Raw genomic sequence first — 115,343 nt, forward strand, 5'->3', positions numbered from 1 at the left:
ATCTCGCGTACAGGGTGTACGCGTCGATCCCGCCATTTTTTTATGCCTTGCCCTGCACACCTTCCCGCCCGAACGGGATGTTTGCTCGTGAATGACTTCGGCTTCCCCCCCCTCCCCAATCCGTTTTGCATTCGGAGAATGCAAAACAGAACAGGGTCAAGGGACGTGTCCCTTGCGGGTGCAGGGCAGCGCCCTGCGTCTTTTCCTGAAAAAAGCGAAAAAAAAGAGTCCTTCCGCCAAAGGACTCTTTTCACTCGACGGCCGCCATGGGAGAGAGGAGAGGGAGCAGCCGTCGACTCGTTGGAAACGAGTATATTGTCTTGATCCGTTGTCGCCTTATTGAAGCTGGCTGATGCCCACGGAAAGGATGAAGGACATCCCGGTCCAGAGCATGACCTTGGCCGTGGCAAAGGTGCGATTCGCCAGACAGGGCTTGAGGCTCGTGCTGGCCATGGCCGCGCCGACCGGAGTGCTGTCTTCCGGCATGATCAACTCAACCAGGGAAATGTTTTTTTTGCGTCCGAAGCTCATTTCAAGGCTCCTTTGGCCGATTCCGGCCTTGTTTTCCGTTGTTGAGGGCACTCTAATTTGCTCACGAGCCAAAAATCCAATCATATTCTCGGATAGGGCATTCGGAAATCCTGATTGCCTTCGGAACGGTTTGCGCATACTCTGCCGCCCATGGAATTGTATCATCTGCGATCGTTTGTGGCCGTGGCCGAAGAGGGCCACCTGACCAACGCCGCAAAACGTCTGCATACCAGCCAGCCCACGGTCAGTGCGCACATCAAGGCCCTTGAGGAGAATCTTGAGGTCAAGCTGTTCAGCCGCACGCCCAAGGGTATGATCCTGACCGAGGCCGGAGACATCCTCAAGGCGCAGGCCCGCAAGGTGCTTGCCGCGGTGGACGAGTTCCAGACCCGGGCCGTGCGGTTGCGCGCGGATCTGGCCGGTGCCGTGCGCATCGGATTGAATACGGATTCCGAATATCTCCGGCTCACGGACCTGATTTCCGCTGTTTCCGAAAAGCATCCCGGGTTGGAACTGCACCTGACGCAGAATTCGTCGGACAGGATTCTGGAGGCCATCCGCGCCGAGGAGCTGGATGCCGGATTTGTCTTTTACGAGAATCCCTATTCCGACATCAAGGCGCATGCGTTGCGGCGTTCGCGCGTGCTCATCGTGGCGCCTGCGGAGTGGGAAGAGCGGGTGCAGGATGCCAGTTTCGAGGAACTGGCTAAGATGCCGTGGGTCTGGCCTGCGCGGTATTGCCCGCTGGGCGCGCTGGTGCTGGACCATTTCGAATCCCGGGGCTTTTGCCCGGCCCGGACCATCCGTGCGGACAGCGAAGACGTGATCCGCCGGTTGGTGGTGGGCGGCAAGGGCCTTTCCATCATGCGCGAGGACGAGGCCGAGGCCCTGCGCGCCGAGGGCAAGCTCGTCTGTTGGCAGACCGACCAGAACCAGGACATCGGCATGGACATTTTCTTTGTCTACCATCGCGACAGGAAGGACGACCCCGTGATTCTGGCCATGCTGGAAGCCGTGGAGCGGGTCTGGAAAACCGAAGCCTAGCGTCCGGTCCCTTTTCGAATTCTTCAATACGGCCTCTTCAATTCCGTTCCCTTTTGCCGTATCTTTTCCCGACCCAAACAAGCCAAAGGAGAGCATATCATGCAGCTTATTTCCCGGCAGATTGCCGATTACATGGAGAGCGGATCATGGATTCGCAAGATGTTCGAGGCCGGAATCGCCATGAAAAAGGAATTTGGCGAGGACGCGGTCTGTGACTTCAGCCTCGGCAACCCGGACCTGCCGCCGCCCCCGGCTTTGAAACAGGCCATGAAGGACCTGGCCGAAGAAGCCGACACACCGTTTTTTCTCGGCTACATGCCCAATTTCGGCTACCCGGACGCGCGCACGGCCCTTGCCGGACAGGTCAGCAAGGAGCAGGGCGTTGCCGTTGCCGGTGAAGATCTTGTCATCACCTGCGGCGCGGCCGGTGCGCTCAATGCCTTTTTCCGCGCCGTGCTCGAACCGGGCGACGAAGTGATCACGCCCGCTCCCTTTTTCGTGGAATACGGTTTTTACTGCGAGAACCACGGCGGCGTGCTCAAGCCCGTGCCCAGCAAACCGCTGACCTTTGAGCTGGACATCGAAGCCATTGACGCAGCCATCAACGAAAAAACCCGCATCCTGCTGCTCAATTCGCCCAACAACCCGTCCGGGGCCGTGTATTCGCGTGAGGAACTGGACCGGCTGGCCGCCATTCTGGAGAGACACAACCAGGGGCGTGAGCGGCCCATCTTCATTCTTTCGGATGAGCCGTATCGTTTTCTGGCCTTTGACGGCGTGGAAGTGCCCAGCCTGCTGGACGTCTATCAATACTCGGTAGTGTGTTCCTCGTTTTCCAAGAACCTGAGCATGGCTGGTGAGCGCATCGGCTATGCCTGCGTGAATCCGGCCATGCCCGGCAAGCAGGAACTGCTCGGCGCGCTGATCATGACCAACCGCATCCTCGGTTTCGTGAACGCGCCGGCGCTGGCGCAAAAGCTCATGATGCGCTGCCTCGGCAGTCAGGTGGATGCCTCCATTTACGAAACCCGGCGCGCGGCCATGGCCGAGGTGCTGGACAACGGCGGGTACAACTACACCATGCCCAAGGGCACGTTTTATTTCTTCCCGGAAGCGCCCAACGGCGACGACGTGAAGTTCTGCAGCATTTTGCAGGAAGAGAAGATTCTGGCCGTGCCCGGCCGCGGATTCGGGTATCCCGGCTATTTCCGCCTGACTTTCTGCATCGGCGAAGACGTGATTCGCCGCTCAAAGGACGGCTTCAAGCGGGCCATGGAAAAGGCAAAAGCATAGGATTGTTTCCGGCTGCCCCGGGCCGTTTGTCCCGGTTGCAACGGTGGGACTGTTTCGAGGTCGGCACACGCGCGTGTCGGCCTCGTTTTTTCGTTTTTCGTCGGATTGCCGGAACAGAGGGGTAATGCAACAAGGCCGTCCCGTATTGGTTTGCCGGGAATTTTCGGGGAAAGAGGGAAGGCGCGCCCTGCAGCATCAGTGATTTGCAGCCGAAGCCGGGAACAGGCAAGCCCGAGCCCCGGAATCGTGCAACAGCAAACAGAACCCGCACCTGCGGGCAAAAAGAAAAAATCGACCGCGCGTCAGCGCAACCCGCCTAATCCTCGTCTTCCAGCCCGGTCAGGTCCCCGATTTCATGCCCAAGCTCCTCGGCCTTGAGCACGCGGCGCATGATCTTGCCGGAACGGGTTTTGGGCAGGTTGTCCCGGAATTCAATGGACTTGATGACCGCCACGGGCCCCAGTTCGTTGCGGATGTGGCGCTTGAGGTCCTTGATGAGTTCGTCGTCCGGTTCCACCTCGGGGCGCACCACGATGAAGGCCTTGGCCGCCTCGCCCTTGATGGTGTCGGGCACGCCGATGACCCCGCATTCGTGCACGGCGCGGTGTGCGCCGAAGGCCGCTTCCATTTCCGCGGTGCCGATGCGGTGGCCCGCGATATTGAGCACGTCGTCCGCACGGCCCTGAATCCAGAAGTAGCCGTCCTCGTCCTTGCGGGCCACGTCCCCGGCAAAGTACATGCCCGGAATCTTTTCCCAGTATTCGCGGTAGCGGTCCGGATCGTTCCACATGCCGGTCATCATGGCGGGCCACGGCCGCTTGAGCACCAGCAGGCCGCCCTTGCCCGCGGGCACGGGATTGCCGTCGCGGTCCACGATGTCCGCTTCCACGCCGGGCAGGGTCTTGGTCACCGAGCCGGGCTTGAGCAGGGATATGGGCAGCGGGCTGATCATGAACATGCCGGTTTCGGTCTGCCACCACGTGTCGAGCACCGGGCACTCGTTGCGGCCGATGTTCTTGTAGAGCCAGATCCACGCCTCCGGGCTGATGGGTTCGCCCACGGACCCGAGCAGGCGCAGGCTGGAGAGGTCGTGCTGGCGCGTGTACTGGATGCCGAAGCGCATGAGCATGCGGATCATGGTGGGCGCGGTGTAGAAGATGGTCACCCCGTACTTGGCCACGATGTTCCAGAGCCGGTCCGCCTGCGGATAGTTGGGATGGCCTTCGTACATGAGGGTCGTGGTTCCGGCCATGAGCGGTCCGTAGACCACGGCGCTGTGCCCCGTGACCCAGCCCGGATCGGCCGTGCACCAGAAGATGTCCGTGGGCTTGATGTCGAAGACATGGTTCAGGGTGCGGTGCACGCCCACCATGTAGCCCGCGTGGGAATGCACGATGCCCTTGGGCTGGCCCGTGGTGCCCGAGGTGTACATGAGAAAGAGCGGATCATCCGCGTCCATGACTTCGGTGGGCGAAATGTTGCGTTCGTTGCGGATCAGGTCTTCGTACCAGAAGTCCCGGCCATCGGTCATGTCCACGCCCACCTTGCAGCGGCGCACCACGATCATGGAATCCACGCAGTCCGCGCACGCGCCCACCAGCGCCTCGTCCACGGTTTCCTTGAGGGGCATGATCTGGCCGTTGCGGTAGAAGCCGTCCGCCGTGACCACGAGCTTGGCCTGCGCGTCGTTGATGCGCTGGCGCAGGGCCTTGGCCGAGAATCCGGCAAAGACCACGGAATGGATGGCCCCGATCTTGGCTGCGGCCAGCATGGAGATCACGGTTTCGGGCAGGGGCGGCATGTAGATGACGATGCGGTCGCCCTTGCCGATGCCCAGCGAGCGCAGGGCGTTGGCCACGCGGTTCACCTCGCGGTAGAGCTCGAAATAGGTGTACTTGCGCGAATCGCCGGGCTCGCCTTCCCATATGAGGGCCAGCTTATTCTTGTTGTAGGTTTCGATGTGCCGGTCCAGACAGTTGTAGACGATGTTGCATCGCGAGCCCGGAAACCATTTGTAAAAGGGGGCGTCCGAATCGTCCAGAACCTGGTCCCATTTCTTGAACCAGTCCAGCTCGTCCGCAGCCTCTTCCCAGTAGCCCAGCGGATCGTGCCCGGCCATGCGCCGGTGCGCTTCAAGCTCCTGCGGGTTGACGTTGGCCTCGATCACCAGTTGTGGCAGGGGCCTGAATACCCGTTCTTCCTGCAAAAGATTGTCCAGCGTTCCGAACTGGTCCATGTATTCCTCCTCGCGCAAGATTCATGGCTGCGAGTCTGTTTCGAACATGTTTGCGCGCCAATGTCCCGGCGTATTCGGCCAGCGGCAGGTTAGCGCGGTTCAACGGTCACAATCCGAGTATCTGCTTCAGTTCCGCGATCCTTCTGCGGCTGATGGGCAGCTCGATGCGGGTCTTGCCCGCGGTGCGGAGCATGAAGTTGCTGCCCGGCATGCTGGCGATTTCCGTGACCATGTCCAGATTGACGAGGTATTTCCTGTGTACCCGGAAAAAACGGTGCGGCTTGAGCCGGTCTTCGAGATTCTTGAGCCGGTAGGAGGTCAGGAATTTCTGCCCGGCGGTATGCACGTATGAGTAATCCTCGTAGGCCTCCACGAAGATGATCTGGTGGTAGGGGACGAGGTACATGCGGCCGTCCTGATTCACGGCCAGCTTGTCGATCTCCGGGGTACGGGTGCGGGTCTGGTCCCATGCCTGGCGCAACGCGGCCAGAAAACTCTCCTGCTCGTGTTCTTCCAGCGGCAGTTGCACGGTGTGCTCGTCCTGCTCGTCCGGGGATTCCTCCTGATTGGCCGTTTCCAGCGGCTCGGACGGTTCGGGAACCTCCTTGAACCGGGTCTTGAACTCGCCCAGCCGTTCCAGCGTGCGCTCAAACCGCCCCGGCGCGGGCGGCCAGAGCAGGTAGTCCGTGGCCCCCTGTTCAAAGGCGGCATAGGCCCGGGATTCGGAATCGGAAACAAAGACCAGCGCGGGCTTGTGCTTGCGGCCCGCAAGCATCTGGGCCAGCTCGATGCCGGACGGCCCGCCCGGCAGGTCCGTGCCCAGAAAAAGCGCCCCGTAGGCGATGGATTCCAGCAGCTCCATGGCCTCGTAAGCGGTCACGGCCTCGCCCAGCACCTGCATGAACGGCACGCCGTCCAGCAGAGAGCGCAGTTCGGCCCGTGTCTTCGGGTCTTCGTGTATGAGCAGCGTCTTGAGTCTGGGCATGGTCCTGTGCGCCGTTTTCGTAAGGTTTTCAGAGAATAATGAATATATTATCCGTACAATGTATCCGAGTGCTTCGCAAGAACGTCTTGAGGGTACATGGCTTGTTGACAACCGCACTCGAGATAGTTAAACGGTTAACCGACTTTTCGGGAACAACGTACCGTGGAGACGACATGGGCAGTGTGGAGGATTTTTTTGAAGGCGAACCGGTAGGGTTTCTGCTGGCGCGGGCCTCGCAATACATGCGCCTGCAGCTGGGCCGGAGCTTCGCGGATGCCGGACTGGGAATATCCGTGGAGCAGTGGCGCTTGCTGATTGAATTGTGGCAGCGGGACGGATTGAACCAGCGCGAGTTGGGAGAGCGGTGTTTCAAGAGCAAGGTTTCCGTGACCAAGATGCTGGCCAAGCTCGAGGACCAGGGCTATGTGCTCCGACGTCGTTCGACACGGGACAGGCGTGGCAACCGGGTTTTCCTGACCGCTGCGGGCAAGCGCCTCAGGGATGTGACTCTGGAACTTGCCGCGAAAAACAATATGCACGCTGTGGACGGCGTGGACGATGATGATCTGGCCGCGTTCAAGCGGGTCGCCAGGACGATTTTCCTGAACATGGAATAATTTTTTTGCCCCAATGGTTATACGGTTAACTTTTTACATGGGATAGTAAATAGTGATTACTGGAAAAAACGAGGTGGGAATGACGTTCTTTCTCGCCTTTCTTGCTGCGTTGGGCCCGTTGTCCAACGACATGTACCTTCCGGCCCTGCCGAATCTGGTGAAGTTTTGGGGCGTGAGCGAGGCCTCGGGCGGGCTGACATTGAGCCTGTGGTTCGTGAGTTTCGGCATATTCCTGCTGGTATACGGGCCGTTTTCCGATCGTTTCGGACGCAAGCCCAGCCTGTTGCTGGGGCTGGGCCTGTTTACGGTTTCCTCGTTGGGTTGCGCTCTGTCCGACGGCCTGACTGAAATGCTCATCTGCCGGATTCTGCAGGCTGCGGGCGGTGCGGCCTGTGCATCCATGGTCATGGCCATCAGCCGCGACGTGTTCGACGGCCACATACGCCAGCGCGTGCTGGCCTACCTCGGCGTGATCATGGCCGTGGCCCCCATGGCCGCCCCGTTTCTGGGCAGCCTGACCCTCAAATATTTTTCGTGGCGCTGGATATTCGGCCTGCAGGCCATCTACGGAATCACCGCGCTCGGGGCAGTGCTTTTTCTGGAGGAAACCCTGCACCATGAAAAACGGCTCACGTCCATGGCTTTTATAAAACCGTACCTTCAGACGCTGGTCAACGGCCGGTTTATGTACACCTCCACGCTCATGGCCGTTGTCATGGGGCCGGTGTACGGGTTCATCGCGGCTTCGCCATATATCTACATGGAACAATTCGGATTGGACCGGGCCGCCTTCAGCCGCTTTTTCGCGCTCAACGCCGTGGGGTTGATGCTGGGTTCGCTGGTCTGCGCCAAGCTTTCCAAACGCTTTTCCGGGGCCGTGCTCAACGGCTGGGGATTCGCGGGCATCACCGTGGGCGGAGCCTGCATTGCCGCATTCGGCGCGTCAGGTCCCGTGGCCTTTGCCCTGCCCATGATGCTCATAGCGTTCTGCTGCGGCGCGAGCCGCCCGGTGAGCAACAACATCGTGCTGGATCAGGTGGAGGTCAACGTGGGGGCCGCTGCATCCATCATGACCTTTTCCCTGTTCATGCTGGGCGCCGTGTTCATGTGGGCGGCCTCGGCCGATTTCATGAACCGGGCCACGCTCATCGGGTTCATGGGATTTGGCGTGGGGGGATTCGTGCTGGTCCTGTGGCCCCTGCTCCTGCGTTATCTTGGCCGTTTCGGCTACAAGGCATCCTGACCCGGACTTTTTTATATACAACCGTCACGGCCCGGCCACACGCATGTGTGGCCGGGATTTTTTTTGCGCAACGCCTTGACCTCGGGCTCGGATGACTATATCAATCTATCTCAATATAAAGATATCATGATGTAGTCATATAAGGAGACGGAGAGAAATCATGCCTATCCCACGTCTGATCGAAGAAGACAGGCCATTTATTTCATTGGAATTTTTTCCGCCACGCAATGAAGACGCCTTGCCCGTTTTTCTGGACACGGTGCACCGTCTGGCCCGGCTCAAGCCGTTGTTTGCGGCCGTGACCTGCGGCGCTGGCGGTGGCGGAGCCACCGGAACACTGAGGACCGCCCGTGATCTGTGCGAGGAAAAGGGGTTCACGGTCATGCCGCACATGACCTGCGTGCGCAACGACCCGGAGTCCATTGCCGAGCAGGTGCGTGAAATACGATCCTGCGGCATTCGCAACGTGCTGGCCGTGCGCGGGGATTTTCCTGACGGCGTGGATTCGGCCCCCAAGGGCCTCCGCCATGCCACGGACCTTGTCCGCACCGTGCGCCAACAGGATCCGGACCTGTGCGTGGGCGTGGCCGCATACCCGGACGCGCACCCGGAATCCGAGAGCATTGAGCAGGACATCGAACATCTGCGCCAAAAATTCGAGGCGGGCGCGGACTTTGCCGTAACCCAGCTCTTCTTCGACAACCGAAAATATTTCGACATGGTGGAACGCCTTGCGGACAAAGGCTGCACCAAGCTGGTCATTCCCAGCGTGTTGCCCATCCGCAGTTTCGGGCAGGTGCGCCGCCTCATGGGCCTGTGCAGCACGCCCATTCCCGGCAAGCTGCTGGCCGCGCTGGAAGCGGCCCATGCCTCGGGCGGAGATGGGGCCGTTCGCGATGTGGGCGCGGACTACGCTGCGGCACAGGTGCGGGGGCTGGTGGATGCCGGAGCGCCGGGCGTTCACCTGTATCCCTTCAACCGCGCCGGGCTGTGTCTGGACGTGGTTGAACGCGCCGGGCTCATGCCCGCCTGATCGGGGCTTGTTTCAAGACGGGCCGCCATGATTTTTTGCCATATTGGAAGCGACTGCCGAGACATTCATTTGCGGGATTGCCCGCAGCAAAACAGGAGGCTGGCATGCTGACGCACTCTCTGGGTTTCCCGCGCATGGGTATTGACAGGGAACTCAAAAAGGTCACTGAAGCGTATTGGAAGGGCGAGAAAGGCGAACAGGATCTTCTGGAACAGGGGGCGCAGTTGCGCGTCCGACATTGGGAGATTCAGGCCGGGCAGGGTGTGGACCTGCTGCCCGTGGGCGATTTTTCCCACTACGACCACATGCTGGATACGGTGGCCCTGCTGGGCGCCGTGCCTGCCCGCTACGGCTGGGAAGGGGGCAGCGTGGACACGGACACCTATTTCCGCATGGCGCGCGGCGATGCCGGGCACGGTGGCGCCACGGCCATGGAAATGACCAAGTGGTTCGACACCAACTACCATTACATCGTGCCCGAGTTTACCGAGGGCCAGACTTTTTCCCTGTCCTCGACGAAGATTTTCGACGAGCTGGACGAAGCAGTTGCCGCAGGGTACGCGGCCAAGCCCGTGCTGCCCGGCCCGTTCACCTTCATCGGTCTGGGCAAGTCCGTGCCCCCGGGTTTCGATCGCTGGGAGCATCTGGACGCGATCGTGGCCGTATATGAAGAGGTTTTGGGTCGCCTGTCCGCCAAGTGCGCCTGGGTTCAGCTGGACGAGCCGCTACTGGCCCTTGATCTGGATGCGGCCGTGACCGACCGCTTTGCCGCGGTATATGAACGGCTTGCCACGGCTGCCGGGTCCGCAAAAATATTGGTGGCCACCTATTTCGGCGGCGTGGACCACCACGCGGAAACCTTGCTCTCCCTGCCCGTGGGCGGCGTGCATGTCGATCTGGTACGCGCCCCGGAACAGCTGGACGCGTTTGCCGCAAGACTCCCCGAAGCCATGCATCTTTCCCTTGGCCTTGTGGATGGCCGCAACGTCTGGAAAGTGGACATGGACAAGGCGCTGGAACTGGTGGACCGTGCCGTGCTGGCCGTGGGCGCGGACCGCGTCATGCTGGCGCCGTCCTGCTCGCTGCTGCATACGCCCGTGGACCTGAGCGCCGAAACCGGGCTTGACGCGCAGGTGCGCGAATGGATGGCCTTTGCCGTGCAGAAATGCGCGGAGCTGGACGTGTTGCGCCGGGCGGCCGTGGGGCAGGACGCACAGGAGGAACTGGCCGCCAACCGCGCGGCATGGGACGCGCGCCGTTCCAGCCCGCTGACCGCCAACGCGGCCGTGCGCGAGCGCATGGAATCCGTGAACGAGACCATGGCCCGCCGCGTGCGTCCGTATGCAGAGCGTATTGTCTCCCAGCGCGAACGGCTCAAGCTGCCGCTTCTGCCCACCACCACCATCGGCTCGTTTCCCCAGACCCCGGAAATCCGGCGCACCCGGCTGGCCTTCAAGAAAGGCGAGCTGGCCAAGGCCGGTTATACGCAGGCCATGCAGGGCTTCATTGCCGAAAGCATTGAAAAGCAGGAACAGCTCGGGCTGGACGTGCTGGTGCACGGCGAAGCCGAACGCAACGACATGGTGGAATACTTCGGCGAGCAACTGGACGGATTCTGCTTTACCGCCAACGGCTGGGTGCAGAGCTACGGTTCCCGCTGCGTGAAGCCGCCCGTGATCTTCGGCGACGTTTTCCGGCCCGGCCCCATGACCGTGGAATGGATACGCTATGCCCAGAGCCTCACGGACAAGCCGGTCAAGGGCATGCTCACCGGCCCGGTGACCATTCTGCAATGGAGTTTTGTGCGCGACGACCAGCCCCGGTCCGAAACCTGCCGTCAGATCGCGCTGGCCGTGCGTGACGAAGTGGTGGATCTCGAGGCGGACGGCGTGGCCGTGATCCAGATCGACGAACCCGCCCTGCGCGAGGGCCTGCCCCTGCGCCGTGACCTCTGGAAGGAATATCTGGACTGGGGCGTGGAGTGCTTCCGGCTTTCGGCCTCGGGCGTGCAGGACCATACCCAGATTCACACCCACATGTGCTACGCGGAGTTCAACGACATCATCGAATGGATAGCGGCCATGGATGCGGACGTGATCAGCATCGAGGCCAGCCGCAGCAACATGGAGCTGCTGGAGGCGTTCGGCCGTTTCGACTATCCCGCGGAAGTGGGGCCGGGCGTGTACGACATCCACAGCCCGCGCGTGCCCCCGGTTCAGGAAATGGTGGACCTGCTCAGGCGCGCATCAAAGGTGCTGCCCGTGGACCATTTGTGGGTCAACCCGGATTGCGGCCTCAAGACCCGCGGCTGGCCCGAAACCATGGAGGCGCTGGCCAACATGGTGGAAGCTGCGGCCAAGGCCCGCGAAATCCTGAAATAAAAATATGTGAAGCCGTAGCCCTGTCCGCCCATGGGGCCGACCCGTGTGGCCGGTCAATGGCGCGGCAGGGTCACGGTGACCATGGTCCGGCCCGGTTCCGAGGTGTTGAGCACCACGTCGCCGCCCTGCACGCGGGCCAGCAGCCGGGCCGAATAGGTGCCCAGCCCCATGCCCTTGCGCTTGCCGTGGGTGGAATACTTGTGAAAAAAGCGGTCGCGCATGGGTTCGGGCACTTCGCCCATGTTGCAGATGGTCACCGTGCAGGTGGACAAGGGGCCGGCAATGTTGATGCTGACCACGTGATTTTCCGGGCTGGCTTCCACCGCATTCTTGATCAGGTTGCCCAGCAGTGAACGGCAGAGCAGCTCTTCGCCCATGAAAATGGTGTCGTCCGGTTCCGGGTCCACCACGACCTCGGCGCGTACGGACTTTGTGCGCATGGTCGGGGCCAGATCGTCCAGCACGGCGCGGATGATCTTGATGGCGTCCTGCGGTCCCGCATCCGGTTCGTAACGGTTTTCCTCGATTTTCAGCAGGGTCAGGGACATGTCCACCATGTTCAGGGTGTTGCGCGCTTCGGATTCCATCTTTTGCAGCAGCATGCGTTGCTGTTCGGGAATGGTGGCCGCATCCTGCAACACGCCCACCGCGCTGATGATGCCGCTCAGGGGCGACTTGAGGTCATGGCGTGCAATGCGTTCCACGTCCTTGCGCAGGGCTTCGGCCTTGCAGAGTTCGGTGATGTCGCGGTTGCTGCCGCGTCTGCCGCGCCATTTGCCCGAAGAATCGTAGACCGGCTGGCAGACGTGGCCGATCCAGCACAAGGTGCCGTCCTTGCGGATGATGCGAAAGGTGCGGGTGCAGGGCGGTTCCTCGCCGTTGGTGTCCTGCGCGCAGACCAGCGGCGTATCCCTGTCGTCCGGGTGCATGATCTTGGTGAACAGGTCAGGGTCCTTGTAGAAGTCGTGGGCATCGTAGCCCGTGACCCGTTTGGCGGACGGTGAAACCCAGACGCATTGCCCGTTTTCGTCCAGCCAGTATTCCCAGTCAAAGGTGAAATCCGCCACGGTCTTGAAGCGTTCGCGGCTTTTGCGCAGGGCTTCCTCGCTCTGCTTGAGCCGCCAGTACAACACTTCCTGCGGCCGCGCGATACCCGTGACGATCATGGCCTCATACAGGCAGTAGACTGCAAGAATCTTGAGCAAATGCCCGGCCAGCATGAACGGGCCGCCCGCAACGCCGCCCTGGGCAAAGCACACTTCCTGCACGGCCGTGAACAGGATGTAGGCCATGAGCATGCGCAGCACCGTGGTGCTGAACTGGTCCCGTTCGGTGTAGAGCTTGAAGGCCGCGGCCAGCATGCCGGCGGCAATGGCGTATTCGCTGAACGTCCTGAAATGCGTGGGGCCGTATCCCTCCACCCAGCAGACCGGGAAAACACCCGTGAATATGGCTCCGGCCAGTGCTGCCGTGACCAGCGCGAAACAGGCGAACGCCCCATAGGCGTTCAGGGAACGCCGCACGAACACCGGTGCTATGAGCAGTGCGCCGGTCTGGATGAAACGCGCGCCCAGCCACAGGCTGCTGTGCAGGTTCGGGCCATGGTTGGGAAACACGCCCATGCCTGTAAACGCCAGCGTATGCAGGAAGTCCAGGCTGCTGCAAAAGAGGAATCCGATGCCCAGAAAGAGCATGTAGTTGTTCTGCACCACCCGGCGCGAGTTCCATGAAACCACGAACACGGCCCAGGCCACGGCAATGCTGATGGTTTGGGCCAGGCAATGGAAAAAGAGATAGTTGCTGCGGCTCATCACGAGGAGAACGCCGAGGATGACAAGACCGCACAAGACGGTGAGCAGGGATTTTCTGGTCATGGAACGCCCTTTGTGTTCGACGCTGTGGAAATACCAGACTTGTCCGCGCCCGGCAATGGCGGCTTGCCCGTGGCGGCCCGGCAGTATAGTAAGGGAATAATGAACAAACCGTTGACCATGGCGATTCTTTCGGACATCCACGGCAATCTGGCTGCGCTGGAAGCCGTTCTGGAACACATTGACGCATCGGGTGCGGAGCATGCGCTCTGCCTCGGGGATGTGATCGGCTACGGCCCGGACCCGGAGGCCTGCGCCCGGCTGCTCATGGAGCGGAACATGGACACGGTCATGGGCAACCACGATCAGGTTCTGCTCGGCTACCAGTTTCTTTCGTGGTTCAATCCGCAGGCGCGCGACATGCTGCTCAAGACCCGTTCCATGCTCACGGACGAGGCCATCGACTGGCTCACCTCCCGGCCGCACAGCATGGTGCGCCATGGCGCGCGCTTTGTGCACGGCTGCCCGCCGGACAGCGTGCGTACCTATATCTACAAGCGTGATGTCGATCTGGACGCTGTTTTCTCCTCGTATGAGGAGCAATGGTGTTTTGTGGGCCACACCCATGAACTGGGTCTATATGTGCAACGCGATGGCGCGGTTTTTCGGGAGCCGCTCAAGGACGGGTTCACGCTCGGCCCGGGCCAGCGCGTTATCGTCAATGCCGGGGCCGTGGGCCAGCCGCGCGACGGCGACCCGCGCGCCAAATATCTGCTCTGGGAGCCGGAAACCGGCCATGTGCGCGTGCAACGCGTGGAGTACGACATTGCGCGCACCGTGGCGAGGCTGCGCGAGCGCGGGTTCCCCGCTGTGTACGGCAAGCGGCTGGGGTGATTGCGGGGCCGGATCGTCCGGGGCGATGCGTCGTGTTTGCCCACTGTGGAGCAGCGCAGGAGAAAGCGAAAAGTTGCGCCTGTCCCCGCGTTCCCTCTTGGCTCTGGGTCTTGTGGGTTTGAGCGGGGTTCGGTGGGGCGTGGCCAATCAACCGACGAACAGACGGCGACTTGGCAAGACGGGCGGACGCCCTATGCCGCGGCACGCCCTCTCCCCCCTTTCTCAGATTCCCGCCGCGCGCAAGCGCAACCGATTCGCGAAAACGGTGTGACGGACATTCCTCTGGCGCGCGTCAGCGCACCAACGGAATAACGGCGCTCCCTCGCTGCCGGAAAAAAGGAAACTATTGGCCGGATTTGGCCCAGAAATCGGGCCATATTTCCAACATGCGGCGGATGGCCTTGCCCCGGTGCGAGCGGGAGTGCTTTTCCTCGGCGCTGATCTCGGCAACGTGCTTGCCCAGTTCCGGGTCGATGAAGATGACGTCGTAGCCGAAGCCGCCCTTGCCCTTGTAGTCGTGGGCAATGCGGCCCTCGTAGGAGCCCTGCGTGTGGATTTCTTGCCCGTTGGGCGCCACGGCCGCCATGACGCAACGGTAGCGGGCCGTGCGCTTCTCGTCGGGAACCCCCGTGAGTTCGCGCAGCAGCTTTTCGTTGTTGGCGTGGTCGTCATGGCCGTCGCCCGCGAACCGGGCCGAATACACGCCGGGCGCGCCGTTCAGGTGATCCACCTCAAGGCCGGAATCGTCGGCCACGGCCACCAGCCCGGTCTTGGCGCTCACGGTGCGCGCCTTGATCAGCGCATTGTCCAGAAAGGTTTCGCCATCCTCGACGATGTCGCCGATCTCCGGAAAGTCGGAAAGGGGTTTGACCTCAAGCCCGAGCGGTTCGAGCAGTTGCGCGAATTCCCTGATCTTGCCCTTGTTGTTGCTGGCCAGAACGATTGACTTCATGTGCGGTTCTCCATTCTCGTGCGGACCGCGCATGCAGCCTTGGGGCGGGCGCGGCCGTTCGGTTCCGTTGTGGTGGACCGGAAGTTTCTACTCTGGCTTGCCGGAATCCGCAACCGCGAGGGTGGGTGGCAGTTGCAGGATGATGGACGTGCCTTCTCCTTCCTTGCTGGTCAGGTCCACCTCGCCGCCGATCTCGTCGAGAATCTTGCGCGTCATGGCCAGCCCCAGCCCGGAGCCCTTGCCCTTGGTGCTGAAGAACGGGCTGAAGATCTTGTCGCGTATCTCCATGGGGATGCCTTCGCCCGTATCCCGCACTTCCAGCAGCGCATGGTCGCGTGCCATGCCCGTGGCAATGGTCAGCACGCCGCCATCAGGCATGGCCTCCACCGCGTTTTTGACGAGGTTGATCAGGCATTGCTTGATGACTTCCGGGTTGGCCTTGACCCGCGCCATGCCCGCTTCCAGTTCCATGACCAGTCGTATGCCCTGATTGGAAAGCCCGATGCCCATGACCTCCATGGTGGCGGTGGCCAGTTTGTTGATGTCCACGCTGGAGACTTCGGCCTCGGTGGGGCGGGTGAAATTGATGATGCTTTTCAGGATTTCGTCCAGCCGTCGCGATTCCGTGAGGATGATGGACAATTTTTCACGAATGCCGTCGTTGGCTTCCTTGCTGCGCATCAGGGAGTTGGCGAATCCGCTGATGGTGAAGAGCGGATTGCGTATTTCATGGGCGATGTAGGTGGAAAGCTCGCCAATGGAGGCCAGTTTTTCGGATTGCTGGAGCCGCTGTTCCATTTCCATGCGCCGGGTGATGTCGCGCCGCATGGCAACCAGATTGCTCAGGGACTCGTTTTCGTCGTAGATGGGGTAGGCGTAGATGCGGTAATAGCGAACCCGGCCGTCCTCGCCCACCTCCGAGGCAAGGGTTTCGCATGGTTCCCCCCGGCCGACCGTGGTTTCCAACGGCAGGCCGCACCCTGTGTCCTCCAGCCCGCAAAAAACTTCGTTGAGCATGGCGCCCACGGCCTGTTTTTTGGTCAGACCCGTTCGTTCAAGGCATTTTTTGTTCACGTCCAGCACGCGGCCGTCCAGGTCGAGAAACAGGATTTCCTCGTCCATCTGGTCGATGATGGTCTTGAGCATGTTCTGGGTATGCAGAAGGTCCAGCTTGCAGGCGATCCACATCTTGTCCTGCGTGAGCAGGTTGATGAAGAAATTGGCCGCGCCCCGTTCCACGAGCGTGATGTCTGCGGGCAGGGTGGCGCGCAGTTCGGCCAGCAACGATTGACGGCCCGTGGCCTCGATGACCATGTTGATTTCCGGGTGCTTTTCCAGCATTTCCCGGTAGCCGGTATAGGTGGGAACCACGCTGGGCGGCTCGTAGATGCCGGGCAGCCCCTGTTGGCCGGGGAATGCGGCCGCGACAATTCCTATTTCGCGCAGGACCGTGTGGTTGGCCTGTTCGCGGAACATTTCCCAGAAAGCCATCAGGGCCGGAATGTCCCCGATAACCCCAATATCATATCTTCTGTCATTGACTTCTTGACCGGACACAGCGAAGACCCCCATTGGACATGTTGTCGCAATACCATTCGTGCATTGTACATGGCGAAGGGAAAAGCGCAATGCCGGAGTGTGGTGTTTGCCGCCACTTTATCATGGATTTTTTGCAAGGACGAATACTCGATGAAAGTAAGCGCTGATAATATCAGGGTTATGACCGTGAGCCTCGGTTGCCCCAAAAACCGTGTGGATACTGAACGGCTGCTGGGTGCCCTCGGCCCCGGGGTTGAGCCCGTGGACGAGGTTGCCGCCGCCCGCCTGGTGCTGATCAACACCTGCGGCTTCATCGAGCCGGCCATCGAGGAATCGGTTTCCACCATTCTGGACGCCGTGGCCGACATGGAAGAACTGGATGGGCAACGTCCGGTGCTGGCCGTGGCCGGTTGTCTGGTCAGCCGCTTCGGCAGGGATCTGGTTGCGGAAATGCCCGAGGTGGACCTGTGGCTTTCCACGGACGAGCTGGACCAATGGCCCGCCATGGTGCGCGAGGCCTTGGGCCGCGAAGCCGACCCGGACCTGCCGCGCAGCCTGAGCACTGGCCCGGGCTACGCCTACCTCAAGATCAGCGAAGGCTGCTCCCACGACTGCCGGTTCTGCACCATTCCATCCATCCGCGGCCCCCTGAAGAGCTGGCCCGTGGACTATCTGGCTGCCGAGGCAAAGGCGCTGGTGGGGCAGGGCGTGCCGGAACTCATCGTGGTGGGGCAGGATTCCACGCACTACGGCGCGGACCTCGGGCCGGAAAACGATCTGCAGCAGCTTCTTGCACGCATTTTGCCCGTGCCCGGGCTGGAGTGGCTGCGGCTCATGTACCTGTATCCGGCCGGGCTTACGCGTACCCTGCTTTCGTTCCTGCGCGACGCGGGCAAGCCGTTTCTGCCCTATTTCGATATCCCCTTGCAGCACGCCCATCCCGAGGTGCTGTCCTCCATGGGCCGCCCCTTTGCCCGCAACCCGGAAAAGGTGGTGGAGCGGGTGCGCGAGTTTTTCCCGGAGGCGGCTCTGCGCACCACGTTCATCGTGGGCTATCCGGGTGAGACCGACGAGCATTTCCAGTGCCTCATGGACTTTGTGCGTGCCACCCGTTTTCATCATCTGGGCGTGTTTCCCTACTGGCCCGAGGACGGAACCCCGGCCGCGGCCATGGACAATCAGGTGCCGGATGCGGTCAAGCTGGAACGGCGCGACGCGCTCATGGAATTGCAGGCGGAAATTTCCGGCGAAATCATGGCCGGCTACGTGGGCGAAACCCTGCCCGTGCTCGTGGAAGAGCCGTCCCCGGAATGGCCCGGCCTGTTCGTTGGCCGCACATGGTTCCAGGCCCCGGAGGTGGACGGCGTGACCTATGTCAGCGCCCAGCCCGGAACCGAGCTTGCGCCCGGCATGATCGTGGAGGCCGAGGTGGAGGACGCCAAAACATACGATCTTGTTGCCTTGGCGTAATGCCCTGAAAAATAATTATTTATTTTACGACCTGTTGCGAGGAAAATTGTCTTGTCAAGGTCTAAATTTTTTATAGATGGGGTTGACGTGAACCTCTGTTTATAGTCTAAAAAAGCCTGCTGAAAACGACGAGACACTTCAGGCGGCCATGTGCCGCAACAGGGCAATCCGGTGCGATTCCGGAGCGGTCCCGCCACTGTCAATTCGTCCGGTATCGACCCCGGGCGGATGAGCCAGAAAACCTGCTGAAGCATTTCTGACCGCGTCCGGCACGAGGATGCCGGAAACGGACACGAAATTCGTATCACCCGATAATCGCCGGGGCACAGGACGGTTCAGCCTCCCTGCGCAAACAAGCCCGGCCATGACGAAAGACGGCACCTTGGCGAGTCTTCCGGCTCTTTTTTTGCTGTCTTTTTCTGGAGTTCACTGCATGCCCAAACAAATTCTCAAACGCGACGGTTGCCTGGAAACGTGGTCCGTGGACCGCATCGGCAACGCAATCTTCAAGGCTCTCAAGGGCAGCGGCATCAAGGATCCGCTTTTGTCCAAACGGTTGGCCAAGAAAGTGGAACAACGGCTGGAAGACGTGGATATTCCCGAACAGGAAATGGTTCAGGACACGGTCCAGCAGGTGCTCATGGAAGCCCGTCTCTACAAGGTGGCCGAGCGCTATATCATCTACCGCGAAAAGCGCCGTGAGCTCAGGAAGCAGAACCAGGCGTACATGGACGTTGCCGGCATGGTGGAGACCTATCTGGACAACTCGGACTGGCGCGTGAACGAAAACTCCAACATGGTGCATTCGTTCCAGGGCCTGATCCTGCATATGGCCGGGTCCGTGCAGGCCCGCTACGTGCTGGAAAAGTATCCCGAGGAAATCCGCGACGCCCACACCCACGGCTACATGCATATTCACGACCTTTCCTTCGGCCTTGCCGGGTACTGCTCGGGCTGGAGCCTGCGCGACCTGCTGCTGGAAGGGTTCAACCTCAAGGACCGCTGCTGTTCGTCCCCGGCCCAGCATTTCGACGCGGCCTGCGGCCAGATCGTCAACTTTCTCGGCACGCTCCAGAACGAGTGGGCCGGTGCGCAGGCCTTCAACAACGTGGACACCTATCTGGCTCCGTTCATACGCCACGACGGCCTGAACTACCATCAGGTCAAGCAGCAGATGCAGAAGCTGGTGTACAACCTGAACACCACCTCGCGCTGGGGCGGCCAGAGCCCGTTCACCAACTTCACGCTGGACTTCACCCCGCCCTCGCACATCGCCAACGAGCCGGTGATCATCGGCGGTGAGTTCCAGGATTCCACCTACGGCGAATACGCCGAGGAAATGGCCATGATCAATCAGGCCTTCCTCGAAGTCATGCTGGAGGGCGACGCGGACGGACGCATTTTCTCCTTCCCCATCCCCACCTACAACGTGACTCCGGATTTTGCCTGGGATTCCGAGGCCGGCAGCCTGCTGCTGAAGATGACCGCACGCTATGGCGCACCTTACTTCCAGAACTTCATCAACTCGGACCTCAACCCCGAAGACGTGCGCTCCATGTGCTGCCGTCTGCAGATGGACCTGCGTGAAATCCGCAAGAAGACCGGCGGCCTGTTCGGCGCCGGCGACCTGACCGGTTCCATCGGCGTTGTGACCCTGAACCTGCCCAAGCTGGCGTATCTGGCGCACAACGAAGAGGACTTCATGGAGCTGATCACCGAATACGCGGAAATGGCCCGCGATTCGCTGGAGTTCAAGCGCAAGATGATCCAGAAGAGCCTTGATGCGGGCATGTTCCCCTATTCACGCCGCTACCTGAAGAACGGCTACAAGGGGCACTTCTCCACCATCGGCGTGATCGGCGGACACGAAGCCTGCCAGAACCTGCTGGGCAAGGGCATTGAAACCGAAGCGGGCGTGCGGCTCATGCGCCGCGTGCTGCGCCTGCTGCGTCGTCTGGTCGTGGACTTTCAGGAAGAGACCGGCAACCTCTACAACCTCGAGGCCACGCCCGGCGAAGGCACCTGCTACCGTCTGGCCAAGATCGACCGCAACCTGTATGCGGACATCATCACTGCGGGCAGCGACGAGGTTCCCTATTACACCAACTCCACGCTGCTGCCCGTGGGCGTGACCACGGACGTGCTCTTTGCGTTGGAACATCAGGACCAGCTGCAGACCCAGTACAACGGGGGCACCGTGTTCCATTCGTTCATCGGCGAGGCCGCGCCGGACGAGGAGAGCGTCAAGAGCTTCCTGATCAAGGCCATGACCAATACCAAGATTCCGTATATCTCGCTCACGCCAACCTTCTCCATCTGCGAGGAACACGGCTACATCGCGGGCGAGCACTTCGACTGCCCCACCTGCGGCAAGGAAGCGGAAGTGTATACCCGCGTGGTGGGCTACTATCGCCCGGTGAGCCGCTGGAACAAGGGCAAGCAGCAGGAGTACAAGGATCGCGCCGAGTATAGTATGGACAGCGTTTGCTGCGGCTAGTACAGCATAGGACATGATCCTCAATGCAAGCCAACTGAACGCACTGCGCCAGCGCAACGACGAAGAGTTGCGCAAGGGCCGCTATGCCCGGCACGGGTATCCGGCCCACACAATTCGGGACCTTTTGCACACCGTGGAAGCGGTCAAGAAGGAAAAGAAGAAGTGGAAAAAGCTGGCACAGGAGCGCGGCAAGGCCCTTGAAACGGTCCGCGAGGCAGCGGACAGCGTGCTGGACAACGGGAATTGAAGATACCGGTCCGGCCGGACAGATAAGCAAAACGGGACCGTCCCTCGGGGCGGTCCTTTTTTTGCGGGGTAAATCTGTTGGGGATCAGGCTGTGGTGCTGGACGGAACGCGCACTGTCAGGCGAAAGCCCGTGGCCGCGTTGGTGGCCTGTACGGTGCCGCCAACGTTTTCGGCAATGCGCGCCACCAGTGCCAGGCCGAGGCCGGAGCCTTGCCCGGTCTGGTTGGAGCCGCGCTGGAACGGCTCGAAAATGGATTGCAGTTCGGTTTCCGGAAGCGGGGCCGCGGTGTTGGTCACCTCGATGACGCCCTGCTTGTCTTCGCTGCGCATGGTGATCACGATCCGGCCGTTTTTCGGCGTGTGCTTCACGGCGTTGCCGATGACGTTTTCCAGCAGCCAGAGCATGGATTCCTCGCCAACATGGCAGACGACCTTGGCCGGGGCGAACACGTCCAGGCGGATGTCCTTTTCCAGCTGGCGGGGCGCATATGTCTCCAGCACGCTGCCCATCATTTCCACCAGATTCACGTCCCGGTATTCCTCCGGCCGCAGATGCATCTTGGAAAACTGCAGGATGCGGCCGATGAGGTTGTCCATGGCCTCGATTTCCTGATCCATGTCCCGGAGCAGGGCCACGGCGCGCGTGTCGTCGGTTTTGGACAATCGTTCGGCCAACGTCTGCTGCAGGATGGTCAGCCGGGCCAGCGGACTGCGCATTTCGTGGGAGACGTTGGTGGTCAGTTCCCGATTGCTTTCGATCATGCGCACGATGCTGTCGGCCATGGCGTTGTAATCCCGGCCCAGCATGGCTATTTCGCCCTTGCCGCACCGGCACATGGTGGCCCGGGCTTCAAGGTCCCCGTCCGCAAACCGGGCCATGACCTGGCGCAGGTGGTTGAGCGGCCGGGCCACATGGTTGGCCACGGGCCAACTCAAAAGTGCGATGGTCAGCACCGAAGCCGCCAGCCCGAGAAAGAACAGGGTATTGGTTTCCTTGTGCCAATCGTCGTTGAATACGAAGTGCAGCTGCCCGGGCGTGCCGTCGTGCAGGCTGATCGGCACGGCGCCCTCCTTGCCCTTGCCCGAAAACAGGTGCGCCGGTTCGGGGGGCGCGCCCTCGAAGGTTTTGAAAATGACGGAACCCGAAGAGTCCGTGACCCAGATCAGTCCGTTGATGCCTTTGGCCACACGGTTGAAATAGTCGCGGGTTTCCTCCAGGGCGAAGTCCGGTTGGTGCCCTTGTTCGTCGGCCATGATGGACGAGGTTACGTCGGCTATGGGCCTGTTGCGGATGGTGGCCAGCTGGTTTGAGGCCAGATAGAAGGTGGTGCCCACCACGACCAGCAGCACGGCCAGCATGATGCTGACCGCCATGAAGAATTTTATGTAGATGCGGTTGGATCGCATCAGCCCGCCAGGAATTTGTAGCCCGAGCCCCAGACCGTGCGGATGCGCTGGGCATGGGCCGGGTAGGTCTTGAGCAGGTTGCGCAGTTTGCTCACGTGCACGTCGATGGTGCGGTCATAGGCCTCGTAATCCCTGCCCCAGGCCATGTTCATGAGCTTGTCGCGGGAGAGCACGATATCCGGATTGTTCATGAATACGGACATGAGGTTGAACTCCGCCGAGGACAGGTCGTGGGCCTTGTCGTCCACGATCAGGGATTGGCGTGCCGTGTCCAGTATCAGTCCGCCGGCTTCGAGTATGTCCGGGTTTGCCTCCTGTTCGGCGGGGCGGTCGCTGGCGCGGCGCAATACCGCGCGGATGCGGGCCAGCAGCTCCCGCGGGTTGAAGGGCTTGGGGATGTAGTCGTCCGCACCCAGTTCAAGGCCGACGATGCGGTCCGAATCTTCACCCTTGGCCGTGAGCATGATCACCGGGATTCCGGAAACGGAGCGGATGGAACGCAACACGTCGAAGCCGTCCACCTTGGGCATCATCACGTCCAGCAGCACGATGTCCGGGGCCTGCCTGCGCACTGTTTCGGCAGCGCTGGTTCCGTCCGGCAACTCCAGCACGGAATGTCCGTATTCCTCAAGGTATTCCCTGAGTACCCGTCTGAGTTTTTCGTCGTCGTCTATTATGAGGATGGATTCGTTCATGGGGGACCTCCACCAGAAAGTCATTAAGGATTTTTTTGCAAAAAAGCACGGACTCAAACAAGAATTTACACTTGTTTACATATGCAGAGTGCCGGGCGCCTGTCTTTTTGCGCCATTTGGCCGCGGAATATGGGTCGTTGCTTCCTTTTGGGAGGTTACTGGGCGGGGGGATTTTCAATTTCGTCAACGGAAATGATCCATTCGAAGAGTTTGCGCATGCGCTGCTCGTCGAGGGAGAGCTGTGCGGCCACGCACAGGTTCTTGACGTTCTGGGCAAAGGCCTTGGACAATTCCAGGGACGTGTCCGAGCCGTCCTTTTTGTACAGGTACCCGGAACGGCCGATGCCGATGAGCACGAAATTCACATGCTGGCGCGAGACCGGAACGTCCTGTTCCACCAGCTGGTCGCGCACGTTCTTGGAGGTGGTGGTCAGCTGGAAACCGTTGCGGGCCACCTCGTCGGCAATGGCCCGGAACAGTTCCCGGTAGTGGGCCGGGGTCAGCAGGGGCACGTCCGTGACCTGATGCACCAGCTTGGCAAATTGGAACAGGTTCGGATGGCTCTGCTCGAAATCCGTGTTGGGCGATGTCTCCCGAGGCTGTTCGTGCCGTTCCGGGTCATAGACGTAGCCGGGAATGACCGAGGAAATCTGCAGCCCGCCGAGGTCCAGCGAATACAAAAAGTCCCGGAATTTCTCGGCCCCGAACCATGAATCGCAGGGCAGGCAGCGGGTGAAGCGCTGGCGGATTTTCGCGGCCAGCGTAGCCATGACGATGGGCGATCCGGACCCGGCCACGGTATCCAGTATGAACTGGCGCACCTGTTCCTTGAGGTTCTGGGTGGAGGCGTGGTCCTGAATGCTCTCCGGAATGTCCCGGTAGTCCAGTGCTTCCTCGATGAACTGGTCCTCGCTGATGAGCATGGAACTGGCCGCCTTGTAGGCCGGGGAGGTCGGTCCCACGTGCAGCACCGTGGTCATGCGGTCGTTCTCGCGCAGTTTGATGAGCACGGGCGTGAAGTCGGCATCGCCGGAAAAGATGATGAATTCGTCGAAGTTCGTGTCCCGGTTCATGGCGTCCAGAATGTCGAGCACCATGTGGATGTCCGCGCTGGTCTTGCCCTGCTTGGTCAGGGGCGGACAGTCCGTGACTCCGAAGGCGGAGGTGATGAAATGGGGACGGAAATCGTGGAATGTCTGCGGGTTCAGGTAGCACTTGCGGATGAGGATGGCCCGGCGCTGTTCTTCGCATCCACGGGGCAGGGCGAATTTTTCCAGCCATGACAGCCAGCGCTGGGGCTGGGTGGCGAATTTTTCGGCCAGTTCCGGGTCCTGATCGTTCAGGCGGATGAAAATATTGTCGAAATCGATGAACAGGGCGCTCTTGAGGTAGTCGGTCATGGCGTTGTCCTTTGTGGGGTGGTTGCGGTCCGTCTGGTGCCGGACGGTGTCATTTGCCGGTGTCGACGTTTCTGGGCCGGATTTGTCCGGCGGCCTGCGCCAGCAACGCGGAAAGGGTTTGTCGCAACGCCTTGGGCGTGCGGCCGATCAGGTCAAGGGTCGGTGCGGCCAATGCCGGGTCGAGCCCTTGTTGCCGCAGACGGTTTCCCAGCGCTTCCCGCAATCGTTTTTCGTTGTTGTCGTTCATGATTGCTCCTGCCGTGCCGGAGAGTCGGCGAACGTTCGGCGGCCAACCGGCCTCTGGGCAGCGGGCCTTGCCTTTTCGGCGCTCCCGGCGCTTTCATCAGTGATTGCGGGAGCATGACAGAAATTGTCCTGTGTGCGGCGCATGCGCATACCCGGCAGGGCCATGCGGTTGCGGCACGCTGTTGCGCGGGCTTGTTTCTGTTCGGGCATGACGTCTTGTCCGGGTTGGTTTGCGGTGGACGCCGCAGGGTTTTACAGACCGATTGTACAGCCGTTAATGACATATGAGTATTAGAAGTTTCGGTCAAGAAGCTCGGAACGGTTTGTCCGGGGCGGCGACCCGGTGGAGCCTCGACTTCCCGGGCGGGGCATGGTAAAGACCGCCGAAAAAAGAAGAGGGGCTTTCCGGTTTCTTTTCTTTTCCCGCCCGGGCCCTTTACCGTCGTTGGTCGAGGCCATTTCCCACCGGGCGGGTTTTGCGCATTTATCCCGGGAGGATCCCAGTGGAAAAGATTGAAAAGCAGGCATTGCAGGTGGCCAAGGAAGTGGTCATCAAATTTATCGAGGTAGGACGCATCTCCCCGAGCAATTTCGGGGAGCATTTCCGCACCATTTATACGGACGTCCTGCAAGCCACGGCCAGCGGCGGCAAGAACAACGCCTCCACGGCTCCGGCCACGGCCGGAGACAAGGAATAACCGCCCATGCAGGAACCGGATGTGGCGGAAAAACCCGTGCAGGGCGAACATGAGGAACATGGCCGCAAGGTCAAGGACATGTTTGGCCGCATTGCCCGCTGGTATGATTTTCTCAACCACTTTCTGAGTCTGGGCCAGGATATCTACTGGCGATATCGCCTGGCGCGCGCGGCCCGGCCCGCCGAGGGCGGCATGGTGCTCGACCTTGCGGCCGGGACCATGGACGTTTCCGTGGAGCTTTTGCGCCAATACCCCACGGTGCGCGTGGCCGCGCTCGACTTTACCCATGAAATGCTGGCCGAGGGCAAACGCTCCAAGCTGAAAAAGGGCCGCGAGAACGCGATACTCCCGGTGCAGGCGGATGGCCGCAAACTGCCCATGCCCGACCAGTGCGTGGACGCGGTCACCATAGCCTTCGGCATCCGCAACATATTGCCGCGAGAGGCGGCCTATGCCGAGGTCCTGCGCGTGCTCAAGCCGGGCGGACGCTTCTGCATCCTCGAATTCGGCACGGGCAGCCGCCGGGTCTGGAAGGGCCTGTATAATTTTTATCTGGACAAACTGCTGCCGGGCATAGGCCGGGTTGTGTCCGGCGATGCATCGGCGTATCGCTACCTTGCGGATACCATCCGGGCCTTTCCGGACGAGCGCAGCCTTGCCGCCGAGATGGTGGACGCAGGGTTTGAAAGGGTTTACCACGTGCCCATGATGTCGGGGATCGTGTACATGCACGTGGGCAGCAAGGCCGGAGACGACCGGTCCTGAGCTAGTGCAGCGAACGGGCCAGCCAGATCACGAGCAGGCCGAGGATGGCGGCCGTAAGCCCGAGGATGCGCAGGTTTCGGGGCGGCTGTTCGGCAAGCGTGCGCAGCACCCGGGGCATGCGGTCGGCAAAGATGAAATAGGGAATGCCTTCAATGACCAAGGCAAGGCCCAGGGCCGAGAGTATGAGGGTCCAGTCGATATTCATGCGAATTTCCTAAACCGGGCGGACGTCCTTGTCCACCCGGCGTTGATCGAAAAACACCATTTGGAGTGTATATATGTCAGTTGTCACCTTTGATGACCTGAAGAAAAAGCGGGATGCCATTGCGGTTTTGGGACTGGGCTATGTGGGCCTGCCCCTGGCCGTGGCCCTTGCCCGGCATTTTCGCGTGCTGGGCGTGGATATTTCCGAAACCCGCGTGGACGAGCTGGAAAAGGGTTTTGACCGCACCGGCGAAATCGATTTCGAGGACGTGGGCGACTGCGACCTGACCTTCACCTCGGACGTTGCCCGGCTGAACGAGGCCCGTCTCATACTGGTGGCCGTGCCCACGCCCATCGACGAGCACCGCTCCCCGGACCTGCGTCCGGTGGTCGGCGCCAGCACCACGGTGGGTGCAAACATGGCTTCCGGCACGGTGGTGGTCTACGAGTCCACGGTCTATCCCGGGCTGACAGAGGAAATCTGCGTGCCCATTCTTGAGCGTGAATCCTCCATGAAGTGCGGCGAGGACTTCAAGGTGGGCTATTCGCCCGAGCGCATCAATCCCGGCGACCGCGAGCACCGGCTGGAGACCATCGTCAAGGTGGTGGCCGGCATGGACGAGGAAAGCTCGGACCTCTTGGCCCACGTCTACGGAACCGTGGTGGAGGCGGGCATTCACCGCGCCGCGGACATCCGCACGGCCGAGGCCGCCAAGGTCATCGAGAATACCCAGCGCGACCTGAACATCGCGCTCATGAACGAGCTGGCCATGATTTTCGACCGTATGGGCATCGACACGCTGGACGTGCTCGAGGCGGCCGGCACCAAATGGAATTTCCTGCCGTTCAGGCCGGGGCTGGTGGGCGGCCACTGCATCGGCGTGGACCCGTACTACCTGACCTTCAAGGCCGAGGCCATGGGCCTGCATCCGCAGGTGATACTGGCCGGCCGGCAGATCAACGACGGCCTGGGCAAGTTTATCGCCGAATCCACGGTCAAGCGCATGATCAACGACGGCGCGGTCATCAAGGGCGCGCGCGTGGGCGTCATGGGGTTCACCTTCAAGGAGAACGTGCCGGACCTGCGCAACACCCGGGTGGTGGACGTGGTGGCCGAGCTGGAATCCTTTGGCGTGAACGTTGTGGTCACGGATCCGCTGGCCGATGCGGACGAGGCCCGCGAGGAATACGGCATGCATCTGCGGCCCATGGAGGACCTGCGCGATCTGGACGCGCTGATCCTGACCGTGGCCCACGATGCCTACGCCTCCATTCCGCTGGCCGAGATCAGGGGCTGGTTCCGCAATCCGGACAAGGCCCTGCTCGTGGACGTAAAGGGATTTTTCGACCGCAAGGCCGTACAGGATGAGGGCATGACTCTCTGGAGGCTGTAGGCCGCATGCTGGCACTGGTGGCCGCCACACATCGCGAGCTGCGCGCCTGTCTTGCCGGGGCGGGTATCGACCTGCCCGACGGCGATGCCCTGGAACAGGGCGGCACGGCGCGGATCAGCGTGCATGGCCGGGAACTGCTGGCCTGCACATGCGGCGTGGGGCTGGTCAATGCCGGGATCATGCTGGGTCGTCTGCTGGAACGCGGCGTGGCCGGGGTGGTCAACGTGGGCATCGCCGGTTCGTTCGACGTGCAGGCCGCGCCCCTGGGGTCGGTCTGGCTGGCCAAAAGCGAGACATGGCCCGAATACGGTGTACTGGACGAGAACGGTATGACCGATGCCCGCGCCCTGAAGTTTCCGCTGGCCCGGGTGGGCGGCGAGGCGGTCTGGGACCGGGTCGCCCTGAACCCGTATCGGGATGCCGAGGCCATGGGCCTGCATGCGGACAGGCAGTGGGGCGAAGCGGATTTCCTTTCCGTGAGCGGTGTGAGCGCCGCAACGGAGCGCGCCCACGGCCTGCGGAAAAGGTTTGACGTGCTGCTGGAGAACATGGAAGGGTTTGCCCTTGCCTTTGGGTGTGCCGTCGCCGGTGTGCCGTTTGTGGAATTGAGGACCGTGTCCAATCGTGTTGGATCCCGAGAGAGGACGGATTGGGACATCGAGGGGGCGCTTGCGGCGTTGGGGAACGCCTGCACTGGCCTGTTGTCAGGACGCCGAGAGGACAGTCCGCTATTTTGAGCGAGCATACATGAAAGAACTTCTTGCATATTTCGATGGGGAACTTCCCGGGATCAATGCCTTTCTTGAGGAGGAAGCCCGCAAGCTGAACGGGCTGGTCAGCGACGTGGCCCTGCATATTCTGGGTTCCGGGGGAAAGCGCATACGTCCCATGCTGACCATTCTCACGGCCCGTGCATTGGGCTATGACCGGGACGACTACCTGCCCATGGCCTGTGCGCTTGAGCTGTTGCATTCCGCCACCCTGTTGCACGACGACTACCTCGACGACGCGGACATGCGCCGGGGCAGCAGGGCCGCGCATCTGGTGTTCGGGCGCAGCGAGACCATTCTGGCCGGGGACGCGCTTCTGGCGCTGGCCAATGAAATGGGCGCGCGCTACGGCAAGGCCCGGCTTTCCGCGGTGCTGGCCAAGGGCATCATGGACACGGCCGCGGGCGAGATCGAGGAGATCGGCTTTTCCCGCAATCCCGCGCTGGACCGCGAAACCTACATGGACATCATTATCGGCAAGACCGCGCGTCTTATCGAAACGGCCTGTCGCTGCGGCGCGGTGCTGGCCACGGATGATGCCGCCATGGAGGAAGCCGCCGCGGAATACGGCCTGAACCTGGGCATCGCCTTCCAGCTGGTGGACGACGCCCTTGATTATGTTTCCCCTTCCTCCGAGACCGGCAAGCCCGAGGGCGGCGATCTCAAGGAAGGCAAGGTGACCCTGCCGCTGATCCTGCTCATGGAGCAGGCGGACGAGGTTGCCGCCGAAGAGTTGCTGGACGCCCTGCGCGAGCGCAGGCTTTCGGCAGAGCAGTGTACGGACATCGTGACGCAGGTGCGTGACGGCGGTTATGCGGACAGGACGCGGGACGAGGCCGCGGCCTACGTGCAAAAGGCCAAGGACGCGCTGGGGCCGTTTCCGGATTGCCCGGAACTGACGGTGCTCCGGCAGGCTGCCGAGTACGTGCTCACGAGAACCAAGTAGACAGGGCCGACCGGAATCCGGTCGGCCTTTTACGTTAATACGGATACTAAGGAGTCGGACGGATGTTGTGCCGTGTGGAAGTGGGGCTGAAGTCCCATGTGCGTGACGTTGTGGGCGAGAGCTTTGCCCGGAAGATTCGGAGCGAACTGGGTGTGGCCGTGGATTCGGTGCGCATCGTGCGCGTGTACACCCTCGAGGGGCTGGACGCGGCGCAGGTGGACATGGCTCTGGAGCGGGCCGCCCTGCACGATCCCGTGCTGCATGAGGTTTCGCTGGAGCCGCTGGCCCGCGATTTCGACTGGGCGCTGGAAGTGGGTTTTCGCCCGGGCGTGACCGACAATGAAGGCCGTACCGCCCGCGAAACGCTGGGCGTGGTGCTCGGCCTGGAATCCACCGAGAGCGTGCGCGTGTACACCTCGGCCCAGTATCTGCTGAACGGCGATCTGGACCGGGAGACCGTGGACCACATCGGCCGCGACCTTTTGGCCAACGAGCTGATCCAGCGCTATGAACTGCGCAGCGCGGACGAATGGGCCGAGGCCCCGGGATTCCCGGCCAGGGCGGCACAGGTCACGGGCAAGGCCAGCGACGAGGTGGCCGTGATTCCCCTGTCCACCATGAGCGACGAGGAAATGATGGCCTTTTCCCGTGCCAACACCCTTGCGCTTTCCCTGACCGAGCTGCACCGCATCCGCGATTATTATGCGGACCCGGCCGTGAAAAGCGAGCGCGCCGGACTGGGCCTGCCCGCCGACCCCACGGACGCGGAACTTGAAGTGTTGGCCCAGACATGGTCCGAGCACTGCAAACACAAGATTTTCAGCTCGAAGATTTCCTATGAAAACAAGGAACTCGGTACGTCGTCCACCGTGGACAGCCTGTACAAGACCTATATTCAGGGCAGCACCAAGACCATCCGTGAACGCAATGAAAAGAGCGGTGAATACGGCGACTACTGCCTTTCCGTGTTCAAGGACAACGCGGGTGTGATTCGTTTTTCCGACACGGTCAACGTGTGCGTGAAAATGGAAACCCACAACAGCCCCTCGGCGCTGGACCCCTACGGCGGGGCATTGACCGGCATCGTGGGCGTGAACCGCGACCCCATGGGCACGGGCATGGGCGCGAACCTGCTCTGCAACACGGATGTGTTCTGTTTTGCCTCCCCGTTTTACGAAGGCGAGCTGCCGCCCCGGCTGCTGCATCCGCGCCGCGTGTTCGAGGGTGTGCGCGAAGGCGTGGAACACGGCGGCAACAAATCCGGCATTCCCACGGTGAACGGCTCCATTGTTTTCGACAAGCGCTATCTGGGCAAGCCGCTGGTCTATTGCGGCACGGTGGGCACCATGCCCGTGACCGTGGCCGGAAAACCCAGCCATGAAAAGAAGGCCCTGCCCGGCGATGTCATCGTCATGAGCGGCGGCCGCATCGGCAAGGACGGCATTCACGGTGCCACGTTCTCGTCCGAGGAGCTGCACGAAGGCTCCCCGGCCACGGCCGTGCAGATCGGCGACCCCATCACCCAGCGCAAGATGTACGATTTCCTGATGCGTGCCCGCGACCGGGGCCTGTATCACGCCATCACCGACAACGGCGCGGGCGGCCTGTCCTCGTCCGTGGGCGAGATGGCCGAGGATTCCGGCGGGTTTGACATGGACCTTGCCAAGGCTCCGCTCAAGTACGACGGCCTGCGTCCGTGGGAGATTCTCATTTCCGAGGCGCAGGAGCGCATGACCATGGCCGTGCCGCCCGAAAAGCTGGACGAGTTCATGGCCCTTTCCCGCGAGATGGACGTGGAATCCACGGCCCTGGGAACCTTTGACGATTCCGGCCGCTATCTGGTGCGCTACAACGATACAATGGTCACCTGTCTGGACATGGAGTTCCTGCACGGCGGCGTGCCGCAGATGGAGCTGGAAGCTGTATGGGAACGCCCGGAAGTGAAGGAAACGCCGGTCCCGGCCGTGGACGACCACGGCTCCCTGCTGCGCGACATGCTCGGCCGGCTGAACATCTGCTCCAAGGAATACGTGGTGCGCCAGTACGACCATGAGGTGCAGGGCCGCAGCGTGGTCAAGCCCATGACCGGCGCACAAAACGACGGTCCGTCCGATGCGGGCGTGCTGCGTCCGGACCTCGCTTCCGAGCGCGGGCTGGTTGTCTCCCACGGCATCTGCCCCCGGTATTCCGATCTGGACACCTACTGGATGATGGCCAACGCCATTGACGAGGGCGTGCGCAACGCCGTGGCCGTGGGCGCGGACCTCCGTTTCATGGCCGGTGTGGACAACTTCTGCTGGTGCGACCCGGTACAGTCCGAATCCACGCCGGATGGCCGTTACAAGCTGGCCCAGCTGGTGCGCGCCAACCAGGCGCTGGCCCATTACTGCCTCGGGTTCGGCGTGCCCTGCGTTTCGGGCAAGGATTCCATGAAGAACGACTACAAGGGCGGCGGCGAAAAGATTTCCATTCCGCCCACCGTGCTCTTTTCCGTCATCGGCGTGGTGCCGGACGTGAACAAATGCACCACCTCGGATTTCAAGCGCGCGGGCGATCGCGTGTACGTGCTGGGGATGACCCATGACGAACTGGGGTGCTCCGAACTTGCGGACCAGCTCGGATTCACGAGCGCGGACGTGCCGCAGGTGGACCTGCTCTCGGCCCGCGATCGCTACGAGGCCGTGTTCGAGGCCTTGCAGCGCGGCCTGATCACCGCCTGCCACGACATTTCCGACGGCGGATTTGCCTGTGCAGTGGCCGAAATGTGCATCGGCGGACGGCTGGGCGCACAGGTGGACATTGAAAACATGCCCTGCTGCGGTGAGCTTGACGACACGGCCATGCTCTACAGTGAATCGGCCAGCCGGTTCGTGGTCACGGTGCCCGAGGCTGAGGTGCCCGCATTCGAGGCGCTTTTTGCCGGACAGGCGCTGGGCTGCGTCGGCACGGTCACCGAGGAGCCCGTGCTTGCAATCGGACGCGGCAACGTGTCTCTGATTCGTGAGGACGTGGACGGATTGACCCGGGCCTTCAAGGCTACGTTGGACTGGTAGGCATCGGATGCAGTATTTCCTACCGGAGTCTGCACGGTAAGCGAAATTCCGCCAGCCCCTTTACTCAGCTTGGAAAATCCTATATGGAATTATAGGGTTAGTAATATCAGGCTGTTGTAAACGTACTGCGCTTTGTGTGCGAGGGGGCTGAAATGGGAGTGTTTCGATTGTTGCAAGGGAGCTGTTGCGCGCTATGCGTTGCAGCTCTTTTTGTTTGCTGGACGCAGGTCGCCGAGGCCGGTTCCGGAAGATTTGTGGGCAATGCCGCGTGTGCGGATTGCCATGAAGAGGAATATGCCAATTATACGGAATTTTCCAAAAAGGCCCATTCCGGGAAGTCCGTGCAGCTCATGGCCGCGGACCTGACCGCGGACGAGCTCAAGGAATGTTATGCCTGCCATGCCACGGGATACGGGCAGCCCGGCGGCTTTGTTTCCTTTGAAGAGACGCCCGAACTGGGCAACGCCGGGTGCGAGGTCTGCCACGGGCCGGGCTACGACCATGTGGAGTCGGGCGGGGATCCCGAATTGATCAAGGGCGATATCAAGGTTTCCGACTGCGAGATCTGTCACAACTCGGAACGCGTGGCCGCGTTCGACTACAAGCCGCTGCTGTTCGGCGGCGCGCATTAGGAGGTGGCCATGAACGTACTCAGAAAATCACTCGGAGCCAAGGTTGTGCTGCTCACGTCGCTGCTGACAGTAGTGGCGTTCACCGGACTGTTTCTCTGGAATTCCTATGTGACCTACAACAGCATGCACGTGAGCGTGCATGAATCTGCCGACCGCATCGGCGACATGCTCTACATGGCCATCGAGGAGCCCATGAGCATCGGCGACAACGCGGGCACCGTGGGCAAGTTCGCCCAGATGGCCGAGCGGTACACGGACGTGCGCGCCTACCTCGTGGACTACAAGGGCGAGATCACCTATTCCACCAATGCCGACACCGTGCGCAAGAGCGTTTTTGACGTGCGCAGCGAGGGCTTTTTGCCCGGCCTTGTCAAAGAGGGACTGAAAAAGGGTATTCAGGAAGGTGATTTGCTGGATATCGACGGCAGGCTGCATTTCGGCGAGGTCAAGACCATCCGCAACGAGCCGTCCTGCTATCACTGCCACGGCAAGTCCCGCGAAATCCTGGGCGCGCTGGTGACCACCATCGACGTGAGCCCGCAGTACGCGGCCATGAAGGCAGACCAGATCAAGTCCGCGGGCATTTCCCTGTTCAGCGTGCTGGCCCTGCTGGCCGCGCTCATCGTGTTCATCCGCACCAACGTGGTCAATCGCATCAAGATCATCGCCTCGGCCACCGAAGAAGTGAGCAAGGGCAATCTGGACGCGCAGTTCAGCGTCAAGGGCGGCGACGAACTGGCCAGCCTCGGCGTGTACCTTTCCAACATGGTGGACCAGATCAAGGACCAGTTGCAATACAACCGCTCTGTGCTTTCGGGCATCATCGTGCCCTTGTTCGTCACCGACGACAGGGAGCGGTTCCAGTTCGTGAACAAGCCGCTGGAAGAGATTTTCGGCTGCCCGGCCGAAGAGGTGCAGGGCAGGACAGTGACCGATGTCTTCGATTGCGTGGAAGGCGAGGAAACGTGCGACGCCGCCCATGTCATTGAAAGCGGTGAGACCATCAGCGGCGCATTCCGCTATACCAATCGGGAAGGGCGGGCCGTTCCGCTGCACTTCGAGTGTTCGCCGCTCAAGGATTCCGAAGGCAAGACCGTGGGCGCCATCGGGGTGCTCATCGACCTGACGCGCGAAGAGGCGGACAAGGCCAATATCGAGCAGCAGCGCCAGAATCTGCTGGTGGTTGCCAACGAGGTCACCGAGGTGGCCATGACCCTGAACCGGGCGTCCGAAGAGCTTTCTGCCCAGATGGACCAGCTTGCCGGCGGCGTGGACACCACCGCGGACCAGACTTCGCAGGTGGCCACGGCCATGGAGCAGATGAACTCCACGGTGCTGGAGGTGGCCCGCAATGCCGCGGAAACCGCCGATGCTTCCGGAAATGCCAACAAGGTGGCCGAGGAAGGCGGGCAGGTGGTGCGCAACGCGGTGGGCGAAATCAACGAGGTGGCCAACACCACGGAAAGCCTGGCCACGTCGCTGGGCGAGCTTTCCCAGCATGCCGAGGGCATCGGCCAGGTCATCAATGTCATCAACGACATTGCGGATCAGACCAACCTCTTGGCGCTCAACGCGGCCATTGAGGCGGCCCGGGCCGGAGAGGCCGGACGCGGGTTCGCGGTTGTGGCTGATGAGGTGCGCAAGCTGGCCGAGAAGACCATGGACGCCACCAAGGAAGTGGAAGGCGCCATCAACCGCATCCAGCAGAGTACCACCGAGGTGGTCTCGGAAATGGACGGCACTCGCGAGCGCGTGCTCAACGCCTCGGAAATGGCGCAGGGGTCCGGCGAGGTGCTGGAGAAGATCGTGGAAGAAGCAGGACGCATAGCCACCATGGTTTCGGGCATTGCCGCGGCCGCCGAGGAACAGTCCGCCACCAGCGACGAGATCAATTCCGGGGTCACCCAGATCAACGATCTCTCGCAGGAAGTGCTGGCCGGTATCCGTGAATCCAACAACGGGATTCAGGAAGTGGCTGAAATGTCGCAGAAGCTGGCCACATTGGTGGAGAAATTCAAGAACTGACGGTGGAGCCTGATGGTTCTGGCATACAAAGCATTCGGACCGTGGCCGTTTCGGCCGCGGTCCGTTTTTTGGCTTGGTGCATAATTTGGCCCTTGACGTGACGGGAAAAAGTTTTTAGGAATAATTATCGTTAAGATTAACCCGAGGAAGAATTATGTCCAAAGAAGTAGGTTTCCGGCTGTCCAAGCAGCGCAAGGTCATACTTGATGAGTTGAGGAAAGTGACCACGCACCCCACGGCCGACGAGGTCTATGACATGGTGCGCAAGATCATTCCCCGAATCAGTCTGGGGACCGTGTATCGGAACCTGGAGTTTCTGAGCAACCAGGGTCTGGTGCTCAAGCTGGGCGGGCCGGGGACGCAAAAGCGTTTTGACGGCAATCCGAGTCCCCATCCCCATATCCGTTGTTCGGTGTGTTCGTGCATTGCGGACGTCATGTGCGATGTTGATGTGCCTGATCTGCCCGCAGAGTATGCGCGCGGTTTCGACATTAAGCACTGCAACGTGGAGTTTGTGGGCATTTGTCCCGAGTGCCGGTCCAAGCTGCATTAGGATTTTCTTTTTCGGGTGACTTTTTTCCGCGTCACATGCTATGGCTCTACAGTACCTCGGTCACAACACCGAAGCTGAACCTGATATCACGCTCAAGGAGGAATGATATGTCAATCAAGGGAACCCGTACCGAACAGAATCTGCTCAAGGCCTTTGCCGGCGAATCCCAAGCCCGCAACAGGTACAATTACTTTGCCAGCATCGCCAAGAAAGAAGGCTATGTGCAGATTCAGCATATCTTTGAAGAAACCGCCAACCATGAAAAAGAGCACGCGAAACGGCTGTTCAAGTTTCTGGAAGGCGGCGAGGTGGAGATCACCGATTCGTTTCCCGCCGGGAAGCTGGCCAACACCCTCGAGAACCTCAAGGCGGCCGCAGAGGGCGAGCATTATGAATTCTCGACCATGTATCCCGAGTTCGCCAAGATTGCTCGCGAAGAAGGCTTCAACGACATCGCGGCCGTGTTCGAGAACATCGCCGTGGCCGAGACCTACCACGAAGAGCGCTACAACGCGTTGATCAAGAACATCGAGGAAGGCAAGGTCTTCGTCAAGGACAATGAGATTGTCTGGCGTTGCCGCAACTGTGGCTACAACCACAAGGGCACGACCGCGCCGGAACTCTGTCCTGCATGCGCGCATCCCCAGGCCCATTTTGAAGTCAAGGCTACCAACTGGTAACCCGCCAAACATACAGGAGACGCATCATGGCTATCAAACTCGGTGAAGTTTACAAATGTGAAGCTTGCGGTAATATCGTCATGGCCATTCACGAAGGCGCAGGCGATCTGGTCTGCTGCGGTGAACCCATGAAGCTGTTCACGGAAAACACCGTGGACGCGGCCAAGGAAAAGCACGTTCCGGTCATCGAAAAGAACGGCGACGAGGTCGTGGTCAAGGTGGGCGGCGTGCCGCACCCCATGGAAGAAAAGCACTACATCGAATGGATCGAGCTGTGTGTGGGCGATCAGTGCCTGTACAGGATGCTCAAGCCGGGCGATGAACCCGTGGCCACGTTTTGTGTCAAGGGCCTGTCCGGCCCCATGAAGGCCCGCGAGTTCTGCAACCTGCACGGCCTCTGGGCTGCCGAAGCCTAAAAAGAAATGAACCGGGCGGGAAGCCCCGCCCGGAAATCACAGGGGGTGCGCCATGGCCAATCCGGAAGACATGTGGCAATGCCAGACCGTGAATTGCGGTTATATCTACAACCCGGACAAGGGTGACAGAAAGGGCAAGATTCCCAAGGGCACGCGTTTTGAAGACCTGCCCGACGACTGGCGCTGCCCGGTATGCGGCGGAACAAAGAAATGTTTCAGGCCGTTGGCCGGTCCCGGTTCCACAGCCGCGGACTGCGAACTGCCCACGGAAGATGCCGGCGGTGCGTTGACAGGTGCCGCGGCAACTGCCAATGAATCAAAACAGGAGATCAGTGATATGGAAAAGTACGTTTGCACCGTTTGCGGTTATGTGTACGACCCCGAAGTTGGCGACCCGGACAACGATGTTGCCCCCGGTACCAAATTTGCCGATATCCCGGACGATTGGACCTGTCCCATCTGCGGGGCCGGCAAGGAAGAATTCGAGGCGGAGTCCTAGATTTTTTCGGGCCGTTCAGGCCCTTTGAATGACATTGGAACAGCGCGGTCCGCCCCTTGAGAGGGGCGGGTCGCGTACTTTTCATGATTGCAATGCCTTTTGGCGGAGAAAAGTATGAAACCCGTTGAAATAAAAGAAGACATTTGGTGGATTGGCGCTGTCGACTGGAATCGCCGCAGTTTTCACGGCTATTCGGTTTCGCCTTTGGGAACCACCTACAACAACTACCTGATCGTGGACGACAAGGTCGCCCTGGTGGACACGGTGGACAAGCATTTCTGGGGCAGGCTCAAATGCAACGTGGCCCAGGTGCTCGGCGACCGCAAGGTCGACTATTTCGTGATCAACCATCTGGAGCCGGACCACGCGGGCTGCCTTGCCGATGCCGTGGAACACTACAAGCCTGAAAAGATTTACGTTTCCCCCATGGGCGAAAAGGCCATGAAGGCACACTTCCATTACAAGGACTGGCCCGTGGAAGTGGTGCCCACAGGGTCTACTGTTTCGTTGGGCAAATACAGCCTCAACTTTGTGGAAACCCGCATGCTGCACTGGCCGGACAGCATGCTGACCTACGTGCCCGAAGCCAAGCTGGCGTTCACCAACGACGCCTTCGGCCAGAACATCGCCTCCAGCGAACGCTTTGCGGACGAATATGACCCTTGGGTGCTGGAACAGTCCATGCGGCATTACTATGCCAACATCGTGCTGCCGTATTCGCCCATGGTCATCAAGACTCTGGACGCCATCGAGGATATGGGCATTGAGATCGACATGATCTGCCCGGACCACGGTCTCATCTTCCGCGGCGACGACGTTGCCTGGGTCATTGAAAAGTATCGCGAATACGCGGCCCAGAAACCCAAGAACAAGGCTGTCATCGTTTACGACAGCATGTGGAAGTCCACGGAGCACATGGCCGAGGCCGTAGCCACCGGGCTGGCCGACAAGGGTGTGAGCGTGAAGATCTACTCCATGAAGGCAGACCACCACAGCATCATCATGACCGAAATATTCGATGCCGCGGCCGTGGTGGTGGGTTCGCCCACGCACAACAACGGCATTCTGCCGCTCATGGCCGACATGCTGACCTACATGAAGGGTCTGCGTCCGCAGAACAAGATCGGCGCGGCCATCGGTTCCTTTGGCTGGTCCGGCGAGTGCGTGAAGATCCTCACGGAATGGCTGGAGAAGATGAGCATGGATGTGGTCGACCCGGTCAAGCAGAAGTTCGTTCCCGACCATGAAGGGCTGGGCCAATGTTATGAGCTGGGGCTTTTGCTGGGCGACAAGATTCAGGAAAAACTTGCGGAATAAAACGGAAAAGACGAAAACCCCGCTTCGGCGGGGTTTTTTTGTGCTTGGACCGTAGGCGGAAGTAAAGGTTTGTAAACCGGCTTGCCCCGGAGCCGGGCAGCGGCTATGAGAGGGCACTGCGGCTCAATGGACAGAATGAGGTGAATGGATGGATTCAAAAGCGCCCGAGCGCGACAAAAATACGCGGCTTGTAGATTTTCTTTTTGAATGCGGCATGTTGCGCAAAACGCCACGCACCGGATACCAGTTTCTTGGTTCCGGCTCGGAAAACGTGGCCGAGCATTCGTTCCGCACAGCGGTCATCGGCTATGTTCTGGCGACCATGGCCGGGGCGGACGTGGCACGCACCACGCACATGTGTCTGTTTCATGACCTGCACGAGGCCCGTACCGGCGATTTCAACTACGTGAACCGCATTTATAATTCCTCGCAGCGAACCGCTGCTCTGGAAGATGCCACCGCAGGAACCGGTCTGGAAGAAGCCATTCTGGGCATGTGGGAAGAGTTGGAGGACGTGGACACGCTGGAAGCCAGGCTGGCGCAGGATGCGGACCAGTTGGATTTCATCATGAATCTCAAGGAAGAAGCCGACCTCGGCAACACCTATGCCACCAAATGGCTGGACCTGGCCCTTGAGCGTGTGCGCACGCAGTGGGGCCGTGAATTGGCCCAGACCATAGCCGAGACGGATCATTCGGAATGGTGGTTTCTGGTGCGCAACAAGGATTGGTGGACACGCAAGAACGGTAAGCCGAAATGAATATCGGATGGCCGGGACAGTGTATAATAATTATATAGACCTTGCTGATCGCGAACAGTTTCTGTAAGAGAACGGGTGGTTCCCAATGGGCGTTTCGCCCCGGGGCTTGAAGGGGAGTTTCAAGCGCACTGCATCGGGCACACTGGTGCCCGTGTCTGCGACAAGTCAGCGTTGGAGAAGGGTTACATGTCACAGGTGACCGGGGGAATCACGCCCCCGTTTCATGCCATCGGCAGTGCCGTGCTGCGTTTTCTCGGAGAGTTGGGCGCCATGTCCATCTTTTTCCTGGATTCCGTGCGGTTCATTTTTGCCGGATGGGGTCAGCTCCCCAAGACCGTTCGTCAGGTCTATTTCATAGGCGTGCAGTCCGTGAGCGTCATCGCGCTCATCGGCCTGTTCACGGGCATGGTCATGGGCATGCAGCTGTACTTCGCGCTTTCCACCTTTGGTGCGGACGGTTTTCTGGGAACGGGCGTGGCCCTTTCCATGGTGCGCGAACTCGCCCCGGTGCTGACCGCCATCATGCTCACCGGCCGCGCCGGTTCCGCCATGACCGCAGAGATCGGCGTCATGCGCATCTCCGAGCAGATCGACGCGCTGACCATCATGGACATCAATCCCCTGCGTTATCTGGTGGCCCCCAAAATGGCGGCCTGCATCATCGCATTTCCGATTCTCACGGGATTTTTCAACCTCATCGCAATCGCCGGCGGCTGGCTGACCGGGGTCCGCCTGCTGGGAGCCAACGCGGGGGTGTATTGGTACCGGGTGCAGTCGGCCCTTCGTTGGGACGACATCGAAGGCGGCTTCATCAAGGCCTTCGTCTTCGCCGTGCTGGTCTGCACCATCTGCTGCTACGAGGGATATTTCACGCATTTGCGCGGACGTGTCGGCCCTGAAGGGGTCAGCCAGTCCACGACAACGGCGGTGGTCAAGTCCTGCGTGGTCATTCTGGCCGCGGATTACATTTTGACCTCGCTGCTTTGGTAGGGTTTGGAGAACGTATGGCAACGGCACCAGGAATACGACTTGAATCACTGACCGTGGGATACGGAGGCAACCCCGTGGTCAGCGACATGGATATCCACATCCCCGGCGGCAAGGTCACCATGATCGTGGGCGGTTCGGGATGCGGCAAGTCCACGGTGCTCAAGCACATCCTGCGCCTGCATACCCCGATAGCCGGCACCATCTTCATCGGCGGCCATGATATTTTTTCCCTGTCCGGCAAGGCGTTCCGCTGCCTGCGCCAGCGCATGGGGGCCCTGTTTCAGGACGGGGCGCTGCTCGGGTCGTTGCGACTCAAGGACAACATAGCCCTGCCCCTGCGCGAACACACGCGGCTCAAGGAATCGCAGATCATGGACATCGTGCGCCACAAGCTCGATCTGGTGGGCCTTGGTCATGCCATGGAACTGTTTCCACACGAGCTTTCCGGCGGCATGCGCAAACGTGCCGGGCTTGCGCGGGCGTTGGTCATGGACCCGCAGGTGCTGTTCTGCGACGAGCCCACTTCCGGGCTTGATCCGGTCATGTCTGCGGAACTGGACCAGCTGCTGCTGGAGATGATGGGGCATTTCGACATGACCACCGTGGTGGTCACCCATGATCTGGCAAGCATGCGCACCATTGCCGACCACGTTGTGGTGCTGGGCGACGGGCGTTGTCTTTTTCAGGGCAGCGTTGCGGAACTGGAGGCCAGCGAGGATGCGTACCTGCGCAGCTTCCTGGACCGCGAGGCCCCGCACCGGGATACCCCGCGACTGACCATGCCGCCCATTGACCCGGGCATGATGAAACTCAACTGTACCCAGTTGCTGGGCGAAGAGTAGGGCTTGGCCCGCAAGGATTTGTCATGAAGAAGTACAGCAAGGAAACCGCAGTCGGTATTTTTGTGTTGATCGGTTTGGTGGTCGTGGCCTATATGAGCATCAAGCTTGGCAACGTGACCATGTTCTCCGACGACTATTATGTGTTGCAGGCGAATTTCACGGATGTTTCCGGGCTCAAGGCCAATGCCCCGGTGCAGATTTACGGCGTGGAAGTCGGTTTTGTCCGCAGCATCAGCCTCGACCAGAAGGACGGCATGGCGCATCTCGAACTGATGATCCGCAAGAATGTCAAGTTGACCGACGACGCCATTGCGTCCATCAAGACAAGCGGGCTGATCGGCGACAAGTTCGTGAAGATCGCACCCGGCGGCGTGGGCGACCCTGTGGGTGACGGAGATACGTTGTTTGAAACCGAACCGGCCATCGACATCGAGGGCCTTATCAGCAAGTTCGCTTTCGGGAAGGTGTAGAATGAACAGGAAGAACCGAGTCCAGTGTAGCCTCGCAGCCATTGCGCTGTGCGCGGTGCTGCTGCTCCCGGCTCTGGCCGTGGCAGAAATGACCCCGACCGAAACTCTCAAGGAAGGCGTGGACAAGATCATCGCCATCCTCAAGGATCCGTCCGTCAACACCGACGACGGCAAGGACAAGATCATTCAGAAACTCAGCAGCATGGCCGATGATTATTTTGCCTTCGAGCAGTTGACCATGCGGGCTGTCGGGCGTCCGTGGCTGAAAATGCCCGCTGAATTGCAAGAAAAGCTGGTGGCCTCGTTCCGCAAGCTGCTGGAGCTGACCTACCTGAAACAGATTCGTCAGTACGACGATGAAAAGGTCGTGTACAAAAGGGAGATGGTCAAGGGTTCCAAGGCCATGGTCTTGACGGATGTAGTTGCTAAGGATAAGGTATTCTCAGTAAATTATAAGCTCGTGAAGCTTGACGGGCGTTGGTATGTCTATGACATCATCGGTGAGGGGATCAGCCTGGTGAAGAATTATCGTAGTCAATTCAATGAGATATTGCACGATAGTGATACTGCTGGGTTGATTGACCGTATCAACGAACGCGTGGCAGCTCTTGAGGCTGCGCAGAACAAGAGTGAATAGTAATCCTCCCGGGGGGAGACGGATTATGCGTTTGTATATTGCGATAATTGCGTTTTTCATGGTGGTGCTTTCCGCGCCGGTTTCGGTCATGGCCGATGCCGGGCAGCAGGATGCGGCCATTCAGTTGGCGCAGTTTGAGGATGATGAAATATGGACCGACTCCGGCGAGTTGATTACCGACGATCTGAATCGACAGCAGGTCAAGGTCAGCGATCCCCTCGAAGGCTGGAACCGTTTCTGGTTTCAGGTCAACGATGCCCTGTATTTCGGCGTATTCAAGCCCTTGGCGCAGGGCTATGCGTTCGTCATTCCCGAACGTCCCCGCGGCTGGGTCAAGAATTTCTTTGAAAACCTGATGTATCCTGTCCGTCTGGTGGGTTGCCTGTTGCAGGGCAAGTTCGAATCCGCGGGCATGGAAACCTCCAAGTTCATCATCAATTCCACCATTGGATTGGCCGGCTTCGCCGACCTGACCGAAGGACGAAAGACCGTACGCCCCATCCCCACGGGAGATGAGGACATCGGGCAGGCGTTCGGCGCATGGGGCATGGGTCCCGGCCCGTATCTGGTCTGGCCCGTGCTCGGCCCCAGCTCCACGCGGGATACCGTGGGTTACGTGGGTGAGTATTTCATCACTCCCACCACCTACATCCACCCGTGGTACTGGTCCGTGGCCACCAAGTCCTATGCCCGGATCAACAAGCTGACCTTTGAGATCGGCCGCTACGAATCCATCGTGGATAGTTCCGTTGACCCCTATGCAGCGGTGCGCGATGCCTACCTGAAGCTGCGCGCCAAGAAGGTTGCGGAATAATCGGCAGACCCATGCGGCTGGCCGTCATTTCCGACACCCATTGTTCGAAAGCTCCCGCCTGGCTCGACCATGTGTACCGCACGTGGCTCGAGCCGGCGGATTTTTTGTTCCATTGCGGGGACATTACCTCCTTCGACACATGGAGTTTTCTGCTCCAGCATCCCAATTTCCATGCCGTGCGCGGCAATTGCGACTGGGACCCGGGCCTTGTGGACGCGCTCGAACCCATGATCTCCATTGACGCGGGCGGCCTTGCCGTGGGCCTGACCCACGGATGGGGACCTCGTCCGCAGGTGGCAGACAGGGTGGCGCAGGCCTTTGGTGCCGAATACGACCTCGTATGCTACGGCCATACCCACGCCCGCGACTGGTCTGTGAACAGCGGGGTGCGCCTGTGCAACCCGGGCAGCCTCGGCGAAACCGGGTCGCTGGCCATCATCACGGTGCATCCGGATCGTTCCATGGACTGCGAGTTCGTGGACGCGGACATTTGATTTTTTTTCGCATTCAGTAATTTAATCCCTCCAGATTACAAATTTGCACAACTCGTTGCTTCGAGTTGTGCTTTTTGTGTTGTTTTTGTCAAAAAAGGATTCCTTTTTGGCGGACGCGTCGTCAACTACGTGGTTTTGAACAAAATGGCCGTGCAATATTTTGTTTTGATAGCCTTTTTCTGAAAAAACGGTTGACGAAAAACCATATTGACGCAAAGACGGAAGGCAAACGTGTTTGGTGCTGCCGAAAATCGGCATGGTTGTGTATACGAAAAGAGCGCTAGCAGGAGACCGATTCCATGGAAATCCTGGATCTGATCAGACAACGGGACCCCAACGAACGTGAATTTCATCAGGCAGTGGGCGAGGTGGTGGAATCCATCAAGCCCGTGCTGGACCGCAATCCCCAGTACCGGAGCGCGGGCATAATGGACAGGATCATCGAACCGGAGCGGGTCATCCTGTTTCGCGTGCCCTGGGTGGACGACCAGGGTGAGGTGCATGTGAACCGGGGGTTCCGCGTGGAAATGAACAGCGCCATCGGTCCGTACAAGGGCGGGTTGCGTTTTCACCCCTCGGTAAATCTGGGCATACTCAAGTTCCTTGCTTTTGAGCAGGTATTCAAGAACGCGCTGACCACCCTGCCCATGGGCGGGGGCAAGGGCGGCTCGGATTTTGACCCCAAGGGCAAGTCGGACATGGAAGTGGAGCGTTTCTGCCAGAGCTTCATGATCGAGCTTTCGCGCCACATCGGAGCAAACACCGATGTTCCGGCCGGGGACATCGGCGTGGGCGCGCGCGAGATAGGCTATCTTTTCGGCATGTACAAGCGGTTGCGCAACGAATTCACCGGCGTGCTCACGGGCAAGGGGTTGAACTGGGGCGGCAGCCTGATCCGGCCGGAGGCCACGGGCTACGGTTCCGTGTATTTCGCTGCGGAAATGCTGGATGCGCGTGGCGATTCTCTGGACAAGAAGACAGCGTTGGTGTCCGGGTCCGGCAACGTGGCCCAGTTCACCATGGAGAAGCTGCTGGAGCTTGGTTGTACGCCCGTGACCTTCTCGGATTCATCGGGCTATATTTACGACCAGAAGGGCGTGGACCGCGAAAAGCTGGATTTCATCATGCAGCTCAAGAACGTACGGCGCGGACGGGTCAAGGAGTACGCGGACCAGTATCCCGAGGCCGTGTATACTCCGGCGGACCCGGGCGCGGACCACAATCCCCTGTGGAACCACAAGGCGGACTGCGCCTTTCCCAGCGCCACACAGAACGAGATCAACGAGAAAGATGCGCAGAATCTGGTCGACAACGGCGTGTTCGTGGTTTCCGAGGGAGCCAATATGCCCACCACGCCTGAAGGAATCGAAATATTCATCGACAACAAGATCCTCTATGGGCCGGGCAAGGCCGCCAATGCCGGCGGGGTTTCGGTCTCCGGGCTGGAAATGACCCAGAACAGCATGCGTTTCAACTGGACCCGCGATGAAGTGGACCACCGGTTGCGCATCATCATGAAGACCATCCACAGGAACTGCATGGAAACGGCCGAGCAGTACGGTACGCCCTACAACTACATGAACGGCGCGAACATCGCCGGGTTCGTCAAGGTGGCGGACGCCATGCTGGATCAGGGCGTTGTCTAAGGCCGCATTTTGATGGCATGATCAGGGCATCCTGAAACATGGCGGAGGACGGTTCGGGAACCGTCCTCCGCTTCAAGCATGAGGCGGCCGCATGAACCGTGGTTGGGATTTTTGCTCCATAGGCGGCGGAACAGACGCCAAGTTTCGCATGTATCACGAGCTCATGGCGCACAAGGTCCGGGACATCCTGCTCATATCCACGCCCTATGATGCGTGGGTCATGGAGGAGGATTGCAAGCTTTCCGAGCGCATTGTCAGCGAGTATCGCGGGTTGAATCTTTCACACCCGCCACGGCTCACGTGGGTCTCCTCGGTGGACGACGCCCTGAGCGAGCTGGAGCGCCGTTCCTTTGATCTGGTCATCCATATGCCACAGATCGCGGACATGGCCGACGTGAACGCGGCCAGTGCCGTGAAAAAGGCTGCCCCGGACATGCCCGTGGTGCTGCTCACGCACCGCGACGTGCGTTTTCCCGAAGGCCGTCCGGATTGGTACGACCGCCATTTCGTCTGGTCCGGCGACGCGGAGTTGCTGGTGGCCGTGGTCAAGTCCTGCGAGGACGCATGGAACGTTGATTTCGACACCAGAAGCGCGGGCATTCGGGTCATCATTTTTGTGGAGGATTCGCCACGCTACGTGTCCTCGCTGTTGCCCATCCTGTACAAGGAACTGGTCATCCAGACCCAGTCCGTGCTGGAGCACGGACTGAACCAGGAACATCGCCTGCTGACCATGCGCGCCCGGCCCAAGATTCTGTTGGCGGAGACGTTTGAGCAGGCCATGGAACTCTTCGAGACCTATTCCGAAAACGTGCAGGGCGTGATTTCGGACGTGCGGTTCCCCTTGGCTGGTAAAAAGTGCGACGATGCCGGTGTGCGCCTGCTGCGCGAAATCAAGGACAGGCGCAGGGACATTCCCCTGCTTATGGCCAGCAACGAGCCGTCCAACGCGGAACAGGCCGCTGCCATTCCGGCATTTTTCGTGGACAAGAATTCACCCCTGCTGGTGGAGGCGGGAAAACGTTTCGTGGCCGACCAGCTCGGGTTCGGAGATTTCATCTTCCGCCGCGAGGACGGCAGTGAAATGGCCCGCGCAGCAAGCCTGTATGCGCTGGAAAAGCTCATGCGTGTCATCCCGGACGACGTTTTCCTGCGCCATGCACGCCACAATGATTTTTCCCGCTGGTTTTTCGCGCGCACCGAATTCGGGCTGGCCTGCATGGTGCGGCCTCTGACCGAAGGGGATTTCAAGGATGTGTCCACTCTGCGGGAGTTTCTGGTGGAACGCATCAATGAGCGCCGCAAGCAGCGCCAGAAGGGCGTGGTTGTCAATTTTAACCCCCGCGACTTTGACCCGGCCACGGACTTCATGAAGATCGGCGACGGGTCGCTGGGCGGCAAGGCGCGCGGCCTGGCCTTTTTGTTCGCCATGCTGGAGCGGGCCACGGATCTGCAGGAAAAATATGCGGACAGCATGGAGATAACCGCGCCGCGCACGCTGGCACTGGCCACCACCTGTTTTGACGAATTCGTGGACCTCAACGGCCTGCGGCATCTGGCCGAAACCGACATGGATGACGATGAGGTCGTGCGCCTGTTCGAGGCGGCAGTTTTCCCGGACTGGCTTCGCCGCCAACTGGGCGCGTATCTCATGGAAATACGCCATCCGCTGTCCGTACGTTCGTCCAGCCTGCTGGAAGACGCGCAGTTTCAGGCCTATGCCGGGCTCTATTCCACCTACATGCTGCCCAACGACCACCCTGATCTCGAATATCGGCTGGAAAGGCTGGAACAGGCCGTCAAGCTGGTGTTCGCCTCAACGTATTTCCGGTCGCCCAAGGCCTTTTCCCGGCGTGTGAACCTGCGCACGGACGAGGAGCGCATGGGCGTGATGATTCAGGAAGTTGTGGGCGAGCGGCATGATGACCATTTTTATCCGGCCATGTCCGGCGTGGCCCAGTCCTACAACTATTACCCCTTTGGTCGCATGAAGCCCGAGGACGGCGTGGCCACCGTGGCCATGGGGCTGGGCAAGACCGTTGTGGACGGGGAAAAATGCCTGCGTTTTTCGCCCCGGCATCCGCAGGTGCTGCCGCAGTGCCCGACAACGGACGAGGCCCTGCGCAACGCCCAATCCTCGTTCTATTCACTTGCCATGCCGGGCATACGGGGCGCGTCCGTGCGCAAGGGCGCCAACGTGGTGCGGCGTGACATGGCCGATGCCGAGCCGGACGGGCCGCTTTCCCTTCTGGCGTCAACCTACCTGCCGGATCAGGGCATCGTTCGCGACACGGCCGCCATTCCCGGCCCCAAGGTCATGCTTTTCGCCCCGGTGCTCAAGCACAGGAGCATTCCGCTGGCCCGCGTGCTGGACGATGTGTTGACCGTGGCGCAGGAGGCCATGGGCGGGCCGGTCGAGATGGAATTTGCCGTGAACATGCCCGTTGACGGGCGCAAGCCTGTGTTTTCTCTTTTGCAGGTGCGGCCCATGAGCGCACTGGCCGCCCTCAACCGTGTGGATATCGGCGAGGACGATGTCGCCCGGTCCTTCTGTTATTCCGAACATGCGCTGGGCAATGCGGAAAAGGATGACATCACCGAAATCGTCTACGTGCGGCCGGACAGGTTTGATCCGGCGCACACCGAGCGCATGGCCCGCGAGATCGGAGCCGTGAACCGGCGCATGGTGGAACAGAACCGCCCGTACCTGCTCATCGGCCCGGGGCGCTGGGGCTCGTCCGACCCGTGGTTGGGCATCCCGGTCAAGTGGGCCGACATATCCGGCGTTTCCGTGATCGTGGAGACCTATGCCGAGAATCTGAAAGTGGAGCCGTCGCAGGGATCTCATTTCTTTCACAACATCACCACGCTGGGCATTAATTACGTCATGGTGCCGCAAGCCGGGAACAGTCGGCTGGACTGGGATTGGATCATGGCTCAGCCCCATGAGGACGCGGGTGAATTCGTGGCCTGTGCGGTGCTGCCGAAGCCGCTGTCCGTCAAGGTGGACGGCCGCAGTTCCCGGTGCGTGATGCTGGCAGGCCACTGATAAAGGCCCGGTTGCCGCGCTGCCGCAACAGCATGCCAGGGAAATGAAAAAGGGCCGCACCATATGGTGCGGCCCTGTTGTTTTCGTGTTGCCGGAAGCTAGTTGAGCAGGTCCGGGCGAACGATTTCGATAGAGGCCTCGGCGCGCAGGGTTTCAAGATAGGCCTGGAACATCTCCTGCGAATAGCGGTCCGTGGCGGTCTTGATCCAGGCGTCCTTTTCCTTTTCCCATTCATCGGCCGGGGCCGCAATGCGTTCGGCAAGGCTGGCCACGATGAATCCGGCCTGGGTGCGGTAGACCTCGGGCAGCCAGGATTTTTCCTCGGCCTTGAAGGTTGCGGCAATGAGCTGCTGGTTCTGTCCCAGTGCCGGGATTGGACCCTGTCGGCGGAACGCTTCCGAGGTCTTGATGGACGATTTGTACCGTTCCATCGTCGGGATGGCCTCTTCGCCCGTGAGCTTGGCAAGAATGTCTTCGGCCTGCTTGCGGGCCAGCTCGGCAGCCTCCTGCGCGCGCAGGCTCTTGCGGATGCTGTCCTTCACCGTTTCCATGGGGATCGGTGCGGACGGCTCATCCTTGAGTTTTTCGGCCAGAACGTAGCCGCCTTCAATGGCCAGCGGGGTCTTGGGCTTTTCGGCCAGCGGTGCGGCAAACAGGACTTCAGCGGCCTCGGCGGTCATGCCGAACACCTGCTGTACCTGCTGTGCGGAGACCATGGGCGTTGTGGAAACGTCGAGCTTGAGCTCCTTGGCGATTTCCTTGAGGGTCATGCCCGAGAACAGGCGGTCCATGGATTCGTCGAGCAGGTCGGAGACTTTGTCCGCGGCCTTGTCTTCGGCAATGGTGTCGCGCAGCTGGTTCTTGACCTCGTCAAAGTCCTGCTGGCGGCTTTCCTTGCGATCTTCCACCTTGATGATGTGCCAGCCGAAATCCGTGCGTACCGGTTCGGAAATGGCACCTTTTTTCATGGCAAACGCCGCTTCTTCAAAGGGCTGCACCATGGCGCCGTGGCCGAACCAGCCCAGTTCGCCGCCCGTGGCCGCCGAGGGGCCTTCGGAATATTCCTTGGCCAGCTCGGCGAAGTCCTTGCCCTTTTTGGCCTGGGCCAGCACCTTCTTGATGCGTTCCAGCCCTTGTTCAACTTCGGCCGGAGTGGCCGTGGGCGCAAGCGCTATCAGGATGTGGCGCGCCTTGACCTGTTCTTTCTGCTTGTAGCTTTCCTTGTGCGCCTCATAGTAGGCCTTGAGTTCCTCCTCGGAAACGGGCTGGGCCGCAGCCAGTTCGCGGGGGGTGAAGGCAATGTATTCGAATTTGGCCGTGGCCGGTTTCTGGAATTTGTCCAGATTGTCCTGATAGAACTTGGCAACGGCTTCATCCGTGACTTCGGCTTTTTCAAGGAAGTCTTCGGGGTTGATGATCAGGTATTTGATGCGGGCCTGTTCACGCAGCCAGTTGTAGATGGCGCGCCCCTGTTCCGGGGTGCCCTGTGCGGTCTTGGTCACGAAGCGCTGCAGCTTTCCCTGAAGCAGGTTCTGGCGGAAATCCGCCTCGAACTGTTCCGGGGTGGTGCGGCTGCGGCGCAGCAGGGCAGTGTAGCGCTCTTTGTCGAAGCGCTTGTCCTTGTTCCAGAACGCGGGCATGGAACTGATGGCCTTGTAGACTTCTTCGTTGGAGATGGTGATGCCCAGCTTGCCGGCCTCGCGCAGCAGCAGTCTGCGCGAAATCATGTCGTTGAGCACCATCTGCTTGAGCTCCGGGCTTTCCAGCTGCGCGGGCGTGAGGTTTTTGTTTTGGCGCAGGTTTTCCACGAAACGCGCCAGCTTGGTCTCAAACTCCACGCGGGAGATGGGATCGTCGTCCACGTATGCGACGATGGGATCGCCCTTGTCGTTGAACCCGCCCAGCCCGAAGGTGAGCACGAAGGCGAGTATGATGATGGCAAAGAGAATCTTGATGATCCAGCTCTGGGCGTTTTCACGCATTATCTCAAGCATTTGTACCCCGATTGCGAGTTTTTGCGGTTATTGGCGGGATTGTCTGTCCCGAACCGCGTTCAACAGACCACCTGATTGGATAATCTCAAGTTCTTTTTCGGTCAAATCATTTATTGCCCGGACCATGTGCCCCGAGTCCGTGGTCAGGTCCACGGACTGGCCCGGCTTGATGTCCCTGGCCGGGATGGTCAGGGTGGTTCCCTGCTTCAGCAGGTCGTAGTCGTCCGGGTTTTCCAGCAGCAGCGGCAGGATGCCGAAGTTCACGAGGTTGGCCCGGTGAATGCGCGCCAGGGACTTGACCAGCACGGCCTTGACCCCGAGGTGCCGGGGACCGAGTGCGGCGTGTTCGCGGCTGGAGCCCTGACCGTAGTTTTCTCCGCCGAGGATGACGCCCTTGCCCGCTTCCTTCATGCGCGGCACGAATCCTTCGTCCACGCGGGAGAAGATGTATTCGCTGATGGCCGGGATGTTGGAGCGCAGGGCCGTGATTTGCGGACCCGCGGGCAGGATGTGGTCGGTGGTGATGTTGTCCTCCACCTTGAGCAGCACGTCCGCCTCAATGGTATCCGGCAGGGCTTCGAACCGTTCCAGGGCCACGATGTTCGGCCCGCGCACCACGTCCACGTCCGATCCGTCTTCGGGCGGGAACAGGAACAGGTCGCGAATGGAAGGCACGCTTTCGGGCAGTTCCACGCGTTCGGGCCGCTCGCCCCATGTGGCCGGGTCCGTGAACTGGCCGTCAAGGGCCAGCCGGGCCGCGGTTTCGGCCGATGCCAGATATATTTTCGCGTCCTGCGTGCCGCTGCGCCCTTCGAAGTTGCGGTTGAAGGTGCGCACGCTCACGCCAGCCGAAACAGGCGAGCCGCCCATGCCGATGCACGGGCCGCAGGTACACTCCATGAGCCGGGCGCCCGCATCCAGCAGCGGTTCGATGAGGTTTTCCGCGGCCAGCATCTTGACCACCTGTTTGGAGCCGGGTGAGACGAGCACGTCCGTTTCCACGGGAATGCGCTTGTCCTTGAGGATCAGCGCCGTGGTCTTGAGGTCCGAATAGGACGAGTTGGTGCAGGAACCGATGGCGCACTGGTCGATCTTGAGCCCGGCCAGTTCGCGCACGGGCACCACCTGGTCCGGCATGTGCGGCTGGGCCACCAGCGGCTCCAGCGCGGAAAGGTCGATGTCCACGACTTCGTCGTATTGGGCGTCTTCGTCCGCCACCAGTTCCACGAAATCCTGCGGACGGCCCATCTGTTTCATGAACCGTTCGGTCTGTGCGTCGCTGGGGAAGATGGAGGTGGTGGCACCGAGTTCTGCGCCCATGTTGGTGATGGTGGCGCGTTCCGGAACCGTCAGGGTGGCCACGCCCGGTCCCGCGTATTCAAAGACCTTGCCCACGCCGCCCTTGACCGTGAGCAGGCCCAGCAGGTGCAGGATCACGTCTTTGGCGGCGGCCCAGCCCTGAAGTCGGCCGGTCAGGTTGACCTTGACCACCTTGGGCATGGGAATGGAATAGGGCTCGCCCGCCATGGCCAGCGCAACCGAAAGGCCGCCCGCGCCCATGGCCAGCGCACCGATGCCGCCCGCCGTGGGCGTGTGCGAGTCCGAGCCGATCAACGTGGTGCCGGGCTTGCCGAAGTTCTCCAGATGCAGCTGATGGCAGATGCCCGTGCCCGGGGGCGAAAAGACAACGCCGTAGCGTTGGGCCACGGTGCGCAGATAGCGGTGGTCGTCCGGGTTGCGGAAACCCATCTGCAGGGTGTTGTGGTCCACGTAGCTCACCGAAAGGTCGGTGCGCACCCGGTCCAGGCCGATGGCCTCGAACTGGAGATAGGCCATGGTTCCGGTGGCGTCCTGCGTCAGGGTCTGGTCGATGCGCAGGTCTATCTCCTGCCCGGGGACGGTCTGTCCCCCCAGCAGGTGGGCCTTGATGATTTTCTGGGTAATGTTCTTGCCCATGTGCACTCCTGAATTTGTCCGGTTAGAACAGGAATCCGTCCGCGGGGGCTCCCTGGACATCTCCGGCATCTACGCCGAGGCGGATACGATTGATCTTGTTTTGCCGAAACTTGACCTCCACCTCCATGCGCAGCTTGTCCTGCTGCGCCTGAAAGATGTCCTGATGGTGGGAAATACCGGCGACCGGGTCTTCGTCTGCCATCAGGTCCCTGATGCGTTGCTTGGTCCGCTCCACCTCAAGGGTGAGCGTTGCAATTTCCGCTTCAAGAACATGTATGTCGTCGGAGAGCTGTGCGCTCTCAGGAACGGACTTTGATGCGTCTTCGCACGTCATTGGGTTCCTCCTTGGAAGGCCGCGGCTTCATGCGGCCCGTGGGAAGGGTGTTGTAGAAATTCCAGAATTGGGGCCAGATCACGGTCAGTTCGCCGTGGTTTTCCAGCCCGATGTGGGGCCGGACGTAGGCGATGAGCGCACAGGCCAGGGTCCAGCGGACGTCCGGGCTGCACCAGGAGCCTTCCCATTCCAGCTCGCCGCCGTTCAGGATCAGGGTTCTGTCTTCCGTGATCTCGTAATCGGCTTCCATGCGGTCCAGCAGTTCCACGGCCACGTCCGGCACCGTGCCTTCCAGCGAGGCCGTGCCGCGCTTGAGACCGAGGGCCAGGGCCAGCGGATACAGTCCGGGATATACGCCCATGGTCACGGCAGCGTCCTGCCTCGGGCCGACGTACGTCGCCGTGATGCAGCCGAGTCCGGTGGTGAATTCGATGCCCATGGCTTCGAGGTCCTGCAGCACGATGCGGCCCATGTCCGATTCGGGCCAGTCGCCATTGACCGTTACCGAGCCGTTGCTGAAGGCGGGCAGGGCCAGCAGGGCGGAGGCCAGTTCCACATCCAGCGACAGGCGCGGGGATTGCGGCACCTCGGGGATGCCGTCCGAAACCGTGCAGGTGCTTTTTTCGAGGCTGGCTTCGATGCCGCAGGCATTGAGCACGCTGACCGCGTCGGCCACGGCGGGCCGGGCATGTGCCGGGATGGACTTGATGGTCAGTCCGCCCGGGAAACTCCATGCTGCCAATGCCAGCGCACCGGCAAATTCCGCGTCGACCCCTGCGGGCAGGTCGATTTCCTCGTCCATGGGGCCGCCGCTTTCCAGACGCACCGGCAGGCCGGGATTGTTGGGGTTCATGGCCGCAAGGCGTGCGCCGATCTTGGGCAGCATTTTGTTCAGCGGCGCAAGGTCGAGCATCTGCAGCGCGGGCTGGCCCGTGAATTTGGAGCGGCCCATGTGGCCGAGGGCAAAAGCCAGCAACAGGTAGAAATTGACCGGGTCGTCTCCGGCGAAAATCATGGCATTTTCGAATTGCAGGCCCTCGCAGGCAGGCAGTTCAAAGGTGGAGCCGTCCCATTGGTTGGGGGCTCCGGCCTGCATCAGCGCTTTGGCAAAGTCTTTGACCGGGCCGGAATCCGGCACGTTCTTGAGGCTCAGTTCCTGGCCTGCGGATGCGGCCATGATTGCCCACATGCGGCTCAGGCGGCGGGAGCGCGGACCTTCAATGCGCGCGTTGGCCGGTTCGCGGCCCGGGGCGAGATTGTATGAATTGCCTGTGTCCGAGGATTTGCCGGCTTGCAGTGCGAACTGGTTGACAAGCCCGAAAACCTGGCGGGAAAGCCGGGGGTCGAGGCCGAGGCCTTCTCCGGCTTTTTCCCAGGAGGCACGCAGGTTCTTTTCCAGTTGCGGGTCCACTTTGGACATGTTTTTGGATCGGCGCCAGGAGCCTTCGCGCCGGAGCAGTTCGGCCCGGCGGCTGATGAGGTGCAGGAGCTCCCGGTCAATGCCGGAAATTTCGAGAAAACGTTTTTCCTTGACGGCCGCGGTCTTGCCGGGCCTTGCGGGGGATTCTTTGGGCATGTTTCTTACCGTTTCTTTCCTATGAAATGTGATTTCCCTGAGGGAAGGGGAATTTCGTGTAGCCGGAATCCGTCCGCGTGGCAAGCATTGTGTTCAAGGGTAAAAAAGGGGGACGGCACAGGCCGCCCCCCTCGAATCATCGATGCTGAGGTAAGCCGTGCTTACTTCATGTCCTGGCCGGAAGCGGCCTTCTGCATCTTGACCTCGACCTTTTCGGTCAGGCCTTCATAGTATTCGCGCAGGAGCACGAGCACTTCGTCACGACCGAAGTGATCGGGAACCTCGGCGCCTTCGGAAAGGGCCTTGCGCAGCTTGGTGCCGGAAAGGATGACGCGGTCTTCCTTGGTGTGCGGGCAGGTGCGCATGGAGGCCATGCCGTCACAACGGTAGCAGTAGAAGGTCCAGTCGATCTTCATGGGCTTGCAGAGCAGAGCCTTGCCTTCGCCAGCCGGAGCGGGAATGCGATCGAAGATGTCCTGGGCTTCAAACAGGCCGTAGAAGTCGCCCACGCCAGCGTGGTCGCGGCCGATCAGCATGTTGTTGATGCCGTAGTTCTGGCGGAAGGTGGCGTGCAGCAGGCCTTCGCGGGGACCGGCGTAACGCATGTCCAGCGGGTAGCCGGCGTTGATGACGTTATCGGCCACGAAGTAGTTGTCGATGAGGGTCTGGATGCACTTGATGCGGACGTCACCCGGGATGTCGCCCGGCTTCAGGTTACCGATCAGGGAGTGGATCACGCAACCGTCACAGACTTCGATGGCGATCTTGGCCAGGAATTCGTGGGAGCGGTGCATGGGGTTACGCAGCTGCAGAGCGGCAACGTTGGCCCAGCCGCGCTTTTCCATTTCGTCGCGGATCTGCTTGGGGGTCAGGTAGACGCCCGGGAAGCGGTCAGCGTAGTCGCCTTCGGAAAGGACCTTGACCGGACCGGCGATGTTGTACTTGCCCTGGGCCATGACCATCTGGACGCCCGGGTGATCTTCGAGAGCGATCTTCATGAAGTCTCCCTGAGAGTCTTCGCCTTCGCCCTTGTAGACCATTTCGGATTCCCACTTCTTGTCGGCTTCGGTCATTTCGAACTTTTCAGTGACCTTCATGGTGGCGTAGATAACGCCGTCCTGGCCCTTCAGTGCGATTTCGTCGCCTTCTTTCACGGCTTCGTCATCGGTGTCCAGGGTGACCGGGACGGGCCAGAAGGTGCCGTCGGCCATGAGGAACTTTTCACAAACGCCTTTCCAGTCGGCCTTGGTCATGAAACCATCCAGCGGAGAGAAGCCGCCGATGCCCATCATGATCAGGTCGCCCTTGGCGCGGTTGGAAATTTCGAGGGTTTTCAGGCCTTCGGCCTTCTTGAGTTCAGCATCGCGCTCAGCGCCTTCGAGCAGGCAGCAGACGAGACCTTTTCCACCATGGGGGGGTACCAGTTTGGACATGTGTAAGCCTCCTAACACTCTGATTTTAAGTAGGTTAATATAACCTGAAACATATTCATGCAGGGTATCCGGTTGATTCCGTGGAACCGTACATGATTCACACCTAGCATGGGGAAACTTTTGTTGCAGTTTGTGAAAGCTGTGTCAAGCCCAAAAATAAGAAGCTTCAGAGCTTGAAATCATTCATAAAATTAACCGCCGGGATACTTAGAGATTTTCTGCACAAAGTCTAGAAAATGGCCAGGATGGTTTTTTTATAATTGTCAGTAAAATCGGTGACTTATGTGTTTTAGGATTATATTTCGTTAATGATCCGAAAAAAGGGTTGCGAACAATCATGGTCTTGCTCTACTGTTTTCAACGCGATTTGACAGCGAGCCGCTATGGCTGAAAGTGGCCCGTCCGATAATTGATTTCACCGATCGGCGCGGGTTTTCGGGCGAAAAAAGCCCCTGTGCAGGCTGGGTTTACCATGCTTGTTCAAAAATTCACTTTCTCGTTGACATCGCGGAGTCGTCTTGCTAATTCGCAATTTCCACCTACTTTTGGGTGGATGCCTATTTTGGTAGAGGATGTCGGTAATTGTTTTCATTAATAAACCCTTTAGGAGGAGAAGTTATGCCGACCTTTGTTAACCCGGAAAAATGTGACGGCTGCAAGGGTGGCGAAAAGACCGCTTGCATGTACATTTGCCCCAACGACCTGATGATCCTGGATGCCGATGAAATGAAGGCATACAACCAGGAGCCTTCCGCATGTTGGGAATGCTACTCCTGCGTGAAAATTTGTCCGCAGGGTGCCATCGAAGCACGTCCCTATGCTGACTTCGCTCCCATGGGCGGTACCTCCATCCCCATGCGTTCCGCTGAAGACATCATGTGGACCATCAAGTTCCGTAGTGGCAATGTGAAGCGGTTCAAGTTCCCCATCCGCACCACTCCCGAAGGTTCCATCAAGCCTTTCGAAGGCAAGCCCGAGCCGACCGATCTCGACAACGAACTGCTGTTCACCGAGACCGAACTCGTCGCTCCCAAGGAAGCCCTCGGCAAGAAGTATGAAGTGACCGAAGCTGACATGACTCGCGTCTGGAAGGCTGGCGAACTCGAAGGCTAATTGCCTTTTGAGAACTTCATTTCTTTGAGAATTGGTTTGAACTGAACCTAACACTAGGAGGAAACTATGCCTCTGCTTCCCACCAAAGAAGCTCCCAAGGGTGTGGCCCTGGCCGAACCCGAAGTGATCGAACAAGACGTCGATATTCTCATGGTCGGCGGTGGAATGGGTAACTGCGGCGCCGCTTTCGAAGCTGCTCGCTGGATCGAAAAGGTCGACCCGTCCATCAGCCTGATGCTGGTTGATAAGGCTGCTCTCGAGCGTTCCGGCGCTGTTGCGCAGGGCCTTTCCGCCATCAACACCTACTGCGGCGAAAACGACGTTGACGATTACGTCCGCATGGTCCGCACCGACCTCATGGGTCTGGTCCGCGAAGACCTGATTTTCGACCTCGGCCGCCACGTCGACGATTCCGTCCATCTGTTCGAAGAATGGGGTCTCCCCGTTTGGGTCAAGAAGGACGGCAAGAACCTCGACGGTGCCAAGGCCAAGTCCGAAGGACTGGCTATCCGCAACGGCGACGCTCCGGTCCGCTCCGGCCGCTGGCAGATCATGATCAACGGTGAGTCCTACAAGTGCATCGTTGCTGAAGCCGCCAAGAACGCCCTGGGCGAAGAACGTTACATCGAGCGCGTCTTCATCGTTAAGATGCTGCTGGACGCCAACGAGCCCAACCGCATCGCCGGTGCCGTTGGTTTCTCCACCCGCGAAAACAAAGTCTACCTGTATCGCTGCAACGCTGCTGTCGTTGCCTGCGGTGGTGCTGTGAACGTTTATCGTCCCCGCTCCACCGGTGAAGGTATGGGTCGTGCATGGTACCCGGTCTGGAACGCTGGTTCCACCTACACCATGTGTGCTCAGGTCGGCGCAGAAATGACCATGATGGAAAACCGCTTCGTCCCCGCCCGCTTCAAGGACGGTTACGGTCCGGTTGGCGCATGGTTCCTGCTCTTCAAGGCCAAAGCCACCAACTACAAGGGCGAAGACTACTGCGAAACCAACCGCGCCATGCTGAAGCCCTACGAAGATCGCGGCTACGCCAAGGGTCACATCATCCCGACCTGCCTGCGTAACCACATGATGCTTCGCGAAATGCGCGAAGGTCGTGGTCCGATCTACATGGACACCAAAACCGCTCTGCTGAACACCGTCAACGGTGACCTGACCAGCCCCGAGTGGAAGCACCTCGAGTCCGAAGCCTGGGAAGACTTCCTGGACATGTGCGTTGGCCAGGCGAACCTCTGGGCCGCCACCAACTGCGCTCCTGAAGACCGTGGTTCCGAAATCATGCCCACCGAGCCGTACCTCCTGGGTTCCCACTCCGGTTGCTGCGGTATCTGGACTTCCGGTCCGGACGAGTCTTGGGTTCCTGATGAATACAAGGTCAAGGCTGACAACGGCAAGGTCTACAACCGTATGACCACCGTGAACGGCCTGTGGACCTGCGCGGACGGCGTTGGCGCCTCCGGTCACAAGTTCTCCTCCGGTTCCCATGCTGAAGGCCGCATCGTCGGTAAGCAGATGGTCCGTTGGGTTGTTGACCACAAGGACTTCAAGCCGACCCTGAAGGAAACCGCTGCCGACCTGGCCAAGGAAATCTACCAGCCGTGGGAAACCTACAAGGCTGGCGCTGCCATTTCCACCGACCCGGTCGTCAACCCGAACTACATCACCCCGCACAACTTCATGATGCGCCTGATCAAGGCCACCGACGAATACGGTGGTGGTGTTGCTACCCTGTACATGACCTCCAAGGCTCTGCTGAACACCGGCTTCTGGCTGCTCGGCATGCTGGAAGAAGACTCCAAGAACCTGGCCGCTCGCGACCTGCACGAACTGATGCGTTGCTGGGAACAGTTCCACCGCCTGTGGACTGTGCGCCTGCACATGCAGCACATCGAGTTCCGTGAAGAATCCCGTTACCCGGGCTTCTACTATCGCGGCGACTTCATGGGCCTGGATGACAGCAAGTGGAAGTGCTTCTGCAACTCCGTGTACGATCCGGAAACTGAAGAGACCAAGATCTTCAAGCGTTCGTACTACCAGATCATCCCCGACTAAGGGATTGATTATCCGGGCGGCCGCGGGCTTTCCGCGGCCGCCCTTCTTTCTCAGACCTGGTGAAAATGGTCTGAATCCGGGCTGGAACAGATGCCGGCGTCCAGTCCGGGTTTAGGCCATTTTGTTGGCTGAGCCTCAAATCATTAGGGAGGAGTGTGAGAATGTCGAATAACAGTATTCTCGTTGTAGGCGGAGGATTCGCCGGAATCACCGCCGCCCTCGAGGCCGCCGAAGTCGGGCACGAGGTTTACATCATTGAAACCAATCCCTACCTCGGTGGCAGGGTGGCGCAGCTCAAGCATTATTTCCCGAAGATGTGTCCGCCCTCCTGCGGCCTGGAAATCCAGTTCCAGCGCATAAAGAAGAATCCGAAGGTCAAGGTTTACACCATGGCCGAGGTGGAGTCCGTTTCCGGTACTCCGGGCAATTTCGATGTGAAGATCCGGCAGCGTCCCCGGTACATCAATGAAAAATGTACTGCCTGCGGCGAATGTGCCAAGGCTGCCAGTACCAAGGTGGAAAGCGAATTCGAATTCGGCATGGGCAAGCGCAAGGCTGCGTACATCACCCATCCGTTCGCCTTCCCCCAGCGTTACGTGCTGGACAAGGACCTCTGCGACGCTTCCGAGCTGGAGCAGATCAAGGCTGCCTGCAGCTACGACGCCATCGATCTGGAAGACACCGGCAAGGTGTTCGACCTGAGCGTTGGCTCCGTCATCTGGGCCACCGGCTGGAAGCCCTATGATCTTTCCAATCTGGAAAATCTGGGCGGCGGCACGCTGGCCAACGTTGTTTCCAACATGCAGTTCGAGCGTCTGGCCGCTCCCAACGGACCGACCAACGGGAAGATCCTTCGTCCTTCGGACAAGGCCGAGCCCAAACGCATCGCCTTTGTGCAGTGCGCCGGTTCCCGCGACCAGAACCATCTCAACTACTGCTCCTACATCTGCTGCATGGCTTCCCTGAAGCATGTGCGCTACCTGCGCGACCAGTATCCGGACGCACAGATCACCGTATATTACATCGATCTGCGCACCCCGGGCCGCTACGAGAAATTCAAGGCCCTGACCGTGAACGATCCCAAGCTTGTCCTGGTCAAGGGCAAGGTTGCCGAGATCGTCGAGGATTCGGCCAAGAATCCCGTGGTGACCGTGGAGAACGCCGTTACGGGCATCAAGACCGACGAGCAGTTCGACATGGTCGTTCTGGCCACCGGCATGCAGCCGAGCGTTGCTGGCCAGCAGGTGCCTGCAGGCGCGCCCATGGACGAGGAAGGATTCGTTGTGGGTGGAGACGAGCAGGGCTTTATCGCCGCTGGTTGCGCCAAGCAGCCGCTCGACGTCATGAAGAGCGCCCAGTCCGGCACCGGAGCCGCGATGAAAGCGATTCAAACCGTTGTTGGGAGGTAGTTAAAGATGGCTGAAAAGCTTGGTGTATATATCTGCGGAGGCTGTGACATCGGGGCCAATCTCGATGTCGACGCCCTGGCTGAGTTCGCCCAGAACGGCAAGCATTCCGCCGTTGTCAAGGTGGCCAAGGCCAATCCGGTGCTGTGCAGCCCGGAAGGCAAAGCCGCCATTGAGGCCGACATTGCCGAGCATGAGCTCGACGGTGTGGTCTGCTGCGCCTGTTCTCCGCGTGTCAAGTGGGACGTCTTCGGATTCGGCAAGACCCAGGTGGAACGCGTGAACCTGCGCGAACACTGTGTCTGGTCCTTCCAGGACGACAAGAAAATGCCCGGCCAGATGGAAGTCATTGCCAAAGACTACATCAATATGGGCATTTCCAAGTTGACCAAGAGCAACAACCCCGATCCGGAAGTTGCAGAAACCAACAAGACCATCCTGGTCATGGGCGGTGGCTTCACCGGTCTGAACGCCGCCAAGAACGCCGCCGGCCTCGGTTATGACGTGGTTCTGGTGGAAAAGGAAGACAAGCTGGGCGGCAAGGCTGCCAATTTCCTGAAGTCCTTCCCGCTGGCATACCCGTATGACCAGAGCCAGGAAACCGGTCTCGAGGCGCTTATCGCCGAAGTGACCGGCAACGACAAGATCAAGGTCTACACCGGTACCACGGTCAAGACCATCGAAGGCGCTCCGGGTTCCTACACCCTGACCCTGAGCAACGGCGATTCCATGGGAATCGGTTCCGTTGTTCTGGCCACGGGCTGGGTTCCGGGCGACGCCAATTATCTGGCCCCGCTGGGCTATGGCACGATCAAGGACGTGATCACCACGGCCGAACTCGAGACCATGGCATCCAACGGCGGCATCAAGCGTCCTTCCGACGGCAAGGCTCCGCAGACGGTCTGTTTCATCTGCGACCCGGCCAAGTTCATGGAAGACGTCTCCTATGAAGCGGGCGCCGTATGCGCACCCGTTGAGGAACTGCCTGAAGAGGAAAAGGCCGAAGGCGAAGAGGGCGAGGAAGAGGACTCCTTTGTCTATCCGGACAAGGAATCCGCCAAGCACCTGGCCTACAGCTCCGAGCTGACTTCGCTGGTGGCCCTCAAGCAGGCCAACTACGTTGCCGACGCAGGCGGCGTGGCCTACATCCTGTATGATCACATGATGGTTCCGGGCATCAACGAGCAGTACTACAAGGCTGCCCAGGACAACCCGGCCGTCATGCTCTCCAAGGCGGACGTGGTCGAGGTCAAGGAAAACGGCGGCTCGGTCGTCGTGGTGGCCAAGAACACCCTGCTGGGCGACAACGTGGAAATCGTGGCCGACATGGTCGTGCTGCCCACGGCCATGGTGCCCACCACCGCTGCCGACCCGACCATCAACCTGGTGTACCGCCAGGGTCCGGCCTTCCCGGATCTGGAACTCTTCGACGGGTTCGCGGATTCCAACTACGTGTGCTTCCCGTATGAAACCCGCCGTACCGGCGTGTACGCAGCGGGAACCGTGCGCCAGCCCATGGGTCTTGGCCTTGCCCGCGAAGACGCGGCAGGCGCAACGCTCAAAGCCGTGCAGTGCATCGAATCCGCCAACCACGGCGTTTCCGTGCACCCGCGTTCCGGCGACCTGAGCTTCCCGGTGTTCAACTTCATGCGTTGCACCCAGTGCAAACGCTGCACCGAGGAATGCCCGTTCGGCGCGCTGGACGATGACGAGAAGGGTACGCCGAAGCCGAATCCCACGCGTTGCCGCCGTTGCGGTACCTGCATGGGTGCCTGTCCCGAGCGCGTCATCTCCTTCGACAACTACAATATCGACCAGATCGGTTCCGCCATCAAGGAAGTCAAGGTTCCCGATACCCTCGAAGAGGGCGGCCCGCGCATCATCGTGCTGGCCTGTGAGAACGACGCCTACCCGGCTCTGGACATGGCCGCCATGCGCGGCAAGGGCTGGAGCCCGTATGTCCGCTTCCTGCCCGTGCGTTGCCTCGGTTCGGTCAATGCCATCTGGGTCGCTGACGCCATGAGTAAGGGTGTTGACGGCGTGATGCTGCTTGGCTGCAAGTATGGTGATGACTACCAGTGCCACTTCATGAAGGGTTCCGAGCTGTGCAGTCGCCGCAAGGAAAACATTGCCGAATCCCTTGGCCGCCTGGGTGTCGAACCCGAGCGTGTCGAACAGTACGAGCTGAGCATTGACGAGTATGACAAGGTACCGTCTCTGATCGCCGACTTTGTCGACAACATCACCAACAACTTCGGCCCCAACCCCTTCAAGGGCTACTAGGAGGTATGGACCATGTCGAACAACGTCAGGGTACAACCGGACCTGAAATTCGTTAAAGAATTGCAGTCTGTTGGAGGGGAGTCCCTCAAGAAATGCTACCAGTGCGCGACCTGTAGTGTCGTCTGTCCCCTGTCTCCCGCTGACAACCCCTATCCCCGCAAGGAGATGGTCTGGGCACAGTGGGGACTTAAGGACCGCCTGGTCAACGATATCGATATCTGGCTCTGCCACAACTGCGGAACCTGTTCCGACCTGTGCCCCCGCGGCGCAAAGCCGGGCGACCTGCTGGCCGCCCTGCGGAACATGGCCTACCGTCAGCTGGCTCCGCTGGGATTCATCGGAAAACTCATGTCCAACTTCGGTGGCGTGCTCATGCTCGCACTGGTTCCGGCGGTCATTTACCTGACCATCTGGATCGCCCAGGCAGCCAAGTTCGGCACCGCGTTCCCGCTGTTTGCGGCCGGCGCCGAACACGGCGCATGGGATGTCGTCGCCGACGGCAAAGTCATCTACGGCGGCCTGTTCCCGGGCGATTACTTTATCGACCCGATCTTCGGAGCCGCGTTCGCCTTCATGCTGGTATGCTTCTACCTGGGCGTGCAGAACCTGCTCAAGGGACTGAAGGAAGGTCCGAAAACCTTTGATCTGAGCGGGACTGAAAAGCCCGGCATGATCGCTGCCTTCATCGACACCCTCAAGCACGAGGTGCTGCAGCACTCCCAGTTCAACGACTGCGGTGAGGACGAGGCAGACAAGAAGCGCGCCTTCGGCCATAAAATGGTCATGTACGCCTTCATCATCCTCATGGTGGTGACCGGCATCGTGGCCACGGGCCACTGGTTCGGCGCGTGGTTCCTGGAACATGTTCTGGGACTGGACGATCCGTTCTCCAAGTTCATCGCGCTGCTGGGTTCCACGCCCATGCCGCAGCATAGCGTCGTCAAGGTGGCCGCCAACGTGGGCGCCGTGATGCTGGTCTACGGCCTGATGCAGCTGACCAGGCGCCGTCAGGGCCTGGACCCGGAAAAGCAGGGTTCCAACTTCTATGACTGGTACCTGCTGTACGTGATCTGGACCATCGCCCTGACCGGCATCGGTGCGGAGATCTTCCGGCTGGTGAACATCAAGTATCTGGCATACCCCACGTACTTCCTGCATCTGGTGGCAGTGTTCATGCTGTTGGCATACCTGCCCTGGTCCAAGCTGGGCCACCTCGTGTACAGGACCGTGGCACTTTCCTATGCCAAGACAATCGGACGTATCCCCATGGGCGCCGCGAAGTAAGGCTGCATGGGTAGGAAATACGATAAGCTTGTTCTCTTCAAGGAGGAATAAAATGGCTGAATCCAAAGTTTTCCCGATGAACACCTTTGTGTCCGTCCTTCGCGGCCAATCTGCTGACGTGGCTCAGCTCGACATGCTGGCATTCGTGCTGCAGGTGGAAGCCGTGGACGCGGACGCCGCGCCCCTGGCTCAGGCCCTGGTGAAGGCGCACATCTATGAAACCGAGCCCGCCCTGACCAAGTACGCCGAAGGCGATCTTGGCAAGCTGGGCAATCAGGTGAAGATCGTTCCCATGGCCGCGCCCGAACAGGCACAGGCCGTGCTGGAAGCCTTCGCCGCCATGAAGGCCGACCTTGCCGGCGCGCAGGATGCCGCCGCCAAGGCCGAAGACGCCAACAAGGCCCTGACCAAGGAGGTCGCGGACCTCAAGGCCAAGGTCAAGACCTTTGACGACGCCTCCAAGGGCGCTGAAAAGGCCATCATGAGCTCCAACACCAAGATCGACGAGCACATCAAGAAGCTCAACGACCTTCTGGCCGAAGTGGAAAAGGTCAAGAAGGAAGGTGTCGTGGTTGCCGGCGTTGCCGGTGACGGTGCAGCAGCACCGGCCGAGGGCGGAGGCGCTTCCGGCGACTCTCCGGACACCGGCGGTGAACCCGAAGCCGACTTCGGTTTCGGTTCCAACCCGTTTGCCGACTCCGACTGGTAGTCGACATCCGGGATGCGCTTCGGCGCAGACTTGTGATTGCAAGGCCCTCCGTCCCTCGGGACGGGGGGCCTTTTTTGGGTTCATCCGCCCGAGCGTACTTTTCTCCTGCTGCCGGAAGTACGTTTCGAATGCGCCCTGTTCGTGTCGGTGGGCGGGGGCAACCTCGTCCCTGACCTCTTTTTTGCCAACATTGGACGGATGGTGATAGGAATGTCGTCAAACGACATCCGTGAACACTACTGGAGAGAGAGGAACAGATGGTAGAAGTGGACCACAGGGGTGCAGCCGACCCCGGTATATCATCAGGGACCAGTGTGCGGTTCGACTATCTGGACAACATCAAGTGGACGCTTGCCGTGTTGGTCATCCTGCACCATTCTGCGGCAGTTGCCGGACTTGACCCGTTTCCCATCAATCTTCCTCACGTCCACCCCTCGGAGCGTTATCAATACGGCATTCTTCGTACCTTTCAGTCGATTAACCAGGGCTTTTTCATGAGCCTGTTCTTCTTTATCTCAGCGTATTTCGTCAGGCCGTCCTATGCGAAAAAGGGGCCTTGGTTGTTCATGAAGGGGAAACTCAAACGACTGGGTATACCCACTGTCCTGACAATACTGTTGATTGATCCGGTCGCGTTGAGCATTGCAAGTGATGGAGCCTTTTGGGATGCCATGCGGCTGGTCGTTCCATCGTACGCAGACATGTTGCAATCATGGAATATGATTATGGGTGTCACGTGGTTTTGCTGGGCACTGATTGTGTTTAATGCTGTCTACGTTTTAGTACGGGCGGTTGCTCCATCCGGCAAAGTCGCTCCCGCATTGCCCGCTCCCTTTCCCGGCTTTTTCAAGATACTGTTGTTCGCAACAGCCATGGTTCCTGTTAACTTCTTGGCTTTACATGCCATGAACGTGGTCGGAGAGGATTTTCTGGGATTCCACTTGTTGAAGTATTTCCCCATGTATGTGGCCATGTTCTGTTTCGGCCTTCTGGCCCAGAAAAATCAGTGGCTTGATGAATTGAACTTGAAGCACGCTTTCACCTGGATCGTCGTATGGATTATGGCCAGAGTCTTTTTGAACCCGCTGTCTCTGATGGTCAGTCGTCCTTTTGAAGTGATCGGCATGAGTATTTTCCTTCTGTACAGTTACAAGACGTTGTTCAATTCCACCACATATTGGTCCAGGCGCCTTTCACGTGTGGCGTATGCCGCATACGTCATTCAAGTTGTCCCATTGTGCCTTATCGGGAAAATGTATGAGCCGCATATGACGCAGTACCCGTTGGTTAACTTTGTTTTGATCGGGATTTCCGGGGTCATTATAACGTTTTCACTGGCTCATTTTATCTGCAAGACACCTGTTTTGAGACGGGTATTCTGATGCCCATCCTTGTGCTGGCTGGTGATGAGTCCAACCGATAATCATGCCATTGATCATCGGGAGGAGTGACTGCCGTGTCCGCGAGTTTCGTCCACCACGCGTTCGGCCTTCGAGGCTGCGGCTGTATTCGCCAGGGCTGATGCCTCGGTGATGCGTCCATTACAGGTCATGGCAAGGACGCTTGCCGGGTATGCTTGGGCATCCTCGCATACCACGATCACCCTGCGCATCAGGGCCGATCAAGGGGACAAACAACAGGATCAAGGCGCTGAAACGGCAAGCCCACGGCCACCGGGATGCGGAGTTTTGCAGGCTCAGGATTACGGTGATTCATGAAGCGGGGTACGCTTTGGCCGGATGCCCCCTTTTTTGTGCGGCACAGGAGGAGGGAGGGTGTTTTTCTGCAAAGCGTTCTGGCAATCCAAAAGTGCGTGTGGGCATGTTTTGCGTTCATTTCTCCTGTTTTCAGCGTCGCTACAGGGCATAATCGAGGCTCCATGTGAGCAGATTGGTCGATCAACCAATTCAAACGATTGCGCCCGGGGCTTTTTGAGTGAATAAAACGACAAAAAAGATAAAATTTGATGAACATTGTTCGGTTGTGGGCCGTGGTTATACGAATTTGCAAATCCAAACGCTTGATATGGTGCATGAAAAAAATAAACTTGAATATTTTGCCAATATTTCATAAGAGTAACAGTTAATTATGGCTAATCTAACTCTTTCGGACATCAGCGTACGTTTTGGCGGACTTCAGGCGCTTACTGACGTTAATTTTTCCGTTGCCGAGGGCGACGTTGTGGGGCTGATCGGTCCCAACGGCGCAGGCAAGACCACGGTTTTCAACGTCATTACCGGCGTGTACAAGGCTTCGGACGGCAATGTCCGGTATGACGACAGCGTCATCACCGGGATGCGTCCGTACCAGGTCCTGAACATGGGCATTGCCCGCACTTTTCAGAATATCCGTCTTTTTCAGAATATGACCGCACTCGAAAACTGCATGGTGGCCCAGCATTGCCGGAGCCGTTGCGGTGTTTTCCGGTCCATCCTGCGTTCGCCGTCGCAACGCAGGGAAGAGGCACGCATCGAGGAGAAATCCCGAGCCGCTCTCGAATTCATGGGCCTTGCAGATTACGAGAGCGAGGTGGCTTCCAATATGCCTTATGGGCACCAGCGCAGGCTGGAGATCGCCCGGGCCCTGGCCTCGGAGCCGAAGACCATCCTGCTGGACGAGCCGGCCGCCGGGCTGAACCCCGCGGAGAGCCATGAACTTATGGAAACCATCGGACGCGTAGCGAAACTCGGCATCAACGTCCTCATGGTCGAGCACGACATGAAGGTGGTCATGGGCATCTGCACCCGCATCGTGGTGCTGGACCATGGCGTGATGATTGCCGAAGGACTTCCCGAACAGATCCAGAAGGATCCGAAGGTGATCGAAGCATATCTCGGCCAATAGTCGCTTGGCTGGTAAACATTCAACCATGGGAGAGCTGCAATGAAACGCATTTTGATTCTGGCGCTTGTGCTGGCCGTGTCCCTGGCTTCGGCAGCCGCCTCTGCCGAAACCTTGAAACTGGGCAGCATGAGTCCGCTTACCGGGCCTTATGCCGCGGACGGCAACGACATCGCCAACGGTGTTCGTACCGCCATTGAGGTCGTCAAGGCCGAAGGTGGCATTCCGGGTTTTGACGACATCACCCTGTCCGCGCAGGACACGGCATGTGACCCGCGTCAGGCCGTGGCCGCCGCCAACAAGCTCATCAACGACGGCGTGAGCGCGGTCATCGGCGCATACTGCTCCAGTGCCACGCTGCCCGCTTCCGAGACGTTGGACGAAGAAGACATCATCATGCTCACGCCCGGTTCCACCAACGAGAACGTGACCGAGCGCGGGCTTCAGAACATGTTCCGCACCTGCGGCCGCGACGATGACCAGTCCAAGGCCGCCATCGCCTTCATGAAGGATTACCTGAAGGCCAAGAGCATTTATCTGGTGGACGACAAGACCGCGTATTCGCAGGGTCTTGCCGACAACGTGGAAAAGGCCAGCCCGGCCGCCGGCGTGCAGGTGCTCGGCCACGACCATGTCAACCAGGGCGACAAGGACTTCTCCGCCGTGCTGACCAAGGTCAAGGCTGCCAACCCGGACGTGTTCTACGTTTCCCTGCAGAACTCTGCCACGGGCGCGCTGCTGGTCATCCAGGCCAAGCGCATGGGCATCGACGCCGTGTATCTTGCACAGGACGCCGTGTACCACCCGCAGCTCATCTCCATTGCCAAGAAGGACGCCGAAGGCATGTTCCTGACCTTCGGGTATGTGGACACCGATTCCCCGTCCTACCAGAAGTTCATCAAGGCCTATGAGCCCAAGTATGGCCAGCCCGGTGCATATTCAACCTATGCTTACGATTCGGCCATGGCCTACATGGCCGCAGTGAAGAAGGCCGGCTCCACCGAGCTCCCGGCAGTGCGCGGCGCGCTTCTGTCCATGGAGTTCAAGGGTGCCTCCAAGACCTTCCGCTACAAGGAAAACGGCGACTCCGGTTCCAACTACATCATCCGCAAGGTCGAAGGCGGAAAGTTTGTGGACTACTGGAACGCCCAGACCGGCGAAAAGTTCTAGAGACCGTATGAAAACGGGGCCCTGCGGGGCCCCGTCAACACTCTCACGCAAGAGATTTCATGGACTATTTTCTGCAACAGCTCATCAACGGCGTAACCCTCGGGGGCGTGTACGCGCTCATTGCCCTGGGCTACACCATGGTCTACGGCATCATCCAGCTCATCAACTTTGCCCATGGCGAGTTCTTTGCCGCAGGCGGGTACATGGGCGTGATCATCATCAGCTATCTGGCCGCGAATGGCGTCAGCCCGGTGGTCTGCATCGTGCTCGGCATGAGCCTGACCATGGTCTATTGCGCCATCTTGGCCATGGCCGTGGAAAAGGTGGCCTACAAGCCCCTGCGCAACAGCTCGCGCCTGTCCGTGCTGCTTTCCGCATTGGGTATGTCCATTTTTCTCCAGAACGGCCTCATGCTCACGCAGGGCGTCTACGACAAGCCGTACCCCACGGCCATGACCGCAGGGGGCTTCGAACTGGGCAACGTGATGATTTCCTACATGCAGATATACATAATCCTGATCACTTCGGGACTGCTCGTGGCCCTGAACCTGCTGGTCTTCAAGACGCGCATCGGCAAGGCCATGCGCGCCACTGCGCAGGACAAGGTCATGAGCGCGCTGGTGGGCATCAATTCCAACAAGATCATTTCCCTGACCTTTGCCATCGGCGCAGGTCTTGCCGCGGCCGCAGGCATCATGGTCGGCTTCTATTACGGGTCCGTGAACTACACCATGGGCTTCGTGCCCGGCATCAAGGCATTTGCCGCGGCCGTGCTCGGCGGCATCGGCAACATCACCGGTGCCATGATCGGCGGGCTGATCATCGGCATGGTCGAAATTTTCGCGGCCGGGTATCTTTCCAGCGAATACAAGGACGTGTTCGCCTTCATCATTCTGATCGCGGTGCTGTATTTCAGACCCACCGGCATCATGGGAGAGAACGTTGACGACACAAGAGTCTAGAAAACGGTGGACATCGTTCGGCATCGGCCTGATCTGGCTGCTCATCATCCTTTGGCCGCTTCTGGGCATCAAGCCCGAGGGGTTGGAGTTCGCCTCCACGTTCTCGGTCTGGATTCGTCTGGCCGTGGCCGGCCTGTGCATCATGATCGTGTTCGAGCTCAACCGTGCCGGAATCTTCGATTCGGTCAAGAAAACCGGGTCTTCGGTCAAGGGGGTCACGCAGCGCGCGTATGCGGCCACGCCCAACTGGCTGCTCATTTGCGTGGGCCTGGCCTTTGCCATTGCGTTCCCGGCCATGACCGGGCGCTACGGCCATGACGTGGCCTGCAACGTGCTCATCTACGTGTGCCTCGGGCTGGGCCTGAACATCGTGGTGGGGCTGGCCGGGCTGCTGGACCTCGGATACATCGCCTTTTACGGGGTGGGAGCCTACACCTATGCGCTTCTGTCCATCCATTACGGAATTTCCTTCTGGCTCTGCCTGCCCGTTGCCGGGCTGCTGGCCGCCATAGCCGGGTGCATCATCGGCTATCCGACCCTGCGTATGCGCGGGGATTATCTGGCCATCGTGACGCTGGGATTCGGTGAGATCGTGCGCCTGATCCTGAACAACTGGATGGAACTGACCAACGGTCCCAACGGCCTCATGGGCGTCAAGCGTCCGGGCCTGTACTGGCTCGATTTCGCCAACGGCTGGTCCATCGAGCATCTCTGGGTCAAGAAGGTCTGGATGTTCTATTACGTGATCCTGTTCATCGCCATCTGCACCATCATCGCGGTATACCGGCTCAATTATTCGCGCATCGGACGGGCCTGGGAGGCCATCCGCGAGGACGAGACCGCCGCAGAGCTCATGGGCGTGAACACCTTTTTGCTCAAGCTGCTGGCCTATGCGTCCGGCGCTGTGTTCGCCGGATTCGCCGGGTCATTCTTTGCCGCACGGATGCGTTTTGTCAGCCCGGAATCGTTCACCTTTCTTGAGTCGGCCATGGTGCTGGCCATGGTGGTTCTGGGCGGCATGGGCTCCATTCCCGGGGTCATGCTCGGGGCGCTGGCGCTCATTGCCCTGCCCGAAGCGTTCCGCGAGTTCGACACCTACCGCATGCTGGTCTTCGGCGGCGTGATGACGCTGATGATGCTGGTGCGGCCCAAGGGACTGTGGCCGGCCAAGCGCGTGGGCCGCAGGTCCGAGGAAGCTGAGTAGACAGGACGTTTCTGCAACGCCAAACACGGGAAAAGAATGGCAGACAACAACGATATCATACTGGAACTGAAAAACGTTACCTCGGCCTACGGCAAGATCGCCGCGCTCAAGGGCATCTCCCTTTACGTGCGCAAGGGCGAGATCGTCTCCATCATCGGGGCCAACGGCGCGGGCAAGTCCACCACGCTCATGACCATCTGCAACATCGTGCGCGCCACCGGGGGAGACATCCTGTACCGGGGCGAGCGCATCAACGACGTCAATTCCGATCATCTGCCCGGCATGGGCCTGTGTCAGGTGCCCGAGGGCCGCAGGATCTTTCCGCGCCTGAGCGTGACCGAGAATCTGGAAATGGGCGCGTTTTTCCGGCGCGACGCCTCGGCCATTGCCGAGGACATGGAGCGGGTCTACGACTTTTTTCCCAAGTTGCGCGAACGTCGACGCCAGCTGGGCGGCACCCTTTCCGGGGGAGAGCAGCAGATGCTGGCCATCGGCCGCGCCATCATGAGCCGTCCCAAATTGCTGCTGTTGGACGAGCCGTCCATGGGCCTTGCCCCGCTCATCGTGCAGCAGATTTTCCGCATCATTGAGGAAATCAACAGTCAGGGCGTGACCGTGCTTCTCGTGGAGCAGAATGCGAACCTCGCATTGCAGGCGGCCAGCCGCGGCTATGTGCTGGAAACAGGCTCCGTGGTCATGGAAGACGAGGCCGATGCCCTGTTGCACAACGAGGATATCCGCAAGGCCTACCTCGGCGAATGATTGCTTCGTGCATTTCGGATTACAGGGCCCGGTCTCATATGAGATCGGGCCTTTTTCTAATGGCGGTTTTTTTTCGGAAGGGTATGCTTTCAATAAACCCGAGGTGATTGAGCCATGCGTTGCCTGACGGAAATGAATGCGACGGACAGGGAGCGGCTGGAACGAAGAGTGCGCGAACATGCCGAAAAGCATGAGGGTTTTGCGCGCATCATGTCCTGTTCCGTGGCTGTTTTCGACACCTATGTGTCGGCCATTCGTGATATCTGCGTGCGCATCGAGGCCGAAGGGCATGCGGCACAGCGGGATTATTCCGGGCTGGATTCTCTGGCCGCCCGGCTGGTTTCGCGCTGCCTGACCCAGGGCGGCTCCCTGCAATTCACATTGCTTCTTGTGCAGTGTTTTCGCGAGGCGTTTCTCGATCATCTGGAACTGTATGCGGCATCGGACCATGTGTCTGAACAATGCCCGGGCCTGATTCGAGAACTGCATGACGTTCTTGAGCGGTCAATAGTCCGGGAGTGGGAGAACCTCGAGCAGGCGTCCCGCCTGGCGCGGGATCATGACAACCCCGCGGCCGCGGCTGTCTTCTGGCAACTTCCCGAGCCTGTGCTGCTGCATTCTCGCGGTGGCGACATCATGGACGCCAACCCTGCTGCCTGTCTGTTTTTCGGGATTCCCGTGGAGCGGATCCGGACCTTGCGGCTGCAGGATATGGAAGCTCCGGCCGCTGCGGGCGGGCGAGGGCGAAAGCAGGCCATACCCGGTCCCGGAGAGGTGCAGTCCTATCGGACCGTGTTTACCGGAGTCCGCGGCAGGCGCGTCACGTGCGAGGTGCTGTGCCGTCAGGCCAATCTGGACGAATCCGTATTCTACATCAGCACGCTGCGCGACATCACGGACATGCGCAAACAGGAAAAACGGCTGCGGGACGCCGGGCGCGTCATGGAGATGCGCATGGACAAGAATGTGCAGCGCCTGCGTGAAATCAACGCCCGCTTCCAGGCCGTGCTCGACAACAGCCCCATGGCCCTGTTCATCGTCGATATGGATGGCAGGCATCTGGTGGCCAACGCCGCATGGTGTTCCATGCTGGGTAAAAAGCAGGACGCGGTGTTGGACAGTCATATGTCCGAGGTACTGCCGCCGGACAGCGCAAAGGCAATGCAGGACGTTCTGGCGATGGCCGAACGGAAGCAGGATGCCGTGGGTCTGGATGCCCGTCTGGAGGTAGGCGAAAAGGAAGTGCGTATTTCCGGAACCCTGTTTCCCTTGCCGGACGAGAACGGCGCCATGACGGCCTGTTGCGGTATGGCCATGGACGTGACCAGAAGCCAACGTGCCGAGGAACGCGGGCGCGCGCTGGCACGGCAGAACGCACTGATCCTCAACTCCGCGGGGGAAGGCATTTTCGGCATGGACAGTGAACGCAGGGTGACCTTTGCGAATCCTGCAGCGGCGGAAATGCTGGGCTGGGAGGTTGCCGAGATCATCGGTTCGGATGCCCATGCACTGCTTCTCCATTCGGACGAAGAGGGGCTGCCGCGTCCGATCCTGCGGTGTCCCATATGCCGTGTTCTGGAAACGGCGCGCCCGAGCAGGGGAGAGAGCATCCTGTGGTGCAAGAACGGCGTTGCCATTCCCGTGACCTATACGGCCGTACCCCTGCGCAGCGGAGTCGATGTGGAGGGCGTTGTTGTGACCTTCAGCGACATCAGCGAACACAAGCGCATCGAACACGAGTTGATCATGGCCAAGGAACGGGCCGAACTGGGCAGTCAGGCCAAAACACAGTTTCTCGCCAACATGAGCCACGAGTTGCGCACCCCGCTCAATGGCATTCTCGGTCTTGTGCAGCTCATGTTGGAAACCGAGCGCAACAAGAACAAGCGCGAATACCTGACAATGGTTCGCGAAGCCTCGAACCGGCTGCTGGGGCTGGTGCGCAATCTTCTGGATCTTTCCAATATCAAGTCCGGGCGCATTGAGCGGACAGACACACGCTTTGCCCTGCGCCAGAGCCTGTCCACGTTGGTGGAAACCATTTCCGTGCAGGCCAAGCTGAAGTCGTTGGAATTTGTCAGTTTCATCGATGAATCCCTGCCCGAGCAATGGTACGGGGACATCGTGCACATCAAGCAGGCGTTGAATAACCTGCTCAAAAACGCCATTCAGTATACGCCGTCGGGACGCGTCATGCTCGATATACGCGAACAGCCCGGGGGTGTGGACGGGGTGCGGATGGTGCGCTTCACGGTGACGGATACGGGCACGGGCATTCCCGAGGACATGCAGGAAAGGATTTTCGACAGCTTTGCCCTGGGTGAGGATTACCTGACCAAAAAGTATAGCGGTTCCGGGGTGGGGCTGAGCATTGCCCGCAAGCTGGTGGACCTGCTTGGCGGCGAGCTGAACATGAACAGCAAGCCCGGTGCGGGCAGCGTGTTCTCCTTCACGGCCGCGCTGACCCCGGCGCATAGGGAGGAGGATTTACCGACGCCTTCCGGACTGCGTATCCTGTATGCCGAGGACGAGTTCACCAACCAGCGCATGGTGCAGGGGGTTCTTTCACGGGCCGGGCATGAGGTGGTGCTGGCCTCGGACGGGGCCGAAGCCCTGAAGACGTTGTCCCAGTCCGAATTCGACCTGGTGCTCATGGACATCCAGATGCCGGTGCTGGACGGGTTGGAAACCACCCGTCGCATCCGCAAGGATATGAAGCTGGACCTGCCGGTCATCGCCCTGACCGCCTTTGCCGGGGAGGACGACCTGAACCGGTTCGAGGCCGTGGGCATGAGCGGGTTGCTGCACAAGCCTTTCGAGTTGAGCGAGTTGCTCAAGACCCTTGAGGATCATGCCGGAGCCGCCGCATGAAAGAAAGCGGGCCGCCCGGATTTCCGGGCGGCCCGCCTTTGTTCAGATCCTGTTCCCTTTTCAGAACTTTTCAAAGTCGTCGTCCGAACCGGACATGTCCAGCGCCAGCCCGCTGTCTGCGGGCGCCGCGGTCTTTCCGGCCACAGGCTTGGGAGGCGTCTTCTGCACCGTCTGCCTGCGGGGTGCGGATTGCACCTTGGGGGCGCGGGGCGCGGTGCCACGCGAACCGTCGATCTTGAAGAAGGAGATCGTCTGCTGCAACTGGCTGGCCTGACCTGCCAGGTCCGTGGACGTGGAGGCCATTTCCTCGGAGGCCGAGGCATTCTGCTGCACCACGTTGTCCAGTTGCTGGAGCGCCTTGTTGATCTGCTCGGCCCCGGTATTCTGCTCGTTGGATGCTTCTGATATTTCCTGAATCAGTTCGGCGGTGCGCTTGATGTCCGGCACGATGTCCGCGAGCATGGTGCCCGCCTTTTCCGCGACCTCCACGCTGGAGGAGGACAGTTCGCTGATTTCGGCGGCCGCGTTGCCCGAGCGTTCGGCCAGCTTGCGCACTTCCGCGGCAACCACGGCGAATCCCTTGCCGTGTTCGCCTGCCCGCGCCGCCTCGATGGCCGCGTTCAGGGCCAGCAGGTTGGTCTGCCGCGCGATTTCCTCGATGATGGAAATCTTTTCCGCAATCTGCTTCATGGCCGTCACTGTCTGGGCCACGGCTGCACCGCCTTCCTCGGTGCTTATGGATGTCTTGTCTGCCAGGGCCTCGGTGTCGTGGGCGTTCTTGGCGTTCTGGCTGATGTTGGAGGCCATTTCTTCCATGGAGGAGGAGACCTCTTCAAGCGAAGCTGCCTGCTGGGTGGCTCCCTGTGCCAGCGATTCGGACGTGGCCGAGAGTTCTTCGCTGCCTGCGGCCACCTTCGAGCTGCCGTCCACCACCTGCTGCACAACGTCCACCAGCTTTTCGGCCATGGCGTTCAGGGCGTTGACCATGGTGCCGATTTCGTCCTTGCGCCGGATGTCCACCCGCTGGGTGTAGTCACCCTTGGCCGCGAGGTTCATGAATCGCACGATGATCCGGATGGGCCTGACGAGCGCCCGCTCCACATAGAGCCAGATGCCCGCGATGACCACGGCCAGACAGAGGACGATGGCGATGGAGAAGGCCCAGAGGTTTTCGTAGACCGGGGCCATTACCTCGGATCGTTCCATGAGGCCGATGATCTTCCAGCCGAGTTTCGGGGAGGTGTAGACCACGCCGAGCATGTCCGTATCGTTCAGGGTCACGTCTGCGTCTCCGTTGCCCAGGGAAACGAGTTTGGAATAGGCAGGGGCAAGCTCGGAGGCGTTCTTGAAGTTGTTGTCCGGCATTTTGGGGTCGGCCAGGACCACGCCGTCGTCCTGCACCAGCAATACGTAGCCGGTTTGACCCAGTTTGATGTTTTCGGTGATGTTGGTGAGGTTCTTGAGCGAAATGTCAACGCCCACCACGCCGATGGTTTCGCCGCCGCGCAGAATGGGGTGCGTGACGCTGGCCACGGCCTCGCCCGTGGTGGACATGTAGGCCTTGGACATGGAGGGTCTGTTGCCCTCGCGGATGGCCGTGGTGTACCAGGGGCGTTTGCGCGGGTCGTAGCCCGCGGGCATGTTGGTGCTGTCGCCCGAAGTCACGAAAGCGCCTTCCTTGCTGCCGATGAAGACTTCGACATAACTCGGGTGGGTGGCCTGTGTCAGTTTGAACAGGCTGACCACCTGCTTCCCGGCTTCATCCGTGGGCAGGGCCTTTGCCAACTGTTTTGTGGTGGTGTCGACAAACATCGTGGTAATGTCGTCGGCCCGCAGGACTCTCGGCTCCCTGGCAAGCATGGTGGCGTTCATCTTGGCTTCATCAAGGAAAATGTTGATGGCCGTATCCACCTGCGCCAACTGGGAAGCCATGGATTCGCTTTTGGCTGTGAATGAGTCGTTGTAGGTGTTTACGGAAACGATCGAAAACAATACCAGCCCGGTGACCACGAGAGCCGCCGAAAATCCGGTGATGATTTTGGCTTTGAGGTTCATGTGCATAGCTCCCCCTCTGCTGCAGATGATGGTTGTTGTCAGAATTTCAGAGTAACGAAAAGGAAAGAAAGGGCCATTATTAAATGGGCACCCCTCGTTTTTGCCGCTGTTGCAACCGTGCCCGGATGCGGGTAATACCCACACGCATGGCACGCATGACATTCACCGACACAGAGGAAAGGATCCTGGCTCTGGCGGGCGGCGACATTCCCGACCATCCCGAGCCGTTCAAGGTCATTGCCGAACAGGCCGGCGCCACCGAGGAGCAGGTGCTGGAGCTTTTGGCCCGGTTGCGCGACAAGGGTGTGATCCGCCGGTTCGGCGCCACCCTGCGGCACCAGAAGGCGGGCTACGGCCACAACGCCATGGTGGCGTGGCGCGTACCGGACGAGCGCGTGGATGAGCTGGGCGAACTGTTTGCGCAGCGCCCGGAGATCAGCCATTGCTACGTGCGCCGGACCTACCCGGACTGGACCTACAATTTCTACACCATGATCCATGGCGAGCGGCCCGGCCATTGTGCCGAGATCGTGGCCGAGCTTGAAGAACAGTCCGGCATTGCGGACCACTGCACGCTGAACAGCATCAGGGAACTCAAAAAGACCTCCATGGTCTATTTCAAATAGGAGCGCATAGTTATGGATTCCAAGACATTGTACGCCCGGGCGCAGCAGCTCATGCCCGGCGGCGTGAACAGCCCCCTGCGTGCCTGCCGGTACGTGAACAGCGAACCCGTATTCATCGACCGGGCAGCGGGCGCCTATCTCTGGGATGTGGAAGGCAGGCAGTACATCGATTACGTGCTCAGCTGGGGTCCCATGCTCCTCGGGCATTGCGACCCGGAAGTGGCCGAGGCCGTGTATGTGGCCGTGAACAAGGGCACCAGCTACGGCGCGCCCTGCGAAGGCGAGGTTTCCTTGGCCGAAGAAATCACGAAGCTCATTCCCTCCATGGAGATGATGCGCATGGTTTCCTCGGGCACCGAGGCCACCATGTCCGCCCTGCGTCTGGCGCGCGGCTACACCGGCCGCGACAAGGTGGTCAAATTCATCGGCAACTACCACGGCCACAACGACGCCTTTCTCGCGGCCGCCGGTTCCGCGGCACAGGCCGTGCCCGGCACGCCCGGCGTTCCCGACGACATCGTCAAGCACACGCTGCTGGCCCACTACAACGACCTTGAAGCGGTCAAGGCCCATTTCAAAGAGAGCGGCGACGAGATCGCCTGCGTGATCGTGGAGCCCGCGGCCGGCAACATGGGACTGGTGCTGCCCGAAGACGGATTTTTGCAGGGCTTGCGCGACCTGTGCACCAAACACGGCGCATTGCTGATTTTCGACGAGGTCATCACCGGCTTTCGCGTCAGCCTCGGCGGGGCGCAGCAGCGGTACGGCATCACCCCGGACCTGACCACGCTGGGCAAGATCATCGGCGGCGGTTTCCCTGTGGGCTGTTATGGCGGTAAAAAGGAAATCATGGAGCACATGGCTCCGTGCGGCGGCGTTTTCCAGGCGGGCACGCTTTCGGGCAACCCCGTTGCCATGGCTGCCGGACTGGCAACCCTCAAGGTTCTGCAAAAGCGCGATTACGATGCGCTGGAAGCGCGGACCCGCGAGTTCGCCACCGCGTTGACCGGCATTCTCAAGGACAAGGGGCAGGCCGTGACCCTGAACCACATTGCCTCGGCCTTCACCATCTATTTCTCGGAAGTCCCGGTGACCAACATGGCGGAATCATCGGCCTGCAACGGTGACCTGTACGCCACGTTCTGGAAGCAGATGCAGGCGCAGGGCATCAACCTCGCCCCGGCCGGATTCGAATGCGCGTTCACATCCTTTGTCCATACGGACGAAGATCTGGAAAAGACGCTGGAAGCGGCCAGAAACGTCACGTTCTGATGCGCGTGGACAGTCGGTCATATTGCCGGAAACAGGGCCGACCGGATTCCCGGTCGGCTTTTTTTGTGAGGAATTCATGGGAAACATTGCATACCGGGAAGTCGGCAAATCCGAACTGGATGTGATTCAACCTCTTTGGGAAAGTCTCAACGCCATGCACGAGACCTGTTCGCCGTATTTTGCGGATCGTTTCAAGCGGTATTCTTTTGCCGAACGCAAGCGCGAATTGCTTGACCATGCTCATGGCGGCAGTCTGCTGATGCTCGTGGCTCGTGATATGAAGCAGGATAGCGACATAGGGTATTGCGTGAGCACGTTTCTGGGGAGCACCGGGAAGATCGACTCCCTGTTCGTGGATGGACGTTGCCGGGGGTGCGGCATCGGCCATGAACTGATGGTTCGCAGTTTGGAGTGGTTGAACGGGCGGGGTGCAAAAGATATTGTCGTGGATGTCGTGGCAGGCAACGAGTCTGCGTGGAATTTTTATGCGCGTTACGGATTTGCCCCGCATCGAACCTGCCTGTTGCACCGGGGCAGCGATGGGTGCGGAAAATCGGAACAGGAGAGAACAAGGCCGTGAATTACCGCGCGCTGTATGTCTTGAGCCGTTCGGCCCTTGACCTTTCCCGAGCCCTTGGCCGGGAACTGGGCGCGGACGTGTTTGCCCCGTCCCGATTTGCGGAATCGGGCATGACCGGCTTCGATTCCCTGCCCGAGCAGGTAGGGCGCAATTTCACGAGATATTCCGGGCATGTGTTCATTGCCGCGGCCGGGATTGCGGTGCGGGCCATTGCCCCGCATCTGCGCTCCAAGGGCGTGGACCCGGCCGTGGTGGCCATGGACCCGCAGGGGGCCAACGTGATCAGCCTGCTGTCCGGGCATCTGGGCGGAGCCAACGAACTGGCCCGGCAATGCGCGGCCATTACCGGCGGGCGGGCAATCATCACTACGGCCACGGACTGCGCGGGCGTACCCTCGCTGGACATGCTGGCTCAGGAGCGCGGCCTGCACATCGGCGACCCGGACGCAATCAAGGACGTCAACGCGGCCCTGCTGGAAGGGCGGACCGTGCAGGTGTTTGATCCGTTGGGTTGTTTGGGACCGCTGGACCCGGAAGCGTTTGTCCTGCTGGATACGCCGGACCTGTGGCGGGAAGGCGAGCCCGGCGTGCGCGTGCACTGGACCGTTTCACCCAAACGTCCCGGTCTGGTGCGTCTGTATGCTCCGGTCTTGTGCGTGGGCATGGGATGCCGGCGCGGCACCCCGGTCAGCGAAATTCGCGAATTCGTGGAGCGCGTGCTTACGGAAAACGGGCTGGCCGTGGAAAGCGTGGCGGCCGCCGGGACCGCAGACATCAAGAAAGACGAGGCCGGACTGCTGCTGGCAGCACAGGAACTGGGACTGCCGCTTACATTTTTTGACGCCGACACCCTGAAAACCGTGGACGCGCCCAACCCCTCGGCCATGGTCGAGAGCCATGTGGGAACTCCGGGCGTGAGCGAGGCCGCGGCCCTGCTCCTGTGCGAAAGGGGCGAGTTGCTGGTTGCCAAACAGAAAACATCAAGGGTCACGGTAGCCGTGGCCGGGAGAACCAAATGCTCACAGCCGTAAGTCTTGGTCCGGGTCATGAGAGCCTGTTGACCCCGGCGGCGCGCGTTGCGCTGGAAAACGCAGAAGTCATTGTCGGTTACAAGGGATATATGGATTTGGTGCCGCCCGAACTGTTGCAGGGGAAAGAAATATTTTCCACGGGCATGATGGGCGAGGTGGAGCGCGTGAACCACGCTGTGGACTGCGCGGAGCAGGGGCGGCGAACCGCCGTTGTCTGCAGCGGAGACGCGGGCATTTATGCCATGGCCGGGCTGATGCTGGAGGCTTTGGAAGCGCGCGGCCTGCTGGATTCCGTGCCCTTTGAAGTCGTCCCGGGCGTTCCGGCCTTCAACGCGGCTGCGGCCCTGCTGGGCGCGCCGCTCATGCATGATTTCTGTTCCATCAGCCTCAGCGACCTGCTGACTCCGTGGGAACTGATCCGCAAACGGGTGCGCCTTGCGGCCGAGGGCGATTTCGTGATCTGCCTGTACAATCCGCGTTCCAAGCGGCGCAGCGATCATCTGGCCGAGGCCTTGGACCTGATCGCGGAGCACCGCGACCCGCAGACGCCCGTAGGTATCGTCAACCGCGCATGGCGCGAAGGACAGAAGGTGCACACCTGTGCGCTGGAGCATGTGGACTCCGGGCTGGTGGACATGCAGACCATGGTGCTGGTGGGCAACTCCGCCACTCGGCGGGTCGGCGGCTTTCTGCTCACCCCGAGGGGGTACCACACCAAGTATGAAGTTGGTTCAAGCTTGTGATTACTGGAACTATTTTCTTGCACAATCCCCATTTTTTCAGTTAAAAACTATGTGCTATCAGGCGGGTGCCGGCTTGACACTGCCGAATATGTAATTTATCCCGCAGGGTAGAGAGTGTGACGTATATCCAATGCAACAGGAGGAACGAGGAGAATGAAAAAAGCTCTTTTGACCAGCCTCGTGGTTGCGGCTCTGGTCTGCGCGTTTGCGCTGCCCAACCTGTCCGCCGCCACCAAGGCTCCTGCCGACATGGTGCTCAAGGCACCCGAAGGCATGAAGATGAAGAAGACCCCGGTCGCTTTCCCGCACGGAAAGCATGAGGCTCTGCTCAAGGACTGTAAGGTGTGTCATCACACCTACGAAGGCTCCGGCGACGTGAAGGGCTGCTCTTCCGCCGGCTGTCACGACCAGGCCAGCAAGAAGGAAAAGATGTCCTTCTACAAGGCTTTCCATGACAAGAAGAGCAAGGTTTCCTGCTTGGGCTGTCACAAGGCTGAAAAGAAGGGACCCAAGTCCTGCAAGGACTGCCATCCCAAGAAGTAGCCGCTTAGGATACGTCAGGGGGGCTGCAATGCGGCCCCCTTTTTTTCCCTTTGTCACATTCTTCCACGGAGGTGGAGAGCATGACCCCGGTTCCCCCGTCTGATTCTCCTGAAGACATCCTCGAAATGACCGACTTGGCGGACGAGTCCGGCTCCAAGGGAGCGGACGACGATGCCATTGACGCGGACTTTGAGCAGGAGCTTGAAGACCTTTTTTCCGAGGAGCTGGACGACGGTCACGGCAGCGATGCCGAGGATGCCGACCCCGTGCTGCTCGACGAAGTTGTGGAAGAAGCTGCCGAAGCCGCCGCCGATGACGGGGCGGACAACGCCGTCCCTCAGGACGATGGTGCCGAAGCCCTGGAGCTGACGGACATTGTCGAAGACGGGGGCGATGACGATGCCGGAGCGCTGTTGCTGGACGACGTGGTGGATGAAGAAACCCTTGAACTGACCGATGTCGTGGATGAGGGCGATGATGCTCTTGTTCCTGATGACGTTGCTTCGGACGATGACGGCGACGATGACGCGCTTGTTCTCGACGATGTGCTGGAAGAACCCGTGGCCGAGGTGCCCGAGGACGTTGCCGCATCCGAAACGGACGAGCCGCTGATCCTTGACGATGTGGCGGAGCCCCAGGCCGAGCCCGAAGCCACTTCGGACCCCGAACAGAATATTTCCGATGCGTCCGGCGAAACGGACGGAATCGATTTGGATGACATCGACGTGGACGCGTTGCTGGCCGAAAGTCAGGACGAGGATTTGGCCGTTTCCGACGAGGACGTGGCCGAGCTCGACGCGTTGCTGGATGACATCGACGAAGGGGACGCGGAATCCCCGGCGGATGAAGAACCCGCCATTGAACTCGACGAGTTGCTGGATGAAGGCCTTGCCGAGACCCCGGCCGAGGATGCGGTGCCCGAAGAGTCGGTGGAAGAACCTGAAACGGAAGCCGAGGCCGTGGCCGCTGACGAATCGGCCGATGACGAAACCGCCGATCCGCTTGAGGCGTTCGTGCAGGATGCCGTGGAAGAAGGTGAGCCGGATGCAGACACGGAGTTCGGTGCCGATGGATTGGCCGACATTCCGGAAGAGTCGGAGGACGATGACATGGACGCCTTGCTGGCGGACGTGGATGTGGATGTTTCCGATATCATAACCGGCGATGAAACGGAGATTGCCGACGATGCGGCCGTGTTGCTGGATGAGGATGACCTCGATCTTGACGCGGGCATGGACGTTTCCGACGACGTGGACATGGACGCCCTGCTGGGCGATGTGCAGTCCGAGGATGGCGGTTTGAACGATCTGGTTTCACGCATGGATGCGCTGGAAGATCGCTTTGCTTCCCTTGCCGGCGAACCGGATGTGCAGACCGACCTGGAGAAGCGGATCGAAGCCATGGAAGCCCGGATGGACGAGGTGGAAGACCTTGTTCGGCGCGAGGTGGAACGGCTGGTACCTGCCGAGGCCGCGCGCATAATCCGCGAGGAAATTGCGGCTCTTGCCCGGGAACTGGATTCCTGATCGTCTTGATTTCACGCATTTTTTTCTTGGGGGACCGCACGTACAGCGGTCCCTTTTTTCATGCATGGGCAGCTGCTCATGAAGGCGCTTTGGCCGTCGACAACCCCTGGAGGGATATATGCGCAGGTTTTGCATTGCGTTGATTGTGGTTTTCCTGCTGCCTGTTTCTACGACTTCATGGGCACTGGACCTGAGTTCCCAATACCGGGCCCTGTATTCCTCGGTGGTCACGCTGGTTACGGAAGGCACCACCGTGGACAGGGAACGGGACGAGTTGACCGCTGCCGAGGGCCTTGGCTCGGGTGTGCTTATCGACAAGGACGGGCTGATACTCACCGCCAGTCATGTGGTGCAGGTGGCGGATGCGGTCGGGGTGGTTTTTGCGGATGGCCAAAGCGTCCCGGCCACCGTGGTTTCCTCGTTGCCGCAGGCGGATCTGGCCCTTGTGCGGGCCGAGTCCGTGCCCGAGGGAGTCAGGCCCGTGAAGCTGGCCGATTCCTCCCGCATCGAGGCCGGGAACGAGATATTCGTGATCGGCGCGCCGTTCGGCCTGCATTCCACCATCACTTCGGGTATCGTCAGCGCCCGCTATCAGCCGGGTTCCAATCCGCGTTTCTGGCTGGCAGAAATGATTCAGATCGATGCGGCCGTGAACAAGGGCAGCTCGGGCGGTCCGGTGTTTGACGCCAAGGGCCGCTGCATCGGCATTGTCAGCCATCTGAAAACATTGAGCGGCGGATTCGAGGGGCACGGCTTTGCCGTGACCACCAACACGGCCCGGGAGCGGCTCATCGGCAAGCCGGGCGTGTGGAGCGGGTTGAGCGGCAAGGTTTTGGGCGAGGAGATGGCCTGGATTTTCAATCTGCCGGAAGCCAGCGGCGGATTTCTTGTGGAGAAGGTGGCCGCCGGGTCGCTGGGTGACAGGCTCGGCCTGATAGCCGGTACGGTCCCGGCCACGATTCGCAAGCGGAAATATCTTCTGGGCGGTGACGTGATCATGCGCGTGAACGATATTCCCGTGGCCAAGCTCAAGGATCATTATGACGAACTGGTGAGTTCCCTGAAGCCGGGCGACACCATGACCCTTGCCATCATGCGGGGCGGCGCGGTCATGGAGTTGACCGGAAAGCTGCAGTAACCCGGCGGCTACAGGTTTTCATCGTCCGAGCCGACCACGCCGCGGGTGATGATGCCCACGGTGAGCGCGAACATGACATAACCCACAAGGCATTCCAGTGTTGTCAGCAACTTGGCGCCGGGTGAAATCGGGGTGATGTCCCCGAAGCCGAGCGTGGTCATGGTCACGACCGTGAAGTAGACCGCGTCCGCGAACACGCCGGTTTCAACGGAGAACGGGAACTGGGGGTTGGTGAGCAGGCCGCCCCGGTGGGCTATCTCCAGCGTGGCGTTGATGAGCGTGAAGCAGGCGATGATGGTGATGTATATTTCCACCAGGCCGAGGATTTCCGGCCACATGCAGTATCTTCCGGGTTTGAGCATGGTCACCACGCTGCGGGCGAACCGCTTCAGGTGACCGATGGTCAGCAGCACGAGGAACACCGTGGAGATCAGCAGTCCCCAGTTGCTCAGGGCCGTGACGATGGTGGAGCTGCCGCACACCAGTCCCACGGCTGCGCCGATGCCCGCATGGCGCAATCTGCTACTGGCCCGGGACGTTGAGCCTGCGAACGAGCCCACGATGCGGCAGCGCAGCACCAGATGATAGAATGTATTGATCCCGGCCGTGCCCAGCCCGCAGAGGAGCATGACCAGCACGACGGTCGTCATGTGCCCTTCCTGCTGTATCCTGCGCACGGCTTCGCCGTAGTTCAGGGAAAAGAAGGCCAGCAGCAGATAGCCGCATAAAAAGGACGGCACAATGTGTCGGAGGATTATGTCCGTTGCCGTGGCGCGGGCGCTGTTCATGTCGTGCCTCGTGTGTTGCTTCTGCGTTGTGCCGGGCATTGCCCGCAGCGATTTCCTGATCGTGCCGGAAGTATGGTCCATGTCGGGACATTGGGCAAGGGACAGGAGTTTTTCGGTGTGTGCTGCGTGGAAGCCGGGGCGATTCCGTGGGCAGCCGGAAGGGCTGCAGGCAATGAGCCGTGCGGACGGGGCGCGTTTAGGCAATGCTTGACTAATCCTTGACAATATCATAACTCACGTACTCTTTGCCCGCGCTGGACGGTGTCTTTGCGCGTGGAAAATAAAGAGAATTCCGGGGGATGAGATTTGTTTGACAGCCTGCAAGACAGATTAGGCAACGCGTTCAAGAAGTTTCGGGGTCAGTCCAGCCTTGATGAAAACAACATCAAGGAAGGTCTGCGCGAGGTCCGCCTTGCCCTGCTCGAAGCGGATGTGAACTTCAAGGTGGTCAAGGAGTTCGTGGATTCCATCCGCGATCGTGCCTTGGGCGAAGATGTTGCCAAGGGTCTTGACCCGGGTCAGCAGGTCGTCAAGATCGTTCACGAGGGCCTGATCGAGCTGCTCGGCGGCGAACAGGCCGGGTTGAACCTGAAGCCTTCGCCGCTCAAGATCATGATGGTCGGCCTGCAGGGTTCGGGTAAGACCACTTCCTCGGGCAAGATTTCCCTGTTCCTGCGCAAGAACGAGAACCGCAAGCCGTACCTTGTCCCTGCGGACGTGTACCGCCCCGCGGCAATCGAGCAGTTGCAGACCCTGGGCCGCCAGCTGGACGTGCCTGTGTATCCGTCCACGCCGGACATGAATCCGGTGGACATATGCAGGGACGCGCTGGTCAAGGCCGAAGAGGCCGGGTGCGACCTGATCATGTTCGACACCGCGGGCCGCCTGCACATTGACGAGCTGCTCATGGAAGAGCTGGGCGACATCAAGAAGAGCTGCCGCCCGGACGAGATTCTTTTCGTGGCCGACGCCATGACCGGTCAGGACGCGGTGACGGTTGCCGAGACGTTCGACAAGCAGCTGGACATTACCGGCGTGGTGCTGACCAAGATGGACGGCGATGCGCGCGGTGGCGCGGCCCTGTCCATCAAGTCCGTGACCGGCAAGGCCGTCAAGTTCGTGGGTGTGGGCGAAAAGCTCTCGGACCTCGAACTGTTCCACCCGGACCGCATTGCCTCGCGGATTCTGGGCATGGGCGATATGCTCACCCTCATCGAAAAGGCCCAGACCACCATCGACGAGGACGAGGCCAAGGGACTGGCCGAGAAGATGGCCAAGGCCCAGTTCGACCTTGAGGACTTCCGCTCACAGATGCGGAAGATGAAGAAACTCGGGTCCATGGAAGGTCTTCTAAAACTGATTCCCGGCATGGGCGGACTCATGAAGCAGCTGGGCGACGCGCAGCTGCCCGAAGACGAGATGAAGCGCACCGAGGCCATCATCAGTTCCATGACCATGCAGGAACGCCGCAACCCCAAGGTCATCAATGCCAGCCGCAAGGAGCGCATTGCCAAGGGCTCGGGGCACGATGTGGCCGCCGTCAACGCCTTGCTCAAGAATTTCAAGCAGATGAGCAAGATGATGAGCAAGATGATGGGCGGCAAGGGCAAAAAAGGAAAATTTCCCAAGCTCCCCAAAGGTATGCCCGCGCTCGGCGAGGGCGGCATGCCGGACATGGGAGCAGGAATGCCGGGAATGCCCGGTATGCCGGGTATGCCCGGAATGCCTGGCATGGAAGGAATGGAAGAGGCCGGGAAATCCCGTACCATTTCCAAGAAAACGCTGAAAGAGCGCAAGAAAAAGAAGCTCAAGAAGAAGCTGCGCAAGAAAAAGCGTTAATGTTCAGGTGGAAAGCAGCGTGCTTTTATAAACTTTCATGCGACCTTGCTTTTACGAGGCCGAAAACTTACCAAATGATTATATGGGGGTAATGAAACCATGGCAATGAAGATCCGACTGACCCGCATGGGTTCCAAGAAGCGTCCCTTCTACCGCATCGTGGCCATTGATGGCGCCAAGCGTCGTGACGGCCGTCCGAGCGAATATCTGGGACACTTCAATCCCATGACGGAACCCGTCGACCTGAAAATCGACAAGGAAAAGATCGAAAAGTGGCTCTCTTTGGGCGCACAGCCGTCCAATACTGTTCGCTCTCTGTTGAAGCAGGCCGGACTGTAGAACCTGTTATTCGTCCGGTGTGCTTGGCGTAACGCTCACTGAATTCCATGGCACGAACGACCGTGCCGTACGCGGAGGTAGTCCGAATGCTGAAAGAAATGATTGAGTACATTGCCAAGTCCCTTGTGGACAACCCGGATGAGGTTCAGGTTTCCGAAGTCGAGGGTGAACAGACCTCGGTCATCGAGCTCAAGGTCGCCAAAGAGGATCTGGGCAAGGTGATCGGCAAGCAGGGGCGGACCGCCCGGGCCATGCGCACCCTTTTGGGGGCCGCATCCACCAAGGCCAGGAAGCGTTCGGTTCTGGAGATTCTCGAGTAAGATCCACGATCATGACCGCTCGATACGGCAAGGATTTTGTCGTTGTCGGCACGGTGGTCAAGCCGCATGGTATCCGGGGGGAGTTCTGCATCAAGAGCTTTGCGGACTCCCCTTTTCTCTTTGACGAGGTGCCACAGGTATTTCTCGACACCGGGAAAAAGCGGCCGAAACCGTTGTCCGTCAAGGCGTGGCGCATGCACAAAAGCATGGTGCTGATGACCGCCGCCGAAGTTCCCGACCGCAATGCGGCCGAGGAGCTCCGGGGCATGGACGTGCTTGTGCGCACGGACGACCTGCCCGAGATCGAGGACGGCGACTTCTATCTCTATGAGTTGGAAGGCTTTGCCGTATCCTTGGAGGACGGCAAGGACATCGGCATCCTGAGCGGCTTCATCGAGGCGCCCACGCAGGACATCTGGGTCATAGCCACGGCAGACGGCCGCGAGGTGCTGCTGCCCGGCGTGCCCGAATTCATCCGCGACGTGGACCCCGAAGCGCAGCGCATTTTCGTGGACCCGCCCGAGGGCCTTTTGGAGTTGTACGAAAAGCCCGAACCCAAGCCGGCAAAGCAGCACAAGGGCGTCAAGGCCCGCAGCAGGGCGCGCGGCCGGTCTCGCGGCAAATCCGCCCAGAAATCCGACAGAGCGTCCGCAGGCAAGAAACCGGCCTCCGGCTCCAAATCCTGATTCCGTGCTTGCGGCATCCCTGAAACATCATGCAATTCAATCTGGTCAGCCTGTTTCCCGAATTTTTTGATTCCCCGCTCGGCGCGGGGCTCATGGCGCGCGCCCAGGATTCGGGGCTGGTGTCCTTCAACCGCGTGAACCCGCGCGACTTTTCCCCGGACCGGCACAGGACCGTGGACGACCGTCCTTACGGCGGTGGCCCCGGCATGGTCATGATGCTCGATCCGTTGGTGCAGGCGTTGGAGTCCATCGGGCAACGCGGGCGCATCATCATGCTTTCCCCGCGCGGCCGGGTCTTTGATCAGTCCATGGCCCGCGAGCTGGCCCGGGAAGAGGACCTGACCTTTGTGTGCGGCCGGTACGAGGGCATTGACGAGCGGTTGCTGGATATCTACCCCGTGGAGTTGGTCAGCATGGGCGACTACGTGCTCAACGGCGGCGAAGCCGCTGCCCTGTGCATGGTGGAGTCCGTGGCCCGGCTCGTGCCCGGATTCATGGGGCATGAGGATTCCGGGGAAGAGGAGAGCCATTCCGCCGGATTGCTGGAATATCCGCACTACACGCGGCCGGAAACCTATGAGGGGCTGGCCGTTCCCGAGGTGCTCCAGTGCGGGGACCATGGACGCATCGCCGCATGGCGGCGCGAACAGGCCCTTGAACAGACCCTGCACCGCAGGCCGGACCTTCTGGACAAGACCAGCCTGACGCAGGAGGACATCGACGTGCTCTGCGGGCTGGACCGCACCACGCTCGGCCGCAACCTGTATATCGCCCTGACCCATTACCCGGTGCTGAACAAGTTCGGGGAAAAGGTGGCGGTTTCCCTGACCAATCTGGACGTACACGATATTTCCCGCGTATCCCGCTCCTACAACGCCGGCGGTTTTTACGCGGTCACGCCCATCGAGGACCAGAAGGCGCTGGCCAAAAGCCTGCTGGACCATTGGGTGGGCGGAGCCGGAAGCAAGGCCAACCCTGACCGTGCCGAGGCTCTTTCCCTTGTGCGGGTTGTGGATGATATCGCGTCCGCAGTCCTTGACATCGAACGCAGAACAGGGCAAAGTCCCGTGCTCGCGGCAACGTCTGCGCAGCTGGACCGACGCAAGAAGGCTCCAGCGCCGCTCCGGTATCAGGATGTGCGTAACTGGTTGAAAGAAAAGCCTGTTTTGCTCATATTCGGTACGGGGCACGGTTTGGCGGAAGATGTCGTCGATATGGCCGACGGCGTGCTTCGGCCCATCCGGTATCTGGATGAATACAACCATCTGTCCGTGCGCAGCGCGGTGACCATCACGGTGGACCGACTGCTGGCGGACGTGTTTTAGAATAGATTTTCGAGAAAGGAGTTACCCATGGACATCATGAAAAAAATCGAATCCGAACACCTTCGTTTGGACCTGCCCGAAATCAAGGCCGGTGACACGGTCAAGGTTCACTACCGCATCATCGAGGGTGAAAAGGAACGCATTCAGGTCTTTCAGGGTGCTGTCCTGCGCATGCGCCGCGGCACCACCGATTCCACCTTCACGGTCCGCAAGATTTCCGACGGTGTCGGCGTGGAACGCGTGTTCCCCACCAACTCCCCGTACATCGACCGCGTGGAAATTGTCTCCGAGGGCAAGGTTCGCCGCAGCCGCATCTACTACCTGCGCAATCTGCGCGGCAAGGCTGCCCGCATCAAGTCCAAGCAGATCTGGGAATAGCCCGTATCTGTCCGGTCCGTTTACGGACCGCGTATTGAAAGAGAACGAACTCCCCGCCGTACCGGAATTCCGGTATGGCGGCGGAGTTGTTTTTGTTTCCTTTTTACGGGTCGGGCGCGGCGCCGCTTTGCCTGCATGAAACCGCACAGGGAGCACATATGGACCAGCATTCGGCCCTGATGGCCTTTACCGGCGACCCGGCCATCGGCCCTGAACAGGTGGCTGGCGTGGACGAGGCCGGGCGCGGTTGTCTTGCCGGCCCTGTGGTGGCCGGGGCCGTGATTCTGCCGCCCGAGTGGGATCTTTCCGGCCTGAACGATTCCAAGAAACTGACAGCGGCCAAGCGCGAAATCCTGTACGAAGGCATCCGCCAGCAAGCTGTTGCCTGGGCCGTGGGGCTTGCCTGGCCCGCCGAGGTGGACTCGATCAATATCCTTCAGGCCACGTTTCTGGCCATGTCCCGCGCGGTTAGTCACCTCGGCCATGTCCCGCGTCAGCTGCTGGTGGACGGCAACAAGACCATCCCGGAACACGCCTTCAGGCACGCGGGCGGGCAAAGCATTGCCCAGCGCGCCATCGTGGGCGGCGACGGTCTGGTCCCGGCCATTTCCGCTGCCTCCATCATGGCCAAGACCTTTCGCGACCGGCTCATGACCCGGCTGGACCGCCGTTATCCGGGCTACGGCTTTTGCGAGCACATGGGCTACGGCACCAAGGCCCACTATGCGGCGCTGGAGTTGCTTGGCCCGTGCCGCATGCACCGCCTGACATTTCGCGGCGTGGTGCAGGAAAAGCAACAGCCGCAACAGTCGCAGGGGCTGCTGCCCGGCATGTAGCGGATGAGTCCGCTGCCCTTCCGCACAGCTGGACGACATTTCCCCAAACGCACACGGCCCCGGACAGCATGACTGTCCGGGGCCGTGTGCGTTTGGTCCGAGTCAGTTTGTATTTGTTTTACTCAGGCAATATAGTTCGCAAGCTAGTGAGCATATTCTCCACAAGTTGGTTAAAGTGATGATGATGAGAAAAACGCTCGCTATTGTTAATAAGAATTCAAATGATATGAAGTTCATGCTTTCTAAATTTGTCTTTTGAAAGGATAAAAATATCCCTGTTGCGAGTATCGTAGGTACAAATATGACTACGAAGCCCAATGTATAACTTGCTACCTTCATGAATAAAGTACCACCCATAAAAAGTGTATATGTTCGTTCGATGGCAAAAGGGGAAGAACAATCGCACGGCAGATAGATTCCTGCTCTGTGAAAGTTAGCATTTTGGTGTTCGCATACAATTATGGCATATCCTGTAATGGTGTCGTCAATGTAAAGATACGATATGAGGAAGGATTGGAATATGAGGGCAAATAAAACACAAGATTCAGCGAGGATTCCTTTGCCGTGTAAGGCGGGGTCAAAGTAGAGGTAGAGCGTCAGTCCGAAAGTAAAAAGGGTACTAAGGATGGTTTTGTTCAGGCTTTGCTGTTTTGCCCAAAGTTGTTGCATGATTATCTTTATGTTTTCTCTGTCTTCTTCTTTTTTGAACATGCTGCTGTAATTGGTTTTTATTGCGCTTAATCCCATGTTAGCTCCTTGGATAAAAGAAAAGCCCCTGTCAGCTTGTGGCTGGCAGGGGCTTTTCTGGCAATTAGAAAAAGTGTGGTGCGTGTGCTTTCCGGTCTTATTTCCAGCCGTTCTTGTAGCAGAAAATGTGGCGGTTGGGGATGACCTTCACGGTGTGAAACTGGGCCTTGCGGGCTTCCTTGGCTGTCGCTCCGGAAGCCTCGAAGATTTTCTCCTTGTAGGAGAGCACCCCCACATAGGGAACGGTCTTGGATTTGGAACGGCGCACCTGACAGACCATGGATTCGGGGGCGATGACGTGATAGCGGGCCTTGTATGTGCCGTCCGCCATTTTGGTGACCACCATGCGCGAGCGGGAAAAGCGGTGGTTGCGGTTCAGCGCGGAGATCTTGACCCGGGCAAAGGACCGGAATGCCTTGTGCTGTTTGACGAGGTCCTCGTCCAGATATTGCGGCAGCTTCTTGGCCGTGACAGGCAAGGCCTTGTTCGCGGGGCGCGCAATGGCGATCTCCACGGTTTTGGCTTTGTCGTTGTTCGCGTCCTGCGCAAACGCGCAAACGCTCATGCCCAGAATGGCAACAAGCGTGAGAAGTATGGAAAATCCGTTTTTCATGACAGCCTCGTGAAAAAATGCGGGCCGGCCGGGGTTCCGGCCGACCCGCGAATCATACGGCTACTTGGTGCGGATTTCAACCCTTCTGTTGAGCCTGCGGCCTTCCTTGGTGCCGTTGTCGTACTTGGGATTGGTCTCGCCATATCCCTTGGCTTCCAGACGTCCGGAATCAATACCGTTCTCGATGAGCCATGCGGTCACGGAGTTGGCGCGGCGTTCGGAAAGGCCCTGGTTGTAGGCCTCGGCGCCGGTGGAGTCCGTGTGGCCCTCGATGAAGTAGCTGGCACCGGCATTGTCGTCCAGAATCATCTTGGCCTGTTCCAGAATGGGAATCATCTCGTCGGTGATCTGGTATTTGTCGAACCCGAAGTGCAGGTCAAAGGTGATGACCTCGGCGGCAGGAGCCATCGGTGCCGGTGCCGGAGCGTCGGCGACTTCTTCGTAGAAAACGTCGTTCACGTACTGGGCCAGCGTGGCGTCGCAGCTCAGGGATTCATAATCCGCATTCACGGAGCAGTTGGAAAGGGCGCGGATTCCGTCGATGGTCATCTGGCCTTTTGCGGAGTCCGCATAGCTGACCACGTGGATGCACAGACGGTCACCGTATTGTGCATAGAGCTTCTTGGCCTGGACCACCGGGTCGACACCGATGTTGGACTCGCCGTCAGTGAAGATGATCAACGCGGTGCGTCCGTTCAGCCCGGAGATGACCGGGGCGATATCCATGAGGCCTTCACCCATGGGGGTCTGGCGGCCGAAAATATCGAAATCGGAGTTGATGCTGGCCACGGCGTTTTTCATTTTGGCCTTGGAATACGGCGCGGGTGCCAGCTTGGACTGGAACGGCGCGACCATGAACAGCGATCCGTTGTATCCCAGTTCGGGAATCTGGTCGGACATGCGGGTCATGGTTTCCTTGGCCAGGTCCATTCTTTTCATGCCGGTATCGCCAAGAATCTGGGCCATGGAGCCGGACTGATCAACAAGGAAGATGAAGTTGTCGATTTTTTTTACCATCTTGGCGGAGGCCATTGCCGGGAACGCCAGCATGATGACCATGGCCGCGATAATGGCGGGACGAAGAGCTGTCTTGAACTTGATCATAAATAACTCCTTTACGTTGGATTCATCGCACGGGGCGGTATGAAAACGGAAATTCTTACATATTCTGATGTAAACAAGTTTCATGCTCCATGCAACAGGACGGCTATAATAATAACGTGATTCCTGTCTGCCATGCATACAAAAAACCAACATATCCACTCCTTGCGAACCGGGCTGTAACAGCGTATAAAAATACGGTTTAAGCAAAGCGCGTCAGCAGCTTATGAGCCGGGGCGCACCAAAGGCACGCAAACGCAAGGAGCGGATATGTATATAGTCACGGGCGGGGCCGGGTTCATCGGCAGCGCGATGATCTGGAAACTCAACCAGTTGGGCATTGACGACATTCTTGTGGTGGACAATCTTTCCACCACGGACAAGTGGAAGAATCTCGTGAACCTGCGCTACGAGGACTACCTGCATCGAGACCAGTTCTTCAAGTTCGTGGTTGAAGGGGACGATCCCTTCGAGACCGAGGCGGTCATCCACATGGGCGCCTGTTCCTCCACCACGGAACTGGACGCGGATTTTCTCATGGAAAACAATTACCGCTATACCCAGATGGTCTGCCGTTTCTGCATGCAGAACGATGCCCGGTTCATCAACGCCTCCAGCGCGGCAACCTACGGGGGCGGCGAGTTCGGCTTTGATGACGATCACGAGGGAATCAAGCGGCTCAAGCCGCTGAACATGTACGGCTATTCCAAGCAGCTGTTCGACCTCTGGGCACAGCGCGCCAATGTGCTGGACCGCATTGTCAGCCTCAAGTTCTTCAACGTGTTCGGGCCCAACGAATACCACAAGGACGACATGCGCAGCGTTATCTGCAAGGCCTTCACCCAGATCAACGAAACCGGAAAGCTCAACCTGTTCAAGTCCTACCGGGACGACTATCCTCACGGCGGCCAGAAACGCGACTTCGTGTACATCAAGGACTGCGTGGACATCATGGCCTGGCTGCTGGAGAACCCGGAAGTGGGCGGCATCTTCAACGTGGGCACGGGCACGGCCCGCACGTGGAAGGATTTGGCCAACGCGGTTTTCGCGGCCATGGGCAAGGACCCGGAAATAGGGTTCATTGAAATGCCCGAGGCCATCCGCGACAAGTATCAGTATTTTACCGAGGCGAACATGCAGAAGCTGCGCGATGCCGGGTACGCGACCCCCATGACCACCCTTGAGGACGCGGCCGCCGACTACGTGCAGAATTATCTGGCACAGGACGATCCCTATCTGAAGCCCTAGGGCAACGAGGACCGTTTGAAACTTCGATCGCCACGATACATCTCCCTGGCGGGCCTGATCGCCGCCCTGTTGCTTTGCCTGCCGCTTACCATGCTGGGCAAGGACAAGCGCGTGTCCGAAATCCAGCGCTATGTGCGCGGCGCGGACCTGCCCACTACGCAGGAGACCGAGAAGTGGACCTTTGTGGCCGACAAGGTCAGCGGCAACCACACCAGCGAATACCTCGAGGCCGAGGGCAACTGCACGCTGGCCATGGGCGACGATTCGGTGCGTGCGGACTTTGCGCGGTATTATCAGGCCACGGGCTGGGTCTACCTTCGGGGTAACATCCGCGCCCGCTGGCAGGGGGATTTCCTTGAGGCGGACGAGGCCGAGTTCGACCTGAACAACATGCTGGGCTGGCTCAAGAACGGCCGTGTTTTCGTGGCCAAGCCCCATGTCTACGTGCAGGCCGAACACGTGGAGAAGCACCCCGGTGACACCTATACCTTCCGCAATGCCCAGGTGACCCGGTGCAGCGGCGAGACGCCCGCATGGTCGGTGACCGCCAGCCGGGGCGACATCAATCTTGACGGCAACGTGCGGGTCTATCACAGCGCGTTTCGCATCAAAAATATTCCCGTGGCCTACCTGCCCTATGCCAAGCTGCCCACGGGCCGCAAGCGGCAGAGCGGCTTTCTGCTGCCCGAAATCGGCTCCAGCTCCCGGCTCGGGTTCCGCCTGAACCTGCCGTACTACTGGGTCATCAACGACGAGGCCGACGCCACCTTTTACGAGAACTGGATGAGCAAGCGCGGTCTGATGCAGGGCGTGGAACTTCGCTATGCACCGGACAGCAACACCAGGGGGCTGATGCTGGGCACATGGCTCAACGACAAGGAAGTGCACAAGAGCGAGTCGGACGAGAGCGACGATCTGGACAACGACGGCATGACGCGTCCCAACCGCAACCGCTGGTGGGCCGTGGGCAAGTACGACGGCTGGCTCGGCAGTCCGCAATGGAAGCTCAAGGCGGATATCGATCTTGTTTCCGACCAGAATTACCTGCGCGAGTTCAAGAACGGCTCCACGGGCTTCACTTCCATGCGCGAGCAGTTCATCGAGCAGTTCGGGCGCGATATCGACGACATCGACGATTCCAACCGCACCAGCCGCATTTATCTTTCCCGCAGTTGGGACCGTTTCGGCGTGGCCGGCAAGGTGGAATACCACCAGAATCTCGAATACATGAACGGCAACGGCGATGACGACAAGGATCCTTCCATCCAGACCCTGCCGGAACTGGACGTCTTTGCCTGGAAGGACGCCATAGCCGGCACGCCGCTGGAGTTCGAGGGCGGGGCCAAGTATGATTTCTTTACCAGCAATTTCGGTCCCAAGGGCCATCGGCTGGACCTGAATCCGTCGTTCAGCCTGCCTGTGCGCACCCGCTACCTGACGTTTATTCCCAAAGGCACGGTGCGCCAGACATGGTACTACACCGACAGTCAGGACGACACCGGCGAACGTGAGATTTCGCGTTTCAACGTGGAAGACAGCACGGACACGGAAACAGGGTTCAAGTCGCGCTTCAACTGGGAGGGCGGGTTCAGCCTGTTCTCGGAAATGGAACGCATCTACCAGCTCAACGAGCCTCTGCAGCCCACGCTTTCCAACGGTGGCACAAGCCGCTGGGTCAGCCTGCGCCATGCCATCACTCCCCGGGTGGAATACGCCTACAGCCCGAACCTCACCGGCCAGTCCGAACTGCCGTATTTCGATTCGCGCGACCGGCTCACGGGAACCAACAAGGTCACCTATTCGCTGACCAACTCCTTTGACCGCAAGCTGCAACGCGTGGTCATGGTGGCGGATGACGATGGCAACGAGGTTCCGGTACTCAAGACCGACTACAAGGATTTCCTGACCCTGCGGCTTGAGCAGTCCTACGACCGCAACGAGGCCACGCGCAACGACATGCGTTCCACCTACGAGCGCCGACCTTTCTCGGACATTCTGGCCGAGGTCATGCTGCGTCCGGCAGAGCTGGTTTCCCTGTCGCTGCGGGCGTGGTACTCGCCCTATCTGGGCAGCATCACCGAGCATGAGCACCTGCTCAAGTTTTATCGGGACGATCTGGGCGAGATCTATGCCGGGCTCGATTTTCGCGAGCCCGTGGACGAGTATCTGCGTTACCGCGACGAGCGCATGACCATGTTGCGCCTTGGCGGCAAATGGAAATTTGCCAACAACATGGAAGTGGGCGTGGACTGGCGGCAGAATCTCGAGGACGGCCGCAACGTGGAAACAACCGTGGACCTGCGCTGGACCCGCGAATGTTACGACGTGATCCTGTACCTCAAGACCGAACCCGGCGACACCTCCTACGGCGTCAAGTTCGACCTTTTCAACTTCTGATTTCCCGGAGCCTTCATGCCCGAACGTGCTTCCATACGCCCCCTGCCTCCTGCATTGCGCAACCAGATCGCGGCCGGCGAGGTTGTGGAGCGTCCGGCCAGCGTGGTCAAGGAGCTGGTGGAAAACAGTCTGGATGCCGGTGCCGCGCGCGTGGACGTGACCCTGGAGCAGGGCGGGCGTTCGCTCATCGTGGTGCAGGACGATGGATTCGGCGTGCCTGCGGACGAGCTTGAGCTGGCCGTGACCCGCCACGCCACCAGCAAGATTCGCGAAGCTTCGGACCTCGTGTCCATCGGTTCGTTCGGGTTTCGGGGCGAGGCCCTGCCGAGCATTGCCTCGGTTTCGGATTTTCGCATGACCTCCAAGGCCGCGGACGCGGATGAAGCCTCGTTCATCGAGGTGCATGCGGGCGAGGTTCATGAGCAGGGGCCGGCCGCGCTGCCCGCCGGAACCCGCGTGGAAGTGCGCGGCCTGTTCGCCAATGTTCCGGCCCGGCTCAAGTTTTTGAAAACCGAGACAACGGAAAACAAGCGCTGCCACAACGCGCTCATGCGCATCAGCCTTGCGCACCCGGACGCGGGTTTTTCCCTGAACGTGAACGGCCGCGAGTCGTTTCGCCTGCCGCCCCGGCAGGAACTGGCCGCACGCATCGGTGCGTTCTGGCCGTCCAGCGTGTGCGAGGGACTGCGCCCCTTTGACGTGCAGCGCGAGGATTACCGGGCCTTTGGGCTGGCCGGGCTGCCGTCCTTTGCCCAGAGCCGGGGCGACCGCATCCTGCTGTTCGTGAACGGGCGCCCGGTTTCGGACAAGGTCATGTTGCAGGCCGTGCGCCAGGCGTACCGGGGCATGCTGCTTTCACGCGAATATCCGCAGGTGCTGCTGTTTCTGGAGATGCCTGCGGATCAGGTGGACGTGAACGTGCACCCGGCCAAGATGGAAGTGCGCTTCGTGGACGAGAGCGCGGTGTTCGCCACCATTCGCCGGGCCGTGATGCAGGCGGTTTCCGATCCTGTCGGCGGGATGTCTTCCGGCAGCGACATGCCGGAGCGTACGCATCAGGGCGGCGGTGTTTCCGCGGAATCCCCGGCCCCCTATGGCACAGGCGTGCTGGTGCCGGACAATGACGGCGAATCCGTTCATGCGCTCGAACCGCGCGCGCCGCAGGCCGACCCGCTCGGCGGCCCGGGGTTTTCCACTTACCGCGAATTCAAGGCAATGGTGCCCGATCCCGTTGCTCGGCACGCGGACCTGCCGCTGGCCATGGATAAGCCTGCGGAACACCGCGTCGAACCGCAGCAGGGAGGCGTTCAGGTCGATCCCGGAGCGCATGCTTCCGATTTTTCCCCGGCCCGCAGCGCACAACCCGTGAAACTGGCCGGGACCGACATCACCTATCTGGGCCAGTTCGCGGATACCTACCTGATCATCAAGCAGGGCGGGCAACTCATGCTGGTGGACCAGCACGCCGCTCATGAGCGGGTTCTGCTGCACGTCATGCGCGCCCGGCGCACCAGCGGAGATTCACAGCCGCTGGCCATGCCCCTTGAGATGGCCCTGCATCCCAGCGAGGCCGAGCAGTTGCAGGAAATATGGGGCGAACTGCGCGCCATGGGATTCCTGCTGGAAATGGACGGCACGCATCGGGTGCTGGTCAAGGGCATTCCGCCCACGCTGGAAACCGGCCGGGCCCGCGAATACCTGACCGATGCGCTGGCCTGCAAGTCCGGCGGTCTGGAAGACCTGTGGACCATGCTGTCCTGCAAGTCGGCCATCAAGGCCGGGCAGCCCCTGGCCCACGACGAGGTCATGGCCCTGCTCGAGGCCTGGCTGGCCACGCCCGACCATGATTTCTGCCCGCACGGACGGCCTGCGGTCATCCGGTGGACCGCGGGTGATCTGGAACGGCTTTTCAAACGAAAGTGATTGCCATGATAGAATATTCAAAAATAGAGATTCAGGTCGATCTGGCTGCGGTGCAGCACAACTACCGGGAGCTGGCCAAGGCCGGGACCCGGCTTATCGCCGTGGTCAAATCCGACGCTTACGGCCACGGGCTGGCGCAGGTTTTCTCCGCGCTGGAAGCGACCGGCGCGGACACTTTTGCCGTGGGCTACGTGCACGAGGCGCACCAGCTGCGCGAATCCGGTTGCCGGGGGCGCATCATCAGCCTGCTCGGCCCGGTTGATTCGGACGACATGACCCGGCTGGCCCATGGTGACATCATACCTTTTATCGGGCACTTCGATACGTTGCGCGCGCTGGCAGACCGCTGGCCCGCTCCGGAAGATGCCGGTTGTCCCGGCACCCTCGACATTGCCCTGAAGTTCGACACGGGCATGTCCCGGCTCGGGTTTCAGAGGGATGAACTGCCGGAGCTGCTGGATTTTTTGCGCGCCCATCCCCAGTTGCGGCCGGTCATGGCCTCCTCGCACCTTGCGGCCTCGGACGAGCCGGACAGAGATGCGCTCACCGCCGGGCAGCAGGCGCTTTTCTTCGAGATCGTGGACGCATTGCGCGGCGCGGGATTCGAGGTGGAGGCCAACCTTTCCAACTCGGCCGCCATCATGGGTCACGAGGCCTGTCGCTACGACACGCAGCGGGCCGGAATCGCGCTGTATGGCGGCAATCCCTTTGCGGGCACGGCCCGGGAATCTCTTGGTCGGAATCTGCGCCCCACCATGGCGGCCACGGCTCCGGTGCTGCATGTGCACACCCTGGAAAAGGGGCAGGGCATCAGCTACGGCCACACCTATGTTTCGGACCGCGACAGGACCGTTGCCGTTGTGGGGGCGGGCTATGCGGACTGCTACAGCCGCGGTCTTTCCAACAGGGGCTTCATGAACGCGGGCGGGGTTCGGGTTCCCATACTCGGCCGTGTCTGCATGCAGATGACCTGTGTTGACGTGTCCGCCCTTGCAGGGCAGGGTGTGGACCTGCACGTGGGTGACCGCGTCCACCTTCTGGGCGGCGATGATCCCGGACGGGTGGACATTCACGAGCTGGCCTCGTGGTGGGGCACCATTACCTATGAAGCGTTGTGCGTGCTGGGCATGAACCGGCGCGTATTTTTGAAATGATTGCAAATGAGGAGTACGCCATGAGTTGGGTGGTTGCGGAAAGCTATCCCGTGGAAGAGATGGAAAAGGAAGGCGTCAGCCCTGCATGGCTGCGCAAGCGCTGGGAAGACACGGCCGAGGACATGGCCCTGATTCCCGAGACCAACGTGCGGGTGGAAGTGCGCAACGGCGTGTGCTTCATCGAAGTCTCGGACGTGATGATGTCCTGTTTGCGCGGCATGTAGCACGTATTTTGGATGCAGGAAGTGAGGGATTCTCCCGGGATGGCCGGGAGAATCCCTTTTTTTGCCCAAAATTTATGTCAAGAACAGTTAAGAATATTGACAGCTTGTTATTCATTAAGGATATGTTGATACAGATGATGTTTGCGAACTGTTCTGTTCGTGTGAATGCGGTAAATCAAGGAAACGGTAATGCACCACAAGGCAGAGGGAACGTTTTCCATGCCAACGCGAGCGTTGATGAGCAGGATACTCGGCGGCCTGTGCGGTCTGGTCTCGGGGTTTGCCTGCGGTGCCCGTGTGGACGATGAATTCCTGACCATATCCTTTGGGGTCATGGGAGCATTCATCGGCATGAACCTTGGTTTTGTCCGTTCCCTTGTTCTGGGCATATTGGTGTTTTTGTTGCTGTATCTTTTTTGAGGGCGCGTTCTCAAACGTTCCCTGTTGCTGGCGCGTCACGACCTTCGGGTCGTTTTTTTGTGCCTGTGGCATTGGTATCCTGCCATGAAAAAAACGGGAAACGCCGAAGCGTTTCCCGTTTGTGTCTTTTTATGGTCCGGCAGGGATCAGAGCAGGCGCCTGGCAATTTCCATGGCCGCACGGCGTCCGGCACCCATGGCCGAAATGACCGTGGCCGCTCCCGTGACGATGTCGCCGCCAGCAAACACGTTGGGCATGGAGGTTTCCCCGGTTTCGGGATCGGCCTCGATGTAGCCCCACTTGTTCAGTTCCAGATCGGGCGTGGCTTCCAGCAGGATGGGATTGGGCCGCGTTCCCACCGCGATGACGGCCATGTCGCAGGGAATGGTTTCGGTTTCGCCCTCGAGGCAGACCGGGCTTCTGCGGCCGGATTCGTCCGGTTCGCCCAGGCACATCTTCTGCACGTCCATGGAGACGAGGTTGCCCTTGTCGTCGCCATTGAAGGCGATGGGGCCGCACAGGGCCTTGATCGCCACGCCTTCCTCGATGGCATGGTGCAGCTCTTCGAGCCGTGCGGGCATGGCGTCCTGCGTGCGGCGGTAGACGATGGACACGGAGTCCGCGCCCATGCGTTTGGCCGTGCGCGCCGCGTCCATGGCCACGTTGCCACCCCCGAGGACCACCACGTTCTTGCCCATGTAGGTGGGGGTGTCGTAGCCCGGGAAGTCATAGGCCCGGCCGAGGTTGACGCGGGTCAGGTATTCGTTGGCCGAGAACACGCCCACGAGGTTTTCGCCGGGCACGTTCAGGAAGCGGGGCAGGCCCGCGCCCACGCCGATGAAGATGGCATCAAAGCCCTCTTGCTGAAGGTCCTGAATGGTCACGGTCTTGCCGCCCACCCAGTTGACCTTGATGTCCACGCCGAGTTCCTGCATGGCGGCCACTTCGTTGGCCACGATGGATTTGGGCAGGCGAAATTCGGGAATGCCGTAGATGAGCACGCCGCCCGGTTCGTGCAGGGCCTCGAAAACCGTGACCTTGATGCCTTTGGAGGCGAGGTATCCGGCCACGGTCAGGGACGAGGGGCCAGCGCCGATGCAGGCGACCTTGCGGTCGTCGCGTTCCATGGAACATTCCTGCTTGCCGGTGACGGTTTCGCAGGCGTTCTTGGCCATGAAGGTGTCGGCCACGAAGCGTTCGAGGCGGCCGATGGCCACGGGCTCGAACTTCTTGCCCAGAATACAGTTGCCCTCGCACTGGGTTTCCTGCGGACAGACGCGGCCGCAGACAGCGGGCAGGGAATTGGTTTCGCGGATGACCGCGTAGGCTCCGTCCAGATCCTTTTCGCAAATTTTGGCAATGAAGCCCTTGATGTCGATTTCAACGGGGCAGCCTTTCTGGCAGAGGGGAACCTTGCACTGCAGGCAGCGTCCGGCTTCAAGCAGGGCCTGTTCCATGGAATAGCCCAGGGCCACTTCCCGGAAGTTCCCGGCGCGCACGTCCGCGGGTTGCTCGGGCATGGGAGTGCGCGGTCCCACATCCTTGGGGCTTCTGGGTTTAGTGTTTCCCACAGGTGCACTCCTTCTTGTAGTGTTCCATGGATTCCTGCTCCTGATCCCGGAACTGCCACAGTCGGGCCTTGAGTTCGTTGAAATCCACTTTCTGGCCGTCGAATTCGGGGCCGTCCACGCAGGCGAATTTTGTTTCGCCGCCCACGGTGCAGCGGCAGGCACCGCACATGCCGATACCGTCCACCATGATGGAGTTGAGGCTGACCGTGGTCTTGACGCCGAAGGGCTTGGTCACGCGGGCCACGGCCTCCATCATGGGCACCGGGCCGATGGCCACCACTTCGCCCACGCTCTTGTCTTCCTCGAGCCGTTTTTGCAGCAGGTCGGTCACAAAGCCCTTGTGCCCCACGGAGCCGTCGTCCGTAGCCACCAGCACCTCGGGACAGAAGCCGTCCAGCTCGCATTCGAAGAGCAGAAGGTCCTTGCTGCGCGCGCCGATGATGGCCACAACGTGGTTGCCCGCCTCGTGGTGTCCCTTGGCGATGTGGTGCATGGCCGCGATTCCGGTGCCGCCGCCAACGCAGATGACCGTGTCGTGCTTTTCGATGTGGGTGGGCTTGCCCAGCGGGCCGCATACGTCGAGGATTTCATCGCCCTGCTGCAGCGCATTGAGTTGTGCCGAGGATTTGCCCACCACCAGAAAGACGATGGTGATGGTGCCTGCTTCGGGGTCCTTGTCCGCAATGGTCAGGGGTACGCGTTCCCCTTTTTCGTCGATGCGCAGGATCACGAAGTTGCCGGGTTTGGCCTTGCTGGCTATCTGGGGAGCGTCGATGACCAGCAGTGAGGTCTGGCCCGGAATGAGCTCCTGCTTCTGCAAAATTTTGTACGCCATGGAACTGTCCTTTGGGGGGTTGAAAAACGACTCGGAAGAATTGACCCAGGCAGAATTGATTAGTCGTTCAATGTGGGCTTGTCAAACCACGCAATATTGACTATATTGTTCATAATGTTTTCTTTCAAGGATGAAGGAAACCCCGCACAATCCCTCTGGACTGAGCGCGGCCAATTGGGCCGCAGGGAAAGCCGGACGCATGACGCGTTGCGGTTTTTTTGTTTTTTGGAGACATGATGCAGATACAGGCGCACGCTGCTGATCTTTACGGCCGCATTCAGGCGGTGCAACCTCCCCGGTCCGTTTCCGGGGCGGGTGGCGGTGCGCGCGAACAGGCCGAAGCTCGGGCGCAGGGTGATGATTCCGGACCCCGCGCGGCCGGAGCACGCATGACCACCCGCACCATGGGCTTTTCCCTTGGTTCGTTCGGCGTGGAATATTCCTCCAGCAGCCTGCAACTGGACGAATCGCTCTCGCCCGAAGCCGCCAGCGAACGCCGCACGGCGCAATCTTTTTCCGTTGAGGCCGAAGTGGAGACCCTGCGCAGCCTCGTGGCCGGGCAGGCGGTTGCGACGCGTTCCTCGCTTTCCGGCCTTCCGTACGGAGCATCTCGCGGCTCCATGTCCTTCATGCAGGCCGGGCTGGCCGCCTATTCCCGGGCCGCTTCCCCGGAGCTGCCAGCGCCCGGTTCCATGTTCGCCTCCCTGGCTTGATTCCCGGATTTTCCGATTTATATGATATGACGGTTTCATGCTTGTATGGCGTGGACGATTTTGATAATTGTTTTCAATAAAACAATTGCACAAGGATCGGCGAAATGAATGAAAGCGCAAAGGCCCGCGTGACGGGAATGCACTGCGCCGCATGTTCGGCGCGCATAGAAAAGGTCGTGGGCGCCATGGACGGCGTTGCGGACGTGAACGTGAATCTGGCTTCGGAAAGCCTGAATCTGAAATATGATCCGGATGTTACCGATCCTGACGCCGTGGCCGAGCGCATTGCCGGGCTCGGATTCGGAGCCGAGTTCGCCAGGGCCGCCGAAGCCGGGGAGCAGGAGCTGGACCTTTCCGTGGGCGGCATGCATTGCGCGGCGTGTTCCGCACGCATAGAAAGGATTGTGGGGAAGATGGACGGCGTGCGCGAGGCCAGCGTGAACCTTGCTTCGGCCCGGGCACAGGTTTTTTTCGACCCGGCCGTGGTTTCGCGGCGGGACATCCGGCAGGCCATCCACAAGGCGGGATTCACCACCGAGATTTCGGACGGGGCCGGTGCGCGTTACGAGCAGCAGCGCAAGGAGGCCGAGCAGCGGCTGGCCGTGCAGAAACGCGAATTGATCCCGGCGTTCGCCTTTGCCCTGCCGTTGCTGGTGGTCAGCATGGGCCACATGTGGGGCATGCCGTTGCCCCGGTTCATGGACCCGGCTCACAGTCCGCTGAATTTTGCCCTGATCCAGCTCGGCCTGACCCTGCCCGTTGTCTGGGCCGGGAGGGGCTTTTACCTGCGCGGCGTCCCCGCGTTTCTGCGGCGTTCGCCCAGCATGGATTCCCTTGTGGCCATGGGAACCGGGGCCGCATTCATCTATTCCTTCTGGAACACGGTGGAGATCGCCTTGGGCATGCAGGCCCACGCCCGGGCCATGGATTTGTATTACGAATCCGCGGCCGTGCTCATCGCCATGATTTCGCTGGGCAAGTATTTCGAGGCGCGCTCCCGCCTGCGCACCACGGACGCCATCGGTGCGCTGCTGCGGCTGGCCCCGGAGACCGCCATACTGCTGCGGGACGGCGAACAGCAGGAGATTGCGGCGCAGGACGTGGAACCGGGCGATTCCCTGCTCATCCGTCCGGGCGCGCGCATTCCCGTGGACGGTTCCGTTGTTTCGGGCCGTTCCCATGTGGATGAATCCATGCTCACGGGCGAGCCTGTGCCTGTGGCCAAGGGTGAAGGCGACGCCTTGGCCGGCGGCACCCTGAACACCAACGGCAGCCTGACCATGCTGGCCGAGCGGGTGGGCGAAGACACCATGCTGGCGCGCATCGTGCGGCTGGTGCAGGACGCGCAGGGCTCCAAGGCTCCCATTGCCGGGCTGGCCGACCGCATCAGTTTCTATTTCGTGCCTTCGGTCATGGGCGTGGCCCTGTTGGCGGCCATTGCCTGGGGGCTTTTCGGACAGGCCGATTTTTCGTTCTGCCTGCGCATTTTCGTGGCGGTCATGGTCATTGCCTGCCCCTGCGCCATGGGACTTGCCACCCCGGTTTCCATCATGGTGGGCACCGGACGCGGTGCGCAGCTGGGGGTTTTGGTCAAGAGCGGTCGGGCATTGCAGGAGGCGGGCAGCATCGACACCGTGGTTTTCGACAAGACCGGCACGCTGACCCACGGCAGGCCGGAGTTGCAGGAGGTGAGTGCGTTTGGGGAATATGACGACGCTCAGGCCCTGCGCTTGGCCGCCCGGGCCGAGTCCGAATCCGAGCATCCGCTGGCCGGGGCATTGGTTCGCGGCGCTGCGGAGCGCGGTCTGGATTCCGGGGGCGCGGCATCGCTGGAAGCCGTTCCCGGACGCGGGCTGCGCGCGGAAGTGGACGGTTCGGCCATACTGCTGGGCAATCGGGAATTCATGGAAGAGAGCGGCGTGGAGGCCTCTGGCCTGAACAAGGCCGTAACGGTTGCGGACGCCTGTTCGCACAAGGGCATGACAGCCCTGTTCATGGCCGTGGACGGTGCCATGGCGGCGGTATTCGCCATTGCGGACCAGCTTCGGGACGAGGCGGCCGGAGTCGTGCGCGAATTGCGGTCCATGGGCACGGACGTGGTCATGCTCACGGGCGATAACGAGGTCACGGCGCAATCCGTGGCCCGGGACGCGGGCATCGACACCGTGATCGCGCAGGTTCTGCCGGACCGCAAGGCCGGTGAAGTGGAGCGCCTGCAGGCCGAAGGGCGCACCGTGGCCATGGTGGGCGACGGCATCAACGACGCCCCGGCCCTTGCGCGCGCCGATCTGGGCATGGCCATGGGCTCGGGCATCGACGTGGCCGTGGAGTCCGGGGACGTGGTGCTCATGAAGGGCGAGCTGGACGCGGTGCTCACGGCCCTGCGCCTGAGCCGGGCCACCATGCGCAACATCAGGCAGAATCTTTTTTGGGCCTTTGCCTTCAACGTCATCGGCATCCCCATTGCCGCCGGGGTGCTGCACGTTTTCGGCGGGCCGACCCTCAACCCCATGCTGGCCGGAACCGCCATGGCCCTGAGTTCGGTGACCGTGGTCTCCAATGCGCTCCGGCTGCGTTTTTTTTCGTAAACAGGATGTCCTTTGTCACAGAATATTCAGACCGGAGGGAAAACCATGAGCAACGTCACGGTAAAAGGCATGAGCTGCCAGCACTGCGTGGCATCGGTGACACAGGCGCTCGAAGCGCTGGAAGGCGTTGGCGACGTGCGTGTCGACCTTGATTCGGGGGTGGCCGAATACACGGAAGAAAAGCCCGTGGAGCCGGAAGCGGTCCGCAAGGCTATCGAATCCATCGGGTTCGACGTGGAAGATTAGCAAACAAGGGGTCGGGGTTTCCCGGCCCTTTGTTTGCCCCGGCCCCTTCCCGCCGGTTTTCGGGGAAGGGTGTGAGCGATTTGGAGATCAGCCCACGTTTTGTACGGCCTGCTCCACCATGAACGGTTCCGGTTCGGGCGGAGCGGTCCTGATTTCATTTTTTTGACGGAACAGCCCGGAGATCATCATGTCCGGCTCGTCCGTGGCGATAAGGCAAGAGCTGCATACCTTCCCCTGCCCGTAATCCATGAAGAAATCGTCCCGCATGATTTCCTGTCCGCAGATATGGCACCTGTGTTTCATGGTGGTTCTCTCCCTGTATTTTTTTCCGAATGACAGCAGTTTTCAAAAGAAATGCAAATTGCAGGCCGGAGCGTGTTGCGGAAAATAATGTATGCGTCGGCTTCGCGGGAGTAGGGTTGCCCGGTTCGAATCGTCAACAAATCATACCGTGTACGCCTTGATTGTATTTGATACAGCGTATGGAAATGCACAGGGCGTTATGGTATCGATGAGTAACGTCTGACTGTTCATATTGCCGTTTTGCCGGAGGTACTGCATGTTCCGCGTTTTCTGGGCCGTTCTTTCCTGTCTTGGTTTTCTGACATTGCTTTCATCTCCCTGTGCGGCTTTGGAACTGGACGGGCGTTTCGACCGTCTCAACACGAAACACGGCCTCTCCCAGTCGCACGTGCTGTGCATGATCCAGGATTCCGTGGGCTTCATCTGGATAGGCAATTACACCGGGCTCAATCGGTATGACGGCAAGAGCGTCAAGATTTACAAACACGATCTTGACGATGAACACTCTCTTTCCGACCACAATGTCCGTTCATTGCTGGAGGACTCCAAGGGCAGGCTCTGGGTGGGGACCAAGACCGGCGGACTGAACCTTTTTGACCGTTCCACGGAAACATTCCGGCACTTTAAGCACGATCCTTCGGATCCGGACAGTCTGTCCGGCAATTCCGTGCGCGCTCTGTATGAGGACTCCCGGGGCCGGATATGGGTGGGCACCTTTGACGGCCTGAACCGTTTCGACCCGGAGACCGGCACATTCACTCATTACAAGCATGAACCCGCGGATCCCAAATCCCTGAGCAGCAACGAGGTCCGGGCCATCCGCGAGGATGCGGACGGGCACTTGTGGGTGGGCACGGAAAAGGGACTGAATCGTTTTCATCCCAAGACCGGCACCTTTACCCGTTTTCTTCACGTTCCCGGAGATTCGCGGTCCCTGCGCAACGACGTGGTGCTGAGCCTGTTTGCGGAAAAACCGGGCGAGCTTTGGGTGGGCACAGAAGAGGGCGGGCTGAGTCTGCTCGATATGGAAACCGGTGCGTTCCGCCATTTCTTGCGCCCCATCGAGGTGGATTCCATCTACAAGGACAGCCGGGGCGTTTTCTGGGTGGGTACGGAACAGGGATTGGCGCGCCGCGCTCCGGGCGATTCCGGCCAGGGGCCGTGGCGTTTCGACTTTTTCCGGCACAACCCCTACGACCCCAAAAGCCTGCCCGACAACGAGGTGCGCGTCATTTTCGAGGATCATTCCGGGGTGTTGTGGATCGGCACCTACGGCAACGGCGCGTGCCGGGTGCCGCCCAAGATGCAGGCCTTCGGGCTGTACCGCAACAAGCCGTGGGACAGGAACAGCCTCGCAGGACCCGTGGTGCCCACAGTGTGGGGCGGCAAACGGTATCTTTGGATCGGCAACCTGAACAGCGGTCTTAACCGTGTGGATCGGTCCTCCGGCGAGATCAGGCATTTTTCCAAGGCAAACGGTGCGTTGCCCACGGACAAGATCAATTACATCTGCGGCGGGACCGATGATTTGCTCTGGGTGGGCACGCTGGATGCCGGGCTGCTGGCGCTCGAGCGCCCGAGCGGGCGCATCAAGGCCGTGTATCGCCATGAGCCGGACAATCCACGAAGCCTGAGCATGGACAACATCTGGTACGTGTTGGAAGACAGCCGCGGCGACATATGGGCGGGAACCAGCAAGCGGGGGTTGAACCGGCTGGACAGGTCCACCGGGATCGTGACCCGCTACCTGCACAGCGACGACGATCCCGCCAGCTTGAGTCACAACCGGGTGCGCAACATCTACGAGGATTCACAGGGGACGATCTGGGTCGGCACCAACGGCGGGCTGAATCGGTTCGATCCCGACATCGACGGGTTTACGCATTGGCGGTCCGATCCGGATAATCCCAATGCCCTTTCCAACGACCGGGTAACGCCCATCGTGCAGGACGTGGACGGCAAATTGTGGGTGGGCACGGACATGGGCCTGAACCGGCTGGATGACCCGGAAAAGGGTATCTTTTCGCGTGTGACCATGGCGGACGGACTTGCCAGCGACGCGATTCAGGGCATGCAGCTGGATGCGGACGGCCATTTGTGGGGCAGCACGTTCAAGGGATTGTTTCGGCTTGATCCGAAAACACGGGATATCGTGACCTTTGAAGCTCCGGACGGACTGCAGGGCAACGAATTCTGGATGGATGCCTATACCACCACCGAAGACGGGGCCATGGCCTTTGGCGGCACCAAGGGACTCACAATTTTTCATCCCGACAATGTGCGAACCAACACGACGCCTCCGCCCGTTGTCATCACCGGGTTCAAGATCATGAACAAGCCCGCCAGGCTGCCGAAGAGCATCACCTGGACAAAGAACATCACCATATCCCACGAGGACAGTTTCTTTTCGTTTTCCTTTGCGGCGCTGGATTATCACAACCCCGAGGAAAATCATTTCCAGTACATGCTCGAAGGTTTTGACAGGGAGTGGGTGGATGCGGGCACGTCCAACGTGGCCACCTATACCAACTTCGACCACGGCCATTACGTGTTTCGGGTCCGTGCGGCCAACAGCGACGGCGTGTGGAACGAGACGGGTGCCTCCGTGGAACTGGTCATCACTCCGCCCTACTGGAAGACATGGTGGTTTCGGGTGCTGTTCCTCGGTGCGGTTTTTGTCACGGGGTATTTCATTTTCCGGCGGCGGGTGCGGGCCATTGAGCAGCAGCGCAAGACCCTGATTCAGGAAGTCGACGCCAGAACCGAGGATTTGCGCCATGAGGTCGAGGAGCACAAGAAGACCATGGGCGAGCTGCGCGAGGCCACCATTGCCGCGGAGGAGGCCAACACTTCCAAGAGCGTGTTCCTGACCACCATGAGTCATGAGATCCGGACCCCGCTCAATGCCATCATCGGCACTGCGGACCTGTTGACCGAGACCGACATGAGCAGCCAGCAAATGCGCTATGTGGAATTGCTGCAGTCCTCCGGGGAAACCCTGCTGGCCATCATCAATGACATTTTGGACTTTTCCAAGATCGAGGCCGGGCAGGTGCATCTGGAGAACATTCGCTTCCGCCTGCGGCAGGAAGTGGAAAACGCCGCGACGACATTGAGTGCGCACGCCGGGAGCAAGGGGTTGGAATTGTTGTGCCGGGTGGCACCGGATGTGCCCGACACCGTGCAGGGAGATCCCACGCGCCTGCGGCAGGTGTTGCTGAACCTGTTGTCCAACGCCGTGAAATTCACGGAATCGGGTGAAGTCATGGTGGACGTGGCTCCGGCCCCGAACGACGAGGGCGGCGACATGCTGCTGTTCACGGTGCGCGACACGGGCGTGGGCATTGATCCGCGCAAGCTCGATTCCGTGTTCGACGTGTTTCATCAGGCGGACAGCTCCACCACGCGCCGGTACGGCGGCACGGGGCTTGGGCTGGCCATCTGCCGGCGGCTCGTGGGGCTCATGGGCGGCCGCATCTGGGTCAGCAGCGAACCGGAAAAAGGCTCGGTTTTCAGTTTCACGGCCCGCCTGTCCGAAGCACCGCCGCTGGGCGCGGCCACGGTGCCCGACCTTTCGAACATGCTGGTACTGGTCGTGGACGACAACGCTTCCGGGCGTGGCGTTTTGCGAGAAATTCTCGAGTTGTGGGGTGCCGAGGTGCGCGAGGCTTCCAATGCGGAAAAGGCCATGCAGGAACTGCAGGGGAGCGGTACGCGATCATTCGACATCCTGTTCGTGGATCAGCTCATGCCCGGCAAGGACGGCATTGCCCTGACCCGCTCGATTCGCGATTCCGGCGACGGTACGCCCGTGGTCATTCTTTCTCAGGGATATCTGGATTGTTCGTCTGTCCTGAAGGACATGCAGCAGGTGACCTGCTGTCAGAAGCCCTTGAAAAACAAGGATCTTGTGCGGTCTGTTGCCGTTGTTCTCGGGCAGCCTTCCGAAACCGGGAGCGGTGCGGAAAAACCGGATAACGTTCTGCCTCCCATGCGCATCCTCGTGGCCGAGGATAACCCCTCGAACCGTGAAATCGTGCGCCTGTTCCTTTCCGATTCCCCGGTGACCGTGGATATGACCGAAAATGGGGAACAGGCCTTGAAACGGTTGGAGCAGAACCATTATGATGTCGTGCTCATGGATATGGAAATGCCGGTCATGGACGGCTACGAGGCCACCACGGCCATACGGGCGGCCGAAGCGCAGGACTCCATGCGTCCCTACACGCCGGTGGTGGCGTTGACTGCCCACTCCTTTGCCGAACATCGCGACCGTTGCCACAAGGTTGGGTGTGACGACTATCTGGTGAAGCCTGTCAAGAAGGACACCTTGCGCGATGCCCTGTTGCGCTTTGCGCCCGCAGCATCGGGGCCTTCGGATACTGCAGGCAGCACCGGATCCGGGGAGAATCCCGCGATGGATGCGGACGCCACTGTGTACGAGGTGGTTCCGAAGATTTTCCGGGATCTCATTCCCCGTTTTTTGACCCACTCCCTTGATGATTGCCGGGATATGGAAACCGCATTGTCCGCAAAGGACTATGAAGAGGTTCGCCGTCTGGGACACAAGGTGGGTGGTGCGGCCTACGGGTTCGGCATGACGCGACTGGGCAAGACCTGCAAGCTTGTTGAGACATTGGCCGAAGCCAAGGATGATCTTGCCCTGCGCAAACTGGTGGCCGAACTGTTTTCCTATTTTGACAAGGTCGAAGTATCCTTTGAATGACCCATAAAAAAACGACAAATGCAAAAAAAAAGCCGGGGACCCTGCATGGGGCTCCCGGCTTTCGTGTTTTCCTGTGGTCGGAATCAGTCTTCGAACACGGCTCCGGTTGCCGCGGACGTGACCTGGCGAGCATAGCGGCGCAGGAAGGGAGAGTTCACTTCCTTGACCACCGGCTTCCAGTCCGCCCGGCGCTGTTCCAGTTCCGCTTCGTCCACCAGCAGCTCGATGCTGCGTTCGGGAATGTTGATCTCGATTTTGTCGCCGTCCTGCACCAGACCGATCAGCCCGCCTGCGGCAGCTTCGGGGGAGACGTGGCCGATGGCTGCGCCGCGGGTGCCGCCCGAGAAACGGCCGTCCGTGATCAGGGCCACGCTGTCGCCCAGTCCCATGCCTGCGATGGCCGAGGTGGGGGTGAGCATTTCGCGCATGCCCGGGCCGCCCTTGGGACCTTCGTAGCGCACCACGATGACGTCGCCCGGCTTGATGTCGTTGTCCAGAATGGCTTTTACACACTCCTCCTCGGAATCGTAGCAACGGGCCGAGCAGGTGCGGTGCATCATTTCCGGGGCCACGGCAGACTGCTTCACGCAGCAGCCCTGCGGGGCGAGGTTGCCGTAAAGGATGGCAATGCCGCCTTCCTTGCCGTAGGGCTCGTCAATGGGCCGCACGATGCCGGTGTCCCTGTTGACGGCTTTCATGTCTGCGAGGTTTTCGCCCACGGTCTTGCCGGTCACGGTCATGACGTCCAGATGCAGCAGGTCCTTTTTGGCCAGTTCGGTCATGACGGCCGGAATGCCGCCTGCGCGGTCCAGGTCTTCCATGTGGTGCGGCCCGGCAGGCGAAAGTTTGCACAGGTTCGGGGTTTTGCGGCTCACTTGGTTGAAGATGTCCAGTCCGAGGTCGAGGCCCGCCTCCCGGAACAGGGCGGGCAGATGCAGCACCGTGTTGGTGGAGCAACCCAGGGCCATGTCCATGGTCACGGCGTTGTGCACGGACCGTTCGTTGACGATGTCGCGGGGCTTGATGTCCTTTTCCAGCAGGTCCATGACGCGCATGCCGGCCTGTTTGGCCAGGCGCACGCGTCCGGCCATGACAGCCGGAATGGTGCCGTTGCCCGGCAGGGCCAGCCCGATGGTTTCGGAAAGACAGTTCATGGAGTTGGCCGTGAACATCCCGGAACAGGAGCCGCAGGTGGGGCAGGCAGAATGTTCCAGTTCGGAAAGTTCGTCTTCGGTCATGGTGCCGGCCTTGACCCTGCCCACGCCTTCAAAGACGGTGATCAGGTCTGTTTTGCCGCGGTCGCCCGCCAGCATGGGGCCGCCTGAAACCACGATGGCCGGGATGTTCAGGCGCAGGATGGCCATGAGCATGCCGGGTACGATTTTGTCGCAGTTGGGTATGCACACCAAGGCGTCGAAGGGGTGCGCCGTGGCCATGATCTCCAGGGAATCCGCGATGATTTCGCGGCTGGGCAGGGACATTTTCATGCCCTCGTGGTTCATGGCGATGCCGTCGCAGACACCGATGGCCGGAAATTCCACGGGGGTTCCCCCGGCCATGCGCACGCCGTCCATGACCGCCTGTGAAATCTGTCCTAGATGCACATGGCCCGGCACGATTGCGTTGGCTGCGTGGCAGACGCCGATGAGCGGGCGGTTCATTTCCTCGCGGGTGAGCCCGGTGGCATGCATCAGGGAACGGTGCGGGGCCTTTTCCAGCCCTGCGGTCATTTTCTTGCTTCTCATTGGTGAACACTCCTTGTTTTCTGAGCCGAGAGTTGAATCGGGATTGGTGCGGATGTCAAGCGGCAAGTGGCCTGCGGCCGGTGCGTATGTGCAGCGTGTGTCAGGATTTCGGCAAAAAATCATTTCACCGTGACATGTTCCGCGTATCGTAATGATAGAGAACGTGTGACCGGAGGATGAAGATCATGAAGTTTGGCATACCGTGCCTCATGTTTTTGACTGTTCTTGTTTTCCCGGCCTTTGCAGGGGACATGCCCGGACCGGACGCCGCGGAATTGTGGACCTATGTCACGGAAATCGAGCCGTACGGCGAATGGGGCCAATGGCCGGATCATCAGGACATGCAGCCCGGACGCTCGCCGCACGGTCCCCTGCACGTGATCCGCGTCAACGACGCGGCCCTGACCAAGGGGCACCCCAAGCCGTCTGGAGCGATTGTGGTCAAGGAGAATTTTTCTTCGGAAAAGGAATTGATGGCAATAACCGTGATGTACAAAGTCAAGGACTACAACCCCATGGCCGGGGACTGGTTCTGGGTCAAGTACTCCCCGGACGGAACCGTGCTCAAGGAGGGCAAGCCAAAGGGGTGCATTGCCTGCCACGGAGCGCGGGCCGATGAAGATTACATCATGGTTTCCGATTATTGATTGTGGACGGCTGTTTTGGACGGGTCCTCCTCCCCTGCCGAAAATAGCCTGGAAAAAGCGGCCGTTCCGGCCGCTTTTTTTGTGCCCGTGCGCAGGGTGAAACCGCAACGGAAAAGAGTTGTCGGACCTGTAACACAAATGTAACACTTTTCCTGTAACGCGGTTGTAACGATTGTGGTAGGGGTGCGCACGCAGGCTGTTTGCCCGCAATGAGTCCCATTCGGGAAAAACCGGTTTCGTTCATGGATGGCATGGTATGAGATTGCGTTCCTTTCAAGTCCGTCTGTTGCTGTGGGGTTGGGCAGTGCTGCTGCTGGCCCTTGCCGCCGCGTTCTACTATTCTTCCACCCTGGTCGGTTCGGAACTTGTCCGCGAAACCGAGACGCGTTCCTGGAAACAGCTGGAAACCGTCAAATGGCTGCTCGAAGAGCACGAGTCCTTTGCCGGGGAATGGGCCATGGACGAATGGGCCAAGACCCTGGCTGCAAAAATGGGCAGCCGCATCACCTACATCAAGGGTTCCGACGGCCGGGTCATTGCGGATTCCGAGGTGCCGTTCGGCCAGGTTCCGGAAATGGAGAGCCACGACAACAGGCCCGAAGTGGTGGCCGCCCGGGAAGACGGCAGGGGCATGAACCTGCGTCATTCGCACACGCTGGGCAAGGACATGATCTATGTTGCCTGCCGCGTTTCCCGGGCAGGGGGAATGCCCGCGGGCATCCTGCGCGTGGCTGTCCCGTTTTCCATTGTCCAGGCCCGGCTCGATTCCCTGCGCATCAATTTTCTGTGGATATTCCTGACCGTGCTGCTGTTGGCCGCCGGAGCGGGCACATATCTTTCCCGCAACGTGGGCCGCTCCATCCGGGCTTTTTCCGAGGTGGCCCGCCAGATCGGCGAAGGCAACTACTCCATGCGGCTGCGCGCCTCGCCCGGGGGGGAATTCCAGCCCCTTGCCCGTTCGGTCAATGCCATGGCCAAGCGCATTGAAAAGCATATCCAGACCATTGATGAACAGCGCGGCCAGTTGCGCGCCATGTTCGAAGGCATGAACGAGGGTGTCATGGTTCTGGATGCGGACGGGCGCCTTGTCGCCTACAATTCCGCGCTGGACGAAATGATCTCCATGCCCGGGACGGCCGTGGGCCGCACGCCTATCGAGGTCTGCCGTCGGTACGAGGTTCAGGAGGTGGCGGACCAGTTGCTGGCCGAGGGCGGCCCGGACAGGGCCATGGCCGAAATCGAACTCATGGACGGTCGCACCGTAGACGTGAGCGGCGTTCCCTACTATGAAAACGACGGGGCCAGAAAGATCATACTGGTTTTCCATGACATCACGGTTATCCGACAGGCGGAAAAGGGGCTTCGGGATTTCGTGGCCAATGCCTCGCACCAGTTGCGCACGCCGCTGACCAGCATCAAGGGATATTCCGAAACTCTGCTGGACAATCCTCCGGCAAAGTTTGAGGATGCGCGCAGTTTTTTGGAGATAATCGTCAAAAACTCGGATCATATGAACAAGGTCATTTCCAGCATGCTGGCTTTGGCCAAATCCGAACAGGTTGGCAAGGCCCTGCAGGTTTCCCCGGTATCCGGGCGTGATATCTTCTCGCGGGCGCTGGACGATCTGACGCCGCTCGGACATGAGCGGGGTATTGATTTTTCCGTTTCCATGCCGGACGATGATCCGCTCATGGTCATGGGTGAACCGGACGGCGTTTTGCACGTGTTTCACAATCTGATGCAGAACGCTGTCAAATACAGCCCGGATAACGGGTGCATAACGGTCGAGGCAAAAAAACAGGACGGGTTCGTGGCCTTCTGTGTGGAAGATCAGGGGCCGGGCATATCCAAGGAACATAGTCTCAAGGTTTTCGAGCGGTTTTACCGGGTCGATGAAAACACCATCGACGGGCATGGCAGCGCCGGGCTGGGGCTGGCCATCTGTCGCCGCATCGTGCAGAACCTCGGGGGCGAAATCTGGCA

General features: G+C 60.0%; 97 protein-coding genes, 1 pseudogene and 1 riboswitch (1 of these 99 running past the window's edge). Of the genes and pseudogenes, 73 read left to right on the forward strand and 25 right to left on the reverse strand.

Going from position 1 to position 115,343, the window contains the following annotated elements:
• Positions 1–336 precede the first annotated feature (336 nt).
• Positions 337–531 (reverse strand): hypothetical protein, encoded by a 195-nt coding sequence (locus F8A88_RS00005; protein ID WP_151148889.1) that lies wholly within the window; start codon positions 529–531, stop codon positions 337–339.
• Positions 532–681: 150 nt separating this feature from the next.
• Here F8A88_RS00005 and F8A88_RS00010 point away from each other — a divergent pair, with 150 nt between their 5' ends.
• A complete protein-coding gene (locus F8A88_RS00010; RefSeq protein ID WP_161598280.1) occupies positions 682–1,575 on the forward strand; it encodes a LysR family transcriptional regulator in 894 nt (297 codons plus the stop codon).
• A gap of 99 nt (positions 1,576–1,674) precedes the next feature.
• On the forward strand, positions 1,675–2,868 hold the full coding sequence (locus tag F8A88_RS00015; protein WP_151148891.1) for a pyridoxal phosphate-dependent aminotransferase: 1,194 nt from the start codon (positions 1,675–1,677) through the stop codon (positions 2,866–2,868).
• Between the two features lie 316 nt (positions 2,869–3,184).
• Here the strand turns inward: F8A88_RS00015 and acs are convergent, their stop codons facing one another.
• Both acs and F8A88_RS00025 read right to left on the reverse strand, forming a co-directional pair.
• Positions 3,185–5,104 (reverse strand): acetate--CoA ligase, encoded by a 1,920-nt coding sequence (gene acs / locus F8A88_RS00020; RefSeq protein ID WP_151148892.1) that lies wholly within the window; start codon positions 5,102–5,104, stop codon positions 3,185–3,187.
• Positions 5,105–5,210: 106 nt separating this feature from the next.
• On the reverse strand, positions 5,211–6,089 hold the full coding sequence (locus F8A88_RS00025; protein WP_151148893.1) for a LytR/AlgR family response regulator transcription factor: 879 nt from the start codon (positions 6,087–6,089) through the stop codon (positions 5,211–5,213).
• Positions 6,090–6,262: 173 nt separating this feature from the next.
• On the opposite strand from F8A88_RS00025, the gene F8A88_RS00030 reads away from it, so the two are divergent.
• The 4 genes from F8A88_RS00030 to metE all read left to right on the forward strand — a co-directional run bounded on the left by F8A88_RS00030 (position 6,263) and on the right by metE (position 11,363).
• Positions 6,263–6,706, forward strand: coding sequence for a MarR family winged helix-turn-helix transcriptional regulator (locus tag F8A88_RS00030; protein ID WP_161598281.1), 444 nt, complete (start codon positions 6,263–6,265; stop codon positions 6,704–6,706).
• 79 nt (positions 6,707–6,785) lie between these two features.
• Positions 6,786–7,949 (forward strand): multidrug effflux MFS transporter, encoded by a 1,164-nt coding sequence (locus F8A88_RS00035; RefSeq protein WP_151148895.1) that lies wholly within the window; start codon positions 6,786–6,788, stop codon positions 7,947–7,949.
• A 160-nt stretch (positions 7,950–8,109) separates the two neighbouring features.
• The gene (locus F8A88_RS00040; RefSeq protein ID WP_151148896.1) at positions 8,110–8,982 is read left to right on the forward strand and encodes a methylenetetrahydrofolate reductase; all 873 of its coding nucleotides are present in this window, start codon (positions 8,110–8,112) and stop codon (positions 8,980–8,982) included.
• A 104-nt stretch (positions 8,983–9,086) separates the two neighbouring features.
• Positions 9,087–11,363 (forward strand): 5-methyltetrahydropteroyltriglutamate--homocysteine S-methyltransferase, encoded by a 2,277-nt coding sequence (gene metE, locus F8A88_RS00045; protein WP_151148897.1) that lies wholly within the window; start codon positions 9,087–9,089, stop codon positions 11,361–11,363.
• A gap of 53 nt (positions 11,364–11,416) precedes the next feature.
• Here the strand turns inward: metE and F8A88_RS00050 are convergent, their stop codons facing one another.
• Positions 11,417–13,237 carry a sensor histidine kinase gene (locus tag F8A88_RS00050; protein ID WP_161598282.1) on the reverse strand — a complete coding sequence of 607 codons (1,821 nt, stop codon included), beginning with the start codon at positions 13,235–13,237 and terminating at the stop codon, positions 11,417–11,419.
• Positions 13,238–13,336: 99 nt separating this feature from the next.
• Here F8A88_RS00050 and F8A88_RS00055 point away from each other — a divergent pair, with 99 nt between their 5' ends.
• Positions 13,337–14,068 carry a metallophosphoesterase family protein gene (locus tag F8A88_RS00055; RefSeq protein WP_241667289.1) on the forward strand — a complete coding sequence of 244 codons (732 nt, stop codon included), beginning with the start codon at positions 13,337–13,339 and terminating at the stop codon, positions 14,066–14,068.
• A gap of 343 nt (positions 14,069–14,411) precedes the next feature.
• On the opposite strand, the gene F8A88_RS00060 is transcribed toward F8A88_RS00055, so the two are convergent.
• Entirely contained in the window at positions 14,412–15,020 is a 609-nt protein-coding gene (locus tag F8A88_RS00060; protein ID WP_151148900.1) for an XTP/dITP diphosphatase, read from the reverse strand.
• 87 nt (positions 15,021–15,107) lie between these two features.
• Positions 15,108–16,511, reverse strand: a complete 1,404-nt coding sequence (locus F8A88_RS00065; protein ID WP_241667290.1) for a two-component system sensor histidine kinase NtrB — start codon at positions 16,509–16,511, stop codon at positions 15,108–15,110.
• Between the two features lie 198 nt (positions 16,512–16,709).
• Between F8A88_RS00065 and rimO the strand changes: the two genes are divergently transcribed.
• From rimO to F8A88_RS00080, 3 genes are all read left to right on the forward strand, one after another.
• Entirely contained in the window at positions 16,710–18,029 is a 1,320-nt protein-coding gene (gene rimO, locus F8A88_RS00070; protein WP_151148902.1) for a 30S ribosomal protein S12 methylthiotransferase RimO, read from the forward strand.
• Positions 18,030–18,151: 122 nt separating this feature from the next.
• Positions 18,152–18,293, forward strand: a riboswitch (cobalamin riboswitch).
• A 169-nt stretch (positions 18,294–18,462) separates the two neighbouring features.
• A complete protein-coding gene (locus tag F8A88_RS00075) occupies positions 18,463–20,526 on the forward strand; it encodes a ribonucleoside triphosphate reductase (RefSeq protein WP_151148903.1) in 2,064 nt (687 codons plus the stop codon).
• 13 nt (positions 20,527–20,539) lie between these two features.
• Positions 20,540–20,773 carry a hypothetical protein gene (locus F8A88_RS00080; protein WP_151148904.1) on the forward strand — a complete coding sequence of 78 codons (234 nt, stop codon included), beginning with the start codon at positions 20,540–20,542 and terminating at the stop codon, positions 20,771–20,773.
• Positions 20,774–20,857: 84 nt separating this feature from the next.
• Here F8A88_RS00080 and F8A88_RS00085 read toward each other — a convergent pair whose 3' ends face one another.
• The 4 genes from F8A88_RS00085 to F8A88_RS00100 all read right to left on the reverse strand — a co-directional run bounded on the left by F8A88_RS00085 (position 20,858) and on the right by F8A88_RS00100 (position 24,522).
• Positions 20,858–22,180: a sensor histidine kinase gene (locus F8A88_RS00085; RefSeq protein WP_151148905.1), complete on the reverse strand. Its 1,323-nt coding sequence runs from the start codon at positions 22,178–22,180 to the stop codon at positions 20,858–20,860.
• Positions 22,180–22,875, reverse strand: a complete 696-nt coding sequence (locus tag F8A88_RS00090; protein WP_151148906.1) for a response regulator — start codon at positions 22,873–22,875, stop codon at positions 22,180–22,182. The genes F8A88_RS00085 and F8A88_RS00090 overlap by 1 nt, the downstream gene beginning before the upstream one ends.
• Before the next feature lie 155 nt (positions 22,876–23,030).
• Positions 23,031–24,275: an NYN domain-containing protein gene (locus F8A88_RS00095; protein ID WP_151148907.1), complete on the reverse strand. Its 1,245-nt coding sequence runs from the start codon at positions 24,273–24,275 to the stop codon at positions 23,031–23,033.
• A 49-nt stretch (positions 24,276–24,324) separates the two neighbouring features.
• Positions 24,325–24,522, reverse strand: coding sequence for a hypothetical protein (locus F8A88_RS00100; protein WP_151148908.1), 198 nt, complete (start codon positions 24,520–24,522; stop codon positions 24,325–24,327).
• A 502-nt stretch (positions 24,523–25,024) separates the two neighbouring features.
• Between F8A88_RS00100 and F8A88_RS00105 the strand changes: the two genes are divergently transcribed.
• Positions 25,025–25,219, forward strand: coding sequence for a hypothetical protein (locus F8A88_RS00105; RefSeq protein ID WP_151148909.1), 195 nt, complete (start codon positions 25,025–25,027; stop codon positions 25,217–25,219).
• Between the two features lie 6 nt (positions 25,220–25,225).
• Positions 25,226–25,984 (forward strand): ubiquinone/menaquinone biosynthesis methyltransferase, encoded by a 759-nt coding sequence (locus F8A88_RS00110; protein WP_151148910.1) that lies wholly within the window; start codon positions 25,226–25,228, stop codon positions 25,982–25,984.
• A 1-nt stretch (position 25,985) separates the two neighbouring features.
• Here F8A88_RS00110 and F8A88_RS00115 read toward each other — a convergent pair whose 3' ends face one another.
• Positions 25,986–26,189 carry a DUF2065 domain-containing protein gene (locus F8A88_RS00115; RefSeq protein WP_151148911.1) on the reverse strand — a complete coding sequence of 68 codons (204 nt, stop codon included), beginning with the start codon at positions 26,187–26,189 and terminating at the stop codon, positions 25,986–25,988.
• A gap of 73 nt (positions 26,190–26,262) precedes the next feature.
• On the opposite strand from F8A88_RS00115, the gene F8A88_RS00120 reads away from it, so the two are divergent.
• The 21 genes and pseudogenes from F8A88_RS00120 (at position 26,263) to F8A88_RS00215 (ending at position 48,175) form a co-directional block, all read left to right on the forward strand.
• Positions 26,263–27,582: a nucleotide sugar dehydrogenase gene (locus F8A88_RS00120; RefSeq protein ID WP_151148912.1), complete on the forward strand. Its 1,320-nt coding sequence runs from the start codon at positions 26,263–26,265 to the stop codon at positions 27,580–27,582.
• Positions 27,583–27,587: 5 nt separating this feature from the next.
• Positions 27,588–28,319: a futalosine hydrolase gene (mqnB, locus tag F8A88_RS00125; RefSeq protein WP_151148913.1), complete on the forward strand. Its 732-nt coding sequence runs from the start codon at positions 27,588–27,590 to the stop codon at positions 28,317–28,319.
• A 10-nt stretch (positions 28,320–28,329) separates the two neighbouring features.
• The gene (locus F8A88_RS00130; protein ID WP_151148914.1) at positions 28,330–29,298 is read left to right on the forward strand and encodes a polyprenyl synthetase family protein; all 969 of its coding nucleotides are present in this window, start codon (positions 28,330–28,332) and stop codon (positions 29,296–29,298) included.
• Between the two features lie 62 nt (positions 29,299–29,360).
• Positions 29,361–32,351: a phosphoribosylformylglycinamidine synthase subunit PurS gene (locus F8A88_RS00135; RefSeq protein WP_151148915.1), complete on the forward strand. Its 2,991-nt coding sequence runs from the start codon at positions 29,361–29,363 to the stop codon at positions 32,349–32,351.
• Positions 32,352–32,503: 152 nt separating this feature from the next.
• Positions 32,504–32,983, forward strand: coding sequence for a cytochrome c family protein (locus F8A88_RS00140; RefSeq protein ID WP_151148916.1), 480 nt, complete (start codon positions 32,504–32,506; stop codon positions 32,981–32,983).
• Between the two features lie 9 nt (positions 32,984–32,992).
• Positions 32,993–35,008: a methyl-accepting chemotaxis protein gene (locus F8A88_RS00145; RefSeq protein ID WP_151148917.1), complete on the forward strand. Its 2,016-nt coding sequence runs from the start codon at positions 32,993–32,995 to the stop codon at positions 35,006–35,008.
• Positions 35,009–35,162: 154 nt separating this feature from the next.
• Entirely contained in the window at positions 35,163–35,561 is a 399-nt protein-coding gene (locus F8A88_RS00150) for a Fur family transcriptional regulator (RefSeq protein WP_151148918.1), read from the forward strand.
• Between the two features lie 107 nt (positions 35,562–35,668).
• Complete coding sequence (gene rbr / locus F8A88_RS00155) at positions 35,669–36,241, forward strand: rubrerythrin (protein ID WP_151148919.1); 573 nt, start codon at positions 35,669–35,671, stop codon at positions 36,239–36,241.
• Between the two features lie 26 nt (positions 36,242–36,267).
• Positions 36,268–36,657, forward strand: coding sequence for a desulfoferrodoxin (locus F8A88_RS00160; RefSeq protein WP_151148920.1), 390 nt, complete (start codon positions 36,268–36,270; stop codon positions 36,655–36,657).
• Between the two features lie 52 nt (positions 36,658–36,709).
• Positions 36,710–36,925: pseudogene (locus F8A88_RS16020) on the forward strand (rubredoxin); the annotation flags it as partial.
• A gap of 69 nt (positions 36,926–36,994) precedes the next feature.
• Positions 36,995–37,156: a rubredoxin gene (gene rd, locus F8A88_RS15930; RefSeq protein WP_241667363.1), complete on the forward strand. Its 162-nt coding sequence runs from the start codon at positions 36,995–36,997 to the stop codon at positions 37,154–37,156.
• A 114-nt stretch (positions 37,157–37,270) separates the two neighbouring features.
• Complete coding sequence (locus F8A88_RS00170; RefSeq protein WP_151148922.1) at positions 37,271–38,473, forward strand: FprA family A-type flavoprotein; 1,203 nt, start codon at positions 37,271–37,273, stop codon at positions 38,471–38,473.
• A 148-nt stretch (positions 38,474–38,621) separates the two neighbouring features.
• Positions 38,622–39,233: an HD domain-containing protein gene (locus tag F8A88_RS00175; protein ID WP_151148923.1), complete on the forward strand. Its 612-nt coding sequence runs from the start codon at positions 38,622–38,624 to the stop codon at positions 39,231–39,233.
• 186 nt (positions 39,234–39,419) lie between these two features.
• Positions 39,420–40,223: an MlaE family ABC transporter permease gene (locus F8A88_RS00180; RefSeq protein ID WP_151148924.1), complete on the forward strand. Its 804-nt coding sequence runs from the start codon at positions 39,420–39,422 to the stop codon at positions 40,221–40,223.
• A 14-nt stretch (positions 40,224–40,237) separates the two neighbouring features.
• Positions 40,238–41,065 (forward strand): ABC transporter ATP-binding protein, encoded by an 828-nt coding sequence (locus F8A88_RS00185; protein ID WP_151148925.1) that lies wholly within the window; start codon positions 40,238–40,240, stop codon positions 41,063–41,065.
• Between the two features lie 23 nt (positions 41,066–41,088).
• Positions 41,089–41,535 (forward strand): outer membrane lipid asymmetry maintenance protein MlaD, encoded by a 447-nt coding sequence (gene mlaD / locus F8A88_RS00190; RefSeq protein WP_151148926.1) that lies wholly within the window; start codon positions 41,089–41,091, stop codon positions 41,533–41,535.
• A gap of 1 nt (position 41,536) precedes the next feature.
• Positions 41,537–42,172 (forward strand): MlaC/ttg2D family ABC transporter substrate-binding protein, encoded by a 636-nt coding sequence (locus F8A88_RS00195; protein ID WP_151148927.1) that lies wholly within the window; start codon positions 41,537–41,539, stop codon positions 42,170–42,172.
• A 25-nt stretch (positions 42,173–42,197) separates the two neighbouring features.
• On the forward strand, positions 42,198–42,986 hold the full coding sequence (locus F8A88_RS00200; RefSeq protein ID WP_151148928.1) for an MlaA family lipoprotein: 789 nt from the start codon (positions 42,198–42,200) through the stop codon (positions 42,984–42,986).
• 11 nt (positions 42,987–42,997) lie between these two features.
• Positions 42,998–43,480 carry a metallophosphoesterase family protein gene (locus F8A88_RS00205; RefSeq protein WP_151148929.1) on the forward strand — a complete coding sequence of 161 codons (483 nt, stop codon included), beginning with the start codon at positions 42,998–43,000 and terminating at the stop codon, positions 43,478–43,480.
• Between the two features lie 299 nt (positions 43,481–43,779).
• Complete coding sequence (gene gdhA, locus F8A88_RS00210; RefSeq protein WP_151148930.1) at positions 43,780–45,126, forward strand: NADP-specific glutamate dehydrogenase; 1,347 nt, start codon at positions 43,780–43,782, stop codon at positions 45,124–45,126.
• 91 nt (positions 45,127–45,217) lie between these two features.
• Positions 45,218–48,175 carry a PEP/pyruvate-binding domain-containing protein gene (locus F8A88_RS00215; RefSeq protein WP_151148931.1) on the forward strand — a complete coding sequence of 986 codons (2,958 nt, stop codon included), beginning with the start codon at positions 45,218–45,220 and terminating at the stop codon, positions 48,173–48,175.
• 98 nt (positions 48,176–48,273) lie between these two features.
• Here F8A88_RS00215 and F8A88_RS00220 read toward each other — a convergent pair whose 3' ends face one another.
• From F8A88_RS00220 to sat, 5 genes are all read right to left on the reverse strand, one after another.
• Positions 48,274–50,169: a SurA N-terminal domain-containing protein gene (locus F8A88_RS00220; protein ID WP_151148932.1), complete on the reverse strand. Its 1,896-nt coding sequence runs from the start codon at positions 50,167–50,169 to the stop codon at positions 48,274–48,276.
• Positions 50,170–50,196: 27 nt separating this feature from the next.
• Complete coding sequence (locus F8A88_RS00225; protein WP_151148933.1) at positions 50,197–52,125, reverse strand: aconitate hydratase; 1,929 nt, start codon at positions 52,123–52,125, stop codon at positions 50,197–50,199.
• A 22-nt stretch (positions 52,126–52,147) separates the two neighbouring features.
• Positions 52,148–52,459 carry a hypothetical protein gene (locus F8A88_RS00230; RefSeq protein WP_151148934.1) on the reverse strand — a complete coding sequence of 104 codons (312 nt, stop codon included), beginning with the start codon at positions 52,457–52,459 and terminating at the stop codon, positions 52,148–52,150.
• Positions 52,425–54,035, reverse strand: a complete 1,611-nt coding sequence (locus tag F8A88_RS00235; RefSeq protein ID WP_151148935.1) for a chorismate mutase — start codon at positions 54,033–54,035, stop codon at positions 52,425–52,427. The genes F8A88_RS00230 and F8A88_RS00235 overlap by 35 nt, the downstream gene beginning before the upstream one ends.
• A gap of 161 nt (positions 54,036–54,196) precedes the next feature.
• Positions 54,197–55,468 carry a sulfate adenylyltransferase gene (gene sat, locus F8A88_RS00240; RefSeq protein WP_151148936.1) on the reverse strand — a complete coding sequence of 424 codons (1,272 nt, stop codon included), beginning with the start codon at positions 55,466–55,468 and terminating at the stop codon, positions 54,197–54,199.
• Between the two features lie 618 nt (positions 55,469–56,086).
• On the opposite strand from sat, the gene aprB reads away from it, so the two are divergent.
• The 13 genes from aprB (at position 56,087) to F8A88_RS00310 (ending at position 74,134) form a co-directional block, all read left to right on the forward strand.
• Positions 56,087–56,581 (forward strand): adenylyl-sulfate reductase subunit beta, encoded by a 495-nt coding sequence (gene aprB / locus F8A88_RS00245; RefSeq protein ID WP_151148937.1) that lies wholly within the window; start codon positions 56,087–56,089, stop codon positions 56,579–56,581.
• 66 nt (positions 56,582–56,647) lie between these two features.
• Positions 56,648–58,642 carry an adenylyl-sulfate reductase subunit alpha gene (aprA, locus tag F8A88_RS00250; RefSeq protein WP_151148938.1) on the forward strand — a complete coding sequence of 665 codons (1,995 nt, stop codon included), beginning with the start codon at positions 56,648–56,650 and terminating at the stop codon, positions 58,640–58,642.
• A 161-nt stretch (positions 58,643–58,803) separates the two neighbouring features.
• Positions 58,804–60,051 (forward strand): CoB--CoM heterodisulfide reductase iron-sulfur subunit A family protein, encoded by a 1,248-nt coding sequence (locus F8A88_RS00255; RefSeq protein ID WP_151148939.1) that lies wholly within the window; start codon positions 58,804–58,806, stop codon positions 60,049–60,051.
• Positions 60,052–60,057: 6 nt separating this feature from the next.
• Positions 60,058–62,331: a hydrogenase iron-sulfur subunit gene (locus tag F8A88_RS00260; protein WP_151148940.1), complete on the forward strand. Its 2,274-nt coding sequence runs from the start codon at positions 60,058–60,060 to the stop codon at positions 62,329–62,331.
• 12 nt (positions 62,332–62,343) lie between these two features.
• Positions 62,344–63,615, forward strand: a complete 1,272-nt coding sequence (qmoC, locus tag F8A88_RS00265) for a quinone-interacting membrane-bound oxidoreductase complex subunit QmoC (protein ID WP_151148941.1) — start codon at positions 62,344–62,346, stop codon at positions 63,613–63,615.
• A gap of 52 nt (positions 63,616–63,667) precedes the next feature.
• On the forward strand, positions 63,668–64,324 hold the full coding sequence (locus F8A88_RS00270) for a hypothetical protein (RefSeq protein WP_151148942.1): 657 nt from the start codon (positions 63,668–63,670) through the stop codon (positions 64,322–64,324).
• Positions 64,325–64,581: 257 nt separating this feature from the next.
• The gene (locus F8A88_RS00275; RefSeq protein WP_206666385.1) at positions 64,582–65,706 is read left to right on the forward strand and encodes an acyltransferase family protein; all 1,125 of its coding nucleotides are present in this window, start codon (positions 64,582–64,584) and stop codon (positions 65,704–65,706) included.
• Positions 65,707–66,412: 706 nt separating this feature from the next.
• Positions 66,413–67,168: an ABC transporter ATP-binding protein gene (locus F8A88_RS00285; RefSeq protein ID WP_151148944.1), complete on the forward strand. Its 756-nt coding sequence runs from the start codon at positions 66,413–66,415 to the stop codon at positions 67,166–67,168.
• Between the two features lie 39 nt (positions 67,169–67,207).
• Positions 67,208–68,335 carry a branched-chain amino acid ABC transporter substrate-binding protein gene (locus tag F8A88_RS00290; RefSeq protein ID WP_151148945.1) on the forward strand — a complete coding sequence of 376 codons (1,128 nt, stop codon included), beginning with the start codon at positions 67,208–67,210 and terminating at the stop codon, positions 68,333–68,335.
• Positions 68,336–68,394: 59 nt separating this feature from the next.
• Positions 68,395–69,297: a branched-chain amino acid ABC transporter permease gene (locus F8A88_RS00295; RefSeq protein WP_151148946.1), complete on the forward strand. Its 903-nt coding sequence runs from the start codon at positions 68,395–68,397 to the stop codon at positions 69,295–69,297.
• Positions 69,278–70,501, forward strand: a complete 1,224-nt coding sequence (gene livM, locus F8A88_RS00300; RefSeq protein WP_151148947.1) for a high-affinity branched-chain amino acid ABC transporter permease LivM — start codon at positions 69,278–69,280, stop codon at positions 70,499–70,501. Before F8A88_RS00295 ends, livM begins: the two co-directional genes overlap by 20 nt.
• 36 nt (positions 70,502–70,537) lie before the next feature.
• The gene (locus tag F8A88_RS00305; RefSeq protein WP_151148948.1) at positions 70,538–71,263 is read left to right on the forward strand and encodes an ABC transporter ATP-binding protein; all 726 of its coding nucleotides are present in this window, start codon (positions 70,538–70,540) and stop codon (positions 71,261–71,263) included.
• A 114-nt stretch (positions 71,264–71,377) separates the two neighbouring features.
• The gene (locus F8A88_RS00310; protein WP_151148949.1) at positions 71,378–74,134 is read left to right on the forward strand and encodes a PAS domain-containing hybrid sensor histidine kinase/response regulator; all 2,757 of its coding nucleotides are present in this window, start codon (positions 71,378–71,380) and stop codon (positions 74,132–74,134) included.
• Between the two features lie 60 nt (positions 74,135–74,194).
• Here the strand turns inward: F8A88_RS00310 and F8A88_RS15935 are convergent, their stop codons facing one another.
• On the reverse strand, positions 74,195–76,189 hold the full coding sequence (locus F8A88_RS15935) for a methyl-accepting chemotaxis protein (protein ID WP_241667291.1): 1,995 nt from the start codon (positions 76,187–76,189) through the stop codon (positions 74,195–74,197).
• 146 nt (positions 76,190–76,335) lie between these two features.
• On the opposite strand from F8A88_RS15935, the gene ahbB reads away from it, so the two are divergent.
• From ahbB to F8A88_RS00355, 8 genes are all read left to right on the forward strand, one after another.
• Positions 76,336–76,815, forward strand: a complete 480-nt coding sequence (ahbB, locus tag F8A88_RS00320; protein WP_151148950.1) for a siroheme decarboxylase subunit beta — start codon at positions 76,336–76,338, stop codon at positions 76,813–76,815.
• Between the two features lie 6 nt (positions 76,816–76,821).
• The gene (gene hemL, locus F8A88_RS00325) at positions 76,822–78,087 is read left to right on the forward strand and encodes a glutamate-1-semialdehyde 2,1-aminomutase (RefSeq protein ID WP_421958085.1); all 1,266 of its coding nucleotides are present in this window, start codon (positions 76,822–76,824) and stop codon (positions 78,085–78,087) included.
• A gap of 76 nt (positions 78,088–78,163) precedes the next feature.
• Positions 78,164–78,667, forward strand: a complete 504-nt coding sequence (locus tag F8A88_RS00330; protein WP_151148952.1) for a GNAT family N-acetyltransferase — start codon at positions 78,164–78,166, stop codon at positions 78,665–78,667.
• Positions 78,664–79,698: a cobalt-precorrin 5A hydrolase gene (locus tag F8A88_RS00335; protein ID WP_241667292.1), complete on the forward strand. Its 1,035-nt coding sequence runs from the start codon at positions 78,664–78,666 to the stop codon at positions 79,696–79,698. Before F8A88_RS00330 ends, F8A88_RS00335 begins: the two co-directional genes overlap by 4 nt.
• Complete coding sequence (cobJ, locus tag F8A88_RS00340; RefSeq protein ID WP_151148953.1) at positions 79,683–80,441, forward strand: precorrin-3B C(17)-methyltransferase; 759 nt, start codon at positions 79,683–79,685, stop codon at positions 80,439–80,441. The genes F8A88_RS00335 and cobJ overlap by 16 nt, the downstream gene beginning before the upstream one ends.
• A 153-nt stretch (positions 80,442–80,594) precedes the next feature.
• Positions 80,595–80,984 carry a cytochrome c3 family protein gene (locus F8A88_RS00345; protein WP_151148954.1) on the forward strand — a complete coding sequence of 130 codons (390 nt, stop codon included), beginning with the start codon at positions 80,595–80,597 and terminating at the stop codon, positions 80,982–80,984.
• Positions 80,985–81,064: 80 nt separating this feature from the next.
• Positions 81,065–82,510 (forward strand): midas domain-containing protein, encoded by a 1,446-nt coding sequence (locus F8A88_RS00350; RefSeq protein WP_151148955.1) that lies wholly within the window; start codon positions 81,065–81,067, stop codon positions 82,508–82,510.
• A 118-nt stretch (positions 82,511–82,628) separates the two neighbouring features.
• Entirely contained in the window at positions 82,629–83,648 is a 1,020-nt protein-coding gene (locus F8A88_RS00355; RefSeq protein WP_151148956.1) for a S1C family serine protease, read from the forward strand.
• 8 nt (positions 83,649–83,656) lie between these two features.
• Here the strand turns inward: F8A88_RS00355 and F8A88_RS00360 are convergent, their stop codons facing one another.
• Entirely contained in the window at positions 83,657–84,436 is a 780-nt protein-coding gene (locus F8A88_RS00360; RefSeq protein WP_161598283.1) for a potassium channel family protein, read from the reverse strand.
• Positions 84,437–84,742: 306 nt separating this feature from the next.
• On the opposite strand from F8A88_RS00360, the gene ffh reads away from it, so the two are divergent.
• The 7 genes from ffh to F8A88_RS00395 all read left to right on the forward strand — a co-directional run bounded on the left by ffh (position 84,743) and on the right by F8A88_RS00395 (position 90,159).
• Positions 84,743–86,275 carry a signal recognition particle protein gene (gene ffh / locus F8A88_RS00365; RefSeq protein ID WP_151148958.1) on the forward strand — a complete coding sequence of 511 codons (1,533 nt, stop codon included), beginning with the start codon at positions 84,743–84,745 and terminating at the stop codon, positions 86,273–86,275.
• Between the two features lie 99 nt (positions 86,276–86,374).
• Positions 86,375–86,614, forward strand: coding sequence for a 30S ribosomal protein S16 (gene rpsP / locus F8A88_RS00370; protein ID WP_151148959.1), 240 nt, complete (start codon positions 86,375–86,377; stop codon positions 86,612–86,614).
• A gap of 86 nt (positions 86,615–86,700) precedes the next feature.
• Positions 86,701–86,934: a KH domain-containing protein gene (locus F8A88_RS00375; protein WP_014323320.1), complete on the forward strand. Its 234-nt coding sequence runs from the start codon at positions 86,701–86,703 to the stop codon at positions 86,932–86,934.
• An 11-nt stretch (positions 86,935–86,945) separates the two neighbouring features.
• Positions 86,946–87,620, forward strand: coding sequence for a ribosome maturation factor RimM (gene rimM / locus F8A88_RS00380; RefSeq protein ID WP_151148960.1), 675 nt, complete (start codon positions 86,946–86,948; stop codon positions 87,618–87,620).
• A 29-nt stretch (positions 87,621–87,649) separates the two neighbouring features.
• Entirely contained in the window at positions 87,650–88,945 is a 1,296-nt protein-coding gene (trmD, locus tag F8A88_RS00385; RefSeq protein WP_151148961.1) for a tRNA (guanosine(37)-N1)-methyltransferase TrmD, read from the forward strand.
• Positions 88,946–88,972: 27 nt separating this feature from the next.
• Entirely contained in the window at positions 88,973–89,323 is a 351-nt protein-coding gene (rplS, locus tag F8A88_RS00390) for a 50S ribosomal protein L19 (RefSeq protein ID WP_151148962.1), read from the forward strand.
• A 158-nt stretch (positions 89,324–89,481) separates the two neighbouring features.
• Positions 89,482–90,159 (forward strand): ribonuclease HII, encoded by a 678-nt coding sequence (locus F8A88_RS00395; RefSeq protein WP_151148963.1) that lies wholly within the window; start codon positions 89,482–89,484, stop codon positions 90,157–90,159.
• A gap of 102 nt (positions 90,160–90,261) precedes the next feature.
• On the opposite strand, the gene F8A88_RS00400 is transcribed toward F8A88_RS00395, so the two are convergent.
• The 3 genes from F8A88_RS00400 to F8A88_RS00410 form a co-directional block, all read right to left on the reverse strand.
• Complete coding sequence (locus F8A88_RS00400; RefSeq protein WP_151148964.1) at positions 90,262–90,906, reverse strand: hypothetical protein; 645 nt, start codon at positions 90,904–90,906, stop codon at positions 90,262–90,264.
• Positions 90,907–91,003: 97 nt separating this feature from the next.
• On the reverse strand, positions 91,004–91,519 hold the full coding sequence (locus tag F8A88_RS00405; protein ID WP_151148965.1) for a hypothetical protein: 516 nt from the start codon (positions 91,517–91,519) through the stop codon (positions 91,004–91,006).
• Positions 91,520–91,579: 60 nt separating this feature from the next.
• Positions 91,580–92,623 (reverse strand): OmpA family protein, encoded by a 1,044-nt coding sequence (locus tag F8A88_RS00410; RefSeq protein WP_151148966.1) that lies wholly within the window; start codon positions 92,621–92,623, stop codon positions 91,580–91,582.
• A gap of 267 nt (positions 92,624–92,890) precedes the next feature.
• Between F8A88_RS00410 and rfaD the strand changes: the two genes are divergently transcribed.
• The 6 genes from rfaD to F8A88_RS00440 all read left to right on the forward strand — a co-directional run bounded on the left by rfaD (position 92,891) and on the right by F8A88_RS00440 (position 99,986).
• Positions 92,891–93,868, forward strand: a complete 978-nt coding sequence (gene rfaD / locus F8A88_RS00415; protein ID WP_151148967.1) for an ADP-glyceromanno-heptose 6-epimerase — start codon at positions 92,891–92,893, stop codon at positions 93,866–93,868.
• Positions 93,869–93,883: 15 nt separating this feature from the next.
• The gene (locus F8A88_RS00420; RefSeq protein ID WP_241667293.1) at positions 93,884–96,265 is read left to right on the forward strand and encodes an LPS-assembly protein LptD; all 2,382 of its coding nucleotides are present in this window, start codon (positions 93,884–93,886) and stop codon (positions 96,263–96,265) included.
• 15 nt (positions 96,266–96,280) lie between these two features.
• Positions 96,281–98,188, forward strand: coding sequence for a DNA mismatch repair endonuclease MutL (mutL, locus tag F8A88_RS00425; protein WP_151148968.1), 1,908 nt, complete (start codon positions 96,281–96,283; stop codon positions 98,186–98,188).
• 5 nt (positions 98,189–98,193) lie between these two features.
• Complete coding sequence (alr, locus tag F8A88_RS00430; RefSeq protein ID WP_151148969.1) at positions 98,194–99,342, forward strand: alanine racemase; 1,149 nt, start codon at positions 98,194–98,196, stop codon at positions 99,340–99,342.
• Positions 99,343–99,362: 20 nt separating this feature from the next.
• Entirely contained in the window at positions 99,363–99,566 is a 204-nt protein-coding gene (locus tag F8A88_RS00435; RefSeq protein WP_151148970.1) for a hypothetical protein, read from the forward strand.
• A gap of 237 nt (positions 99,567–99,803) precedes the next feature.
• Positions 99,804–99,986: a hypothetical protein gene (locus tag F8A88_RS00440; protein WP_151148971.1), complete on the forward strand. Its 183-nt coding sequence runs from the start codon at positions 99,804–99,806 to the stop codon at positions 99,984–99,986.
• A gap of 146 nt (positions 99,987–100,132) precedes the next feature.
• On the opposite strand, the gene gltA is transcribed toward F8A88_RS00440, so the two are convergent.
• Both gltA and F8A88_RS00450 read right to left on the reverse strand, forming a co-directional pair.
• The gene (gltA, locus tag F8A88_RS00445; RefSeq protein ID WP_151150204.1) at positions 100,133–101,506 is read right to left on the reverse strand and encodes an NADPH-dependent glutamate synthase; all 1,374 of its coding nucleotides are present in this window, start codon (positions 101,504–101,506) and stop codon (positions 100,133–100,135) included.
• A gap of 37 nt (positions 101,507–101,543) precedes the next feature.
• On the reverse strand, positions 101,544–102,392 hold the full coding sequence (locus F8A88_RS00450; RefSeq protein WP_151148972.1) for a sulfide/dihydroorotate dehydrogenase-like FAD/NAD-binding protein: 849 nt from the start codon (positions 102,390–102,392) through the stop codon (positions 101,544–101,546).
• Positions 102,393–102,625: 233 nt separating this feature from the next.
• On the opposite strand from F8A88_RS00450, the gene F8A88_RS00455 reads away from it, so the two are divergent.
• From F8A88_RS00455 to F8A88_RS00465, 3 genes are all read left to right on the forward strand, one after another.
• Complete coding sequence (locus tag F8A88_RS00455; protein ID WP_151148973.1) at positions 102,626–103,105, forward strand: hypothetical protein; 480 nt, start codon at positions 102,626–102,628, stop codon at positions 103,103–103,105.
• Between the two features lie 104 nt (positions 103,106–103,209).
• Positions 103,210–105,693, forward strand: coding sequence for a heavy metal translocating P-type ATPase (locus F8A88_RS00460; protein ID WP_241667294.1), 2,484 nt, complete (start codon positions 103,210–103,212; stop codon positions 105,691–105,693).
• Between the two features lie 45 nt (positions 105,694–105,738).
• Positions 105,739–105,939: a heavy-metal-associated domain-containing protein gene (locus F8A88_RS00465; protein WP_151148974.1), complete on the forward strand. Its 201-nt coding sequence runs from the start codon at positions 105,739–105,741 to the stop codon at positions 105,937–105,939.
• A gap of 87 nt (positions 105,940–106,026) precedes the next feature.
• On the opposite strand, the gene F8A88_RS00470 is transcribed toward F8A88_RS00465, so the two are convergent.
• Positions 106,027–106,242, reverse strand: coding sequence for a hypothetical protein (locus F8A88_RS00470; protein WP_151148975.1), 216 nt, complete (start codon positions 106,240–106,242; stop codon positions 106,027–106,029).
• Positions 106,243–106,498: 256 nt separating this feature from the next.
• Here F8A88_RS00470 and F8A88_RS00475 point away from each other — a divergent pair, with 256 nt between their 5' ends.
• The gene (locus F8A88_RS00475) at positions 106,499–110,968 is read left to right on the forward strand and encodes a hybrid sensor histidine kinase/response regulator (protein WP_151148976.1); all 4,470 of its coding nucleotides are present in this window, start codon (positions 106,499–106,501) and stop codon (positions 110,966–110,968) included.
• 83 nt (positions 110,969–111,051) lie between these two features.
• Here F8A88_RS00475 and ilvD read toward each other — a convergent pair whose 3' ends face one another.
• Complete coding sequence (gene ilvD / locus F8A88_RS00480) at positions 111,052–112,713, reverse strand: dihydroxy-acid dehydratase (protein ID WP_151148977.1); 1,662 nt, start codon at positions 112,711–112,713, stop codon at positions 111,052–111,054.
• 185 nt (positions 112,714–112,898) lie between these two features.
• Between ilvD and F8A88_RS00485 the strand changes: the two genes are divergently transcribed.
• Positions 112,899–113,360: a cytochrome P460 family protein gene (locus F8A88_RS00485; protein WP_161598284.1), complete on the forward strand. Its 462-nt coding sequence runs from the start codon at positions 112,899–112,901 to the stop codon at positions 113,358–113,360.
• Between the two features lie 256 nt (positions 113,361–113,616).
• Positions 113,617–115,343, forward strand: the 5' portion of a protein-coding gene (locus F8A88_RS00490; RefSeq protein WP_151148979.1) for a sensor histidine kinase. Its footprint extends 64 nt past the window's final position; 1,727 of the gene's 1,791 nt are visible here — the first part of the coding sequence; it begins with the start codon at positions 113,617–113,619; its stop codon lies beyond the right edge, outside the window.

This window comes from Pseudodesulfovibrio senegalensis, assembly GCF_008830225.1.
Classification (GTDB): Bacteria; Desulfobacterota; Desulfovibrionia; order Desulfovibrionales; family Desulfovibrionaceae; genus Pseudodesulfovibrio; species Pseudodesulfovibrio senegalensis.

Bases quoted from the DNA above. Each gene is read 5' to 3' on its own strand.
- F8A88_RS00005 (WP_151148889.1), bottom strand. From the start codon at position 531: ATGAGCTTCGGACGCAAAAAAAACATTTCCCTGGTTGAGTTGATCATG.
- F8A88_RS00010 (WP_161598280.1), top strand. From the start codon at position 682: ATGGAATTGTATCATCTGCGATCGTTTGTGGCCGTGGCCGAAGAGGGC.
- F8A88_RS00015 (WP_151148891.1), top strand. From the start codon at position 1,675: ATGCAGCTTATTTCCCGGCAGATTGCCGATTACATGGAGAGCGGATCA.
- acs (WP_151148892.1), bottom strand. From the start codon at position 5,104: ATGGACCAGTTCGGAACGCTGGACAATCTTTTGCAGGAAGAACGGGTA.
- F8A88_RS00025 (WP_151148893.1), bottom strand. From the start codon at position 6,089: ATGCCCAGACTCAAGACGCTGCTCATACACGAAGACCCGAAGACACGG.
- F8A88_RS00030 (WP_161598281.1), top strand. From the start codon at position 6,263: ATGGGCAGTGTGGAGGATTTTTTTGAAGGCGAACCGGTAGGGTTTCTG.
- F8A88_RS00035 (WP_151148895.1), top strand. From the start codon at position 6,786: ATGACGTTCTTTCTCGCCTTTCTTGCTGCGTTGGGCCCGTTGTCCAAC.
- F8A88_RS00040 (WP_151148896.1), top strand. From the start codon at position 8,110: ATGCCTATCCCACGTCTGATCGAAGAAGACAGGCCATTTATTTCATTG.
- metE (WP_151148897.1), top strand. From the start codon at position 9,087: ATGCTGACGCACTCTCTGGGTTTCCCGCGCATGGGTATTGACAGGGAA.
- F8A88_RS00050 (WP_161598282.1), bottom strand. From the start codon at position 13,237: ATGACCAGAAAATCCCTGCTCACCGTCTTGTGCGGTCTTGTCATCCTC.
- F8A88_RS00055 (WP_241667289.1), top strand. From the start codon at position 13,337: ATGAACAAACCGTTGACCATGGCGATTCTTTCGGACATCCACGGCAAT.
- F8A88_RS00060 (WP_151148900.1), bottom strand. From the start codon at position 15,020: ATGAAGTCAATCGTTCTGGCCAGCAACAACAAGGGCAAGATCAGGGAA.
- F8A88_RS00065 (WP_241667290.1), bottom strand. From the start codon at position 16,511: ATGGCTTTCTGGGAAATGTTCCGCGAACAGGCCAACCACACGGTCCTG.
- rimO (WP_151148902.1), top strand. From the start codon at position 16,710: ATGAAAGTAAGCGCTGATAATATCAGGGTTATGACCGTGAGCCTCGGT.
- F8A88_RS00075 (WP_151148903.1), top strand. From the start codon at position 18,463: ATGCCCAAACAAATTCTCAAACGCGACGGTTGCCTGGAAACGTGGTCC.
- F8A88_RS00080 (WP_151148904.1), top strand. From the start codon at position 20,540: ATGATCCTCAATGCAAGCCAACTGAACGCACTGCGCCAGCGCAACGAC.
- F8A88_RS00085 (WP_151148905.1), bottom strand. From the start codon at position 22,180: ATGCGATCCAACCGCATCTACATAAAATTCTTCATGGCGGTCAGCATC.
- F8A88_RS00090 (WP_151148906.1), bottom strand. From the start codon at position 22,875: ATGAACGAATCCATCCTCATAATAGACGACGACGAAAAACTCAGACGG.
- F8A88_RS00095 (WP_151148907.1), bottom strand. From the start codon at position 24,275: ATGACCGACTACCTCAAGAGCGCCCTGTTCATCGATTTCGACAATATT.
- F8A88_RS00100 (WP_151148908.1), bottom strand. From the start codon at position 24,522: ATGAACGACAACAACGAAAAACGATTGCGGGAAGCGCTGGGAAACCGT.
- F8A88_RS00110 (WP_151148910.1), top strand. From the start codon at position 25,226: ATGCAGGAACCGGATGTGGCGGAAAAACCCGTGCAGGGCGAACATGAG.
- F8A88_RS00115 (WP_151148911.1), bottom strand. From the start codon at position 26,189: ATGAATATCGACTGGACCCTCATACTCTCGGCCCTGGGCCTTGCCTTG.
- F8A88_RS00120 (WP_151148912.1), top strand. From the start codon at position 26,263: ATGTCAGTTGTCACCTTTGATGACCTGAAGAAAAAGCGGGATGCCATT.
- mqnB (WP_151148913.1), top strand. From the start codon at position 27,588: ATGCTGGCACTGGTGGCCGCCACACATCGCGAGCTGCGCGCCTGTCTT.
- F8A88_RS00130 (WP_151148914.1), top strand. From the start codon at position 28,330: ATGAAAGAACTTCTTGCATATTTCGATGGGGAACTTCCCGGGATCAAT.
- F8A88_RS00135 (WP_151148915.1), top strand. From the start codon at position 29,361: ATGTTGTGCCGTGTGGAAGTGGGGCTGAAGTCCCATGTGCGTGACGTT.
- F8A88_RS00140 (WP_151148916.1), top strand. From the start codon at position 32,504: ATGGGAGTGTTTCGATTGTTGCAAGGGAGCTGTTGCGCGCTATGCGTT.
- F8A88_RS00145 (WP_151148917.1), top strand. From the start codon at position 32,993: ATGAACGTACTCAGAAAATCACTCGGAGCCAAGGTTGTGCTGCTCACG.
- F8A88_RS00150 (WP_151148918.1), top strand. From the start codon at position 35,163: ATGTCCAAAGAAGTAGGTTTCCGGCTGTCCAAGCAGCGCAAGGTCATA.
- rbr (WP_151148919.1), top strand. From the start codon at position 35,669: ATGTCAATCAAGGGAACCCGTACCGAACAGAATCTGCTCAAGGCCTTT.
- F8A88_RS00160 (WP_151148920.1), top strand. From the start codon at position 36,268: ATGGCTATCAAACTCGGTGAAGTTTACAAATGTGAAGCTTGCGGTAAT.
- rd (WP_241667363.1), top strand. From the start codon at position 36,995: ATGGAAAAGTACGTTTGCACCGTTTGCGGTTATGTGTACGACCCCGAA.
- F8A88_RS00170 (WP_151148922.1), top strand. From the start codon at position 37,271: ATGAAACCCGTTGAAATAAAAGAAGACATTTGGTGGATTGGCGCTGTC.
- F8A88_RS00175 (WP_151148923.1), top strand. From the start codon at position 38,622: ATGGATTCAAAAGCGCCCGAGCGCGACAAAAATACGCGGCTTGTAGAT.
- F8A88_RS00180 (WP_151148924.1), top strand. From the start codon at position 39,420: ATGTCACAGGTGACCGGGGGAATCACGCCCCCGTTTCATGCCATCGGC.
- F8A88_RS00185 (WP_151148925.1), top strand. From the start codon at position 40,238: ATGGCAACGGCACCAGGAATACGACTTGAATCACTGACCGTGGGATAC.
- mlaD (WP_151148926.1), top strand. From the start codon at position 41,089: ATGAAGAAGTACAGCAAGGAAACCGCAGTCGGTATTTTTGTGTTGATC.
- F8A88_RS00195 (WP_151148927.1), top strand. From the start codon at position 41,537: ATGAACAGGAAGAACCGAGTCCAGTGTAGCCTCGCAGCCATTGCGCTG.
- F8A88_RS00200 (WP_151148928.1), top strand. From the start codon at position 42,198: ATGCGTTTGTATATTGCGATAATTGCGTTTTTCATGGTGGTGCTTTCC.
- F8A88_RS00205 (WP_151148929.1), top strand. From the start codon at position 42,998: ATGCGGCTGGCCGTCATTTCCGACACCCATTGTTCGAAAGCTCCCGCC.
- gdhA (WP_151148930.1), top strand. From the start codon at position 43,780: ATGGAAATCCTGGATCTGATCAGACAACGGGACCCCAACGAACGTGAA.
- F8A88_RS00215 (WP_151148931.1), top strand. From the start codon at position 45,218: ATGAACCGTGGTTGGGATTTTTGCTCCATAGGCGGCGGAACAGACGCC.
- F8A88_RS00220 (WP_151148932.1), bottom strand. From the start codon at position 50,169: ATGCTTGAGATAATGCGTGAAAACGCCCAGAGCTGGATCATCAAGATT.
- F8A88_RS00225 (WP_151148933.1), bottom strand. From the start codon at position 52,125: ATGGGCAAGAACATTACCCAGAAAATCATCAAGGCCCACCTGCTGGGG.
- F8A88_RS00230 (WP_151148934.1), bottom strand. From the start codon at position 52,459: ATGACGTGCGAAGACGCATCAAAGTCCGTTCCTGAGAGCGCACAGCTC.
- F8A88_RS00235 (WP_151148935.1), bottom strand. From the start codon at position 54,035: ATGCCCAAAGAATCCCCCGCAAGGCCCGGCAAGACCGCGGCCGTCAAG.
- sat (WP_151148936.1), bottom strand. From the start codon at position 55,468: ATGTCCAAACTGGTACCCCCCCATGGTGGAAAAGGTCTCGTCTGCTGC.
- aprB (WP_151148937.1), top strand. From the start codon at position 56,087: ATGCCGACCTTTGTTAACCCGGAAAAATGTGACGGCTGCAAGGGTGGC.
- aprA (WP_151148938.1), top strand. From the start codon at position 56,648: ATGCCTCTGCTTCCCACCAAAGAAGCTCCCAAGGGTGTGGCCCTGGCC.
- F8A88_RS00255 (WP_151148939.1), top strand. From the start codon at position 58,804: ATGTCGAATAACAGTATTCTCGTTGTAGGCGGAGGATTCGCCGGAATC.
- F8A88_RS00260 (WP_151148940.1), top strand. From the start codon at position 60,058: ATGGCTGAAAAGCTTGGTGTATATATCTGCGGAGGCTGTGACATCGGG.
- qmoC (WP_151148941.1), top strand. From the start codon at position 62,344: ATGTCGAACAACGTCAGGGTACAACCGGACCTGAAATTCGTTAAAGAA.
- F8A88_RS00270 (WP_151148942.1), top strand. From the start codon at position 63,668: ATGGCTGAATCCAAAGTTTTCCCGATGAACACCTTTGTGTCCGTCCTT.
- F8A88_RS00275 (WP_206666385.1), top strand. From the start codon at position 64,582: ATGGTAGAAGTGGACCACAGGGGTGCAGCCGACCCCGGTATATCATCA.
- F8A88_RS00285 (WP_151148944.1), top strand. From the start codon at position 66,413: ATGGCTAATCTAACTCTTTCGGACATCAGCGTACGTTTTGGCGGACTT.
- F8A88_RS00290 (WP_151148945.1), top strand. From the start codon at position 67,208: ATGAAACGCATTTTGATTCTGGCGCTTGTGCTGGCCGTGTCCCTGGCT.
- F8A88_RS00295 (WP_151148946.1), top strand. From the start codon at position 68,395: ATGGACTATTTTCTGCAACAGCTCATCAACGGCGTAACCCTCGGGGGC.
- F8A88_RS00305 (WP_151148948.1), top strand. From the start codon at position 70,538: ATGGCAGACAACAACGATATCATACTGGAACTGAAAAACGTTACCTCG.
- F8A88_RS00310 (WP_151148949.1), top strand. From the start codon at position 71,378: ATGCGTTGCCTGACGGAAATGAATGCGACGGACAGGGAGCGGCTGGAA.
- F8A88_RS15935 (WP_241667291.1), bottom strand. From the start codon at position 76,189: ATGAACCTCAAAGCCAAAATCATCACCGGATTTTCGGCGGCTCTCGTG.
- ahbB (WP_151148950.1), top strand. From the start codon at position 76,336: ATGGCACGCATGACATTCACCGACACAGAGGAAAGGATCCTGGCTCTG.
- F8A88_RS00330 (WP_151148952.1), top strand. From the start codon at position 78,164: ATGGGAAACATTGCATACCGGGAAGTCGGCAAATCCGAACTGGATGTG.
- cobJ (WP_151148953.1), top strand. From the start codon at position 79,683: ATGCTCACAGCCGTAAGTCTTGGTCCGGGTCATGAGAGCCTGTTGACC.
- F8A88_RS00345 (WP_151148954.1), top strand. From the start codon at position 80,595: ATGAAAAAAGCTCTTTTGACCAGCCTCGTGGTTGCGGCTCTGGTCTGC.
- F8A88_RS00350 (WP_151148955.1), top strand. From the start codon at position 81,065: ATGACCCCGGTTCCCCCGTCTGATTCTCCTGAAGACATCCTCGAAATG.
- F8A88_RS00355 (WP_151148956.1), top strand. From the start codon at position 82,629: ATGCGCAGGTTTTGCATTGCGTTGATTGTGGTTTTCCTGCTGCCTGTT.
- F8A88_RS00360 (WP_161598283.1), bottom strand. From the start codon at position 84,436: ATGAACAGCGCCCGCGCCACGGCAACGGACATAATCCTCCGACACATT.
- rpsP (WP_151148959.1), top strand. From the start codon at position 86,375: ATGGCAATGAAGATCCGACTGACCCGCATGGGTTCCAAGAAGCGTCCC.
- F8A88_RS00375 (WP_014323320.1), top strand. From the start codon at position 86,701: ATGCTGAAAGAAATGATTGAGTACATTGCCAAGTCCCTTGTGGACAAC.
- rimM (WP_151148960.1), top strand. From the start codon at position 86,946: ATGACCGCTCGATACGGCAAGGATTTTGTCGTTGTCGGCACGGTGGTC.
- trmD (WP_151148961.1), top strand. From the start codon at position 87,650: ATGCAATTCAATCTGGTCAGCCTGTTTCCCGAATTTTTTGATTCCCCG.
- rplS (WP_151148962.1), top strand. From the start codon at position 88,973: ATGGACATCATGAAAAAAATCGAATCCGAACACCTTCGTTTGGACCTG.
- F8A88_RS00395 (WP_151148963.1), top strand. From the start codon at position 89,482: ATGGACCAGCATTCGGCCCTGATGGCCTTTACCGGCGACCCGGCCATC.
- F8A88_RS00400 (WP_151148964.1), bottom strand. From the start codon at position 90,906: ATGGGATTAAGCGCAATAAAAACCAATTACAGCAGCATGTTCAAAAAA.
- F8A88_RS00405 (WP_151148965.1), bottom strand. From the start codon at position 91,519: ATGAAAAACGGATTTTCCATACTTCTCACGCTTGTTGCCATTCTGGGC.
- F8A88_RS00410 (WP_151148966.1), bottom strand. From the start codon at position 92,623: ATGATCAAGTTCAAGACAGCTCTTCGTCCCGCCATTATCGCGGCCATG.
- rfaD (WP_151148967.1), top strand. From the start codon at position 92,891: ATGTATATAGTCACGGGCGGGGCCGGGTTCATCGGCAGCGCGATGATC.
- mutL (WP_151148968.1), top strand. From the start codon at position 96,281: ATGCCCGAACGTGCTTCCATACGCCCCCTGCCTCCTGCATTGCGCAAC.
- alr (WP_151148969.1), top strand. From the start codon at position 98,194: ATGATAGAATATTCAAAAATAGAGATTCAGGTCGATCTGGCTGCGGTG.
- F8A88_RS00435 (WP_151148970.1), top strand. From the start codon at position 99,363: ATGAGTTGGGTGGTTGCGGAAAGCTATCCCGTGGAAGAGATGGAAAAG.
- F8A88_RS00440 (WP_151148971.1), top strand. From the start codon at position 99,804: ATGAGCAGGATACTCGGCGGCCTGTGCGGTCTGGTCTCGGGGTTTGCC.
- gltA (WP_151150204.1), bottom strand. From the start codon at position 101,506: ATGCCCGAGCAACCCGCGGACGTGCGCGCCGGGAACTTCCGGGAAGTG.
- F8A88_RS00450 (WP_151148972.1), bottom strand. From the start codon at position 102,392: ATGGCGTACAAAATTTTGCAGAAGCAGGAGCTCATTCCGGGCCAGACC.
- F8A88_RS00455 (WP_151148973.1), top strand. From the start codon at position 102,626: ATGATGCAGATACAGGCGCACGCTGCTGATCTTTACGGCCGCATTCAG.
- F8A88_RS00460 (WP_241667294.1), top strand. From the start codon at position 103,210: ATGAATGAAAGCGCAAAGGCCCGCGTGACGGGAATGCACTGCGCCGCA.
- F8A88_RS00465 (WP_151148974.1), top strand. From the start codon at position 105,739: ATGAGCAACGTCACGGTAAAAGGCATGAGCTGCCAGCACTGCGTGGCA.
- F8A88_RS00470 (WP_151148975.1), bottom strand. From the start codon at position 106,242: ATGAAACACAGGTGCCATATCTGCGGACAGGAAATCATGCGGGACGAT.
- F8A88_RS00475 (WP_151148976.1), top strand. From the start codon at position 106,499: ATGTTCCGCGTTTTCTGGGCCGTTCTTTCCTGTCTTGGTTTTCTGACA.
- ilvD (WP_151148977.1), bottom strand. From the start codon at position 112,713: ATGAGAAGCAAGAAAATGACCGCAGGGCTGGAAAAGGCCCCGCACCGT.
- F8A88_RS00485 (WP_161598284.1), top strand. From the start codon at position 112,899: ATGAAGTTTGGCATACCGTGCCTCATGTTTTTGACTGTTCTTGTTTTC.